This is a genomic window from Roseibium album (assembly GCF_965233825.1).
Lineage (GTDB): Bacteria > Pseudomonadota > Alphaproteobacteria > Rhizobiales > Stappiaceae > Roseibium > Roseibium album.
This window is the reverse complement of record NZ_OZ247583.1, coordinates 1,180,001-1,295,343: the sequence shown is the minus strand read 5'-3', so window position 1 is coordinate 1,295,343 and position 115,343 is coordinate 1,180,001. Positions and strand designations below refer to the sequence as shown.

The 115,343-nt window shown below is 57.9% G+C and carries 101 protein-coding genes, 1 tRNA gene and 2 rRNA genes (2 of these 104 running past the window's edge); 40 read left to right on the top strand and 64 right to left on the bottom strand.

Translation table 11 applies throughout. The annotated features are described in order from the left end of the window. Window positions 1-944, top strand: partial view of an Ldh family oxidoreductase gene (locus ACO6TI_RS06085; protein WP_422384537.1) — the 3' portion only. The gene continues 127 nt to the left of window position 1, outside the view; only the last 944 of its 1,071 coding nucleotides appear in the window; its start codon lies beyond the left edge, outside the window; its stop codon occupies window positions 942-944. 81 nt (window positions 945-1,025) lie between these two features. On the opposite strand, the gene ACO6TI_RS06080 is transcribed toward ACO6TI_RS06085, so the two are convergent. The 10 genes from ACO6TI_RS06080 to ACO6TI_RS06035 form a co-directional block, all read right to left on the bottom strand. Beyond that, window positions 1,026-1,508: an OsmC family protein gene (locus tag ACO6TI_RS06080; protein ID WP_055121035.1), complete on the bottom strand. Its 483-nt coding sequence runs from the start codon at window positions 1,506-1,508 to the stop codon at window positions 1,026-1,028. Window positions 1,509-1,620: 112 nt separating this feature from the next. Continuing rightward, on the bottom strand, window positions 1,621-2,580 hold the full coding sequence (locus ACO6TI_RS06075) for a Bug family tripartite tricarboxylate transporter substrate binding protein (protein ID WP_158510448.1): 960 nt from the start codon (window positions 2,578-2,580) through the stop codon (window positions 1,621-1,623). A 72-nt stretch (window positions 2,581-2,652) separates the two neighbouring features. Next, on the bottom strand, window positions 2,653-4,134 hold the full coding sequence (locus ACO6TI_RS06070; protein ID WP_055121030.1) for a tripartite tricarboxylate transporter permease: 1,482 nt from the start codon (window positions 4,132-4,134) through the stop codon (window positions 2,653-2,655). Continuing rightward, entirely contained in the window at window positions 4,131-4,679 is a 549-nt protein-coding gene (locus ACO6TI_RS06065; RefSeq protein WP_082442989.1) for a tripartite tricarboxylate transporter TctB family protein, read from the bottom strand. The genes ACO6TI_RS06070 and ACO6TI_RS06065 overlap by 4 nt, the downstream gene beginning before the upstream one ends. A gap of 95 nt (window positions 4,680-4,774) precedes the next feature. Further along, window positions 4,775-5,704, bottom strand: coding sequence for a TRAP transporter substrate-binding protein (locus ACO6TI_RS06060; protein ID WP_422384536.1), 930 nt, complete (start codon window positions 5,702-5,704; stop codon window positions 4,775-4,777). Window positions 5,705-5,715: 11 nt separating this feature from the next. Beyond that, the gene (locus tag ACO6TI_RS06055; protein WP_055121118.1) at window positions 5,716-6,843 is read right to left on the bottom strand and encodes a Gfo/Idh/MocA family protein; all 1,128 of its coding nucleotides are present in this window, start codon (window positions 6,841-6,843) and stop codon (window positions 5,716-5,718) included. A gap of 11 nt (window positions 6,844-6,854) precedes the next feature. Then, on the bottom strand, window positions 6,855-8,372 hold the full coding sequence (locus ACO6TI_RS06050) for a tripartite tricarboxylate transporter permease (protein ID WP_196879828.1): 1,518 nt from the start codon (window positions 8,370-8,372) through the stop codon (window positions 6,855-6,857). Continuing rightward, window positions 8,372-8,938, bottom strand: coding sequence for a tripartite tricarboxylate transporter TctB family protein (locus ACO6TI_RS06045; protein ID WP_055121022.1), 567 nt, complete (start codon window positions 8,936-8,938; stop codon window positions 8,372-8,374). Before ACO6TI_RS06045 ends, ACO6TI_RS06050 begins: the two co-directional genes overlap by 1 nt. A 74-nt stretch (window positions 8,939-9,012) precedes the next feature. Beyond that, on the bottom strand, window positions 9,013-10,134 hold the full coding sequence (locus tag ACO6TI_RS06040; RefSeq protein ID WP_055121021.1) for a tripartite tricarboxylate transporter substrate binding protein: 1,122 nt from the start codon (window positions 10,132-10,134) through the stop codon (window positions 9,013-9,015). A gap of 51 nt (window positions 10,135-10,185) precedes the next feature. Then, on the bottom strand, window positions 10,186-10,770 hold the full coding sequence (locus tag ACO6TI_RS06035) for a carboxymuconolactone decarboxylase family protein (RefSeq protein ID WP_197000707.1): 585 nt from the start codon (window positions 10,768-10,770) through the stop codon (window positions 10,186-10,188). 222 nt (window positions 10,771-10,992) lie between these two features. Here ACO6TI_RS06035 and ACO6TI_RS06030 point away from each other — a divergent pair, with 222 nt between their 5' ends. Continuing rightward, window positions 10,993-11,928 carry an AEC family transporter gene (locus ACO6TI_RS06030; protein WP_055121018.1) on the top strand — a complete coding sequence of 312 codons (936 nt, stop codon included), beginning with the start codon at window positions 10,993-10,995 and terminating at the stop codon, window positions 11,926-11,928. Between the two features lie 24 nt (window positions 11,929-11,952). On the opposite strand, the gene ACO6TI_RS06025 is transcribed toward ACO6TI_RS06030, so the two are convergent. After that, window positions 11,953-12,591 carry a glutathione S-transferase family protein gene (locus ACO6TI_RS06025; protein ID WP_055121016.1) on the bottom strand — a complete coding sequence of 213 codons (639 nt, stop codon included), beginning with the start codon at window positions 12,589-12,591 and terminating at the stop codon, window positions 11,953-11,955. 62 nt (window positions 12,592-12,653) lie between these two features. Beyond that, window positions 12,654-13,334, bottom strand: a complete 681-nt coding sequence (locus ACO6TI_RS06020; RefSeq protein ID WP_196896734.1) for an FCD domain-containing protein — start codon at window positions 13,332-13,334, stop codon at window positions 12,654-12,656. A 258-nt stretch (window positions 13,335-13,592) separates the two neighbouring features. On the opposite strand from ACO6TI_RS06020, the gene ACO6TI_RS06015 reads away from it, so the two are divergent. The 10 genes from ACO6TI_RS06015 to ACO6TI_RS05970 all read left to right on the top strand — a co-directional run bounded on the left by ACO6TI_RS06015 (window position 13,593) and on the right by ACO6TI_RS05970 (window position 22,609). Further along, entirely contained in the window at window positions 13,593-14,750 is a 1,158-nt protein-coding gene (locus ACO6TI_RS06015; protein WP_281931415.1) for a zinc-dependent alcohol dehydrogenase, read from the top strand. Further along, window positions 14,750-15,673 (top strand): dihydrodipicolinate synthase family protein, encoded by a 924-nt coding sequence (locus ACO6TI_RS06010; RefSeq protein WP_422384535.1) that lies wholly within the window; start codon window positions 14,750-14,752, stop codon window positions 15,671-15,673. The genes ACO6TI_RS06015 and ACO6TI_RS06010 overlap by 1 nt, the downstream gene beginning before the upstream one ends. Window positions 15,674-15,690: 17 nt before the next feature. Then, window positions 15,691-16,170 (top strand): hypothetical protein, encoded by a 480-nt coding sequence (locus ACO6TI_RS06005; RefSeq protein WP_196879833.1) that lies wholly within the window; start codon window positions 15,691-15,693, stop codon window positions 16,168-16,170. 90 nt (window positions 16,171-16,260) lie between these two features. Beyond that, window positions 16,261-17,322, top strand: coding sequence for a TRAP transporter substrate-binding protein DctP (locus ACO6TI_RS06000; RefSeq protein WP_196879834.1), 1,062 nt, complete (start codon window positions 16,261-16,263; stop codon window positions 17,320-17,322). Window positions 17,323-17,427: 105 nt separating this feature from the next. Next, window positions 17,428-17,928 (top strand): TRAP transporter small permease, encoded by a 501-nt coding sequence (locus ACO6TI_RS05995; RefSeq protein ID WP_104704788.1) that lies wholly within the window; start codon window positions 17,428-17,430, stop codon window positions 17,926-17,928. A gap of 12 nt (window positions 17,929-17,940) precedes the next feature. After that, window positions 17,941-19,278, top strand: a complete 1,338-nt coding sequence (locus ACO6TI_RS05990; RefSeq protein WP_055120997.1) for a TRAP transporter large permease — start codon at window positions 17,941-17,943, stop codon at window positions 19,276-19,278. A 16-nt stretch (window positions 19,279-19,294) separates the two neighbouring features. Then, the gene (locus ACO6TI_RS05985; protein WP_055120995.1) at window positions 19,295-19,600 is read left to right on the top strand and encodes a DUF1330 domain-containing protein; all 306 of its coding nucleotides are present in this window, start codon (window positions 19,295-19,297) and stop codon (window positions 19,598-19,600) included. 26 nt (window positions 19,601-19,626) lie between these two features. Further along, window positions 19,627-20,601: a quinone oxidoreductase family protein gene (locus ACO6TI_RS05980; RefSeq protein ID WP_422384534.1), complete on the top strand. Its 975-nt coding sequence runs from the start codon at window positions 19,627-19,629 to the stop codon at window positions 20,599-20,601. A gap of 9 nt (window positions 20,602-20,610) precedes the next feature. Further along, the gene (locus ACO6TI_RS05975) at window positions 20,611-22,002 is read left to right on the top strand and encodes an SLC13 family permease (RefSeq protein ID WP_422384533.1); all 1,392 of its coding nucleotides are present in this window, start codon (window positions 20,611-20,613) and stop codon (window positions 22,000-22,002) included. Between the two features lie 100 nt (window positions 22,003-22,102). Beyond that, entirely contained in the window at window positions 22,103-22,609 is a 507-nt protein-coding gene (locus ACO6TI_RS05970; protein WP_055121115.1) for a flavin reductase family protein, read from the top strand. Between the two features lie 39 nt (window positions 22,610-22,648). Here the strand turns inward: ACO6TI_RS05970 and ACO6TI_RS05965 are convergent, their stop codons facing one another. Then, window positions 22,649-23,551, bottom strand: a complete 903-nt coding sequence (locus tag ACO6TI_RS05965) for a LysR family transcriptional regulator (protein WP_082442980.1) — start codon at window positions 23,549-23,551, stop codon at window positions 22,649-22,651. Window positions 23,552-23,667: 116 nt separating this feature from the next. On the opposite strand from ACO6TI_RS05965, the gene ACO6TI_RS05960 reads away from it, so the two are divergent. Further along, window positions 23,668-24,774, top strand: coding sequence for an LLM class flavin-dependent oxidoreductase (locus ACO6TI_RS05960; protein WP_196879838.1), 1,107 nt, complete (start codon window positions 23,668-23,670; stop codon window positions 24,772-24,774). Further along, entirely contained in the window at window positions 24,771-25,568 is a 798-nt protein-coding gene (gene pcaD / locus ACO6TI_RS05955) for a 3-oxoadipate enol-lactonase (protein ID WP_055120987.1), read from the top strand. Before ACO6TI_RS05960 ends, pcaD begins: the two co-directional genes overlap by 4 nt. 132 nt (window positions 25,569-25,700) lie before the next feature. Here pcaD and ACO6TI_RS05950 read toward each other — a convergent pair whose 3' ends face one another. From ACO6TI_RS05950 to ACO6TI_RS05910, 9 genes are all read right to left on the bottom strand, one after another. Continuing rightward, complete coding sequence (locus ACO6TI_RS05950; RefSeq protein ID WP_422384532.1) at window positions 25,701-26,360, bottom strand: glutathione S-transferase family protein; 660 nt, start codon at window positions 26,358-26,360, stop codon at window positions 25,701-25,703. 219 nt (window positions 26,361-26,579) lie between these two features. Beyond that, complete coding sequence (locus ACO6TI_RS05945) at window positions 26,580-26,924, bottom strand: RidA family protein (protein WP_104704782.1); 345 nt, start codon at window positions 26,922-26,924, stop codon at window positions 26,580-26,582. An 80-nt stretch (window positions 26,925-27,004) separates the two neighbouring features. Further along, on the bottom strand, window positions 27,005-27,745 hold the full coding sequence (locus tag ACO6TI_RS05940) for an SDR family oxidoreductase (RefSeq protein WP_055120983.1): 741 nt from the start codon (window positions 27,743-27,745) through the stop codon (window positions 27,005-27,007). A gap of 256 nt (window positions 27,746-28,001) precedes the next feature. Next, window positions 28,002-29,456, bottom strand: coding sequence for an aldehyde dehydrogenase family protein (locus tag ACO6TI_RS05935; protein WP_422384531.1), 1,455 nt, complete (start codon window positions 29,454-29,456; stop codon window positions 28,002-28,004). A 10-nt stretch (window positions 29,457-29,466) separates the two neighbouring features. Further along, window positions 29,467-31,056, bottom strand: a complete 1,590-nt coding sequence (locus tag ACO6TI_RS05930) for an ABC transporter ATP-binding protein (RefSeq protein WP_422384530.1) — start codon at window positions 31,054-31,056, stop codon at window positions 29,467-29,469. Further along, window positions 31,053-31,883, bottom strand: coding sequence for an ABC transporter permease (locus tag ACO6TI_RS05925; protein ID WP_422384529.1), 831 nt, complete (start codon window positions 31,881-31,883; stop codon window positions 31,053-31,055). Before ACO6TI_RS05925 ends, ACO6TI_RS05930 begins: the two co-directional genes overlap by 4 nt. Next, window positions 31,880-32,827: an ABC transporter permease gene (locus ACO6TI_RS05920; RefSeq protein WP_055120976.1), complete on the bottom strand. Its 948-nt coding sequence runs from the start codon at window positions 32,825-32,827 to the stop codon at window positions 31,880-31,882. Before ACO6TI_RS05920 ends, ACO6TI_RS05925 begins: the two co-directional genes overlap by 4 nt. A gap of 100 nt (window positions 32,828-32,927) precedes the next feature. Continuing rightward, entirely contained in the window at window positions 32,928-34,412 is a 1,485-nt protein-coding gene (locus ACO6TI_RS05915) for an ABC transporter substrate-binding protein (RefSeq protein WP_422384528.1), read from the bottom strand. A gap of 29 nt (window positions 34,413-34,441) precedes the next feature. Next, complete coding sequence (locus tag ACO6TI_RS05910; protein ID WP_209003819.1) at window positions 34,442-35,719, bottom strand: acetylornithine deacetylase/succinyl-diaminopimelate desuccinylase family protein; 1,278 nt, start codon at window positions 35,717-35,719, stop codon at window positions 34,442-34,444. Window positions 35,720-35,810: 91 nt separating this feature from the next. Between ACO6TI_RS05910 and ACO6TI_RS05905 the strand changes: the two genes are divergently transcribed. Next, window positions 35,811-36,365, top strand: a complete 555-nt coding sequence (locus tag ACO6TI_RS05905; RefSeq protein ID WP_055120969.1) for a PAS and helix-turn-helix domain-containing protein — start codon at window positions 35,811-35,813, stop codon at window positions 36,363-36,365. Between the two features lie 71 nt (window positions 36,366-36,436). Here the strand turns inward: ACO6TI_RS05905 and ACO6TI_RS05900 are convergent, their stop codons facing one another. Beyond that, window positions 36,437-36,706, bottom strand: a complete 270-nt coding sequence (locus ACO6TI_RS05900) for a hypothetical protein (RefSeq protein ID WP_422384527.1) — start codon at window positions 36,704-36,706, stop codon at window positions 36,437-36,439. On the opposite strand from ACO6TI_RS05900, the gene ACO6TI_RS05895 reads away from it, so the two are divergent. From ACO6TI_RS05895 to ACO6TI_RS05885, 3 genes are read left to right on the top strand one after another with little or no spacing between them, the layout of a single operon-like run. Then, window positions 36,705-38,639: a PrkA family serine protein kinase gene (locus tag ACO6TI_RS05895; RefSeq protein WP_055120965.1), complete on the top strand. Its 1,935-nt coding sequence runs from the start codon at window positions 36,705-36,707 to the stop codon at window positions 38,637-38,639. The genes ACO6TI_RS05900 and ACO6TI_RS05895 overlap by 2 nt on opposite strands. Window positions 38,640-38,659: 20 nt before the next feature. Continuing rightward, entirely contained in the window at window positions 38,660-39,982 is a 1,323-nt protein-coding gene (locus ACO6TI_RS05890) for a YeaH/YhbH family protein (RefSeq protein ID WP_281931382.1), read from the top strand. Further along, entirely contained in the window at window positions 39,975-41,483 is a 1,509-nt protein-coding gene (locus ACO6TI_RS05885; RefSeq protein ID WP_422384526.1) for a SpoVR family protein, read from the top strand. The genes ACO6TI_RS05890 and ACO6TI_RS05885 overlap by 8 nt, the downstream gene beginning before the upstream one ends. Before the next feature lie 20 nt (window positions 41,484-41,503). Here ACO6TI_RS05885 and ACO6TI_RS05880 read toward each other — a convergent pair whose 3' ends face one another. The 17 genes from ACO6TI_RS05880 to ACO6TI_RS05800 form a co-directional block, all read right to left on the bottom strand. Further along, window positions 41,504-42,877, bottom strand: coding sequence for an ATP-binding protein (locus tag ACO6TI_RS05880; protein WP_104704773.1), 1,374 nt, complete (start codon window positions 42,875-42,877; stop codon window positions 41,504-41,506). Next, complete coding sequence (locus tag ACO6TI_RS05875) at window positions 42,874-48,240, bottom strand: eCIS core domain-containing protein (RefSeq protein ID WP_422384525.1); 5,367 nt, start codon at window positions 48,238-48,240, stop codon at window positions 42,874-42,876. The genes ACO6TI_RS05880 and ACO6TI_RS05875 overlap by 4 nt, the downstream gene beginning before the upstream one ends. Further along, complete coding sequence (locus ACO6TI_RS05870; RefSeq protein ID WP_422384524.1) at window positions 48,237-49,541, bottom strand: contractile injection system tape measure protein; 1,305 nt, start codon at window positions 49,539-49,541, stop codon at window positions 48,237-48,239. Before ACO6TI_RS05870 ends, ACO6TI_RS05875 begins: the two co-directional genes overlap by 4 nt. Before the next feature lie 3 nt (window positions 49,542-49,544). After that, entirely contained in the window at window positions 49,545-52,790 is a 3,246-nt protein-coding gene (locus ACO6TI_RS05865; protein ID WP_422384523.1) for a hypothetical protein, read from the bottom strand. A 12-nt stretch (window positions 52,791-52,802) separates the two neighbouring features. After that, window positions 52,803-55,868 carry a hypothetical protein gene (locus ACO6TI_RS05860; protein ID WP_422384522.1) on the bottom strand — a complete coding sequence of 1,022 codons (3,066 nt, stop codon included), beginning with the start codon at window positions 55,866-55,868 and terminating at the stop codon, window positions 52,803-52,805. Further along, window positions 55,868-59,497 carry a hypothetical protein gene (locus ACO6TI_RS05855; RefSeq protein WP_422384521.1) on the bottom strand — a complete coding sequence of 1,210 codons (3,630 nt, stop codon included), beginning with the start codon at window positions 59,495-59,497 and terminating at the stop codon, window positions 55,868-55,870. Before ACO6TI_RS05855 ends, ACO6TI_RS05860 begins: the two co-directional genes overlap by 1 nt. Further along, complete coding sequence (locus ACO6TI_RS05850) at window positions 59,494-59,889, bottom strand: GPW/gp25 family protein (RefSeq protein ID WP_422384520.1); 396 nt, start codon at window positions 59,887-59,889, stop codon at window positions 59,494-59,496. Before ACO6TI_RS05850 ends, ACO6TI_RS05855 begins: the two co-directional genes overlap by 4 nt. A 3-nt stretch (window positions 59,890-59,892) precedes the next feature. Next, complete coding sequence (locus tag ACO6TI_RS05845) at window positions 59,893-60,192, bottom strand: PAAR domain-containing protein (protein ID WP_029064960.1); 300 nt, start codon at window positions 60,190-60,192, stop codon at window positions 59,893-59,895. 18 nt (window positions 60,193-60,210) lie between these two features. Continuing rightward, entirely contained in the window at window positions 60,211-61,941 is a 1,731-nt protein-coding gene (locus tag ACO6TI_RS05840; RefSeq protein WP_055120944.1) for a phage baseplate assembly protein V, read from the bottom strand. 3 nt (window positions 61,942-61,944) lie between these two features. After that, window positions 61,945-62,652: a hypothetical protein gene (locus ACO6TI_RS05835; protein ID WP_196896749.1), complete on the bottom strand. Its 708-nt coding sequence runs from the start codon at window positions 62,650-62,652 to the stop codon at window positions 61,945-61,947. Window position 62,653: 1 nt separating this feature from the next. Next, window positions 62,654-62,824 carry a hypothetical protein gene (locus tag ACO6TI_RS05830; protein ID WP_158510447.1) on the bottom strand — a complete coding sequence of 57 codons (171 nt, stop codon included), beginning with the start codon at window positions 62,822-62,824 and terminating at the stop codon, window positions 62,654-62,656. A gap of 1 nt (window position 62,825) precedes the next feature. Further along, a complete protein-coding gene (locus tag ACO6TI_RS05825) occupies window positions 62,826-63,275 on the bottom strand; it encodes a phage tail protein (protein WP_029064964.1) in 450 nt (149 codons plus the stop codon). 10 nt (window positions 63,276-63,285) lie between these two features. Continuing rightward, window positions 63,286-63,717 (bottom strand): phage tail protein, encoded by a 432-nt coding sequence (locus ACO6TI_RS05820; protein WP_029064965.1) that lies wholly within the window; start codon window positions 63,715-63,717, stop codon window positions 63,286-63,288. Between the two features lie 27 nt (window positions 63,718-63,744). Further along, window positions 63,745-65,286 (bottom strand): phage tail sheath family protein, encoded by a 1,542-nt coding sequence (locus ACO6TI_RS05815; RefSeq protein WP_055120940.1) that lies wholly within the window; start codon window positions 65,284-65,286, stop codon window positions 63,745-63,747. A 277-nt stretch (window positions 65,287-65,563) separates the two neighbouring features. Next, entirely contained in the window at window positions 65,564-66,313 is a 750-nt protein-coding gene (locus ACO6TI_RS05810) for a hypothetical protein (protein ID WP_196896750.1), read from the bottom strand. After that, entirely contained in the window at window positions 66,310-66,864 is a 555-nt protein-coding gene (locus ACO6TI_RS05805) for a DUF4255 domain-containing protein (protein ID WP_029064967.1), read from the bottom strand. The genes ACO6TI_RS05810 and ACO6TI_RS05805 overlap by 4 nt, the downstream gene beginning before the upstream one ends. Before the next feature lie 359 nt (window positions 66,865-67,223). Further along, window positions 67,224-68,150 carry a LysR family transcriptional regulator gene (locus ACO6TI_RS05800; protein ID WP_104704762.1) on the bottom strand — a complete coding sequence of 309 codons (927 nt, stop codon included), beginning with the start codon at window positions 68,148-68,150 and terminating at the stop codon, window positions 67,224-67,226. Between the two features lie 79 nt (window positions 68,151-68,229). Here ACO6TI_RS05800 and tcuA point away from each other — a divergent pair, with 79 nt between their 5' ends. Further along, window positions 68,230-69,615, top strand: a complete 1,386-nt coding sequence (gene tcuA, locus ACO6TI_RS05795; protein WP_281931356.1) for an FAD-dependent tricarballylate dehydrogenase TcuA — start codon at window positions 68,230-68,232, stop codon at window positions 69,613-69,615. Then, window positions 69,605-70,672, top strand: a complete 1,068-nt coding sequence (gene tcuB / locus ACO6TI_RS05790) for a tricarballylate utilization 4Fe-4S protein TcuB (protein ID WP_422384519.1) — start codon at window positions 69,605-69,607, stop codon at window positions 70,670-70,672. The genes tcuA and tcuB overlap by 11 nt, the downstream gene beginning before the upstream one ends. A 16-nt stretch (window positions 70,673-70,688) precedes the next feature. On the opposite strand, the gene ACO6TI_RS05785 is transcribed toward tcuB, so the two are convergent. Then, window positions 70,689-71,081, bottom strand: a complete 393-nt coding sequence (locus ACO6TI_RS05785; protein WP_196896752.1) for a multicopper oxidase domain-containing protein — start codon at window positions 71,079-71,081, stop codon at window positions 70,689-70,691. On the opposite strand from ACO6TI_RS05785, the gene ACO6TI_RS05780 reads away from it, so the two are divergent. Both ACO6TI_RS05780 and ACO6TI_RS05775 read left to right on the top strand, forming a co-directional pair. Beyond that, window positions 71,061-71,279, top strand: coding sequence for a hypothetical protein (locus tag ACO6TI_RS05780; RefSeq protein ID WP_409860442.1), 219 nt, complete (start codon window positions 71,061-71,063; stop codon window positions 71,277-71,279). The two genes, ACO6TI_RS05785 and ACO6TI_RS05780, sit on opposite strands and share 21 nt — an antisense overlap. Before the next feature lie 12 nt (window positions 71,280-71,291). After that, window positions 71,292-72,173: a homocysteine S-methyltransferase family protein gene (locus ACO6TI_RS05775; protein WP_422384518.1), complete on the top strand. Its 882-nt coding sequence runs from the start codon at window positions 71,292-71,294 to the stop codon at window positions 72,171-72,173. A 93-nt stretch (window positions 72,174-72,266) separates the two neighbouring features. Here the strand turns inward: ACO6TI_RS05775 and ACO6TI_RS05770 are convergent, their stop codons facing one another. Together ACO6TI_RS05770 and ACO6TI_RS05765 are read right to left on the bottom strand one after the other, a co-directional pair. Next, window positions 72,267-72,827, bottom strand: a complete 561-nt coding sequence (locus ACO6TI_RS05770) for a luciferase family protein (protein WP_055120925.1) — start codon at window positions 72,825-72,827, stop codon at window positions 72,267-72,269. Window positions 72,828-72,847: 20 nt separating this feature from the next. Then, window positions 72,848-73,318: a c-type cytochrome gene (locus ACO6TI_RS05765; RefSeq protein WP_108876184.1), complete on the bottom strand. Its 471-nt coding sequence runs from the start codon at window positions 73,316-73,318 to the stop codon at window positions 72,848-72,850. A gap of 97 nt (window positions 73,319-73,415) precedes the next feature. On the opposite strand from ACO6TI_RS05765, the gene ACO6TI_RS05760 reads away from it, so the two are divergent. Beyond that, on the top strand, window positions 73,416-74,303 hold the full coding sequence (locus ACO6TI_RS05760; protein WP_197000733.1) for a LysR family transcriptional regulator: 888 nt from the start codon (window positions 73,416-73,418) through the stop codon (window positions 74,301-74,303). A 33-nt stretch (window positions 74,304-74,336) separates the two neighbouring features. Here the strand turns inward: ACO6TI_RS05760 and ACO6TI_RS05755 are convergent, their stop codons facing one another. Continuing rightward, complete coding sequence (locus ACO6TI_RS05755; RefSeq protein WP_108876186.1) at window positions 74,337-75,698, bottom strand: sensor histidine kinase; 1,362 nt, start codon at window positions 75,696-75,698, stop codon at window positions 74,337-74,339. Further along, on the bottom strand, window positions 75,695-76,366 hold the full coding sequence (locus ACO6TI_RS05750) for a response regulator transcription factor (protein ID WP_104704755.1): 672 nt from the start codon (window positions 76,364-76,366) through the stop codon (window positions 75,695-75,697). The genes ACO6TI_RS05755 and ACO6TI_RS05750 overlap by 4 nt, the downstream gene beginning before the upstream one ends. Before the next feature lie 127 nt (window positions 76,367-76,493). Here ACO6TI_RS05750 and ACO6TI_RS05745 point away from each other — a divergent pair, with 127 nt between their 5' ends. The 7 genes from ACO6TI_RS05745 (at window position 76,494) to dld (ending at window position 85,049) form a co-directional block, all read left to right on the top strand. Beyond that, window positions 76,494-77,600 carry a tricarboxylate transporter gene (locus ACO6TI_RS05745; protein WP_029064983.1) on the top strand — a complete coding sequence of 369 codons (1,107 nt, stop codon included), beginning with the start codon at window positions 76,494-76,496 and terminating at the stop codon, window positions 77,598-77,600. Window positions 77,601-77,670: 70 nt separating this feature from the next. After that, the gene (locus tag ACO6TI_RS05740) at window positions 77,671-79,698 is read left to right on the top strand and encodes a tripartite tricarboxylate transporter permease (protein ID WP_055120915.1); all 2,028 of its coding nucleotides are present in this window, start codon (window positions 77,671-77,673) and stop codon (window positions 79,696-79,698) included. 10 nt (window positions 79,699-79,708) lie between these two features. Continuing rightward, complete coding sequence (locus tag ACO6TI_RS05735) at window positions 79,709-80,770, top strand: isocitrate/isopropylmalate dehydrogenase family protein (protein ID WP_422384517.1); 1,062 nt, start codon at window positions 79,709-79,711, stop codon at window positions 80,768-80,770. After that, the gene (locus tag ACO6TI_RS05730) at window positions 80,767-81,858 is read left to right on the top strand and encodes a 4-oxalomesaconate tautomerase (RefSeq protein ID WP_422384516.1); all 1,092 of its coding nucleotides are present in this window, start codon (window positions 80,767-80,769) and stop codon (window positions 81,856-81,858) included. The genes ACO6TI_RS05735 and ACO6TI_RS05730 overlap by 4 nt, the downstream gene beginning before the upstream one ends. Continuing rightward, the gene (locus ACO6TI_RS05725) at window positions 81,851-82,123 is read left to right on the top strand and encodes a hypothetical protein (RefSeq protein WP_196879866.1); all 273 of its coding nucleotides are present in this window, start codon (window positions 81,851-81,853) and stop codon (window positions 82,121-82,123) included. Before ACO6TI_RS05730 ends, ACO6TI_RS05725 begins: the two co-directional genes overlap by 8 nt. Continuing rightward, window positions 82,120-83,100, top strand: coding sequence for a D-2-hydroxyacid dehydrogenase family protein (locus tag ACO6TI_RS05720; protein WP_422384515.1), 981 nt, complete (start codon window positions 82,120-82,122; stop codon window positions 83,098-83,100). The genes ACO6TI_RS05725 and ACO6TI_RS05720 overlap by 4 nt, the downstream gene beginning before the upstream one ends. A 242-nt stretch (window positions 83,101-83,342) precedes the next feature. Continuing rightward, window positions 83,343-85,049 (top strand): D-lactate dehydrogenase, encoded by a 1,707-nt coding sequence (gene dld, locus ACO6TI_RS05715; protein ID WP_422384514.1) that lies wholly within the window; start codon window positions 83,343-83,345, stop codon window positions 85,047-85,049. 95 nt (window positions 85,050-85,144) lie between these two features. Here dld and ACO6TI_RS05710 read toward each other — a convergent pair whose 3' ends face one another. The 3 genes from ACO6TI_RS05710 to ACO6TI_RS05700 form a co-directional block, all read right to left on the bottom strand. After that, entirely contained in the window at window positions 85,145-85,669 is a 525-nt protein-coding gene (locus tag ACO6TI_RS05710; protein ID WP_422384513.1) for a CBS domain-containing protein, read from the bottom strand. A gap of 182 nt (window positions 85,670-85,851) precedes the next feature. Next, window positions 85,852-86,097: a (Na+)-NQR maturation NqrM gene (nqrM, locus tag ACO6TI_RS05705; RefSeq protein ID WP_422384512.1), complete on the bottom strand. Its 246-nt coding sequence runs from the start codon at window positions 86,095-86,097 to the stop codon at window positions 85,852-85,854. Window positions 86,098-86,128: 31 nt separating this feature from the next. Beyond that, a complete protein-coding gene (locus tag ACO6TI_RS05700) occupies window positions 86,129-87,160 on the bottom strand; it encodes an FAD:protein FMN transferase (protein WP_422384511.1) in 1,032 nt (343 codons plus the stop codon). A 286-nt stretch (window positions 87,161-87,446) separates the two neighbouring features. On the opposite strand from ACO6TI_RS05700, the gene ACO6TI_RS05695 reads away from it, so the two are divergent. From ACO6TI_RS05695 to nqrF, 6 genes are read left to right on the top strand one after another with little or no spacing between them, the layout of a single operon-like run. Further along, the gene (locus ACO6TI_RS05695) at window positions 87,447-88,790 is read left to right on the top strand and encodes a Na(+)-translocating NADH-quinone reductase subunit A (RefSeq protein WP_196896763.1); all 1,344 of its coding nucleotides are present in this window, start codon (window positions 87,447-87,449) and stop codon (window positions 88,788-88,790) included. A gap of 4 nt (window positions 88,791-88,794) precedes the next feature. Beyond that, window positions 88,795-90,003 (top strand): NADH:ubiquinone reductase (Na(+)-transporting) subunit B, encoded by a 1,209-nt coding sequence (locus ACO6TI_RS05690; RefSeq protein WP_055120899.1) that lies wholly within the window; start codon window positions 88,795-88,797, stop codon window positions 90,001-90,003. Continuing rightward, a complete protein-coding gene (locus ACO6TI_RS05685) occupies window positions 89,996-90,814 on the top strand; it encodes a Na(+)-translocating NADH-quinone reductase subunit C (RefSeq protein ID WP_055120897.1) in 819 nt (272 codons plus the stop codon). The genes ACO6TI_RS05690 and ACO6TI_RS05685 overlap by 8 nt, the downstream gene beginning before the upstream one ends. Then, complete coding sequence (locus tag ACO6TI_RS05680; RefSeq protein ID WP_055120896.1) at window positions 90,814-91,467, top strand: NADH:ubiquinone reductase (Na(+)-transporting) subunit D; 654 nt, start codon at window positions 90,814-90,816, stop codon at window positions 91,465-91,467. The genes ACO6TI_RS05685 and ACO6TI_RS05680 overlap by 1 nt, the downstream gene beginning before the upstream one ends. After that, the gene (gene nqrE / locus ACO6TI_RS05675) at window positions 91,467-92,075 is read left to right on the top strand and encodes an NADH:ubiquinone reductase (Na(+)-transporting) subunit E (RefSeq protein ID WP_029064970.1); all 609 of its coding nucleotides are present in this window, start codon (window positions 91,467-91,469) and stop codon (window positions 92,073-92,075) included. Before ACO6TI_RS05680 ends, nqrE begins: the two co-directional genes overlap by 1 nt. 14 nt (window positions 92,076-92,089) lie before the next feature. Continuing rightward, window positions 92,090-93,310 (top strand): NADH:ubiquinone reductase (Na(+)-transporting) subunit F, encoded by a 1,221-nt coding sequence (gene nqrF / locus ACO6TI_RS05670; protein ID WP_108876193.1) that lies wholly within the window; start codon window positions 92,090-92,092, stop codon window positions 93,308-93,310. Between the two features lie 289 nt (window positions 93,311-93,599). Here the strand turns inward: nqrF and ACO6TI_RS05665 are convergent, their stop codons facing one another. From ACO6TI_RS05665 to ACO6TI_RS05630, 8 genes are all read right to left on the bottom strand, one after another. Continuing rightward, a complete protein-coding gene (locus tag ACO6TI_RS05665; RefSeq protein ID WP_104704748.1) occupies window positions 93,600-93,785 on the bottom strand; it encodes a hypothetical protein in 186 nt (61 codons plus the stop codon). A gap of 920 nt (window positions 93,786-94,705) precedes the next feature. Further along, window positions 94,706-95,131, bottom strand: coding sequence for a GlcG/HbpS family heme-binding protein (locus tag ACO6TI_RS05660; RefSeq protein ID WP_055120889.1), 426 nt, complete (start codon window positions 95,129-95,131; stop codon window positions 94,706-94,708). A gap of 42 nt (window positions 95,132-95,173) precedes the next feature. Next, window positions 95,174-96,349, bottom strand: coding sequence for a CaiB/BaiF CoA transferase family protein (locus tag ACO6TI_RS05655; RefSeq protein WP_422385297.1), 1,176 nt, complete (start codon window positions 96,347-96,349; stop codon window positions 95,174-95,176). Between the two features lie 26 nt (window positions 96,350-96,375). Continuing rightward, window positions 96,376-97,152 (bottom strand): enoyl-CoA hydratase, encoded by a 777-nt coding sequence (locus ACO6TI_RS05650; RefSeq protein ID WP_422384510.1) that lies wholly within the window; start codon window positions 97,150-97,152, stop codon window positions 96,376-96,378. After that, window positions 97,149-98,429, bottom strand: coding sequence for a TRAP transporter large permease (locus tag ACO6TI_RS05645; protein ID WP_104704745.1), 1,281 nt, complete (start codon window positions 98,427-98,429; stop codon window positions 97,149-97,151). The genes ACO6TI_RS05650 and ACO6TI_RS05645 overlap by 4 nt, the downstream gene beginning before the upstream one ends. Beyond that, complete coding sequence (locus ACO6TI_RS05640) at window positions 98,429-98,995, bottom strand: TRAP transporter small permease (RefSeq protein WP_235808903.1); 567 nt, start codon at window positions 98,993-98,995, stop codon at window positions 98,429-98,431. The genes ACO6TI_RS05645 and ACO6TI_RS05640 overlap by 1 nt, the downstream gene beginning before the upstream one ends. A gap of 102 nt (window positions 98,996-99,097) precedes the next feature. Then, window positions 99,098-100,078, bottom strand: a complete 981-nt coding sequence (locus ACO6TI_RS05635) for a TRAP transporter substrate-binding protein (RefSeq protein WP_055120879.1) — start codon at window positions 100,076-100,078, stop codon at window positions 99,098-99,100. Between the two features lie 35 nt (window positions 100,079-100,113). Then, window positions 100,114-101,292, bottom strand: a complete 1,179-nt coding sequence (locus tag ACO6TI_RS05630) for a pyridoxal-phosphate-dependent aminotransferase family protein (protein WP_422384509.1) — start codon at window positions 101,290-101,292, stop codon at window positions 100,114-100,116. Between the two features lie 167 nt (window positions 101,293-101,459). On the opposite strand from ACO6TI_RS05630, the gene ACO6TI_RS05625 reads away from it, so the two are divergent. Next, window positions 101,460-104,321 (top strand): FAD-binding and (Fe-S)-binding domain-containing protein, encoded by a 2,862-nt coding sequence (locus ACO6TI_RS05625; RefSeq protein ID WP_422385296.1) that lies wholly within the window; start codon window positions 101,460-101,462, stop codon window positions 104,319-104,321. Beyond that, window positions 104,314-105,003, top strand: coding sequence for a GntR family transcriptional regulator (locus ACO6TI_RS05620; protein ID WP_422384508.1), 690 nt, complete (start codon window positions 104,314-104,316; stop codon window positions 105,001-105,003). The genes ACO6TI_RS05625 and ACO6TI_RS05620 overlap by 8 nt, the downstream gene beginning before the upstream one ends. Before the next feature lie 93 nt (window positions 105,004-105,096). Here ACO6TI_RS05620 and ACO6TI_RS05615 read toward each other — a convergent pair whose 3' ends face one another. From ACO6TI_RS05615 to ACO6TI_RS05595, 5 genes are all read right to left on the bottom strand, one after another. Continuing rightward, a complete protein-coding gene (locus ACO6TI_RS05615; RefSeq protein ID WP_055120872.1) occupies window positions 105,097-106,182 on the bottom strand; it encodes an Ldh family oxidoreductase in 1,086 nt (361 codons plus the stop codon). Then, window positions 106,166-107,032, bottom strand: coding sequence for an ABC transporter permease (locus tag ACO6TI_RS05610; RefSeq protein WP_055120870.1), 867 nt, complete (start codon window positions 107,030-107,032; stop codon window positions 106,166-106,168). The genes ACO6TI_RS05615 and ACO6TI_RS05610 overlap by 17 nt, the downstream gene beginning before the upstream one ends. Then, a complete protein-coding gene (locus ACO6TI_RS05605; protein WP_055120868.1) occupies window positions 107,029-107,838 on the bottom strand; it encodes an ABC transporter ATP-binding protein in 810 nt (269 codons plus the stop codon). Before ACO6TI_RS05605 ends, ACO6TI_RS05610 begins: the two co-directional genes overlap by 4 nt. After that, entirely contained in the window at window positions 107,835-108,860 is a 1,026-nt protein-coding gene (locus ACO6TI_RS05600) for an ABC transporter substrate-binding protein (protein WP_196896767.1), read from the bottom strand. The genes ACO6TI_RS05605 and ACO6TI_RS05600 overlap by 4 nt, the downstream gene beginning before the upstream one ends. Before the next feature lie 66 nt (window positions 108,861-108,926). Next, window positions 108,927-109,853, bottom strand: coding sequence for a fumarylacetoacetate hydrolase family protein (locus ACO6TI_RS05595; protein WP_055120865.1), 927 nt, complete (start codon window positions 109,851-109,853; stop codon window positions 108,927-108,929). A gap of 136 nt (window positions 109,854-109,989) precedes the next feature. Here ACO6TI_RS05595 and ACO6TI_RS05590 point away from each other — a divergent pair, with 136 nt between their 5' ends. Together ACO6TI_RS05590 and ACO6TI_RS05585 are read left to right on the top strand one after the other, a co-directional pair. After that, window positions 109,990-110,670, top strand: a complete 681-nt coding sequence (locus ACO6TI_RS05590) for a FadR/GntR family transcriptional regulator (protein ID WP_422384507.1) — start codon at window positions 109,990-109,992, stop codon at window positions 110,668-110,670. A 150-nt stretch (window positions 110,671-110,820) separates the two neighbouring features. Next, complete coding sequence (locus ACO6TI_RS05585) at window positions 110,821-111,504, top strand: fumarylacetoacetate hydrolase family protein (RefSeq protein ID WP_055120861.1); 684 nt, start codon at window positions 110,821-110,823, stop codon at window positions 111,502-111,504. A gap of 650 nt (window positions 111,505-112,154) precedes the next feature. Here the strand turns inward: ACO6TI_RS05585 and ACO6TI_RS05580 are convergent. From ACO6TI_RS05580 to ACO6TI_RS05570, 3 genes are all read right to left on the bottom strand, one after another. After that, window positions 112,155-112,231 (bottom strand) — tRNA-Met (locus ACO6TI_RS05580). 355 nt (window positions 112,232-112,586) lie between these two features. Then, window positions 112,587-112,701 (bottom strand): 5S ribosomal RNA (rrf, locus tag ACO6TI_RS05575). A gap of 259 nt (window positions 112,702-112,960) precedes the next feature. Continuing rightward, window positions 112,961-115,343 (bottom strand): 23S ribosomal RNA (locus ACO6TI_RS05570); it runs 339 nt beyond the window's last position.

Below are 115,343 nucleotides of genomic sequence, written 5' to 3'. Positions count from 1 at the left end.
GACAGGATGGTCATGGTGTTTTTCGCCTTGCGCAATACGTGAAGCGCCTCAAGGCAGGGGGGATCAATCCTAAACCAGTGTTTGCCCTGGCCGAGGAATTTCCCGCCAGCGCGGTTCTGGATGGCGACAATGGCATGGGGCACCTGGTGATGAACCATGCGACGGACATTGCGATTGCAAAGGCCCGGCAAACCGGGGTTGCCTGGGTCGGGTCGCGGAATTCGAACCACGCGGGTCCCGCATCTCTCTATGCCATGAAAGCGCTTTGTGAAGACATGATCGGCCTTTATGTCGCCGTCGGCAGTGCCAATCACATGCCTCCCTGGGGCGGGACGGACATGCTTCTGTCCACCAATCCGATTGCGGTAGCAATCCCGGCGGCCGAACGTCCGCCGATCGTGCTCGACATGGCGACCACGGTTGCCGCCTACGGCAAGGTCAAGACCGCAGCACAGCGCGGCGAAATGATGCCGGAAGGCTGGATGATCGACCGGCAGGGCAATCCGCTCGTCGACCCCACAAAATCGGCCGAGGGGTTTCTGCTTCCCATTGGCGGACCGAAAGGCTACGGGCTTTCGCTGGTGTTCGGGATCCTTGCCGGTGTGCTCAACGGGGCCGCCTTCGGCCGCGATGTGGTCGATTTCAATGCGGATTCGCAGAGCAAAACCAATACGGGTCAATTCATCCTCATGCTCAACATTGCCGCCTTTACGGATCCGGCTGCATTCAGGTCCTCCATCGACGGTGTCTGGGACGAGATGAAGTCGTCGCAGCGCCTTCCCAGCGTCGCGGAAATCCGATTGCCCGGCGAGCGGCTTGACGCGACTCTCAGGGAAAGATCTGTCAACGGGATTCCCTTGCCCGCCGCGTTGCTTGCCGTTCTCGACGATCTTGCCGACGCCAACGGTGTTGCCAGGCTCAAGCGCCAGGCCGCGCCTGCATAAATCGGTCCGTGGCCCATAATACGCAGACGTATCGGCAAAGACTGGTTTCACGCCGTGACCGGTTGTTCAGCCGAATACCGGTCAGGCAGCCTCTGCCGACCAGTTGCGGCCGTTGATCGTCCAGTTTTCGGACACCCGGCTGCCCGACATCTGAAGCATCTTCGAGACAGCACAATGATGACGAAGCTTTTCAACAACGGCGGCAATGCCCTCGTCACTCCCCTTCATTTCGGCAGTGATCGCGATCTTCACATCGGGAAAGGGAATGTCGATCGGCTCGACAAGGCGTGTGCCGCGACTATCCATCGTGGTGACAACATCTATATCCATGGCGGTGATATCGACACCGTTCGCGTTGGCCAGCTTGTTGGAAATGACGTGCGTACAGCCGACAAGGCCGGCAATCATCGTCTCGACCGGCATCGGTCCGAGATTGGTTCCGCCGCGCTCGACCGGCTCGTCGATTATCATTTCGACGTCGCGTGCGCGTACGACCGACTTGGTGTTGGTTTCCTGGCGACCCGTAACCTTGAAGGTCCAGATTTGCTTTTCCCTGATTTTCATTCGGAACCCTTTCTCGCAGGCCACAGATTGTTCCCCGCCTCCACTGGCAGGAAGCGTAACGCCCTCGAATTGCCGGAACCGGCCGGCCTGAAACCGGCCGGTCCTTCATCTCTTATTGCGTGATCGAATCGACGAGGTCCTTGTAGGCCTCTGCCTGCTCTTCGCGCATTTTCTGGTAATCGGCACCCGACATGTAGTCGACGTTCTCGCCAAGGCGGGACATCATGCGATTGTATGTCTTGTCCTCCAGAAGCGCTGCAAATGACGCTTCGAGTTTTTCAAGAACTGCAGGAGGTGTGTCGGCCGGTGCAAGCACCACGCGGTGCATGAATCCCACATCGCCTTCCACACCTACTTCGCCAAAAGTCGGAACATCAGGATAAATCCGTTCCGCACCGGCAGTTGCCAGCACCCGGACGTCCCCGGAAGCCAGCAGCGATGAAAGCGTCGACGGGAAGCCCATCGTCAGATCCGCATCGCCGGACAAAAGCGCCTGCATAGCCGGGCCTCCCCCCTGATACGGCACCATATTGAAATAGGCGTCACGCGCCTTCATGATCTGCGCTGCCGGAACAAACAAGGCACCCCAGTTGCCGGAGTGGGCCATGCGGACTTCACCCGGCTTTGCCTTGGCCGCCTCGATCAGTTCCTCGAAGGTCTTGTAAGGACTGTCTGCCCGAACCACGACGGCGATCGGCGCATAGTTGATCCGCGCAACCGGGACAAAATCATCCATGGGTTTGTACGGAAGGTTCTCCACATGCTGCTGAAGCATGTCGATGTAGTTGTGACTGAAAAGCAGGGTGTAGCCATCCGCACTGGAGTTAGCAACTTCCTGCGTCCCCTTCTGTCCACCTGCTCCCGGTGTCAACCGAACGATCATGGCCTGATCGAGGAATGACGGGATCGTGGAAGTGATCACCCTGGCATTGAGGTCATGAGACCCGCCCGCACCAAGCGGGATCACCATCGTTACGGGCTTTTCCGGATATTCTGCCAACGCAGGGGAGACCGCGCCCGTGAGGGTCGCCGCAGCGGCAAATACCGCGCCTTTCCAAAGTTTCCTGAACATTATTTCCTCCTCCGTGTGCATCGATCGAGTTTTTCGGAAGCCGCGGACGATGCGGACGCCGCTTCCGTTTTCCTAGCCCGTGGCCAGCTTCTTCATCCTCCTCCAAAGGACAAAACCGATGACCGGAATGAGAGCCAGAAGAATGAGCATGCCCTGCCGCTCGGTCAGCAGGAACGCGAGCGGTGCGTTCTGTGCCATCGCGACCGTCTGGCCAAAGGCGTATTCCATGGGGGGGCCCAGTATGAATCCCATGACCATCGGCATGACGTCGAACCTTGCGGCCCGCGCAATGAGGCCAAAGGCGCCAAAGCCGACGAGCATCAGAAGGTCGATCGAGTCGGACCTGAATACGAAGGCACCGGCAAAAGCGAACATGATCACGATCGGCACCAGAATCGAATTCTTCAGCGTCACAAGACGCGCGAAAAAGGGAACCGACAGGTAGCCGATGACCAGGAACAGCAGATTTGCCAGCACCATCGCGATCAGGATCGCAAAAACCGTCGCGCCCTGCTCTTCGAACAATTGCGGCCCGGGGCGCAGGCCCTGCGCAACAAAGGCACCAAGCAATATCGCAGTGACATTATCGCCCGGGATACCCAGCGTGAGCAACGGCACGAGCGTCGGTCCGTTGACCGCGTTGTTGGCGGATTCCGCCGCCGCAACCCCTTCAATCTCGCCCTTGCCGAATTTCTGAGGATCATCCGAAGCGTTCTTGGCAGCGGTGTATCCCATCATGGCTGCAACAACCTGACCAAGGCCGGGAATGATACCGATACCGGTTCCAATCACGCAGGACCGGCAAAGCGTGCGGAATATGCTTTTGAATTCCGACCAGTTCAAACGGTCCCCGACGACTGCCGCAAGCGCCTGTCCACGGGTTGACCGCATGACCACGTTGACGATCTCCGGGATGGCAAACACACCGATCAACATCGGCAGCAAGGGGATACCGGACTTCAGGTCAAAGAGACCGAATGTGAATCTCTCCACGCCACCGAGCGGGTCGGTCCCGATAAACGACAACCAGATCCCGAGCAGCATCATGATCAGGCTCTTCAGGACGTTCCCGCCTGTCGTGACTGCGATGATCACCAGAGACAGCAGGAGGACGGCAAAGATCTCCGGCGGTCCAAACTGCATGACCAGCAATGCGATCGGAAAAATCATCAAGATCGTGAAGATGTCGGAAAATGTATCCCCGAAAACGGAAGAGACCAGGGCGGTGTCGAGCGCCTTGCGAGACTGACCCTTTTTGGTGAGCTGATAGCCATCCAGCGTTGTTGCAACGGCGGCCCCCGTACCAGGCATCGAAACGAGGATCGCCGGAACGCTGCCCCCGAACATGCCACCCTTGTAGATTCCAAGAAGAAACGGAATGCCGACAAGCGGGTCGAGGAAAAACGAAATCGGCAACAGGATCGCCATTGCCATAAGGGTCGTGAACCCGGGAAGCGCGCCGACCAGCATGCCGCCGAACAGGCCCATGCAGATAAAAAGGATCGTATCCAGGCGAAAGGCCAGTTCGAGACCTTGTGTGAACTGCTCGATCATTGAACAGCTCCTCCGATGCCGTCGGATTCACCGAGAATGTAGGCGTAGAAAAACTCGATCGAAGACAGTTCCGGCAGCGCGACCGCGAGCAATCGCGTTGCCCCGAGATAAAGCAAAACCGGCGGAACAAGGGCGATCAGCGCGATCTGCCAAGGGCTGCGGTTTCCGACCAGAACAGAGATCATAGCCAGTGTCAGCACGCTTGAGATCAGGAAACCGAGCGGTACCATTGCCAGGGAATAGAACAGCATGATTGCAAAGAGCATCAGTCCACGGATACGGCTGTGCTCGTTGTAGACCGGCTCGGACCAGATGCCTTCGGGCCGGATATTGCACCGGTATAGAAACAGGATGTTCAGCACCACGAGGCCGCCCAGAACCAGGTAGGGAAACAGGCTTGGGGAAATCGCAGTGAGCGAGCGGCCGAAGAGAACTTTCGGTGGCGCCACGAGCTGCGTCATGAACACGATCGACAAGGCAGACGCCACGCCCAGGACAGCCGAAACAATCACCTCCGGATCAACGCGTCTGTTAACAGAGTTCATCTGTGCTTTTCCTCCTGCAAGCACCAGACTAGCGACCTGCCAAAACGATCCGAAATGCTAACTTTGCGTAGATGAATGCAGAACACGAATAGTGCTCATGCGGCATCTAACTCCTTGTCAAACAAAGAGATTAGCTCCTCGTCAAACGCTTTTCTGGTCGTATCTACTTCTTGGCGACACAATGCGGCGAACCGGGCGCGCTCGGCATCGCCCAGGTCGATGATTTCAACACCGTTCTGCACGAGAGCACGGCGGCAGATATCGTCGTCTTCCTCTGCGAAACGACGCTGAGCCCGGGTCGCCTCGACGACGGCCTTTTCAACCGCACTGCGCGTTTCGTCGGGCCAGCCTTCCACGCTTTCAGTACGAAAAAGTACAAGTGCGACGCCCAGCAGATGCCGGGACAGCGTGATGCAGCGATGCGTCTTGTGAAGACCGAAATTGTAGATATTCGTCAGTGGATTTTCCTGCGCATCGACGGTGCCGTCTTCCACCGCTGCGGGCAGGTCACGTACATCAATTGCGCGCGGGTCAAAGCCGAGCGAGCGGAAGACGCGCTGATGATCTTCGTTCGCCAGCGTCCTGAGCTTCAAGCCTTCACAATCGTCCGGTGTTCGGATTGCCTTGCGGCTGGAGATATGACGCAAACCGTTGTCCCAGTATCCAAGCACGGTGTATCCGGTTGCAGCGGCGACTTTATTCTTCAGCCGCTCACCCAGTTCACCGTCAAGAACGGCGTAGGCACGCCGACGATCCGGCACCACAAAATGCTGATCGAAGATGCCAAGTTCCGGCACCCTCTTTGCCAGATAGCTGGAGGAGAAATAGCACCCGTCGAGCGCACCTTCCTCGGTCATCGACAGGAGATCCGCGGCCTTGTGGCCACGGACGACTATGTTCTCGTCAAATTCCAGCGAAACGTCGCCGCCGCCTGCCCGAGCCAATTCCGCTGCCAGCGTTCGTCCGCCCCTCGTGTGCACGGACTTTTCGCCCTGGTATCCCCCGAACCTGATCCTGATGGTCATCCAAGTTCCTCCTAGGACAGTTCCGCCATCAACTCGGCGGGGTCCGGCGGCAAGGCGACCGGTTCGCCCCGTTTTGCCGAGACATCCATCGCCATGGTGAAAAGCAGGTTCCGGTGACCGTCCTGCGCAGTGGCATGCGGCGTATCGAGACCGGCATAAAGCCGTTGATACCATGCGTTGGTTTCCTCACGCATGGGGCCCCAGAGCTGACCGAGATGAAGGTCACCTGGCGGGTAGCTCGTCAGGAATTCGACATGGCGATCTGGAGCCTTGTAACCTTCAGGTGCATAACCTGCGCCTTGTGCAACATTTGTCGCCATGACGAGATCACGGTGCGTGTCCTCAATGTCGATGACACCCTCCGAACCGACGATGCCAATCTCGATGCCGTAGACTGCACCCGGCCATACCTCGGGCAGAGCCCAGGAAATGTTCATTGAAAAGATCGAGCCGTCGTCCATTGTGAAGATGCCGAACGTCGAGTCTTTCGTGCCCCAGGCGCCGAGCACCCTGTCGGTCGAGCGGGCATAGACACTGACCGGCTTCTTTCCTTCCATCAGCCAGAGAGACATGTCGAGGCTGTGTGTTCCCGAAACAACCATCGGTGTCAGCGTGGCGCGCTCCTGTGTCCGCTGGACCGTGGCGATCGGCACCATCCGGTTCATGAAAGCCCTTGTGACGACGGAATGGACATCTCCGATCTGTCCCGTGATCAGGCGTTCCTTGATAGCGAGAAACCGGCGACGGAAACGCTGGGTGTAACCGATTACCGCATCGACGCCGGTTTCCTCGATCGCAGAAAGGATCTGTGCGGATTGACGCGCGTCCGTGGCAAGCGGTTTCTCGATGAACAGATCATGCCCCTGCTGAATGGCCAGCATGGTCGGTTCAAAATGAAAATTCTCGTCCGTTGCGATAATGGTTGCCGTGATCTCGGGCCGTGCGAGCAATTCCCTGAAGTCCGTCGTGAAAAAATCGGCCTGCACATCCTCGGCGAGCTTTTGGCCGATATCCGACTTGATATCGCACAGGCCGATCCAGCCGACGCCCGGATAGGCGCGTGCAATCTCGGCCCGGATACGGCCGATTGTACCGCAGCCAACTATGGCCAGACCGATTTCCTTGTTCTTCGTTGGCACCAAAAAACTCCTTAACCTTGTGGGGACGGAAGTGTCGGTTCCACATCATCCGTTCCCTTTCTGAGAGACCAAAGGGCACGCAAAACGCCTTCAATGATGACAAAGAGCACGGCGAGCATCAGCACGGTGCCGATCCATTGGGACAGGATGAAACCGAGGGACTTGTCTTCGAAAACGAGCAGCGAGCGTCGCAGATTCTCGTCGGCGAGCGGTGCCAGGATCACACCGAGCACGACCGGTGCCGTGGGAAACCGCATTATCGTGAACAGCCAGCCGAAGACGCCGGCAGCGAACATGATCCAGACGTCCGCCATGGTCAGCTTGACCGCGAATGCGCCGATCACACAAACCGGCAAAATCATTGGCATCAGGATGCCACGCGGCAGACTGAAGAGCTTCACGCAAGGCCCTATCAGCGCGAACGCCGCGACATACATCAAAAGGTTCGCGACGATGAGGCAGGCATAAATGAAGTAGATAAGACCGGGATGATCAATCTCGATCGTCGGTCCGACGACAACGTTTTTCAGTGTCAGTGCCGCCAGAAGGGCTGCTGCCGCCGCGTTGCCGGGAATTCCGAGTGCGAGCGTTGGCAGCATCGACCCGCCAATGTTGGCATTGTTTGCGGTTTCGGCGCAGACAATCGCCTGGTAGCTGCCTTTGCCCCATTTGGCCTTTTCTTCCGGTTTGGCCCAGCGGCGGCCGATGTCATAGGCCAGGAACGAGGCGACGTTGGCACCCGCACCTGGAATGGCCCCGACGAAAGCACCGATTGTTCCGGAGCGCAGGGCGCTTGGAATATATTTTGCGAGTTTGCCAAGGGGCGGAAACACGCGCCCGACTTCCGAGGGTATTGTCGGCATGTCCTTGGCCGGCAAAGTTCGCAGGATTTCCGACAGGCCGAACAGCCCGATCAGCACAGCCACGTAAGACACGCCGTCGTACAGCGCAAACGATCCGAATGTGAAACGCGGCACGGCATGGATTGCATCGAGACCAACGAACGCGATCAACATGCCGATCCAACCCGCAATCCAGCCCTTCAGCGGGACGGATCCGGCCGCCATTGAGCCGGCAACCATGATGCCGATGATCGCCAGCCAGAACATTTCCCAGGACTTGAAATTCAGGGCAAATGCCAGAATGAGCGGGATCAGCAGGATCAGCAGCGCGATGCCAACCATTCCGCCTACAAAGGACGCGGCAATGGACATGCCGAGCGCCTGCCCTCCCTCTCCCCGCTGGGCGAGCTGATGGCCTTCGATCATGGTCGGCACGGCGTCCGGTGTTCCGGGGATGTTGATCAGGACTGCCGAGATCGCGCCGCCAAAAACACTGCCGGTGTATACGCCGAGCATGAAGCTGATGGCGACATCCTGGGACATGCCGGCGGACAGTCCGATCAGCAAACCCATCGCCATGGTCGTGGAAAGGCCCGGAAGCGCACCCCAGACGATCCCGAGGCAAACGCCGCAGAGCGACATGACAAGCAGGCTCGGCTGCAGGGCCGCGAGAAGCGCGTCGATCATCAGAAGGACCCCGGCAGCGGTATGTTGAAGACATGCTGGAATACGGTGCTCAACAGCAGGGTCCAGACAATCGACACGCAGCAAATGATCCAGAGCGCGCCGGTCCAGGACATGCGCATGATGGTGGCAAGTGCCAGGATGGTCACCGGTTCGAATGCCGTTATCGAATGACGAAATTCACCGACGACGATGTCATGCCGGAAAGCAAGATATTGCAGGCCCGCAATGTAGACGGCGATTGCGGCCGCAAGCACGAGAGACTTCAGATCCGTCGAAATGTCCCGTCCCGCGAGCACAGGCATTCGTACACCCTGGCGCCAGCGACCGAAGGCAGAAGCGCCCAGGCCGAGCGCCATGACGAGAAGACTGGCCGCGACGATGAACGGCAACAGTCCGGGGGCCGTCTGCAGATCGGCAGGCACAGGCAACGCCAGACTGCCAAACATGACGGCAACGGACAGCATGATCAGCAGAAGTGTCGCAATCAGATCGAGAGCCGGTGAGGCATACCCGGTTCCGGCTTCTTCACCCTCGAATTTGACATCAGAGTGAGTGTGTTCGCTCACGGGCGTCCCCTTGCGGCTTTTCTGGATGTTTCAGCATGGAGACCCCGGCCTGACGAGCCGGGGTCTGACCGTCGCTATGCGCCCGACTTGATCGGGGGCGGCGTGTAGCCCTCGGGCGGCCACCACGCATCGAAATCTTCCGGTTTCGGCAGGCCCAGTTCTTCGGCCGTCTTCACATCGGCACCGATCTGGTCCTTGAACTTGTTGAAGATTTCAACGGTGACCGCTTCCATCAGCGCGCCTTCCCGGTCCGCTTCTTCGCCGATCTTGATGTCTGGCTGGAAGAATTTGGCTTTCAGAAGTTCCTGGAAACCGTCGGAATTGACAGCCGCGACAAAACCGTCTGCAAGGGCCTGCATGGCTTCAGGGGGTATGTCACGCTTCACCATGAAGTTATAGGTCGCACCCACCGGCAGCAGGGCGCGTGCTTCGGGAATGATCGATGCGATTGACGGCAGAACCGTGCCATCGTCCAGGGTGATGTCCTCGATGCTGGTGTGGCACAGATTGCGCAGCTTTCCGGCACGGATCAGGTCGATATGCTCGTGCAGACCTCCTCCGGCAATGTCGGTTTCTCCTTGCAGTCCTGCAAGCGTCGCGGGTTTGCCACCCTTGTAGGGAACGTATTTCAGTTCGACACCGGCCATGTTCGCGATGATCATGGCAAGCTCGTGCCAGACACCACCTGTACCCGACGTTGAAATGGTCACGCTTCCCGGGTTCGCCTTGGCAGCTGCAATGACATCGTTCATGGTCTGATGAGGGCTGTCCGCGGCGACCGACCACGAGGCCAGCGCATTCGCCGCCTTGAACGGCACCCAGTCCTTCCAGGGCGTAAAGTCCGCATGTCCGAGAACCCGGACAAAACGGTTGTAATTGGCCCCTCCGAGCACCGTGTAGCCGTCCGGGCGCTGTCCGCCAACGAACTGCGTCGCGATGCCCCCGACGGCGCCCGGCTTGTTGATCACATTGACGTTCCAGCCTTGGGCATCCGCCATTTCCTGCGCGATCTTGCGCATGATGGTGTCGGTTCCACCCCCGGCGGAATACATGACAACCAGCGTTATCGGGCGTTCGGGAAACCCTGCCGCCAATGCGATGCCTGGAATGGTAATCTGAAGTCCCGTCATCCCGGCTGCTGCGCCGGCACCTGCAAGGAACGATCTGCGGCTCGCGCCACTCTTGTTCTCACTCACGCTTCTTCCTCCTCCTTCTTCGGACCGCCTCCTCAAACAGCCCGTTTGTCCTCACGCGGTTGCGTCAGGACCGTGGTAATTCTTGCTATTCACAAACGTTACGACACTCTCCTCCAGTTCCGTTTCCATCAGAGCGTTCCAGCGATTGTTGAAGCCGAACAACGCGATGACGGAGCAGATTTCGACAATCTGCGCCGTCGAGAAATGGTTTCTGAGAATTTCCATGTCGCCCGCATCCGCAGACGCCGGGCATTGGCCACCGGTCAGGGCGATCCGCAGCGCGGCCCGCTCCACATCCGAAAACAACGCACTGGTTTCGAAGTCCCACAGGGCCTCCAGCTTGTCCTGCGGCACGCCATTGTCCGCACCGTTCTTGAACGTGTGCGCCGAACAATACCGGCAGCCGTTGGACAGGCTGGTCACGTGGGCGACCATCCACAAAAGGGCCGGGTCAACTGTTGAATTGGGATTGCGAACAACCGCACGGATGAGATTCAGCACGGCCGTTGCGATCTCGGGGCGGTGGGAAAGCGTAAGCATGGAGTTGGCGACGAAACCGGTCTGACCGGCCAGCCACTTGATTTCCTCTGCCGCTTCCCGACTTGCCTCAAGATCAACAGGTGCTACGTGTGCCATCGGCACCTCCAAATAAAATCGAGTTTTCTTCACTCGCTACATGAATATCGAATAACGAGAGCATTTCTAAATCAGCATTACTGATAGCGTGTATTGGCAATTCTGAAGCTCGCGCCCCCAACCGGGGCTTGACGCAAGCCGCGATCCTGCCGTCAGATCCGAGTCCGCAAACAAACGGCGACCCACCCGGCCCATCGCATCGGACTTCCGAGGGATATTGATTTGACAGGTGAACTTGTTGGCGTCATCGCGCCGATACTGCTGATGGCTGCGATCGGCTACTGGATCCAGAAAGCAGGGCCGAATCTGGAAACCAAAAGCATGAGCATGCTGGTCATGATGGTCGGCACTCCAGCGCTGGTCTTCTCGTCGCTGACATCCACCGACCTTCCGGAGGAAGTGCTCTTCCAGATGTCTTTCGGCGCGATCTGTACCAGCATCGTGGCAGGGTTCCTTGCGACCGTTTTTCTCATCGTGTCCGGTTTCAACCTGCGCAGTTTCCTGCCGAGCCTGACCATGCCCAATTCGGGAAACATCGGTCTTCCCGTGGTGCTTCTTGCCTTTGGCGAGGAAGGTCTTGCCATCGGCGTCGCTTTTTTCTTCGTAATCGCAATCCTGCAATACACGGTCATGCCGATCGTGACCGCCGGCACCTTTTCCCTGACAAGAACGCTGAAAGAGCCGCTGGTCTGGTCTGTAACCGCTGTTCTCCTTGTCAAGGCAACCGGGATCGACCCACCCGAAGTCGTCAGCGAGACGACCAGGTTGCTCGGAGGCATGATGATCCCGGTTATGGTCATTCTGCTTGGCGCGGCCATTGCGCGCCTTCAGGTCGGCGATATCGGTACGGCCATCCTGCTTGCAAGCGCGCGGCTCGTCATCGGAATTGTCGCAGGGCTTGCGACGATTGCCTTGCTTGACGCCAAGGGTACCGTCGCAGGCAGCATGTTCCTGATGGCGGCAATGCCGTCGGCCATCGTCACCTACGTCTTTGCCGAGCGCTACGGCCGGGATCCTGAAAAGGTTGCCGGCCTGATTGTTGCCTCGACATTGATGACATTTGCCGCCCTGCCCGCTCTCTTGTGGGCCGGCCTCAGCATTGCGAACCAGAACCTTCCAATCGGCAAGATACTGTCTGCGTTGATTTCCGGACTGTGACGGGACAAGGGGCATTTTTCATTCCTACGGAATCGGTATGTCGTTCACGTGTTTCGGAACGTGATACCCGCGCTGAACCGCAGGTCTCTCCGCTATCCGCACGTACCAGTCCCTGACGTTTGGAAACTCGTTGAGATCGATTTCCTGCCACTCGTAACGGGAAACCCATGGCCAGCAGGCCATGTCGGTGATGGAGTATTCACCGCGGCCGTCACCGGCGATGAAATCGCGGTCCTGAAGGCGGGTGTTAAGGACCTTGTAGAGACGACGGCCCTCGGTGGCGTACCTCTCTTCTCCGTATTCGGACTTGCCCTTGTTGTATTTGACGAAGTGATGAACCTGTCCGAGCATCGGCCCGAGGCCGCCCATCTGCCACATCAACCACTCGATCGCAGGCCAGCGGGCACTTCCCTGCGGAAGGAACTTGCCGTACTTCTCGGCGAGGTAGAGCATGATCGCTCCGGTTTCCATCATCGATACGCCGGTTTCGTGGTCGACAATCGCCGGAATTCTGTTGTTTGGAGAGATCTTCAAAAAGTCCGGTTCGTGCTGCTCGCCCTTCGTAATATCGATCGCGTAGGCGGTATAGTCGACGCCAAGTTCTTCCAGAAGGATTGAAACCTTCCGTCCGTTCGGGGTGGTCCAGGTATAAAAATCGATCACGCGATATGCCTCTCGGTTTCAGAAGTCTTCAATAAAGTCAGGCCTGCCCTCGCAGGTGAATATCAGTCTTCCGGCAGGAATGTTGCCCGGACAGACTTCAAATGCGTTCGCATGGCGTTTTTGGCCCCCGCGACATCCCGGCGTTCCAGGGCGGCAACGATGGCCTCGTGCTCGGCGAACGAGTGGTAATCAGGCGGCGGACCGCCCTCGGGTACATCCAGACGTGACCAGACCACCGACACGCGGACCTTGTTGACCAGCCAGTGAAGCTCGCTCAACAACGTGTTACCCGCAGCCTCTGCAATCTCTGTGTGAAATGCGAAATCAAGTTCCTCATAGGACGGCCAGGACGTTGCAGACCGCATTTCCAGTGTCAGCTCACGCAGCCTGGCAAGTTGGCGCGGGGTGGCGTGCACCGCAGCCATGGCGGTAAGTTCGGGCTCCAGAACAAGTCGGGCAACCATTGCCTCGTGCGGGCTGGTCCGATCAGCAAGAAAGACCAGATTTTCAGATGACGCTCCAGCCACGGCGTAGGCGTCACCGAGGAATGTCCCTCTACCGACCTTTCTATGCACAACGCCTTCGGCTTCAAGCACCGTCAGGGCCTTTCGCAAAACACCCCTGGAAACACCGAGGGTGTCGCACAGCTCCCGCTCCGGCGGCAAACGTCCGCCGGGACGGAGCCCGGATTGATCGAGCCAGCCCCTGACCAGATCCAGAACGGGAAGCGTAGGCGATTGCAAGTCCAGCACCAATTTGGTTCACCATTCAAACTTCGTGGCAAAAATGATCTATTCCAATTTAGCCACACTCGCAAAACAGAGACAAGTATCGATTTTTTCTTTACAGATCGATTTTTATCGTGAAATTATAGAACCAACACACCAAATTGGTTAACCAATGTCAATTTCGAGGTGCAACGCATCGAACAATTGTTTCCAGTGGCCCGCACCAGCTGAAACACCCTCGATGGCTTGCTCACTTCAATCAGGGAGGACCGTGTGAACGCGCCGCCAGAAACAACCGTCCCGTCCATGATGAAAGCCTGGGTTCTCGGCGATCCGGACGACATCAAGCTCGTGGACAAGGACGTTCCCGTACCCGGAAAGGCGGAAGCCCTGGTCCGGATCGATGCCGTTGCCATCTGCGCGACCGATCTGGAAATCCTGACCTACGGAACACCGGCCCTGATCGAAGGTGGCCCGCCATTCAACAAGAACTTCACCCCGGGGCATGAATATATGGGGACCATCGCGGCGCTTGGACCGGGCGTTGACGAATTCAGTGTCGGAGACCGGGTCACCGTCGAGATCCATGCAGGGTGCGGCCAATGCAAGCGTTGCCGCATGGGCATGTACACCTCATGCCACAACTACGGCAAAAACTACGGCGATCAGGACAAGGGTCACCGGGCCAACGGCTTCACGACCAATGGTGGCTTCGCCCAATATGCGGTGAACAACATCAACACCATGATCAAGGTGCCGGACACAATGTCCGACGAGGAAGCCACACTTGTGGTGACCGCCGGAACCTCGATGTACGGCCTGACCGAACTGGGCGGACTTGTCGCCGGCGAAAGCGTTGTAGTGATCGGCCCCGGCCCCATCGGTCTCCTGGCTGTTGCTGTCGCCAAGTCGCTCGGCGCTTCGCCAGTGGTTCTCGTGGGGACGCGCGAAAACCGGAACAGGATCGGCCTGGAACTCGGCGCCGACATTACCATAGATGCGCGGAACGAAGACGTCGTTGCCCGTATCATGGACCTCACCGGGGGCAAGGGTGCCGACTACGTGGTCGACTGCGCGGGCAGCGAAACGACGGTCAACCAGGCAGTGCACATGACCAACCGCGGCGGCAAGATCTGTCTTGCCGCGTTCCCGAAGAAGCCGGTCGAATTCGACCTGGGGTATCTCGCCGTCAACAACATCTATCTCTACGGCATTCGTGGCGAGGGCAGGTCCGCCACCCACCGGGCCATGGCCTTCATGGCCGAGAAACGGTTCGACGCCACCAAGATCCATACGCACACGTTTCCCATGGAAGACCTTCCCACGGCACTGAAATACGCACGCGAGCGTATCGACGATGCCATCAAGGTGGTCGTTTCCATGAAAGATAGTCACGCGGCAGCAGACGCTGCGTCAGAAGGAGCTGTTTGATGTCAAAAGCCCGCCGCGGGATTTATGCCGCTGCCGTAACACCCTTTGACAATCAGGGCCGTGTGGATGCCGGCAAACTGATCGCCTATTGCCGCCACCTTGTGAGCGAGGGCGGTTGCGACGGCATTGCACCGACGGGAACGACCGGCGAGGGCAACTCCATAGCAGCAAAGGACCGGCTGACACTTCCCGCTGCCTTCGCGTCTGCCGGTTTCGCCGCCGATCAGGTGATTTTCGGAACCGGTGCCTGCGCAGCAGACGATGCGGTCGCCTATACACGCGCTTCGCTTGAAGCCGGTTTTCCGAACGTACTTGTCCTGCCGCCATTCTATTACAAGAATCCGAGCGACGAGGGACTCCATGCCTACTACGCACGCCTGATCGACCGGGTGAATTCCGATGCATTGCGGATCTATCTCTACCACTTTCCGCAAATGTCCATGACGCCCCTGTCTCCGACGCTTGTGGCAGGACTGAAAGGGGAGTTCGGGCCGATCATCGCCGGACTGAAGGATTCAAGCGGAGACTTTTCACAGTCCACCGCATTTGTAGACGCCACAGGTGGCATCGATGGAGACTTCGACGTCTATCCTTCCAGCGAAGCGATGGTTTTCGATGCTCTGGACGCAAAGTGTGCCGGCATCATTTCCGGATCGACAAACGCCTTCGGTGACATCGTTCGCACTGCGCTGACCGCATCGGGGGACAATCGAGAACAGGCTTTTGAACACGTCAAGGCCGCACGTGCCACCGCCGCCAAATACCCATTGATGGCGGCGATGAAACAACTGGAAGCCTGGCGAACGGGCGACGAAAGCTGGACACGCATGGCACCTCCACTCGTCGCACTCAATGACAGTCAGAAAGCCGCGCTGCGCGCCGATCTGGACGCGCTCCTCAGCGCGCGAGACGCTGCAGAATAGTTCCAACGGAGACGACCATGGCACAAGCCCAACGGGCAAAGCCCGGACCCAACCATATCGAGACGGCAACCGATCCCGCAGCTTTCTCCCACTGGCCGGAAGGTCTTTACGGGGCAATGAAAACCGAAGAGTTCAATGGCGTTGTCGGATCCACACTGGTTTCCGAAACGGACCAGGTGCGCGTCTGGCATCTTCGCCTGCCACCGGGCAAACGCTGTCCGTTCCATCGCCACGTAAACCCGTATTTCTGGTCCGCGCACAGGGCCGGGAAAGCGCGCGGGTACTTTTCCAGCGGCGAGATCAAGGATGTCGAGCATTACGAGGGTGAAACCAGGCATTTCTTCTACGGAGAAGGCGAGTACATGCTCCATTCAGTCGAAAACATCGGTGACACTGAACTGCTGTTCACGACCGTCGAATTTCTCGATGGGCCGAATACACCCCTTGAGGTGCCGGACAGCGTCCGGCTGCAGGTCCCCGGCGCAACAGCCGCGTAACGGATTGGGAGACCGGCCCCGTTCAAGAAGGCCGGCTCCCGGTGGCACCGCTGATCCGGTGCATTTGAACAATGTTCACGGGAGGAAACCATGAAGAAGATAATCGCCAGTGCCACTTTGGCAACAACGCTTGCCTTGGCGGGCACTTCGGCCGTCGCCGAGGAAATCACGCTGCGGATCGGTTCCGGACACCCGCCCGGTGTCGTCTATGCCGGGCTGATGATCGACTATTTTCAGCCTGAACTGAAACGGCGCGTCGAAGAACGCACCGACCACACGATCAATTTCGTGGAAGGCTACTCCGGTTCAATCGTCAAGGTCACCGAAGTTCTGGAAGGCGTCCAGGACGGCATCATCGACATCGGCGGTATGTGTTACTGCTTCGAGCCGTCCAATCTGCCGCTTCATGCGTTCCAGGTCATGATGCCCTTCGGTACGATGGACCCGGTTCAGTCCCTGCAGATTGCCCAGGATGTTTATGCCGAAGTTCCCTATCTGACGGATGTCTTCCCGCAGAAGTTCAACCAGGTCCTGCTGTCCCGCATCGCCGACGGCGGCTACAATCTCGGCACGTCGTTTTCCTGGGAAAAGCTTGCAGATCTGAAAGACCAGAAGATCGCCGGGGCGGGGCTCAATCTGAACTGGCTGAAATACGCCGGTGTTTCGCCTGTCCAGTCGTCGCTGGCCACCGCCTATACGGAAATGAATACCAACGTTTACGAAGGCTGGATCATGTTCCCGTCGGCATGGGTAAACCTCAAGCTCTATGAACCGGGTCCCTACTATACCCTGATCGGATTCGGCTCGATGACCTGGCACGGCCTTACCATCAATCAGGATACCTACAACGAACTGCCCGACGACGTTAAGGAGATCCTGCACGAGGTCGCGGCGGACTACGAAGAGCAGACCGGGATCGTGAACCAGAAGGAATACGCGCGGCTGGTGGAAGAACTGCGCGAACTCATCACGGTGACCGAAATAGACCCGGCGGTTCGCGAGGCCTGGGCGGAAAGCCTGAAGGACTGGCCACAACAGATGGCCGATGACCTTGAAGGCCAGGGTCTGCCGGCCAAACAGGTGCTGAACCTGGTACTCGATAAGGCCGAGGACCGTGGCTACAACTGGCCGGTCCGCTACGAGATCAAGTAACAACGCGCAGCCAACTGATGCTGCGGCCGGACAGGCTGCAGCATCTCTTTTCCCTCCAGGCGATGCGGCCCTGCCGCGGCCGACCTTCGAAACGGCTGAAGATCCATGTTCCTGATCAAGGTGACCGACCGCCTTACGAAACTTCTCATGATCCTGGCCGCCGCCTGGGCGTTTATCCTGTGTTTTTTCATTCTTGCGGACATCATCTTCCGCGCGCTGAACATGCCGCTGCAAGGCACAAAGGAGATCGTCGCCAATTCGGTCGTGATGATCGTTTTCCTGCAACTGGGGTTCGCGGTCCGCTCCGGGTCGATGCTACAGGCGGATTTCCTGATCGACGCCTTCAACCCGACTCTCCGCAAATTCATCGTGGTTTTGGGCCTTCTTCTTGGAGCCGCCTTCTTCCTGTTCCTGATGAAAGCCGGCATCAAACCGGCACTCAGGTCCTTTGCCAATGGCGAATTCGATGGCGAGGGCGCCTTGCGTGTTCCGGTCTGGCCGGCACGATTCACGATCATCTTCGGCAGCGGCCTGGCTGCCTTCAACTATCTCCTGTTGGCGGTTATCGAAGCCTTTGGCTTATCCGACCGACTGAAATTCCGGTGAGGGTAAAGCTTCTTGTTTGATTTCGGGACTGCCCTCATTGTCATCGGAGGTTTGCTGGGCCTTGTACTGCTCGGCGTTCATGTGGCCGTCGCCCTGGGCATTTCCAGCGCGGTCGGGATCTATCTGGTGACCGGCAAAATGCGCATCGTGGAGGCTACCGTTGCCTCGACTGCCGCGGAAGCTCTGCGCGACTTCACCTTCGCGGTGATCCCGCTTTTCATGCTGATGGGTGAATTTATCGGCCGATCCGGGGCGATCACCGATGTCTACAATGGCATCAACCGGGGCATCCGGCGCCTGCCCGGGCGCCTCGCCATAGCAACCGTTCTCGGCAATACGATTTTCTCCTTTGTGACCGGTGTGTCGATCGCTTCGGCTGCTGCCTTCTCACGTATTGCCTATCCGGAGATGAAAGCCTTCAACTACAGGCGTGGTTTCGCGCTCGGCGCAATCGCGGGTTCCAGCTGCCTTGGCATGCTGATCCCGCCGTCGGTGCTGATGATTGTCTGGGGCATCCTGACCGAGCAGTCGATCGGCCGACTTTTTCTTGCGGGCGTTCTACCCGGCATCCTGCTGGCAAGTCTGTTCCTCGGCTACATAATCGTTTCTGCAATCATGAACCCGGAGGTTGTCGGCGAAAACCGTTCCGGTTCACAGCAGCGGGAAGCTGCCGCCGACCGGGTCGAGATGAGCACCGGTCAGTTCCTGTCCAGCATGACCGGCGTCTTCGGCATCATCCTTGCCGTGCTTGGCGGCATCTGGTTCGGAATTTTCACTCCGACGGAAGGTGCCGGAGCCGGAGCGGCACTGGCCCTGCTGTTCGCCATGACAAAGGGACTGACCTGGCCGCAATTCATGCAAGCGGTCTATGCCGTCGGCAAGACCGCGGCCCCAATCTTGATCCTGTTATTCTGCGCAGCGCTCTATTCCCGAACGCTGGCCATGACCGGCGTGACAACAGCTATTCGCGAGTATTTCATCTCTTCCGGACTGGAGGCATGGCAGGTACTGACCGTCATCCTGCTGATCTGGTTCATTCTGGGCATGGTCATTGACAGTATCTCGATCATGCTGCTGACGGTTCCGATCGTCGAACCTATCGCGGTTGCCTTTGGTTTCGACCGTCTGAGTTTTGCGATCGTCGGTATCCTGGCCATCGAGGCCGGGCTCCTGACCCCGCCATTCGGGCTGCTTGTCTACACGGTCAAGGCAGCCATCGAGGACCCCGAGGTCGGTGTGCAGGAAATCTTTCTCAGTTCGATCCCCTATTGGGGGATCATGCTGTTTGCCGCCATCCTGCTGATCGCCTTTCCGCAAATCGCCAACTGGCTCCCTGAAACCCTGATGTAGATTACCGGAGGAAAACATGCCCGCTTACTGGATGGCGCGCGCCAGGATCAACGATCCGGTCGAATACAAGAAATACACCGACCTTGTTCCGGATATCATCGCGGATCATGGAGGCAAGGTTCTTGCGCGCGGCGGTGACTACGAGATAATGGAAGGACCAGATCATTTCCATCGTTTCGTGGTCATAGAATTCCCGACACTTGAAGCCGGCGTCAATTGCTTCAAGTCGGATGAGTACCAAAAGGCAGCTGCCCATCGAAGGGCGAACGGGGCCGGTGAAGTTCAGACCGTCGTCGTTGAATCCGGGGATGCAACCGTCTGATCACTTCCAACACATCGGAGACCGCCATGCAGGCGCAACGTATCATGCTGACCGGGCAAGGAGCGCCCGAAGTCATGAAGATGGAACCCTTCGACGTTCCACCACCAGGAAAGGGCGAAGTCCAGATCGAGCAGACGGCCATCGGCCTGAACTACATGGACATTTATCAGCGCTCAGGTCACTACCCGCTCGTCATTCCGAGCCCGCTCGGACTTGAGGCCGCCGGCCGGATCACGGCACTCGGTCCCGAGGTGGAAGGGTTCAGCGTCGGCGATCGCGTCGTCTATGGCGGCGTGCTGGGCGCTTACGCGACAGTGCGCAACGCACCATCTGCACGCATTCTGAAGATACCCGATGGCATCACGGACCAGACTGCCGCCGCCGTCCTGATGAAGGGCATGACCGCTGAGTATCTGCTGGAACGCTGCTTCAAGGTCCAGTCCGGGCAGGATGTCCTGTTCTTTGCCGCCTCCGGAGGCGTCGGGCAGCTTGCCGGCCAGTGGGGCAAATATCTTGGTGCCCGGATGATCGGCGTCACCTCCGGTGCGGAGAGCTGTGCAACGATCAGAAAACTGGGCTACACGGACGCGATCGACCGGACATCGGAAAACATCACGGAACGCGTCAACCAGCTGACGGACGGCAAGGGCGTTTCGGTGGTCTATGACAGTATCGGCAAGGCAACATTCGATACTTCCATCGCTTCGCTTGCCACTTACGGCATGTTCGTTTCCTTCGGTGCAACGACCGGAGAGGCTCCCCCCGTTCCACCCAGCCTGTTGCAGAAGGCCGGTTCGCTCTATTTCACCCGCCCGACGCTTGCGAACTATGTCGGCCCGCGTGCGGATCTCGAGCACTCGGCAAACCGGGTATTCAACATGATCTTGGCGGGTCATCTGTCGGTGAACATCAACCAGACATGGCCGCTCAGGGATGTTGTCGAGGCGCACAGGGCACTGGAGGCGGGAACAACGACGGGGTCGTCCCTGCTGTTGCCCTAGGGCCTCTCAGTGAAACTCTCCCTGGCCCCAGCAGCATTGATCGTCGCGGCTCTCGCTGCCGCGACCCTGATGGCCTTGGGGTTCCAGTCGGAGGCAACACGGCAAGATCTCTTTCTTGTAGCCGGGACCGGGCTCTTTTCGATCGCCCTGTTCGCGACACGGGTCGTCCCCGACATCGTGGCCACCCTGCTGGTGTTTCTGATCAGCCTCGCCGTTGCGGTCGCACCGGCCGGAATCGTCTTTTCAGGACTTGCGTCAGGGGGATTCTGGCTTCTCGTCGGAGGCATCGTACTGGGGGTCGCGGTCGTTACCACGGGACTCGGGACGCAAATCTCGAACCGGATGCTCGCGCTTTCGGGCCTGTCCTATCAGAGGGCCGTTCTGGTCGTGGCAACAGCCGGGTTCCTGCTTGGCATTCTCATTCCCTCCACCATTCCACGCGTTCTGATCCTGATCCCGGTCGCCGTATCACTTGGCACTTCTCTCGGTTTTCCGGCCGGAAGCCGCGGGACGATGGGCCTTTGTGCCACAGCTGCCGTCAGCACCTTGTTGCCGACTTACGCCATCTACACGGCCAACCTGCCGACAATCGTCCAGTTTGGCGCTCTGGAAAGCCTGTATGGCCTGAAAACGACCTATTCCGGTTATTTTCTGGCCCAGTTTCCGGTCAATCTGCTGCGCTTTGCCGTCCTTCTGGCCGTCTTGTGGCGGTTCAGCACGGACAAACCCGATCCACAACACATCCAGCCCGGCGCCGGAGCAAAGCTGACGGCACCCCAGACACGTCTTCTCGTGCTGCTCGTGTGCGCAATCACGCTCTGGGCGAGCGACTTCGCGCACGGCGTCCAGCCGGCCTGGATCGCACTCGCGGTTGCCACTCTCGTGCTCTGGCCGAAAATGGAAATTCTTCCCAAGTCCGCGATGAAGGACAAGATTGACCTCACACCGGCACTGCTGTTCAGCGCGATCTTTTGCGTCAGCGCGCTTGCCCGTCACGTCGGTCTGGATGTTGCGCTGGCCAATACACTGATCGGGAAGCTGGCCTTGGAGCCGGGTCGGGATTTCTGGAACATCTATGCCGTATTCGGGTTTTCCGTCGTGTTGTCGCATCTGACAACGGCACCGGCGGCGCCGCTCGTTCTTGCGCCGTTTGCCGAACCGCTGGCAACGGCGACCGGTTTGCCGATGGTAACTGTCGCAATGGTCCAGATGATCGGGATTGCGAGCCCGCTTCTGCCCTACCAGGCGCCTCCACTTCTCATTGCCATGTCGCTTGCCGATATCTCCACCGGGTTGCTAACCCGGATCTGCCTGGCACTTTTTGCCGCCGTTGTGCTTTTGGGGCTGCCACTGACAATTTTCTGGTGGCAGTTTACGGGCTTGTTGCCCGCGCATGGGTGAGCATCGAAATATCAATAATTCTGATCTTCGTGATCACATCTTATAATTTGTCATAATGTCGCACCTCACTATGTTCGAAGGCAACCAAAGGAGGGGATCAATGAACGCAATGACCGGTTCCAAAGACTTTGCCATCGACCCGAAAGCGCTGCGCCAGACGCTGTCCTGCTTTCCGACTGGTGTTGCGATTGCAACCACGCTGTCGAGAACAGGAGATCCTGTCGGCGTAACCATCAGTTCCTTCAATTCCGTCTCAATGGACCCGCCTCTGGTCCTTTGGAGCCTTGCCCGCAAGGCCGGCAGCCTTCCAGAATACAGGGCGCATCCGGGATTTGCGATCAACATCCTTTCAGCTGAACAGGCGGAACTTTGCAAACTGTTTGCCAGCGCCGAGAGGGACCGGTTTTCGGGACTGGAGTGGACTGCAGGAACTCACGGTGTCCCTTGCATCGCCGGCTGCGCGGCCTCACTCGAATGCGAGACACATGCCGTTCACGAAGGCGGAGACCATGAAATCTTCATTGGCCGGGTCGTTGCCCACATGAGCAGCGAAAAAACCCCACTCGCCTTCGGCAAAGGCCAACTCGGCGCTTTTACCGTCGACTAGCCGGACGCTGCCGCTGATCGCAAATCGGTGCCCAATCACTTACCGCGCAACGAGTTTGGCGACTTCCTTCTTCAACTCTTCCAGAAAAACCTGTGCCTGCGCAGACAGCGGGCGGCGGGCGGGTTCGATCTGGACGAATTCCAGGAAGAGCGGCGGCTGGTCCAGCGGGGCGATCCGGCGCACCGATCCGTCCCTGTCCGGGGCACAAATGACGCCCGGCAGGATCGTTACCCAGTCCGAGCGGGCGACAAAATCGAGCGTGCCGAGCATTGCATCCAGTTCCATGATCCGTTCCACGCGAATGGAATGGGTAGCGAGATACTCCTCGATGCGTGTCTTGCGAATGTTGATGCTTGAAGGCGTAACCAGCTTCAAGGGGGCAAGATCCTGCAGGCGCGCCGGCTTGCCGTGAACGACTCCACTTTGAACCCCGCCAACTATCATTTCCCGGTCCTGTGCAAGATGGCGCACATTCAGGCCCACAGCGCCTCCGAAGGCGGGAACAATCGCAAAATCAAGCTCTTCCGCCTTGACACTGTCTGTCAACGCACCGCTATAGCCCTCGATGATGTGGATCGACACATCGGGATGGTGACAGGCCATGTGATCCAGTGCCGGCGCAAGAGCTGCCCGGGCAAGCACCGGCATGATCCCGGCGTGCACGACGCCTGAAAGCGTATCCCGCCGGTTCCGGGCATCAATGATCGCCTCCTCGGCACCGCGCAAGACCGCCAGCACTTTCTGATAATACCGGTTTCCGGCAGGTGTCAGAAGCACACCGTCGCTTGTCCGCTCGAAAAGCCGAATTCCCAGGACATCCTCAACGGCCGCGACATGCTGTGAAATTCCAGACTGGGTCGCATTCTCCCGCGCCGCAGCCCGCGTAAAAGACCCCTCTTCAGCGACTGCAACAACTGACCGCATTTGCCGGAGTGATATCATCCGAACCTCATTAGATTTCTTGATAGCTCAGTTTAGTACTTATAATTTTCCCAAACACCAGCCCCGGAATAAAGTTTGATCCAGATCAATGACACGCGCTTTGGAGGAGAAGGCCCATGGAACTCGGTTTCTTTACGATGCCGATCCACCCGCTGGATAAAGACTGGCGGTTGACGCTCAAGGAAGACAGGGAAGCTTTCCTGCTCGCGGACGAGTTGGGTTTCACGGAAGCTTATTGCGGTGAGCATGTCACCGACCAGGCCGAAAACATCACTTCCTGCGCCATGTTCATCGCTTCGCTGGCGAGCGCCGTCAAAAACATGCGCCTTGGAACCGGTACGGTAAACATGCCCAATGCCCATCCGGCGGCGGTTGCAGCTCAGGTCGCCATGCTTGATCACATGCTGGACGGCAGGTTCAATTTCGGCATTTCGCCTGGAGGTCTCCTGTCAGACGCGGAAGTTTTCGGCAATCTGGATGCTGACCGCAACGAAATGTTTCTGGAAGGCATCAACACCGTCCTGAAGATCTGGGAAGGTGAAGCGCCCTACAACATCGAAGGCAAGTACTGGAAGATCACGACCGAACGCACCAGCATGGCCGAAATCGGCCAGGGCATCATGCCGAAACCTCTGCAGCGACCGCATCCGCCCATCGTCGTGACTGCCGTCGCACCGTTTTCCAAGGGCGTCACAGAGGCGGCCGCCCGAGGTTGGGATCCGATCAGCGCGAACTTTCTGATGCCTCAGTGGGTCGCCAGCCACTGGCCGAAATATGTCGAGGGCTGCGAGCGGATCGGTCGGCCCGCGCTGACCGAGAATTGGCGTGTTGCAAGGTCTGTCTTTGTTGCCGACGATCTGGACACCGCCCGTGAATATGCACTCGGCCCGGACAGTCCGTACCGGTTCTACTACAAGCAGATCCTCACCAAGATGCGCAAGAACAACCGCCTTGGCCTTTTCAAGACACACCGCGATCAGCCCGACGAGGAAGTTACGCTGGAGAGTGTCCTGGAAAACCTGGTCACCTGGGGAACACCCGACAAGGTGACCGATGACCTCCTGGCATACAGGGAGACCGTCGGCGACTTCGGCACATTGCTTTATGCCGGCAAGGACTGGGTCGATCCGGAACTTGGCAGACGCTCAATGGTCCTGCTGGCCGAAAAGGTGAAACCCGCGTTCAACGCCGCCATTTCCTCCAAAACGCAGGCTGCGCAATGACGGGACGCGTCGATCTCGGCAATCATAGCCTTCAAACCTATATAGACGGCCCCAAAGGCGCACCCTGGCTGATCCTGTCGAATTCTCTCGGTGCAAGCGCGGAGATGTGGGACCCGCAAATTCCCGAGCTCGGAAAACATTTTCAGGTGCTGCGATATGATACGCGCGGTCACGGCAAATCAGACGTTCCGCCAGGTCCTTACACCTTTGATCAGCTTGTTGGCGACGTGATCGGCCTGATGGACAAACTGGGAATTGAAACGGCCCGATTCATGGGTCTTTCCAAAGGCGGCATGACGGGGCTCGGACTTGCTATCACGTATCCGGAGCGGATCGAGCGCGTGGTCTGTGCAGACGGGCGTTCGGACGCGCCGCCGCCCTTCAGGGCCATGTGGGACGATCGAATCGGCAAGGTCGAAGAGAACGGCATGGCGGGGATCGTCGAAGGAACGATGGCAACGTGGTTCACACCTGACTGGATCGAGGCCAATCCACAAGCGGCCGGGCAAATTCAGCGCATGATCCTGTCTCACGAACCTGAAGGTTACATTTCGAATTGCCGGGCGTTGCAAGGTCTCGACTACTACCGGCACCTCCACAAGATCACTATTCCGACCCTTTATGTGGGCGGCAGCCACGACAAGGGCGCTGCGCCGGACGTCATGCGGGCGATGGCCGATGCGACGCCGGGTGGACGATACGTCGAGATTCCGGACGCGGCTCACGTTGCCAACATCAACGCACCGCAAGCCTTTAACCGTGCCGTATTGGATTTTCTGACTGAAGGTGGCTGAGCCGGAGCCGATGCAGATTTTCTCTGGACCGATATGCGGGGCCGGTCCGGAAAATTCCCTCTACCCCGCAATTCGACTTCGGGCCGCCCACCCCACCGGGCGGCCTCTTTTTTGCCTGGCAGGTAACCGTTGTCAGGCGCCTGGAACCTTCATGCCCATGAAATCGATCATGACGAAGTCACGGTAGGCGGGCCGATCGCACAAACGATCATAATAAGCGCGCAGGCCCGGCAGGTCTGCCCGCTCAAATTCGAGCTCGTAGTACCGGTAAAGAAGACTGCCAATCTGGAAGTCGGCCAGGTTCAGCGAATCGCCGCCGATGAAGGCCCCTTCGATCATATCCTGAACGATCTGCATCGATTGCCTGAGCACGCCGGCCGCACTCGCAACGGCTGCATTGTCGCGTTCATTCGCCGGTGTCCGGATGGTCTGCCAGAATATTGTCGGGATCAGGGGTGTGTAAATATGCTGCCTCGACATGTCCCCCCAGCGCTCGATCTGTGCAGCGGCCATGGGGTCGGCCGGATGGCCACCGTAGCGGCGCATCAAGTATCGCAGGATTGTGGCGGATTCGGACAAAGCCTGCCCATCCTGTTCGAGAACCGGCACCAGTCCGAGGGGATTCATTGCCAGATACCCGGGGGTGTCATTGCCGCCGAACGGGCCACCGACATCCAGTCGCTCGTACTCAACCCCGAACTCTTCCAGGCACCAGATCACCGGCTGAACGTTGGCGGACGAAATACGGCCGTGTACCTTGATCATTTTTTCAGTATCCCTGTAAACACTCATGCCGCTTCCCAAGCGAAGCTTCGGGATACTGACCCTTTCCGCGCCGTTGACAAACCCCTTTTTCAAACAAAGACGTGATCGAAAGACCCAAACTGATTGCCCGTCATACAGAGGCGAGTGACGTTACGATTGTTTTCTCAGCCATGTCATCTCGTTCAGCATTCTGCAGGGCCTCACCCAATTCGAAATGTCACCCGTTTTGGGGAAACACTCTTGCAGTCAGTCACATGCCGCCGTGACAATGATTTCCACCTTGAGTTCAGGTCTTGCGAGCTTTGCTTCACCACACGCACGGGCCGGTGCATACCCCTCCGGAACCCATGCGTCCCAGACTGCATTCATCTCGGCGAAGTCCGACATATCGGCAAGCCAGATAACCGCCTGCAACATTTTTTCTCTTGAAGACCCGGCGTCTTCAAGCAATGCGTCGACGCGGGACAGGCATTCGCTTGTCTGGTCAGCAACGCTGTCGCCAGCGTTTCCGACCTGGCCGCACAGATAGGCCACGCCGTTGTGCTTCACAATCTTGCTCATGCGGGCAGAGACGTGCTTGCGTTCAATCATCTTTTCCTCAAATGCTTGTTTCGGTTACACCTTGGCCGGCCTCACGATGGCCGTTGCTTTCTTCGGTTTGTGTGGTTCTGTCACACGCAACGCCCACCATCAACTTCCATCGCAACGCCCGTGATCATTCCAGCTTCGTCAGAACACAGGAAACAGGCTGCATTGCCCATATCTTCCGGTGTCGAGAAGCGTCCAATCGGGATCGTTGACAGGAATTTCGCCCGTATCTCGGGTGTGTCTTCTCCCATGAAACTCTTCAGCAAGGGCGTCTCACCCGCTACCGGGCAGATTGCATTGACGCGTACCCCTGAAGGTGCGAGCTCCACGGCCATCGTCTTGGTCGCCGTGATCATCCAGCCCTTGGATGCATTGTACCAGTTGAGTCTCGGACGCGGGCTGAGACCGGCCGTGGACGCAACATTCAAGATCGCACCGGTCCCTGCGGCGGTCATCAATGGCACAAAATGGCGTGCGGTCAGGTAGACCGACTTGCAATTGACCGCGAATACCCTGTCGAACTCCTCCTCGCTCACGTCCTGCATGGGCATGGGAAGATGGGTCACCCCGGCGTTGTTCACGAGAATGTCGACAGAGCCGATGCTGTGTGCTGCCGCTTCAGCCAGCGACTGAACACTGGCATTGCTGGCCACATCGACTTTCATGGCTACACCTCTGACTTCGCCTGCAATCTCCTCCGCCATGTCCATATTGAGATCAGCGATCAGAACCTTCGCGCCTTCTGCTGCAAACTTGCGTACAATTCCAGCCCCGAAGCCCGACGCACCTCCGGTGACAATAGCCGTTTTTCCCTGCAATCTCATTTGTTTCTCCTGCCTTTTCCTTCCGTCATCCAGGCTCGAGTCGCGCAATGTCCCGCGCTGCCTGCCGCGTTGACGCGAGGGTTCCGTCTGGATGCTGTCACGGACCTGATCCGGGATCTGGTCACCACCAGGTTGACCGACCCCGGCTCAAGGCAAGGGCGGGCATATCGTGAACAACAACGGACCTTGGTTTCGTATGCCTGTCTCTTCCTGATAGTGCCAAATTCGATCCGTATCGCGCTTCAAGACATGTCCTTCACCCGTGATAGGCCGCGACCGTCTTCAGTGTCGTGAAGCCATAAAGCGCTTCGAAGCCCTTCTCCCTCCCATGGCCGGACTTGCCGATGCCGCCGAAAGGCAATTCAACACCGCCGCCCGCACCGTAGTTGTTGATAAAAATCTGCCCGGAGCGGATTTTCCTGGCCAGTCTCAACTGCCGTGCGCCGTCTCGCGACCAGATACTGGCAACAAGCCCGTAGTCTGTGCCATTGGCTATCGCGACGGCTTCATCCTCATCATCGAACGGAATGACGACCTGCACCGGACCGAAGATCTCGTCACGCGCCAGGGTGTGGCAGGGCGAGACACCTGCAAACAGTGTCGGCCTGACGTAGCTCCCGCCTTCCGGGGCATCCTGGAAAGACCCTTCGGCCACCTTCTCAAGATCATCGCCCCGATCCAGAAAGCTTGAGACAATCCCCTGCTGCCTGGCCGAGATCAGGGGACCGACATCGAGGTCGGCAAGCGCCGGACCGACCTTGAGCGCCGTATACCTTTCAGCCATGCGCTGAACAAGCCGATCCTGAATCGACCGATGAACGAGTATCCGGGATGAGGCCGAACAGGTTTGACCGGCGTTCTGGATCCCCGCGTTGACCAGAAAGGGAAGCGCGGCATCGAGGTCCGCATCCGCGAATACGAGCTGTGGGGATTTGCCGCCTAGTTCAAGCGTAACGGGAACGACGTTTCTTGCTGCCGCGGTCTGAACCTGGACTCCCGTGGCCACCGAACCGGTGAAGCTGACATGATGCACCCCAGGGTGGGCCGAAAGCGCCGCGCCTGCCTCGGCGCCAAGACCCGGAACGACGTTCAGGGCACCTGCAGGCAGCCCGGCTTTCACGGCCAGGTCCGCAAAGGCAAGCGCCGTCAGGCAGGCATCTTCGGCAGGTTTCAGAACGCATGCATTGCCGGTTGCAAGCGCAGCTCCGACCGAACGGCCGATTATCTGCATCGGATAGTTCCAGGGTACGATATGTCCCGTGACGCCGTGCGGTTCTCGCAGTGTGTAGACCGTGTAGCCGTCCAGATAGGGAATGGTGTCCCCATGAAGTTTGTCAGCAGCACCGCCGTAAAATTCGAGATATCGTGCAAGGGCGATCGCATCCGCCCGGGCCTGCTTCAGCGGCTTGCCCACATCAATGGCCTCGATGCGCGCCAGATCCTCCACCTTTTCCAGGACCAGTTCGCGCAGCTTGAAGAGAAGACGCCCGCGCTCAACCGCAGTCGTTTTGCCCCACGTACCCTGCCAGGCGACGTGTGCGGCTGCGACCGCCGCATCGACATCTTCAGCCGCTCCCCTTGCAATCGAACCTATCCTTTCGCCGGTCGAGGGGTTGTGCAGCGGCAGGTGCCGACCGCCCGCCGGAGCAACCCAGTTGCCGTTTATCAGGCAACGGGACGGATCAAACCACAGGTCCAGAACGTCAGTCATGGTGCCTCCTTCAGGCTACATCAGCCGGCAGAACCGGCGTCGCGGCAACGAGTTGTTTGGTGTAGTCATGCTGCGGCCTGTCGAAAACACGATCTGTTGGCCCCTCCTCGACGATCCTGCCGGACTTCATGACAAGCACGCGCTCGGTAATCGAGCGCACGACACTGAGGTCGTGGGAAATAAACAAATAGGTGAGACCGAATCTGTCGCCGAGATCCGCAAGGAGGTCCAGCACCTGAGCGCGCACCGATACATCGAGCGCGGAAACTGCCTCGTCCAGTATGATCAACTCGGGTCTGATAATGAGCGCGCGCGCGATCGCGATCCGCTGACGCTGTCCGCCGCTGAATTCGTGAATGTACTTGTCGCTGTCATCTGCGGTCATCCCGACGCTTTCCAACGCTTCGACGATTGCCGCCTCACGCACGGATCCACGCGGGGGATCGTCAAGCAAGTGAAACGGCTCCGTTATCAGACGGTCAACGCGCCATCGAGGGTTGAAACTGCCATAGGGGTCCTGAAAGACAACCTGCATGCGCCGGCACACATCCCTGTTGGCCTGGTGATCACTTGCCACCGGCTTTCCATCGAGCAGTATCTCACCGCCCTGGATTTCTTCCAGACCAAGGATTGCACGGGTCAGCGTGGACTTGCCGCAACCTGATTCCCCGACAAGCCCCAGGCTTTCACCCTTGCGAATTTCGAAACTGACCTCGTCAACCGCGCGGAACCGATCTGTCCTTCCCCACCACCCGTGAACGTGGCTCTCATATTCCCGAACCACATTTTGTAGCCGAAGCAGCGGCATTGTCCTGGCCGGGGTTGCTCGTTCGGGTACATGACCTGAAGCTTCGAGCAGTGCGCGTGAATAGGGATGCCGCATATTGCGAAAAAGATGTTGCGCGGCGCCGCTCTCGACGATTTCGCCCCTGCGCATGATAACAAGGTCGTCTGCCAGATCGGCGACGACCGCCAGGTCGTGGCTTATCAGCATCAGTCCCATGCCGTCCTCGGCGACCAGCCGTTTCAGAAGCGCCAGGATTTGCGCCTGGGTGGTCACATCAAGTGCCGTTGTCGGTTCGTCCGCGATCAGGAGTTTCGGGCGGAGCGCAATTGCCATGGCAATCACCACCCGCTGCCGCTGACCACCTGACAGCTCGTGCGGATAGCGCGACAGCGGGAATTTCTCCTCGGGCAACTCGGCCCGGCGCAAGGCCTCGGCCGCCCGCGCAAGGGCCTCGGCTTTCGGTACCCGTTCATGAATGAGGATCGTTTCTGCGACCTGTGCGCCGATAGTCTGCAGCGGATTCAGCGCGGTCATGGGTTCCTGAAACACCATGCCGACGTCCCGTCCGCGAATGCCGCAGAGTTGCTGTTCGCTGCAGCTCAGAATGTCTTGTCCCGCCAGCGATATGTTCCCACTCAGGTCCGCGCCGTTCGGCAACAGGTGGAGAACGCTGAACGCGGTCATAGACTTGCCTGAGCCACTTTCGCCGATCACGCCCAGAATCCGCCCGGGATCGACCTTCATCGAGACATCCTTGAGGATGGGTGTCCCGTGGATCGATAGCGACAGGTTGTCGACAACAAGAAGGCTCACGTTCGCGCCCTCCTGAGCTTGGGGTCGAGCAGGTCGCGCAAACCATCGCCCAGCAGATTGAGACCGAGAACCGTCAGCAGGATGGCGAGGCCCGGAAACAAAGCCAGATGCGGTGCAAGAGAGATCATTGTCTGGCTGTCCGCGAGCATGCGCCCCCAACTCGCCGTCGGCGGTTGCGCCCCGAGCCCGACATAGCTCAGACCTGCCTCGGCAAGGATGCCGAGAGAAAACTGAATGGTTCCCTGAACAATAAGCAGGTTGGTCACGTTCGGCAGGATATGCTCCACCGAGATACGGGCCGCGCCCTTTCCGGCGACCCGCGCTGCCATGATGTATTCACGGCTCCAAAGCGTCAGGGCTGCGCCGCGCGTCAGCCGCGCGAAGACCGGAATGTTGAAGATCCCGATGGCGATGATCGCATTCAGTGCCGATGCCCCGAAAACGGCAGTGATCATCACCGCGATCAACAGGCTGGGAAAGGCGAAAACAAGATCGTTCGTGCGCATGATGATCTCGTCCGGAAGGCTGCCCCTGCGGGCAGCTGCTGCCAGACCAAGCGGCACTCCCGCCAGCATGCCGATGCCGACCGCCACCAGCGCGACTGCGATGGAGGTGCGCGCACCGACCATGATCATGCTCAGGATATCCCGGCCGAACTGATCGGTTCCAAATGGATGTATCAGACTTGGCGCCTTCATCCGGTCGGCGATGTTCAGGATGGTAATGTCGTAGGGCACCCAGACCAGACTGACAATCGCCGCACCCGCAAAGACAATTGTCAGGACAACACCCGGCAGCATGGACCTGTTGTGCAGGAGCATTTTCATCTCCGACCCCGCAAGCGCGGATCGACAAGTGCATAAGCGAGGTCGACGGAAAAATTGACGAGGATGACAGCAAAGACCAGAAGCATCACCACGCTTTCTACGACAATCAGATCGCGGGAACTGATCGCCTGAAAGACCAGGCGACCAAGACCGGGCAGATAAAAGACATTCTCGATAATGATCGCGCCGGCCAGCAGGAACGAGAACTGGAGCCCCATGATGGTGAGGACCGGGATCAGGGCATTGCGCAAGGCATGGCGCCACATTGCCTGACCTCTAGTGAGCCCCTTTGCCCGGGCGGAGCGTATGAAATCCTCCCCGAGCGTATCGAGCAGACTGGAGCGCATGACGCGTGTCAGAATGCTTGCCTGCGGCAGCGCAAGCGCAACCGCAGGCAAAGTCAGAGCCTTGAGACCTGCAAGCACACCTTCGTCCCAGCCTGGAAAGCCGCCTGCGGAAAACCAGCGCAGATTGATCGCGAAGACCAGCACCATCAGCATGGCGAACCAGAAATTCGGGATTGCCACACCAAGCTGGGTCACCCCCATCACGCCTGTGTCCACATAGGAACCGCGCCTGGAAGCCGCCCAGATTCCGGCCGGAAAGGCGATCATCGTGCTGAGCGTCAGGGCATAGAGTGCAAGCGGCAGCGATACCCACAAACGTTCGCCAATCAATTCCGCCACCGGTATCCTGTAGGTGTAGGACGTGCCGAAATCACCAACGAGCAGACCGCCGGCCCAGGACAGATAACGCTGGAGGATCGTACCGTTCAGACCAAGCTGTTCCCGCAGGGCATTCAGCGTGTCTTCCTGTGCGTTGATGCCAAGCATGTACGCGGCAGGGTCTCCGGGCACGACTTCGAGGGCCAGAAAAATCACGATGGATGCAGCCACGAGGCTCAACCCAAGAGACAGCAGGCGTTTCAGGAAATATTGCAGCATGAGCCGGTCGCGCGCCTATCGGCAGGTTGTCTCCGGGACAGAAAAGATGAAGGAGCAAAAGAAGGCGCCCACCTGGAGCGGGCGCCCATGTGTCTAGGCGTCACTCTTCCCAGGAGACGGCAGTCAGGTCTGTTGCCTGGGTCGGCTGGTTTTTCCAGAGCCCCTTGATCCGAGCATCGGCAACCGTCGGAAAGGCCAGCTGGAACAGGTAGGCGTTCACGTAATCCGCGGCGATCATCTCCTGCGCTTCTTTCAGGAGCGCAGAGCGCTTTTCCGGATCGTTTTCACTGGTGATTGCCGCGAACAGTTTCTGGAATTCCGGAGTGCCGTACCGGAAATAATAGTCCGGACGCGCATAGATGCCGATATCCATAGGTTCGGTATGGCTGACGATGGTCAGTCCATAATCCTTGCCCCGGAATACCTGTTCTAGCCATTGCGCCCATTCCAGGTTTGTTATCTCCGTCTCGATGCCAATCGCCCTGAGCTGAGAGGCAATGATTTCACCGCCCCGGCGCGCATATGAAGGTGGTGGCAGTTTGAGCGTTGTTTCAAAGCCGTCGGGAAACCCGGCCTCGGCCAGGAGTTTTTTCGAAAGCTCCGGATCATACTGGCTTGATCCCGTCAGATCGACATAGTCCGGATTGTGCGGGGCGAAGTGCGTTCCGATCGGTGTGCCATAGCCGAACATCGCACCGTCGATGATCGCCTGCCGGTCAATCGCGTGCGCGATGGCTTCCCGGACCTTGACGTTGTCAAGCGGTGTCAGCTTGTTGTTCATCGCCAGGATTGTTTCGCCCTCGGTCGAACCGACGAGCACCTGGAATCTCGGATCAGCCTCGAACTGCGGCAGGTTTTCCGGCGCGGGAAAACCGACAAAGGCATTGACGTCCTCGGCCATTACCGCGGCAAACGCCGCCGTCGGGTCGGAGATGAACTTGAATGTGACAGTGTCGAGCTTTGCCGGCGTTCCCCAGTAATCCGGGTTCCTTTCCAGGTCGATCCGGTCTCCCTGCACCCAGTCGGAGAACTTGAAAGCACCGGTTCCGACCGGGTTGGTCTTGATGTCGGCGACCGTTTCCGGGGCAACGATTACCGCGTCGCCCCACGCCAGGTTGAACAGGAAGTTACTGTTGGCTTCCTTCAGCGTCACCACGACAGTCTGCGGATCGACTACCTCGACATTCTCGATACCGGCGAAAAGTGCCTTCTGGGCATTGGCGCTGTCGTCGGCGCTCGCGCGGTCGAGGCTGAACTTCACATCCTCCGCGGTCATGTCAGATCCGTCGTGGAACGTGACGCCTTCATGAAGCTTGAATGTGTAGGTTTTGCCGTCTTCCGAAATTGTCCAGCTTTCGGCCAGTCCCGGATTGACCGAGCCGTCGGGGCCAAAGCGCGTGAGGCCTTCAAACACATTCGAATAAAGTACCGAATCGATGGCTCCGGCAGCAGCACCGGTTGGATCCAGATGTGGCGGTTCGAGCTGCATCGCAACGATGATGTCGCTTTTGGCTTCCGCCATACCGATGCTCGCGGCCAGTGCAAGGACGCTGATCAACCCACTCCCAAACTTGTTCAAACGCATAGCTCTCCCCATCTTTCGACGCCGCCTTTTCACGGCTGTGCCAGTAGCTCGATCAGCGACCGGCCCATGACCTTCGCAGAATCGAGCATGTCTTCCACACCAACATATTCATCCGGTTTGTGTGCAAGATCCAGAATTCCCGGACCATAGGCGATGCAGTTTTTCAGTTTCCCGATCCGGTCGATATGTTTCTGGTCGTAAGTTCCCGGACTCACGACATATTCCGCCTCTTTTCCAAGCGTTTCCTCGATCGCCCTGGCAACCGTCCTGACAACCGGCGCTTCCTTGTCGGTCATCGTCGGCAGGACCCGGTGCAACTCCCGGACATCATACCTGAATGACGCCCGTTTGTTCTCAACATCCTTCAATACCTGGAGAAATTCCGCCTGTACTTCATCAATGTTCTCTTCCAGCAGGAAACGTCGGTCAACAATCATCCGGCAACTGTCGGGGACACACGGACTGGGAAGTCCGGTGAAGTCGTCATCGCCTTCCGCCTGACCGCCGTGGATTGAGTTGATGTTGAGCGTCGACTGCCGCGCTCCTTCCGGAACGACGGGCATTTCCGTCCGCTTTTCCGCGAGAGCCGGAAACAAGCTGTTTTCCATTTCGTCCAGAACCGCACCCATATGCCGGACGGCGCAATCTCCGAGGAATGGCATCGAACCGTGGGCGATTTCACCGTAGGTCTCGACCTCCGCCCACCAGACGCCCCTGTGACCGAGGCAGATCCGATCCTTGTTCAGCGGCTCCGGGATGATGACGTGCTGTACGCGCTCGGGATCGAAAAAGCCCTTCTCGGCCAGATAGGCAACACCGCCATAACCGCCGGACTCCTCGTCCGCCGTTCCGCTGACCTCAATCGCCCCTGAAAAATCCGGATGGGTCGCGAGGAAGGCTTCCACAGCAATGATACTCGCAGCCAGTCCCCCCTTCATGTCACAGGCGCCGCGCCCATAGATCTTGCCGTCTTCGAGTTCGCCGCCGAAGGGATCCTTGCTCCAGCCGTGGCCGACATCGACGACATCGATGTGGCTGTTGAAGTGAACACATTCACCCGACCGCTTTCCGTCGCGCCGCGCAATGACATTCCATCTGGGATACTTGTCGCTGTCACCCGGGGTTCCAAATGCGCGGACGAGTTCAATTTCAAAACCGCTCTTCTTCAGCCGGCGGGCGAGATAGTCGCAGATTTCCCGATAATTCTCACCCGGAGGATTGAGCGTCGGGATGCGCAACAGTTCCTGTGTCAGCACGACAAGGTCGTCACGCCTTTCATCAATTTCCCGAATCAACTGCTCGGCCAATGCCATGGAAGAGGGCCCTTTGCTGGCAAAACTGCGGATAACTATGCTATTCTTCGCCTACGGTGCCAATACCGTAGGAACACGGTGACCCATGCATGAATTTGAAGCACTTGCCTTTGACTATGCGCCTATGGGTCTCGCGCTGACCGAGCATCGCATCATCAGAACCTGCAACCAGACCTTTGCCGACATGTTCGGCTACGGCAAGGAGCACCTTATCGGGCGCAGCTTTCGCCTGCTTTACGGGTCCGACGAGGAGTTTCACCAGATCCGGGATATCGGGCTCAAACCCCTCAGCCAATCGCTTCCATATATTGACGAGCGATTGATGCGAAGGGCCGACGGAACCCGTATCTGGTGTCGGTTCCGGGCCAGAACCCTTACTCCGGACATGCCGCTCGCACGTACGGTCCTCAGCTTCGCGCCGATCGATGACACCAGCAAGGGTCCCAAACTGACCCCCCGGGAACGGGACGTGCTGCTGCTGCTTTCGCAAGGGCAGACAAGCAAGGAAATGGCGCGTGTTCTGGGGCTTTCGCCGCGCACCGTCGAAGATGTGCGTGCAAGGCTCTTGAAGAAATTCAAGGTGAAGAACGTTGCCGTGCTTCTGGCGAGGCTTACAGGCCACCGGGTCAGCAAACTATAGCTCCTCGCATGGCCTGCATCAGGTCTTCAGCGAACCCTGCTGAAGCAAAAGATTTCTAAAGGCTAATAATTTCAATATTTTGTGTATTTTTTGGCATCAGCTCCAGCTTCGCAGATCAACATTTGTTCCATCAGGTACCGCAGCATTTGTCCTGATGCCGCTCCCGGATTCAGGACCGATATTGCCTTCATGATGGCAAAATCGATCAAAATCGCCTGCAATTTTTTTTGAAGGCGAAATTTTTGCGAAACCCGAAAGTTTAAGTTGCCACGACGGTTGAAAGCCCCATCTAATTTAAGAGGGGCAGGTACTCTGGGAGCGCCTAGCTGGAAGTGGAACATGGAGATATATGCACGGTTCGCCGAGGACTACAGGAATAGACACCTGGAAGAGATTTCAATCCAGGATTACCTGCTGGGATGCAGGGACGACCCCTTGATGCGCGCGACCTCAGCCGAGCGCATGATGGCTGCGATAGGAGAGCCCGAGGTCATCGATACGAGCCAGGATCAACGGCTTGGCCGGATTTTCATGAACCGGACGATAAAGCGTTACGCACCTTTCAAAAATCTGTTCGGAATGGAAGCGACGATCGAACGTATCGTCGGGTTTTTCCGCCATGCCAGCCAGGGCCTGGAAGAGCGCAAGCAGATCCTCTATCTGCTCGGCCCGGTCGGCGGCGGCAAGTCCAGTATTGCCGAAATTCTCAAGAAACTGATTGAACAGGAACCCATCTATGTCTTGAAGGCGGGCGACCAGATCAGCCCAGTTTATGAATCTCCTCTCGGTCTTTTCAGTGCCAACCGCGTGGGCGACCTGCTGGAAGACAAGTACAACATCCCCAGGCGTCTGCTGACCGGACTGATATCACCGTGGGCAACCAAGCGGCTGGATGAATATGATGGCGACATTTCCAAGTTTTCCATCGTCAAACTCTATCCCTCCCGATTGCGCCAGATCGGCGTCACCAAGACGGAACCCGGCGACGAAAACAACCAGGATGTCTCCGCACTCGTCGGGAAACTCGACATTCGCAAGCTGGAGGAGTTCAGCCAGGACGATCCGGATGCCTACAGCTATTCCGGAGCCCTGAACCGCACCACCCAGGGCCTGATGGAATTCGTCGAAATGTTCAAGGCCCCCATCAAGGTGCTGCACCCGTTGCTGACAGCGACCCAGGAAGGGTCGTATGTCGGTACGGAGAACATCGGTGCATTGCCCTTCCAGGGACTGATCCTTGCGCACTCGAACGAATCCGAATGGAGCCAGTTCAAGAGCAACAAGAACAACGAGGCCTTTCTCGACCGGATAAGTGTCGTCAAGGTACCTTATTGCCTGCGCGCGACCGGCGAAGCCGACATCTACGGCAAGCTGCTGAGCCAGAGTGCACTCGCCGACGCGTCATGTGCCCCCGAAACCTTGCCGCTGCTGGCACGATTCAGCGTCCTGACAAGACTGCACGAGCACGAAAATTCGACGCTTTATTCCAAATTGCGTGTTTATGACGGTGAAATGCTGAAGGATTCCGATCCCAAGGCGAAATCGCTGCAGGAGTATCGTGACGCGGCCGGTGTCGACGAGGGCATGAACGGTATTTCCACCCGCTTTGCCTTCAAGGTCCTGTCGGAAACCTTCAACCACGACACGGAAGAAATCTCCGCCGACCCCGTTCACCTGATGTATGTGCTCGAACAGGCCATCCGGCGCGAGCAGTTCGATGCGGAAACCGAAAGCAGATACCTGGATTTCCTCAAGACCGAACTGGCCCCGCACTACGCCGAATTCATCGGCAACGAAATCCAGAAGGCCTATCTGGAATCCTACACCGATTATGGCCAGAACCTGTTCGATCGCTACATCGCCTATGCCGATGCCTGGATCGAGGAACAGGACTACAAGGACCCGGACACAGGCCAGATATTCGACCGGGGCGTGCTGGAAAAGGAACTGGAGAAAATCGAGCAACCGGCCGGCGTTGCAAATCCGAAAGACTTCCGCAATGAAGTGGTAAAATTCGTGCTCAGGGCCCGGGCGGAGAACCAGGGCCAGAACCCGGATTGGCGCCGCTACGAGAAACTGCGCCAGGTCATCGAAAAGCGCATGTTCGGCAAGGTGGAAGAACTGCTTCCCGTGATCAGCTTCGGCGCAAAGCGCGACAAGAAGACCGACGAGAAGCACCACGAGTTCGTCGAACGCATGACCGGGCACGGCTACACGAAGCGGCAGGTTCGACGGCTTGTCGAGTGGTATATGCGTGTGAACAAGGCCGGGTAGCCCGGGAGGCCGATTGAAAGATGGCACATTTCATCGACCGCCGACTGAACCCGAAAGACAAGAGCCTGAGCAATAGACGCCGATTTCTCAAGCGGGTCCGGTCGCAGATCAAGAAAGCGGTCGAGGACGCTGTTCGAGAGCGCGGTATTGCCGATGTTGACCGGGCAAAAGATGTCACCGTTCCGACGAAGGGGGTGGCCGAACCGTCTTTCCGCAAGTCCGCCGATGGTGGGCTCCGGGAACGGGTTTTTACCGGCAACAAGTCGTTCCAGGCAGGCGACCGGATCGAAAAACCGCCCAGAGGAGGTGGTGGCGGTGGTGGACGGCAGGGATCAGCGGACGGTGACGGCGAAGACGATTTCCTGTTCGCCCTTTCCAGGGAAGAATTTCTGGACTTTTTCTTCGACGATCTAGAACTGCCGGACCTGATCAAGCAGAGCCTGAAGGAGATCACCCGAACCCATCCGCACCGGGCCGGATATTCCACATCCGGTGCCCCGGCCAATATCAATATTACGCGCACGATGCGCAATGCGCTCGGACGCAGGATCGGATTGAAAAGGCCCAAGGACAAGGAAGCCGAGGACCTCCTGAAGCAAATTCTCAAACTCGAGAAGGCCGCATCTCCCACCTCTGAGCAGCGTGAGGAACTGGCTGCGTTGCGTGCCAGATACGAAGAGGTCGTCAGGCGGCGAAAGGTGGTCGCCTATATCGATCCGCTGGATGTGCGGTATAACTATTTCGAACAGAAACCGGAACCCAATGCCAACGCGGTGATGTTCTGCCTGATGGACGTTTCCGCCTCGATGGGGGAGCGCGAAAAGGATCTCGCCAAGCGCTTTTTCATGCTGCTGCACCTTTTCCTGAGCCGCAGATATGAAAAGACCGAGATCGTCTTCATTCGTCACACCCATGATGCGTCGGAAGTCGACGAGGACACTTTCTTCTATTCGCCGCAAACCGGCGGCACCGTGGTTAGCACGGCGCTCGTGGTCATGAAGGAGGTGATCGAAGCGCGGTACCCGCCGTCGGAGTGGAACATCTATGCAGCACAGGCGTCCGATGGCGAGAATTTCAGCGGCGATTCGCAGAAGTGCGTCTCACTGCTGAGCGAAGACCTGATGCGGGTCTGCCAGTATTTTGCCTATGTCGAAATCGTCGGCGAAGACGAAGCCCAGTTGATCAACAGCGAAGCCACCGGAATGGAACTCTGGGAATCCTATGGCCGGGTCGCGGAGATCTGGCCCAATTTTGCACGTAAGCGCGTTTCGGCGATCGCCGACATCTATCCGGTTTTCCGCGAGTTGTTCGCACGCGAACCTGCAGGGAAAAACCATGGTTAAGCGCGCAACAAAACCAGAATCCGGACTGCTGTTCGATCAGGCCGACTGGGACTTCGATACGCTGTGGCGCACTTTTGATGCAATCGAGCAGGTGGCGCGAGAAGACCTTGAGCTGGATTTTTATCCGAACCAGATCGAGATCATATCCTCCGAGCAGATGCTCGACGCCTATTCCTCCATCGGAATGCCGCTAATGTATCATCACTGGTCATTCGGCAAGCATTTCCTCGGTCACGAACGTCTTTACCGCAAGGGCGCGCGCGGACTTGCCTATGAAATCGTCATCAACTCGAACCCCTGTATCAGCTACTGCCTTGAAGAAAACACCATGCCGTTGCAGGCGCTGGTGATGGCCCATGCCGCCTTCGGGCACAATCACTTCTTCAAGTCCAACCATCTGTTCGAACAATGGACTGATGCCGACGGCATTCTCGATTATCTGGAGTATGCACGACGGTTCATCGCCAGTTGCGAGGAAAAGCACGGACTGGAGGACGTCGAGGCGACACTTGATGCAGCACATTCGCTCATGCCGCACGGCGTGTTCAGGCATCGCCGACCCAGGCAATTGTCACTCCGGGAAGCCGAGGAGCAACGGCAGGCAAGGATCGCCGCAGCGGAACAGAATGTCTATTACCTCTGGAACACCATCCCAGATGCGGACGAAGGGCAGCAGTCACAGGATTCAGGCCTTCTCGACCGCAAACGCGAAATGCAGCTTCCGGAAGAAAATCTGCTTTATTTCCTGGAACACTACAGCCCTGTGCTCACATCCTGGCAACGCGAAATCCTGCGGATCGTTCGCAATATCGGCCAGTATTTCTATCCGCAGAAACAAACCAAGGTGATGAACGAAGGCTGCGCCTGTTTCGTCCACTATTACATTCTCAACAAGCTGCACGAACAGGGGCGCCTCAGCGATGGCGCCATGCTGGAAATTCTTCACAGCCATACGAATGTCCTGACCCAGCCCGACTTCGATGATCCGCGATTTTCCGGGATCAATCCATATGCACTCGGATTTGCCATGATGGAGGACATCAAGCGGGTCTGCCTGAACCCCACGGAAGAAGATCGCGAGTGGTTTCCGGACATTGCCGGCATCGGAGACTGGCGAAATGTCCTGAAGCACGCCTGGGCCAACTATCGCGACGAAAGCTTCATCCAGCAGTTTCTGTCGCCGGCTGTCATGCGCCGTTTTCGAATGTTTGCGATATCCGACGAGTCCTCATCGCGGTACTGCACGGTGACCGGCATTCACAATTCCCACGGCTACAGACACCTGAGGGACACCCTTGCCCTTGATCACGACCTTTCCGCACTCGAGCCTGACATTCAGGTCGCGGATGCCGATCTTCTTGGCGATCGCTGCCTGCATCTGAAGGCCGTACGACGCAATTCGGTTCCGCTCGACGCCGACAGCAAACTGGCAACGCTCAAACATGTCGAGCGGCTTTGGGGATACAAGGTCGAAATTACCGAGGTCGACGCACAACACTGAGCCAGGACTTGAAGCCGTTTTCAGGAAGTGCCGGACCTCTGCTTGAAGACCCGGCCTTCCTTTTCGATTTCGCGGCGAATGCCGAGTTCGACATCTTCAAGGATCAATTCCCTGTCGCTTCGCGCCGCAGCTTCGATCGCCGCGAACTGGGCAACATTGACGATCCCGCCACCGGTCAGCTCATAGCCGTTGATACTTGCAATCAAACGGTCTCGAGCATCTTTTGAACCACAATTCGGCAGGGCCCTTTCCCAGATGGCGCTGCGTTCGTCAGGACCCGGTTCGGGGAAACGGATAATTGCATTGAAGCGCCGCAGGAATGCGTCATCGATATTTGCTCTCAGGTTCGAGGCCAGGATACAGATCCCGTCAAACTCCTCAACCCTTTGAAGAAGATAGGAAACCTCCTGGTTGGCGTATCGATCGTGGCTGTCCTTGACTGCCGTGCGTTTGCCGAACAGGGCATCCGCCTCGTCGAAGAAGAGGATCCAGTCGCGCCGGTGAGCTGCCTCGAACAGGGCGGACAGGTTCTTTTCCGTTTCACCGACATATTTTGACACGATTGCGGAAAGGTCCACCCGATAAACATCACGGCCTGTCGAGCGACCAAGGAGCGTCGCAGCGAATGTCTTTCCGGTTCCCGAGGTGCCATGAAAGAGCGCTCGATAACCCGGTCGAAGCCGGGCGCCGAACTCCCAGTCCGTCGCCAGTGTCTTTTCAAAACGTGCCCAACGAAGCAATTCATCCAGTTGTTCGCGGGTTTGGGCGGGCAACACCAGATCGTCCCAGGAGCGTTTCGTTTCGATCCGGCGAGCCGGAAAAGCGGCCGAGAATGGCGGAGCGTCGGCAGCACCCACCGTGAGCCTGTCAGCCCAGTCGCGTGACATGACAATCCGACCGGCAAGCGCGGGAGCGCCGTCCTCCGGCGGTTCTAGCCGCAGCAGTCCTGTTTCGGTGAACCAATGCTCCGGCCGGAACAGCCGCTGTACCTCGAAGCGCCCCTGAATATCCTCGTCCGCAAGCAGATAGGCCGCTGTCTGGCCTGTCGGTATGAAAGTCCTGGAGTCCGCATGTCGACTGCCACCGATCTCGGGGAAATCCCCCTGCTTGTTCAGCGCGTCCCTTATTTCCCTGTCCAGAAGGGCGGGCATCGCGTGCGGTGCAAGGGCGAGCAGCAGGATCACGTATTCGGAAAAACCGGGCCGACGGTCGCGAATGAGGTTGCCAAGCTCCGATCCGTCGTCGAAGAAGTTCAGTGAAATCTCGCCTTCCGGTGCAATGTTTCCTCCGCCAATCCTCGCACGAACCAGACGTGTCAGAAGTTCCATTGCGACTTCCAGATTGGCCGTGTTGTCGGCACCAAGATCTTCCGTATGCCTGGTCGGACGATTCATAGCCGGATGTCCCCCGCCGCAAGTGCATTATACGTGGCGTTGACATAGCCCCTGCGCTTGTCGGCCAAGGTATCACCGCCTTGTGCGATCAGATCGGCCCTGACATTTGTGTAGAGCGCGGACCGCATGTTTGTCTTGGAAGAGTATGTTTTCCCGGCCAGATGCTGCGAGACAAAATAGTCGGTCACCGTGCCATGCGGCCTGATGCCTCCGACAAGCTGACTGGTTCCGCCCTTCTTTATGCTGGGTGCTTGGGCCGTGGCCGTCAGTGGAGGTTTCTCGGACATGGTGATCGTGTCCTGACCAAGGGTCTTTTTCTGCCGAAAATTCGCGCCGTTCTTTTCCGACAAACCCCATTTGACGCTGATTGACTTGGGGAAACGGTTCACCGGAGCCGCGCCGGACCAGAATGTCGCATCGGCCTTGTAGAACATCGTATCCTCGCTCTTGGTCATCTGCGTTTTTGCCCCGGCCTCAACACCCGTTGCCATCTTCGAATTCATGGTCTTGGTGATCGGCACCAGATTGCGGTTTTCGCCCGGCCCGTGAAGATTGTCGTTCAGCAGGTGCCCCCGCACCCAGATGTACCGGCGCTTGTCGCCCGGTCCGGTATCCAGCTTGACGGCATGAGACCATTCCGGGCTCTGTGCAGATGACTTTGGCGACGATCCCTTTGTATTGCCTTCCAGCCGTGTCAGCGGAATTGCATAGGCCGACTTGGTCGATCCGTCCGTGAAGGTGACTCGCGTCTGAATGTCCTCTGCAGATCCAAGGTCGGCGGTGCGCATCGTCGCGGTCACCTTGTCGAGAGCAGCACGGAATTTGACTTCCTCGGAAGTGATCTGCGACTTCGGAGCGTTCTTGGAAACAAGTTTCTGCAATGCGGATTCGTGCGTCAGCACGGTCTGGTACTGTTTGAGCGCAGTCTTGAAAATGCCCTTTTGCGTCGCATCGTCTGTCTCGGCGATCTTCTTGTTCAGGAAGGCTTGAATTGCGGTGGGTTTCGATGCAATCCAGAGGTCCGCATTGCTTCCCGTTCCCTTGTAGTAAAGCTTGTGCTCGCCGCCGTCCCTTGAGGTGAAATTCCGCTTTGCCTTCCACCAGTTCAACACCGCGTCCTTGATCTTTTTCGCACCCTGCTTTGTCTTGCCCCAGAGCTTTTTGGCGAACGCAACAACCTTGTCGATCAGCGCGTCGATCATCTTGTTGATCGGTGCTGTGATCTTGGAAATCACCCCCTGGACGGCTTCACCGATGTTGCCGAGGCCAATGGCCGAGGCGACAAAGGAAATCACGACCGGCAAAGAACGGGCCATTGCATCTTCAACAGCCTTGGCCGCCGGCCCGAGAACTCCCGCCGCGATGTTCGTGATTGCGGTATAAACGCTCATCACGAAGTCCTTGATCCGCTTGAAATTGTCGATCAGCCAGAACACGAGATCCGCGAGCAGTTTCAGGGCCTTCACCAGTGCGGATGCCGGGTTGAGAAGGCTCAACAGCCAGATGATGCCCTCCTTGATGACATTGACGATCGCCCAGTTCTTGATCCCGTCGATCACCGTCTGCTTCAGGCTGGCCAGTTTCGCCTTCACTTCCTCCCACAGCCCGCTGAAATCCTTGTTGACCAGCTTCTTGATCAAGGCAAAACCCTTTTCGACCAGATTGAAAATCTTGGCGGCGTTCGGAAATTTCTTGATGATACGTGCCTTGATGTTCTCGTAGGTGAGACCCAGGATCTGGGCGACGAGACTGAAGATCCCCTTTATGTCCCACTTGGCGGGCAATGTGATGGGCACGGCTGACAGCGCGCCCGTCAGCCACTGGATTGCACCGGTCTTGAAGTGCTGGCCGAACCGTTCCGCGAACCCGCGCACACCCATGCCGACGGCGGTCATGACGTTGTTGATGAACTTGCCGGGTGATTTCAGGATTGCCATGATCTGTGACTTGGCACGGTCGAAGAAATCAAAGATCGGTTGCGGATCGATGCCGGCGATCTCGCAGGCTGTTTCCACTGCAATGCGTGCGGCACCGGCGAAATCGCCCGTCATCAGGGCACCGGCCATCCGGATTGCCCCCTTGAGCCCTGCCTTGAACTTGTCGAGAATCTGGTTGAGCTTCTTTCCGAGCCAGTTGGCAGCCGCCTCAACCCCGGCAATCGCGCCGTCCGCAGCCGCATTGACGCCATCGACAGCAGTGTCGACCACCGCATCGATCCCGTCATTCATCTTCTTGGCAACGTCCGGGTAAAAGGTTCCCACGGTTATATCAATCAGTCCCTTTGCGAACGTCCGGTAGCCTTCGAGCGCCAGGATAGCCGTCGCACGGGCGGCATTGATCAGGCCGATTGCCAGTGTTTTGGCGGCGTCTATGGCGATCTTGACCAGTTTGCGCAATCCTTCGAAAATCGCGTCTATTGCCTCGGTGATCTTGTTGATGGCTTCCTTGACGAAACTGACGGCCCGGTCGAGCAGGCCCTGCTTTTCCTTTTTTTCCTTCAATTCCTTCTTCTTGGCTGCCGCCTTGGCCTCTTCATCCTTCTTGTGCTGGCGCGCCTTTTCCTCGCCCTTCTCAAGTTCCCTGTCAGCCTTGCCTTCTTCGGTTTTCACATTGTCGCGGATCTTCTTGGCGTCATCCGTTTCGCGCTTGCCTGCATCACCTGCAAACCTGGCAACGCCCTCATAGGCCTGCCCGATGGCTTCGCCCTGTTTCCGGGCGACATCGCCTCGTCCTGCAACCACAGCCTGGCGCTGCTTGTCGTCCGCCTCGATGTTGGCCTTTTCCGCGCGACTCTCCGCTTCGGTGACACTCGCATCCCTGTCGGCGTCCCGCTTGGCAGCGGCGGCGACCGTTTCGGAGCGCGCTTCAGCAACGTTGGCGTGAAGGTCGGGCGCAATCTTGGCGTCGGCGGCATCGCGTACCTGTTGGGGCAGCTCGGCAGATGCATAATCCGCGGCTCCCTCGTCTGGCGGTAATTCGTCAATCGGTTCGGAAGGTTCCTTCGAGACGGGCGCGGTGCGTTTTTCCTCTACCTTGCGCGGCTGGATGTTCGATTGTCCGGGGTGACTGCGAAACTCCGCCGTCTGCTTGTCGCGCTCAGCGCGCAGACTTTCGGTGCCCTCAGCCCGCTGCCGTCCCATCTGACCGGGGTCGGCCTTGCCCGTCAATGCCACCCTCTTTCGAGATCCGGCACTGGTGTTCACGCTCCCGTCGGTCGTCCGGATACTGGCCATCAGATTGGTGAACTGGTTTTTCAACCAGTCCAGGAAGCCGCCTTCAGGCTGTTTCTTGACCTTGTCCCGCATGGTTCGGGTTGTCGGTGCCGTGCCTTTCTCCTGATAAGGATCTGCCGCAAGATTTCCGGTTTCCGGCCCCCTGCCATCAGCAGCAAGCGTCGTGTCCCGAGGGGTCGGTATGTCGCCGGGCGCGGTTATTTCCGGATTGAGTTCCCCGCCGGTCCTGGCTTCCAGGACCGGCGCTTCGTCCGACGCCTTTTTCTTTTCGGTATCGGCCTTGCCGTCGAGCGTGCTGCCAACTGTCGGCGCCGTCATTGCCATCCGGCTCGGCGCCGCATCCAAGAACGATGTCATGGCCTTGTCAGACGGCCCTTCAAGTGCAAGCGTCTCGACTTTGGCGCTCGGTTCGACAGAGGCATCGGGTTCAGGTGGCAACTCGACGCCGACGTCTTCGTCCGGTGGCTGCAGGACGTCCGCCGGGGTCGCGGGAGGCGGCTCTTCCACAACTTCCGGCGCCGGTTCCACTCCTGATCCCGTCTCCTCGGCTGCTTCGGGACCCTGTTCCGCGCCCTCCCCAAGCCCGCCAAGATCTTCCGAGGCCCGGTCGGTAACAACCAGCGGCACTTCCGGTAGGGAAACCTTTTCGGTCGGGTCAAAAAAGTGATCCCAGAGACGAGCCGGAAGCCACTTTTCCTCGACCTGGCCACCGAGATTGTCATTTCCTGCCGTGTTGCCGTCGATTGTTCGTATCATGATGGAATCGAACGGTTTTCCGGCAGCCGTCTCGATGCTTTCAACCCCGGTCACGAGCGCCTGGTGATGTGTAAGCGGTTTGACACCCGGCCAGGTTTTCCGATAGGCGATATCACCCTTTTGCGGCAACCTGTCAGGTGGACGAACTCCGACATGCGGCAGAATGCTTACACCGAGTTTCCAGGGAGGCAGGGGCAACCCCGCCTTGCGCAGATTGGACCAGGCGAATATTCCACACCAGTGTGGCAGTCCGTATGGATCCTTCATGATCGGTTTCTTGATCAAGGTCGGGTCGACAACGTCACCATCGAAGGCGCCGCGGAAAATCGCAAGCAAGCGCTGCCAGCCAAAACGGTTGCCCTCGGCATCGGTCACCTTGGAATTGATCTTGCCGATATGCTGCCTGGCATATCCGATGGCGCGAAGGCTTTCCGGCCTTGAGGCTACCTTGTCGCCTTCCGGCATACGCGCGGCGGGGGCATTGTCGCTGAGTTCCACCGCCCCTTGCTGAAGTGTATGTGCCAACTCATGGGCGATCAGATGATCGCCACGCCTGGTGCCCGGCGCAAACCGGTGAGGTGAAAAGAAAATATCCCGTCCGGATGCGAAAGCCCTGGCGTTCAGCATCTTGGTCATAAGTGCCGCCGGCGTATCCGTGTGGATCCGCACTCCGGAAAGATCTGCGCCGATCCCTGCTTCCATCTTGCGCCTGACGGGTTCGGAAAGAGGATTTCCACGGCCCCTTGCAGCGCGCAACTGTCGCTCGACAATGCCCATCCTGACAGCACGCGCGCTCGGTTGCTGAGCCTCTCCGCGCATCTGCAACTCTTCTTCCTCGTCAGCTTTCTGCACCTCCTCCTCGGCAGCCATTTGAAGTTCTTCTTCGGGCGATGACTGGACGTCCTCTTCCGCCTGTGCCTGAGCTTCTTCGTCTTCGGCCAACTGCGCGTCGTCAGCTACGGACCGGGCTTCTTCCTCCTCTTTTTGGACCTCATCCACGGGCGCGGCCTGGGCTTCCTCTTCCTCTGCCAATTGCGCCGGTTCGTCTTCGACCGTAGGGCAATCCGGCCGCAAGACCGGTTCATGCTCGTCATACTGCGGGTCGCTGGCACGTTCATGGACCGACCGGGCAGCTGTGTCCGCAGACCGGTGGCCCAGCGGCGTCATCTGCGCGGCGACCGGACCGGCGCCGCTGAAGGGTCCGCGACCGTGGACAACCGCATCAGCCGCATGATCAGCCTCCTGTTCATGGCGGTCACCCGGCCGCGAAACGTTCAGCTTCGTCTGCACGGCAGGGCCGGCGAAAAACGGTCCTTTCCGCCCGGTAGCACGGCCGGTTTCAGTCTTTGCCTGTATCCGCGCGGCAGTTTTCATGACCAGTCCACCTTCAGGGGAGCTGGCATCCAGGGCAGCTTGACCAGACTTAACGCCCAGGGAAGCCGGTCGAGCAGGATATCGATACCGCTGCGTTCGATGGTAAGCTGGAGTGCATCTGACGATCCTCTCAGCACGCCGGAGCGCTGCAGGAAAGTTTCCCGGATGCCGTCAGGTGTCGCATGTCCGATACCTTCCCAGGCATCGATCGCAGCCACGAGCATGCGCTGTGCTTCCGCTAAGTGTTCCGGATCGAGCCCATCGATCGGCAAAACGGGCCGTTCGTCCGGCACATTGCAAAGAAGCCGCGGAATGACGAGGTCCGGTTCCTCATGGCTGGTCTCGCCGGTCGCGATGAAATGCAGCATTCTGGACGCGATAATCCGCTCTCGCGAGCCAGCAAAGACGCCGTCCCGCATCAACCCGGTGCCCTCAAAATACGGCCTCAGAAACGGATGCAGAAGAACAAGACCGGCATTTGCGCAAGGCAGGGCACCAGATAGCGATTGAAATTCCGGCTTCTCGGTCCGAGGCTCCTCAGCAACGGCAGAAGAAGGGTGTTCGGTGTCCAGCTTTGCAAGTGTATCGTCGATCACCTGCTCCAGACGAGACGATTGACGCTTGTCGTCAACAGGTCTTGCCTCAAGTCCGGACGAGCGCAGATCATCGTCGGCACGAACCGCTGCCGGCAGATCGGGAAAGCCTCCGGTCATCAACGCTTGCGTCACATTGCGAGGCGCTGTTGCGTACAAACGCAACAGCGCTGCCCGCCGCATCAGAATTGTGCCCGTAATCAGCAGATGCCGGAATGCCTCCAAGGTCGCCGACGTAATCTCGAGTGCTTCATAGAGCGCCGCAAGATCAGTGAAAGGGGCTGCGCGGTCGAGCTGTCCTGTCGCCAGATAAGTCATCAGGACAGCGTTGGCAGAACGTGACAGCCTCACCCGATAGGCCGGGTGTCCTTCTGCAGCGCCGGCGTGGCTATCCGCCGGCGGCTGAATCGGCACATCCGGGCGGCGGATAGCGTGAATCGCCTGCCGATGAAGTGCTTCCCGGATTGCCGATGTCAACCGGGGCAAGTCAAACTCGTCCGCCGCGAATTCACCAAGATCCACTTCCAGCCGATCGATAACCAGAAGTTCGTCTGGTGGCAGAATATCCCTCAAGGCAATGTCAAGCGCTTGTTCAAGTTCACCCGCGCCCACCGCTTCGAGCCGCGTTCGCCATTGCAGCAGCGCTGCATGGTCCGGGCCGGAGATGTGGAAGCGGGCACTGCCCACCCGGTGTGCTTCACCGGACATCGATCATCTCCTTCGTTTGGAAACAAGCAGCGTGAGCTCATGCTCCTCGCCCGGATCAAGATGCAGCGTGGTCATGGTCCCCTGAAGGTCCGGTGACGCAGCTCCAACTGCCAGCATGCCGGCCCGGACCGGGATTTCGAACTTGCCGCCCTTGGTCGGGACCCGGCGGGTCGGCGCCCCGGTTTCGGACAGGATGACCTCCGTTTCGGGAACCGGGTCCCGATTGCGATCCGAGTCGAGCATGACAACGCCCCTCAAAATTGCGCGCGCCCTGTCCGGTGGCGGATCGTCCCGGATATCGTCGTCATCGTCGCGGTCACTGTCAGGCACAACAAAGTCTCCCGGATTCCAGAGAATGCCGCCCGCTGACTTGAGATCGTTGACGATCGGCTGATCAATCAGGGACACAATATCGTCCGGACCACCACCGCCAGGTTCGTCGTCGTCATAGGGCGGCACGCCCATCGGTCCCGGATTGCCGTTCGGGTCAAACGGATTGGCGGAGAACCGGCGACGCAGGTACAGGTCCGAGCAATCCGTATCGCAGCAATGATAGGGCAGACAGAAATCGGCGAGCACGACGAAACGGTCGAGCGGATCACGTGTGGCAAAGGCATGCGCCGCCCCCACTGCTGACAACGCTCCGTCGATTGCGGCGTCATTGCCGTTGTCCCGATCGTCATCCAGCTTTCTGATCGGACCGGTCGTGACCCCGTCGATTGGCCGGGCCTGCTCAACAAGCGCATCGATTGAGCAATAGGCAAGCACGAACGTTCCGCCGACGTTGACACCGCAATGATGCTCAAGTCCGGGATGGCGCCGTGCGTAACCTCCGAGCGTCAACTCCGACAGCATACGCTGGAGAGCTGCGGTGATCTCCGAATTGATATTGGCCGCCGCAAAGGCGCTGCTCTGAGCCGCCACGAGCCCAGCGGAGGCAACGACGCGTGCCTGGTTCCGGCGCGCCTCCGGATCCTCGATCGGGGCTGTACGGAACGTCTGTGCGTAGTTCAAATAGGCTTGCGAAAACCCTCTGTATAACCGCCCGAATTCATTGACCTGAAATTCGGCCAGACTGTCGACCGACAGCATGTTCATCAGACCGATGCCCTGGGACATGAGGCTGACAGGCGCGTAAGCTGCCTTGACGTCGACCTCGTCTCCACCTTCGGCGACAATCGCTCGCTGCGTCCGATCGAACAGGCTGCCGCCACCTCCCGGATCACCTACCCTGGCAAACAGGTCCCCCGCGGTTCCGTCTTCCTGCTTGCCGGCAACCCGGCCCAGCACCTCGTCAACGCTATAGGGACGGGAAATGATATCAGAGCGGAGCACGTCGGAACGCTGCCTGAGAACTTCCGTTTCCTTCGGATCGAGATCGAGCGCAAAACGAGATGCCGTTGTGACTTCAAACAGCCCCCCGGCGACGACTCCGTCCGCGAGATCCGGGCCGCTGAAGTCATCGCCGCGCCTCATGACCGACCCTGGCCGGACAGGTTGTCGCCAGAGCCGCTGGAGCAGTAGAACGATGAACGCAAAGATCGCCCTGATGACAACAAGAAAAATCAGGTCGATATCGCTCAGTCGGCACAGGAAAAGCTGTCGGGCTGCCTGAAGCATCTGGCTGCGCGCGACATCGTCGAGTTTGTTTCCTGTCCCGTCATCCGGGCCAAGCGTCAGCGGCATGAAAACCGGTTCAATGGAAAATGACAGGCCCAGCTGCTGCTTCCAGCCGGCAAGTTGTGCCATCGCGGACCCAAGCGGCTTTCCGACGACCCCTTCGATGCGGATGAAATCCTGGCCGTCGAGGCGGAAATGAAGCGGATGCGCGTCGGTCGGCGCGCTGAACTGGTAGGAATAAACAGTGTTCAAAAGTCGCGTCCGTGTCTTCGTGAAACTCCAGTTGGCGTGGAGGTCCGAGCCGGGCTGAAACGCATAGTAAAACGGGATGGCCCGGTCGCTGAGCGGCGCATCCCAAGTCTTGCTGGGTGTCAGCCGAATGGGTGCCTGTACCCTGGATGTCGTTCGGTAGGTCAACGCCAGGAGGTGCATGCGCTGGAACAGCGACCGGACCTCCTCCAGCCGGGGGCCATGAGTGTGTGCCGGCGACGCGATGAAATGCGTCCGGCGTTCGGCCACGCGCGGTCTCAGTCCGGACCCGGTGCTTGCCTTGAACGGATTCCAGGTAATCACGTCCTGTGGAGTTGGAAAGTCTGTCGTGAACGCATCCGGCTTGTCGGTCGCATCGCCCAGAAAAACGTGACGGGGAAACCGGCCCGAATTCGGCAGGCATTCCTGCTCGAACCTTGCAGCCGCCTGGACGAATTCATTGTAGGCCATGACAACGTCGCGCATGTAGTCGTACATGTACTGCGCCATGAAAACATTCTGGGCAAGCTGCCCCCAGACGTTGGAAAAATAGGTATTTGGAAACACATCCGCGTTTTCGTCGTACATGTCTTCAAGAAGATAGCCGTAGGCGGCATAGGCATCGCGCAAGGCACTCGGCAGGTGCTGGCTCAACTTGAGGGCAATTCCGACGATCCTGAGGATCAGTCCGGCAAAGTTGTCCGTGCCGGTGGCAGCGATCTTGAGTTTTTCCAAACGCAGATGAACGAGCTCGTTCATGGGGTGCGTTGCCCGATCGACCGGCCTGCCTGCGATCTCTTCTTCCCGTGCGAGGATCGCGTCTGCCTGATCCCGCGTCAGCAGAAGCCGACGGACGGTGAAACGCCATTCAGCCCCCTTGTCCGAACAGTCGTTGACATCGCAGCTCTTGAGGGATTCAAGCCGCGTTTCGAGAAACAGCATCACTGTCTTGTTCTGAAGGAAAGCAGCCGTCAGCGGTTCGGGTTCATCTTCACCGGGGGCAGGCGCAAAATCGGTATCGACCAGTTCAAACAGAGGGATCTGTTCATCATCAACGAAAAAGAACGGATAGCGTTCTTCGGCAAGTTGGTCTTCCGACACTTCCTCGGCGTCCGAGACCGGCAATTCATAGGGGCGGAAACGGTCATAGCTTTCTGCCTCATCTGCGATCAGATAGCCTTCCGATGTCACGGCGACGCCTTTGGAGATATGAACGAGCGGGCCCTCGGCATCGACGTCGAAGCCACAAACCACACCAATACCTGACAGCGCGCGCCGGCTCAGCCGGTCCTGACCCTCGAGGTAGGAGACAAGATCGTTCAAGGCGCGTGCGCCCAGAACCTGACCGGAAACGAAATGTGCAAATGCATGGTCGTTCATAGTGTCTCTCCCTCAGAAAAATCCGAGATTGGTTTCATCGAGCCGGACGATGTTGTCATCGCCGCCATCGTCACAGTCATGCAGCGTGGCGGGCGGATAGATGGTGCGCAGATTGTCGAGAATCTCGATCAGTTCCGCGGCGGCGCCGGCAAGCAGCGCATCGTCACGCGGCCACGTGGCCAATGCCTCGCGCCAGGCTCGATGCGCCGCGTCGAGCGCTGCCATATCGGCGTTGTCCACCCAGCAAATACGCGGGTGAATATGGGCAGGGCATTCCTCGCGAATGACCCGTTCGGCGAAGCGCCGGAAATGCAGGTTTCTGAACCGTTCCGGCCAATAGGGCAGGACAATGGAAACCCTGAAGGAATAAGGGTCTTCCTCACCGCAGAATTGGCAATCCTCGCTGAGACAGACCGACATCAGGGCATCGCCCGGCGCACGCGGCCGCAACAGAATATGCTCGATCAGATGCATGCCTTCGCTTTCGCAAAAGTCCTGCTGCAAAAGCGCATTGTAGTGAAACAGCAAACGCCGGGCGGTGTCCGAAGCCTCATGAGGTTCGGTAAACGTCCCTTGCTGCGTCAGCACTGTCCCGCCACCCTCGAGACGCAACACCACGGCGCCCTCGCCCGCACTGTCGTCGATCACATATGTGTCTTCATCCGCCATCAGGAATTCAAGCGGCCGCGCCGCATTCAGTGCAGCGCCGGCGGTGGCGAAGGTCTCCTCGGAGGAAAACAGCGTTTCATCATCGTCCGTCACGATTGCAACTCGAAAACTCCCGCCGTCCTCCCGAGTTGCAAAGAAGACATCGAATACCTGGCCGCAATGAAGGTCGCGCCGATCCAGGTCGGAGATGCCCAGAAGGCGTCCTGCGCGGCGTTCCAGACCGGATATGTTGCCGCTGTTCCAAATCTCCGCCGGGGCTTCAGGCAACTGGTTGAAACCCTCGCCGCGCTCGCGGCTGACAAGCGGATATTCAGCCAGAAAATCACATCTTTCGTCGAGCAATTCCCGGGCGGTCATCAGCCGGTCGCCAGACAACTGGAATGAAATCAGCGCATAGTCGGCGAAACGCTCGGCAAATCGGGCGATCAGATGGTTCAATGCCCGGGCCCTGCGGTCCAGAAACGCCTCTTCCGTCTCGTTCAGCCGGACCCTGAACATGTCACTCGTTGTCATCTGCGCCGGATTGACGAAAAACTCGCTCGGGAAGTCCTCGCGAAGTCCCGGGAAATGGCCAAGGTGCGGTGGAAACCAGGTCTGTTCGAGGGACTTGTCGGGCGACAGGATGCGGCGCGCGGCCGCGAGCTGACCAAGGTAGTCGGCAAGAACCTGATCGAAAAACGTGAGGTAACCCTTCAACTGCCTCGACTGTGCGACCCGCTCTTTCGTTGCATCGGGCGGAAGTCCGAAGCGATCCGTGCCGAAATTCCTCGGCAACTCGTTTTGCAGGGTCGGGATCTGGTCGAGGTTCCGCCAGCGGCCTCTGACCGGCGGAAGGACCTGATCGGGTGGCACGTAAAGTTCTGCCTTTGACAACGCGCGAAGGTGCTCGAGCGTGCGTTCAAGCTCGGTGGGCTGTGCACGGTAAGGCAACTCGTTTTTGTAAAGGGTCAGTTTGGTACCGGAGAAAAACAGGACCGGCTGATGTCCCGGCGGAACCTCCAGTGTCCAATGCTCCGTGTCGCCAAGCGGCACACCCTGCAGATCGTAAGCCCTCAGCGTAAGGTTCCTGACGGCAACGATGCCGTCCAGGTCGATGATAATGTTGATCAGATCTGAGACGTGAACTTTTCGGCGCAACTCGCAAGCGGCCAGATCGTCATCGGATATGAACCCAGGCTTGGTGAAGACGGGGCGGTCTTCAACTTCAAAATCAAAGTTGACATAAGGTCCGTTGAAAATCTCGTCTGCGGGAACACCCTCGGCCAAAAGTGCATCCAGTGTCCGGAAAACCGGCGGCGGGTTCAGGTAGAGTTCGACAGCATGCAGAATTCGCGCCTCGACTTCTTCAAGATCGGCGGCGGGTGTCACATCGACATCAGCGCACAGTCCCACGCGATAGGGCGCGACACTGTCGATGGACAGATAGTCTTCACACAAGGGACGGTGGGCATGGAGCACCCGCCTGACGGCGGTCAGGGCGCGGCGGCGTGCTTCACGCTTGTGCAAAAAGAGGCCTGCCGGACCGGCGGGACCTGTTTCTTCCAATGCATCCTGCAGATCGGCAGCGGTGACGACCACGGGATCACCAGTCGGCCTGGGCCGGTCCTCGAGAACCGTGATTTCCAGCGCGGCAAGCGAAGCAATCGGGTTTCCACCCTGTTCAACTTCGATGTTCGCGCTGAACTCGATGCCGTTGCCGACTTCCGTGACATTACTGACATTCACTGCATCAGGATCGAACGGGTCGGGAAGACCTTCTTGTTCGAAGGGCAAATTTGTATCGCCAGGCAGATTTAGCGTGAGGACCACGCCCTTGAGCGGTCCCGCTCTCAGGGTTACTTCCAGGGCCGCCTCGTTCAGAGAGCCAAGCGCATCATTAACCGGAAGTTCCACCAGAACCCGGTAGAGACCACTTACATTGACGGGGTGATTGTCGTGACCCTCCACGTTGAGCGGATCGTGCGACAAGGCATCTGCCAGGCAGTCGGCAAAAACAGGCGTTTCGGAAAGGCGAAAATTGTCGGGCTCTTCCGGATCGGTCATCGGGTCTAGCCAGACATTGCGGATACCTTCGATCCGGATCAGAAGACGACGATGATCGTTGACGGTAACGGGTGACGTGGTCAGGATTTCGTGCGCAGGGAAAAGTCCCGTTTCCGAAGCAGGCCCGATCAGGCCGTCCGGACGTGTCAGCAGGTCTTCAACCGGAAAAGCCGTGCGGTATCCAAGGTCGGTTATCGCATATGCCATCGCTTCGAGCATCGCGATGCCGGGGTCGGATGAGTTGTGATTGCTCCAGATTTCGCCGCACAAGGCGGTAATGCGTTCGATGCCCAACCGGCGCAGAGCCTCGTAGTCCTGTGCACCGGCCGGCTTGTTTCCCTGCAAAATGAAGAGATCGTCTGCCATCACACCAGTCCGATCTTATGTGTCCGCGCCGAGACGAGAACTGAACGTGCCGTTGAGGACTGGATGATTTCAAGATCGACCTGAGGGATCGGTCCCTCCAGGTCCGGCCTGTGAAAAAGTTTCACGTCTTCAAGGTAATCGACGAACGGCAATTCCTCGACAAAGTCGATCACAGTCGACTTGTAGACCTTGCCGCCGAATTCGACGCCGCGCGATCCTTTCTCCTTCCAGGGCGTAAGGTGACCGATCAATGCGTTTTCGATCTCCTTGCGATAAAAGTCGGTGTCCGCGATGCCCGCCCGGAACGCGACATTCATGGTCACGTGGATTTCCTCAAATTTCGGATTGGCGGTTTCCAGTCTCACGAACGGAGAACAGCGTCGCGAGAGATGTGCCTGCAAGTCGCGCAACGTCGCCCGATCTGAATAGGGTCGCAGAGGATCCCTGAGATCGGCACCAAACGTATAGGGGACAGCGACAAAGGTAACAGCTCCGGGTGCAATCTCGTTGTCGCCAACAACCTTGCCGGACTGACGCTTCAGTTCCGTATGATTGAGACACTTTGCCCGATAGACATGCGGAAGCGCTTCGAGGGCAAGATGTTCATGGTCCCACATGGTAACGGCCCTATCCTTGTGCCGAAGTCTCTCTGATACCCTGCGACGGAATTCTTCCGGCGTTTCCTGTCCACGACCTCCAAAACCGGCAAAGGGCTGCTCGAATCCCTTGACCGCCGGATCCGGACGCAAGAGCTTGCCGATTGTTCCGGGCGGCAGCCGGTTCTCAAGAAATGCAGGATCGTTGCGCTGATCGACAAAGGTTGCCTGAAGTGCCTGCGCAGCAACCAGATGAAGGTGATTGACCGCCTCGCCGTTTGCAGGTGCCGATATTCTGAACCAGTGCAGATCGGAAGGCATGTGGGGTGCCGACGTCGATGCTTCCTGCGGCACGGCAAATGACAAGAGTCCGGACCCTGCCAGATTTCCGGTCCGGTCTATGACGTCCTGAGCCTTGAATGCCTTCCAGCCACCATCGCTCAGCCAGGCGTAGTCGAGTTCAGGCAATTCAAGCAACGGATCGCCCGTGCCGTCGGCAACCTGCATCAACAAAGACAGAGTTTCGGGCGGATCGAGAGCCATGACACCGATAAACAGGGCTCCTTCGAAGGGCAAATCCGGAAGGATTCGACCCTGCCCGTTGGCCGGTTCAATGCCGAACGGATGTAGCCGCCAAACTTCTTGAGCGGTGACCTGTTTTGCCTTGTAATCCAGGGCGATTTCCGCAATTTCCGGAGTGTATGGCGGATCCGGCAATCCAGATGACAGCGTGAGGGCTTCGAAACCCGGTGCAACACTTGGATGGATCTGAACCTCGGGCAACTTAACATTGCCAGCGCTCATGATGACCGGCTGCGTTCCACCGCCACCGGCAAGATCGATCAGCGCGAGCGTCTTGGCATCAAGATAGCGGTCATGTCCGAAATCGCGGTTCAGCGTCAATCGCATGAAACCCGAGCGCTGTTTCGCGTCGAATTGCTGATCTTCAGGCAACAGTTCTGCGTCCGCGGCAGCCGTACCCGGCTCTATTGCCGCGATAGTCCGCATGCCTGTGCCGCCCAGATCCAGGGACGCCGTCTTCGTATCGCCGCTCCGCCACATGCCGCCGGAAAGATAGTCAAAGCCGACCTGATATGAGCCGGCGTCCAGATTGTCGAAGAACTGCCCCTTCACATAGGTCTCCGCCCATTTCACCTTGACCGTCAGCGTATCCAGGGTACGGCAGAACACTTCGCTTGAGCCAATTATCCAGTGCGCGTCCTTGCGGGGCTGCACGCCAAACGGCGTGAACACTGCAGACGGGTCTGCAGTACCGTCATCTGTCCGGATGCTCATCTGCCGTAGTCCGGAGGCTTCGGTCTGGATCTTCACGCTCTTGCGATCGGCATCTCTCAAGAGCGCCATCGTTCCGGAGGCCGCAGTTTCGTTTCCGTCCCAGTCAAGCAGGATCTCGGCCACCGGAAGTCCGGCCGGGTAGAGACCTTCATGCACGTCAGGATCGTGTGGGACAATCGGGGGATGATCGCCGCCAAGTGTCAGCGTGAAGACCAGCAATTCCTTTGAAATCTTGACCTTGAGTTCGGACGGAGCAGATAGTTCCAGCCAACCGTCTTCGCTTGTCAGCCGTGCCTTGAACCCTTTCAGCGACGAAACCGGAGCGGACACCGATGTCTTGAAGCTGATTGTAGCGATCCGGCTTCCTTCGCGCATGAAAAGCTGGCGATCAGCGACGGCGAACCCGATGCGGGCAAACGGCGCGTTCGCCGGACCGAAGGGGGTGAAGTGTGGCGATGTTTCCGGGAGTTCGGACCCCAGCCCGTCTGCTGACGCGGTGATGGGAGACCCCCGGGCGGTTACATATTGCTTGCCACCGGATGTCTTTGTCCCGACGTTTACTGATTTCAAATCCGCGACCTGGCCGCGATTGGCAACAAAATCCTCGTCGAGTTCGTAGACGACGTCTGTTCCCTGGTCGTCCTTCCCTGCCCTGACGGCAGTGCCGGCGGGCAGGAAATGCGCTTCGGTTCCCCGTGCCAGCTTGACCAGCAGATGCACGTGATCCGCGTCCGGAGCCTTGCGCGCAAGACGCAGGACGTCCTGATAGTAGAAGTCCATGTGCCGGCCGGTAATGTCATTCAGTTCCCGCCTTGCGCGGTCATATATCGACAGGAACGCAAGCCAAAGTCCGTAGTGCGGCGTATGGCCGGCAAAGTCTTCCAGGCTTTGCTTGAGCTGGGCTTCCGCTTCCTTCCTGGCACGGGCCAGAGCCTGGAAAATACGCTCCATGGTGGAGACGAGCAGATTGTAGTTCAACGCATCGTAAATCTGCGCGTATACGTCCGAACCGTCCTGATAGGGAGAGGGATCCGGAGATTGCGCGTCATAGAAATCGCTCCAACCGGTGGGTGCGAAGCCGCTCACGACATGAACAGGCAGCGATGTGACTTCAAAGGCCTCGCCGTTGAAGATGATGTCGCGAACCTCGTCGGCGATACGTGGTCCGGGCCCTGGGCTGTCGGAGGTGTTGAGATTGCTCTTGCTGAGCGCACTCGCAAGGACAACGCCCTCATCGACCCCCCCCTGGTGATACCGGGCAAGTTCAGCCAGACGGGGTGCCGCGCTTTGCACCAGAAGTCTCGTGATGCTGCGGCGGAAGGGATGCTCGGCCTCAAGTGGGGACAAGCGAAGCGTCAACTCCTGTACAAGCGCGATCGCAAGATGAAATACCAGTGCAAAATGCGCACGCAGTTGCGCCTCCGGCCGCGCCGGATCGCTTTCAAGAAAGCCCTGTGCGTCGCTGAGCGCACGCCGGAAGGGCTCAACCGGCAACCGCGCGACAGACGCCAGCACAGCAGAGATGTCGCTGTCGAAGAAGGCTGCCCAATCACCTGCCGCAGCACCGTCTTTCCGATAAAACCTGATCTGCCGCGCAAATCGCCTTCCGAACTGGATCAGATCCGCAACATCCCGTTCATCGAGCTGGAAATGATCTGCCCGCCGTTCGGCGATGTCGCGGTCCGGCTGCGCCGTTCCGGTTCTTGACAAGGGGCCACGGCGATCGCAGGTGCTCATGATACGGCCTCCAGCTCATAAGGCAGCACCAGACTGAACCGCGACTTCGCTCCCCGGATCTCGTATTCCAGGGAAATCTCCAGAATGCCTTCCGGCTGCCGGGCCTCCACGGTGACGCGTTTTGCCTCGACACGCGGTTCATGCAGCAGGATTGCGCGCCGGATCACCGTTTCGATCATCGTCAGGCGCGTGGAATTCATCGGCCCGAAAACCTCTTCCTTGATCCTGCACCCGAAATCCGGCCTCATGAGCCGTTCACCAAGTGTCGTTGTCAGGATAATTCTGAGGCTTTCGCGAATGTTCTGAATGCCCTGGGTCATCTCAACCGCGCCATTTTCGAATGTCGGCGGAAACCCCCAACCCGTACCGATGAAGCGGTCCTCGACGGCCATTTCTCACCCTCCGATCCGGACTGTTGGAAGTCCCATGGCAATCGTTCCGCCATGTGCTGTCGGATCTCCCTGACGCGCGGCCGGGCGGCCTCCGATCCTGACCGTCATTGATCCCTTGATGATTGTGTCCGGCGGGCCAACGCATGTTGCGATGTCTCCCTGAACCGCTGCAGGCAAGCCGCCGATCCTAACCAGTGGCACGCCCGGACCACCGATCGGCCCGCCGACATGCGGAACCGGCACGACAGCCGGGGTCTGCATCGGGCAGGTATGGAAGTCGCTGATCCGGGCAGCCGGTGGCATGTCGATCCTCCCGTGTTCCTAGTTGATGTCGACCGTCGCGCCGCGCACGACGGTCGACCCCGAACTTTTCAGATTGGCCGAGGTGTTCCCCTTCACCTCCATGCCGATTTTTGCGGCCGCGTTGACGTTCATGCCATCGATCCGGACATCGCCCCTGGCATCCAGAGTGATGTCGGAGTTGCTGGAAAGCGTGATGCCGCTGTCGTCGAATTCCATCTTGTTGCCGGCCCTGTCGGATATGACGATCGTGCCATCGTCGTCGGAGAGCGCGATCGTCCGGTCTCCCTCCGTTTCGATCACCAGCGAAGGTCCGCTATCGTCGAAGACGATGCGGGTGCCGGCACGCGACACCAGGCCTTTGAGATCATTGCCGTCCGCACCTGGCAACGGTGAAGCGGCGGCAGAACTGTGCAGACCGCCTATCAGCACAGGGTCGCGCGGGTCGCTGTCCAAAAATCCGAGCAGGCATTCGCTACCGGGATCCGGCAGCATGACCAGGCCCCGTTCCGCGCCGCCGCCCACACTCATCGGTCGTGCCCAGATGGGTTCGGATGTCTCGGTTTCCGTCGCAAGCCGGACAGCGACACGGTCTTCGCCTGCAGGATCATCGTGAACTTCGTCGACAATGCCGATCTGCAACCCCGATATCGACGGGATCAGACCAGCAGCAGGTGGTGCGCAGATGTCGTGCCGTTCATCGTGGAAGGCAGGATCGAGGCCAATCTGGACGAAGCAGCGCCAATCGCCACGCGAAATCGAATGACGCAATCCGGAAACAAATGCCGGTCCATCGAAGCGCGGACCCAATCCCTTCAGGTCGACCGTGTCGCCGACGTTGAGACTTGAAGAACCCTGCACCTCCACCATCCCGGTGACCGCCGACAAGCGTCGGCGCTGCATCGCCGCGCGAGCCCAGTCGTCGAGTTCTGCCTGGTCGCGCGCACCCGCCTGCCTTGGTTTCGGCTTCACGCCGGAGGCTTCCGCCAGAGCAGACCCATCGAGATTGCCGGGCCCCGCGACATCACCTGCCGCACTTTCCGCCGTTTCGATCGAAGCGTCTGCCGGGCTCCACGCGCCGACTGAAATCTCGGCTGCCTGAGCTTCCGCGTTCAATTCCAGATCGAGACTGAAGAGCGTGCGGCCATATTCGAGCGTCACCGACGGCTCGGCGTTGGAATCGGGAGCAAACAACCGAAGCCCGTCAGGTCCGCCAAGCAACAGTTGCCCGATCCGTTCCCCGCGCAACACCGAAAAGTCCCAATCGCTAGCCTGGTGCTGCACAAGCTGTGGTCGTGCTGTTTCCGAGCTGCCGTCAAAGCCGATGCCATAACCGGCTGCCAGATCAGACAGGGCGTCTGCATCCGTCACATCGGTCCAGACCCTGGAATGCCGTGCGTGGTGCATACGGAACGCGGCATGTTTGACTTCAACATGCAGCCGTGATGATCCATTGAGCGGAGCCTCGACGCGCAATCGTGTCGCAAGCCCTTTGAAAACCAGATTTTCCTCGCGGTTGTAGCCAAGGTCGATCTCGATTTCAGCGCCAGGTGCGAATTCATCGGATGCTGCCACATCAAAGCTCTGTTTTGCCGGATCTCCATCCTGGAAGATGAGGTGCGCATACGGGATGCAGCCGCAGACTTGCGAGACTTCAAGCGACAGCAACGCGAACGTGCCAGGTATTTCCGAACCGTTCGAACGGATCGTGACCGTGGTCAGGGCAGCGCTGCGGGTGGGTTCGAGCGGCATCCGTTACCTCACCGGCGGCAGGATCAAGTCCGATCCCGAGTCGAGATTGCGGACCGTGTCGAGGCCATTCACTTCCGCGACGGCGATGTAAAGACCCGGATCGCGGTAGACCCCGTAAGTCAGGTTCACAAGCGTGTCGCCATCGTGAATCAAATGACCATGCATGATGTCCGGACTGGCGAGGTTTTTCTCCTTTTCCTGAACTTCAGGATCCTTGTGCTCCTTGAATGTTGCGCTCAGGACGGCACGCAGCGGATTGCCCTGAGGGTCAAACAGCTTGAAATTGACAGAATAAGTTTCCAGTGCGCAGGTGACGGACAAGCGCCCCCAGGCAAGATGCAGGAACCGTTGCCTGTGGACTTCACCGGAAAACCCGACGGTTTCCCGAAAGGCATCGAGACGTTCGATCAGGGTTTCGGAAGACCCGGGGTCCCCGCCATGCCGGCCGTTCGCGTTCAGTACACCTGAACCTTCCAGAGGAAGGTCGAATGTGAATGTCCGGGGCTTGATACCCTTGATCTTCGCCTCATTGCCATCAGCGCCCTGAGGCGTTTCATCGGCGTTCATTTCCAGTTCGACGGCGTCTGTATATTCGGCAGGATTGATCTGCGCCTCGAATGTCGGTCCGGCAGGCAGGCTGTCAGCGAACGCCTTGGACGATTCGTAGGGAACAATCATCAGTTTCACCAAAGTACCGTCAGCCGGAGGCATATCAGCGTTCCTCGCGACGTCTGATGACGGAGATGGCTTCCGAAACCGCTGCGGATATCACACGTTCCCGTTCCGTGGCCTTTTCGGTCGCAGACATCTCATTGTCTGGCTTTGACCCGGGGCTTCCCTCGATCCGTCCCCGAAATTCGATCAGATTGATCTGTACTGCCATGTCAAACCTCCCGGAAATAGGCGTAGGCAAGTTCAAGCGTTTCAACCGCGATCTCGCTTGTCTCCGCATTGAAATCGGATACCGACCATTTTTTCGGCCAGGCGTTCACTACCGAAAACGTGCGCAGTGGCTCCAGTTTCGGATCGAGGAGGACGACGCTCATCGTGATCGGACGGATGACGAGGTTCTGAATGGCATCTCTGATCCATTGCGTGACCGCGCTTTCGCCAATCAGTCCGCGTTTCAGAACGAGATCGGGATAGCTTGCACGCACGGGCACCTTGTGGACGAAGCGGTTCTCACCACCCTCTGTCACGGTCTCCTGCTCAAGCTCCATGGACAGGCCCGACACCTCCCGGAAGCGGACATCCAGATCGCCGGCTCCGGGCAAATCAAATTCCACCCGGAAGTTGTGAATGAGCGGCAGGTTGTAAGGGTGGGTCAGCGCCATGATCCGAACCTCACGGTGTCGAGATAGCTATGGAATCGCCCTTGAATTCCATCGACTCGATCGCGATCTCGTTTCCGTCCGCCTTGAGATCGGTAGAGGCAATCTTGGTGACGAACGCATTGGAAATCACCCAGACGAAAACCGGTTCGCGCATCTCGTCGAGCAACGATATCTGAACATCGCGCCGGTTTGACGGATCCAGGATCGTCTGGAACCAGTCGTAGATCTCGTTGTCGCCCCGCACCATGCCGCGCTTGCAGGTCACCGTTCCGTATTTCTTCATGCCGGGTATCTGCACCTTTGACGGTTCCGGATAGGCACCTTCCCGGTATTCGATGACCTCTGTCTCGATGTCCAGTCCGGAAACTTCAGTGAAGCCGATGCGGGTGAACCCCTCCATTTCGACCTCGAAATTGTATTTTGCGATCGGATAGTTGACCATTTTTCAGATCCTTTCGGATGCGACGGCTCAGGCCGCCTGCGCCTTTTGCGTAAACTGGAGGATGATCTTTTCCGCCGGACCCGGCAGCGCAACACGCACGAGTACGCGCATGATGCCGTCGACGATGTCCTGCTGGCTCATGGTCGTTCCGAGGCCGATAGATACCTCAAACGCGTCGGCAGCGGTCGGTCCTGCAAGGGTTCCCGCGCGCCATTCGTTGAGCAGGAAACCTTCAATCATGCGCTTTACGCGGACCCAGGTCTTGGACACATTGGGTTCGAAAACAAAAGCCTCGAGCGCATCCCCGATGCTTTCTTCAAGATAAATTGCCGCCCGGCGCCTGTTGACGAATTTCCAGTCGCCGCTGTTCCCGGCGAGCGTGCGAGCTCCCCAGACCACGGTGCCCCGGCCAGTAAAGAAACGGATCGCATTTACCGATTTACCCGAGGTTGGATCGACGTTCAAAAGTCCCTGTTCTTCGTCGGTGATCGCGAGTGCCGGGCCGATCGTGTTCATGACACCGACATTTGCCGGTGCCACCTGAACGCCACGCTGGCGGTCAACACGCGCATAGATCCCCGCCATGGCCGGAGAAGGCGGCATGATCAGCGTGGTGCCGGTCAGGAGATTGAGCACCGCTTCGACAACCGGCTTTTCACCGGGCTGAGAATTGGCCGGCGTCACCAGATCGACGACTCCTTGAAAGAAATCGTCCGAAAGAGGCAGGTCCGCACCACCGTTGGTGAACAGATCTGCGGTGCCTGTCTGGTTTCCCTCCGCATCGAATGTGATCAGCTGTGAAGCAGCGTCGATATCAACCGTTCCGGCCTGGTAAAGAACCGGCATATTCGTGTTGAGATAGGGAATATACGCAGCGCCATATTTCAGCACGTCCTCCGACACGGCCGTCACCCTGTCCCGGAACTCTGTGGTAACGTCCTGTCCGAGTGTCGAGGGGATGCCCGAATTGTCGACGATTCCACCAGGGCGGGCGTCAATGACATCCGCGATCGTGAAACGGTCCTGCATGCGGTTGCAGGATTGCATGGAGGCGGTCGCCAGCGTCCCGTAGTTTGCGGCGTCGGCACCGATCGTGTTGACGATGACGTTGAGTGTTATTTCATCGGTACTTTCCAACGCGGTTATGGCGTCTTCAAAATTTGCCTGAGCATTTGCGGTGGTATCGATCGGGCGGATGTGGCAAGGGCCGCCGCCATTGTCGAAGTAGAGCTGCAATGCGTGATAAAAAAGCCGCTGCCCGGTGGGAATGCGTTCGGGGGCAACCTGGTAGCTGACATCAACCCCCAGGAGCGCTCCGTTCTGGTCGATGCGCTTGTCGGCGCGTATGTTGAAGCTGCTCGCGGCCGGGATGCCGAACAAGGCCTCAAACTCCGGCAATGAGCTGATGCGCCAGGTGCTGCCAATCAGGGTCGTTCCGTCCGGTGCGTTGGTGTTTCTCACCGGACCGATAAAGGCGGGTATCGCCGTTGCCACACCCGCAATCGTTGGCGTGTTGAACGGAAGTTCCTGTATCGCCACGCCGGGCGTCGATAGCATCAGGTTGGTCATGGCGATGTTCCTCTCGGGGGCTTACTCCAGGGTCAGGACCCATTGACGAAGTGGATTTGGATTGGAGCGCTTTGGCCAGATGCCAGAAGCGTGAGCGAAGAAACCTGGTTCATCTTCAAGCCATTCGCGTTGCAGCAGGGGTCCCAGGCGAACAAATCCGACTGACGGCAAAAGGTTTTGCATTGCTGTGTCAGTGCGCTTGACCTGGCAGAACAAACGCTCTTCACATTCTTCCCTGCGAGGTTTTGCCATTTCTGCCGCCAGACCGATTTCATTGTCACGCCCCGACCCTTGCTCGAAAGGATGCGGTGAATTGAGCCCCGCCTGGTGTGGGTACGACGTCCTGACGCTGCTCCCACCAGAGATCGAGGATCAATTCAACGCCGCTGCTGCTGATTTCATCGTCTGCATAGACAAGCTGGTCGAGGACACCTGCCACAGGCGTCGTCAGGCGCACCGCTGGATGTTCCAGGGAATTCAGGTCTGCGTTCAGCCGCAGAACCGGGCCGGCTGGAGCGGTGAACTCCTGTTCGACAAGAAGGCTGTTGTCGAAACGGTTCCTTGCCTGCAGACGGTCAGGAACACCTGCGGTCAGATCCAGGGTGACAGGAAAACTCTTCGCTGCTCCAACCCGGACAAGATCCGCCTGCTCGACCGTTGCCGCGCTGCTCAGCGCTCCGGAGGTTTGCACCGTCCCTGTAGCGTCCAGATTGTGCAGGAGGATCTGCCGGGCGGCAGGCTGCAGGTCCGGATGATAGCGTGCATGAAACTGCGGATCTGTCAGGCGGAGACCGAAACTCAGACGTGTTCGCCCGGTTATCGGTCCGATAAGCGGATCCGCTTCGTCTGGATTGCGGCGGCTGTAAATTGAAAACCCCGCGACTCCGGGCCGGAAGATCAAGGCGTGGTCGGACAGAACACTGCGCGTGTGCCCTGTCAGGCGCACGTCAAAGGCATCAACCGGCTGCCCGCCGTCATCTTCGAAGCTGACCCGCACAAAGCGGCGATATTGGCGAATGAAACTCATATCCCGCTCATGTCCAGTTCGATCGTGTCGATTTCCCGCAAGGTTTCGTCCGCAACATCGCGGCGGATTTCGACCAATCGGACTTTGTAAATCACGCAGGGGAACATCGTCCCGCCCATGATCGACCAGAGATTGTTGAGCGCCTCGAAGCTCATGTTGTGATGATCGAAGGCGAGCTGGACCGCGCGTTCGGGAAACGGATTGTCGGTCCTGTCGTCCGCCGTCGTGAATATTCGCCGGTCCTGAAACAGGGCGATTGTCTCTGAAAGATTGAACAGGCTGGTGCCGTAATTCGGGAAATCGAAGGCAAACAAAAGATACAGGTTCATGAAAACCGAAGGCTGACGCTGAACCGGAAGTCCATCGACCACGAACATGTTCGGCGTATTGCGGAGTGCGGCCTCTTCCTCGACATTGATCAGGGTGATCGTCAGTCCCTCGGAGCCTTCTTCGGTGAGCACTCTTGCACTTTCAAGTTGTGCCTCCGCATCGCTCACGGCGAGATGATCGCGCACCTCCCGGCGGACAAATTCGAGTGCCTCACTTATCATGGTCGAGCACCACTTCTTTTTTCCAAAAAATCAAGAAGGCCTTTGAAAACACAAAGGTATCCCTCGCCATAAATTGGCGATCAGAAATGTATTAGAATAGAAAATCGTCAGTCAGGAATAGTAGGTACAAGAATTACTTTACGTCAACAGTAGCGCCGAATGTTCTAGAAGATTTATTACAATGCTCGCTTTACTTGTAAGTTGGGTTGCGGGATCCGCTGCGTGTCAAGCTTTTCTGTATAGGCGCATTTTTGCCAATATGGCCTGCCACCGGAAGTCCTGCATACGGGTCATTGGCAATCTGAGTTGTAACGCAATTCCGGCAGCCACTTGCCCCTTTGCGATCGAAACAGGGCCCTTCACAGGGACAAAGCACCAAGCCCACCCGAGATTTGCCGGACAGCATCCTTGAAGGCGCCGACGACCGTGCTGTCGGCGACGCCCGTTCTGGTCAGCAAGCCGACAGGACGCGCAACAGCCGGTTCGAGGAGCTGCCTGAAAACCAGTGTCCGGCCTTGAGCAGACAGCATGGCCGAACGCGGCAGCAAAGCGACGCCGATACCCTCGTTGACAAGCTCCATCGCCGTCGTTGAACGTCCGACTTCATAGGTCCACTGCGCCGTCAACCGGCTTTTCGCCATCGCCTCGTCGATCAACAGCCGGTTGCCGGTTCCCCTTGCCGGCAGGATCAATGGCTCTGCCTTGAGATCTGACCATGTCAGCTGATCCTGCCCGGCCAACGGGTGACCGTCTGGCAGGACAAGCACGATGAGATCGTCAAAGAGCGGTTCGAAATGAGTGTTGGGTTCCAAAGATCCGATGGAGCAGATACCGAAATCCGCTTCACCCTGCGACACGGCCCCAGCCACCTCATTCGCCGCATGGTCAAGCAGGCGCACGCGTACCGACATGCCACTTTCCTGAAGCAGGCGAAGGGTGGGCGACAACAGGGAGGTCACCACCGTGGGTATCAATGCGATGGTGACGAGGGCGCTGCGCTGGTGCTCGTAGGCAACGCTTTCGTCGCGCATGACAAGCGTGGTTTCGCGCGCACTTTCCAGCATGACTTCGGCCCGGGCCTGCAACCTCTTGGCCGCCAGAGTTGGTCTGACCGCCCGCGTCGTGCGTTCAAACAGCGTTGACCCGAGCACGCCCTCCAATTTCTGCACCCTGCGCGTGATTGCCGATTGCGACAGGTTCAACCGCTCCGCCGCAATGTGAAACGAGCCCGTTTCAATGACTGCAAGAAAGGCCTCCAGGTCGTTGAAATCATAATTAATGCGCATTGCGCATTAATTTCAAGAAAACCGACAATAGTCAAAATAATAAATCAGCTGGTATGACCGCTCCGAGAGGACAAGCACCATGACCAGCGAATATGATATTGCCGTCATAGGCGGTGGCAATGCCGCCCTGTGCGCAGCAATGACAGCGGCGGAAAGAGGCGCGAAGGTCGTCGTGCTGGAAACCGCCCCGAAAACCTACCGGGGTGGCAATTCGCGCCATACCAGAAATTTCAGGTGTATGCACTCAACACCGCTGGGGCCACTTGTCGAGGCCTACGGCGAGGACGAGTATTTCGAGGATCTTCTGAAGGTCACTGGCGGAAAGACGGATGAAAGACTGGCGCGGATTGCCATTCGCACTTCCGAAGAATGCCTGCCGTGGATGGAAGCCCACGGTGTCCGTTTCCAGCCCTCCCTGTCCGGCACCCTCTCGCTGGCGCGTACCAACGCGTTCTTCATGGGCGGTGGAAAATCGCTGGTGAATGCCTACTACCGCACGGCCGACAAACTGGGTGTTGACGTTCTTTACGAAGCCAATGTCACGCATCTGCAACTCGAGGGCGACCGGATCAGCCGGGTTGACTACACCCACGAGGGTCAGCACCGTAGCTTTGCACCACGAGCAGTCATTGTCGCCTCCGGCGGGTTCCAGGCGGATACCGACTGGCTCACCCGGGCCTGGGGTCCTCCGGCACAGAATTTCCTGATCCGCGGCACGCCTTACAATCGGGGTGTCGTGTTGGCGGATCTCCTCGATCAGGGTGTCCGGTCCGTTGGCGATCCGACCCAGTGCCACGCGGTCGCGATCGATGGCCGCGCACCGAAATTCGACGGGGGTATCGTCACCCGGCTCGACTGCGTGCCGTTTTCCATTGTTGTCAACAAGAATGCAGAGCGGTTCCACGACGAGGGTGAGGATGTCTGGCCCAAGCGATACGCGATCTGGGGACGCCTTATCGCCAATCAGCCGGATCAGATCGGCTACGTTGTCATCGACGCCAAGTCCCTCGACCTGTTCATGCCGTCGGTCTTTCCACCGGTCAAGGCGGATACGCTTGAAGAGCTTGCCGACAAGATGGGACTGCCGCCGGAAAAACTGCTTGAAACCGTAACCGCTTTCAACGCTGCCTGCGGCGACACATCGACATTTCACCCGACCGAACTGGACGGCGTTACCACGTCCGGCCTGACCCCGCCCAAGTCCAACTGGGCGCGGCCCATAACCGAGGCGCCCTTTTACGGCTACAGCCTCAGGACAGGCGTGACCTTCACTTATCTTGGATTGAAGGTCGACGAAAAAGCCCGCTGCAGCACGGAAAACGGCCCGATCCGAAACCTTTGGGCCGCAGGCGAAACCATGGCCGGGTCGATCCTCGGTCAGGGATATCTCGCCGGTTTCGGAATGACCATAGGCACCGTCTTCGGACGCATTGCAGGTCGGGAGGCCGCCAATCATGCAAACTGATCTTCTGCGGGAAGCCCGCCGCCAGGCCGAGATATGCAACGCCTGCCGCTATTGCGAAGGTTATTGTTCCGTCTTCCCGGCGCTACACCAGGAGCGCTTCTTTTCAGAGGCCAATCTCACCCAGCTGGCCAATCTCTGCCACAATTGCCGGGGCTGCTACTATGCCTGCCAGTACACTGCACCCCACGAGTTCGATCTGAACCTGCCGAAAGCGCTTGCTGAAGTGCGCCAGGACAGCTGGGAAAGCTTCGCATGGCCGGCTCCGCTGGCGCGCCGCTTTCAAAAGAGCGGCGTGATGATTGCGCTGGCGACCGTGCTTGGATTTGGCGTTCTGTTCCTTGCGTTCCGGATGCTCGGGTCAGCGGGCGGCTCCGGTTTTTATGCCGTATTGTCGCACACAGCGATGGTGGCGATCTTTCTGCCCGCCTTCCTGTTTCCGCTCCTGAGCATTGCCGTCAGCCTCCGGCGGTACTGGACGGCAACAGAGGGCGGCAGGATCACACGCGACCAGATTGTCGATGCCTTCGCTTCCGCCGCAAAGATGAAGAACCTTGCCGGTGGACACGGCGATGGCTGCAATTTCGAGGATGAAGACCGGTTCAGCCAGGCCCGCCGGTTTGCGCATCAGGCAGTCATGTACGGCTTTCTGCTCTGCTTTGCCTCGACCACGGTGGGCACGATCCTTCATTATGCCTTCGATATGCCTGCGCCCTATCCATTCTGGTCGCTGCCTAAACTGCTCGGCATCCCCGGTGGTCTTCTGATGGTGATCGGTACGATCTGGCTGGCGTCGTTGAAACTGAAGGCTGACAAGTCTCTTGGAGCACCTTCTGCATGGGGCGGCGAGATGGGCTTCATCCTGCTGCTCTTTCTGGTCGCACTGTCCGGCCTGGGGCTCTATGCGCTCGGCGGCACCACCGCGATGCCCGCCCTCCTGGCAATCCATCTCGGCTCCGTCCTCAGCTTCTTCCTGCTGACGCCCTACACCAAGATGGTGCATGGGTTCTACCGCCTCGCCGCGCTGATCAGGGACGAACAGCGAAAGTCGGCGGGGTAAACACGCTGCGGGTTTTCTATCCGGTGGAATCAGTCACCGTGAACTGGCCCATCATTCCGCGATCTTCATGTTCGAGGATGTGGCAATGATACATGTAGGGATGCTGTTCGGTTGCCTGATGATCAAAGCGAACAACGATTTCCGACCAGTCGTCATCATCCAGCACGACAGTGTCTTTCCAACCCTGCTGGTCAGGCGTCGCGGCAGCACCTTCCATCTGTTCGACAAGGAATGAACACCCATGCACGTGAAACGGATGCGCGCCCTGATTTGAGCGAATGCGCCATCGCTCCCAGACGCCGCGCCTGACCTGCTCGTTGATGACATTCATGTCCATCGCCGAGCCGTTGATGGTCATGTCCATCGCGGCATGACCGGAATGGGCACCGTGGCCTTCATCCCCGTCCATATCGAGTACGAAGTCCCGGGTGTTGATTATCTCGGTTTCTGCGGGGCGGCTGATGGTTGCCAGCCTGTCGGGTACAGGAGCGGTATGCGCAAACAGGGTTCTGCCGCTTACCGGAAAGCAGGTGTTTCCAGTCGAAACGAGCTGACCGCCTGGTTTTTTGAGGATATGCTGGAGCCGCTGCCGACAGGCGACAGTTAGCAAGGTGCGACCGTGGAAACGACATCGATCAGAATTCTGGACGGCGGCATGGGTCAGGAACTCGTCCGCCGCAGCGGCTTGAAACCCACCGGCCTCTGGTCCACCCAGATCATGATGGAGCGGCCGGATCTGGTGCGGGACATTCACGATGCTTTCTTCGCAGCCGGATCACATGTCGCGACGACCAACACCTATGCCATTCACCGCGATCGATTGCACCCTGCCGGAATCGAGGATCGCTTCGACGAACTGCACCATTTGGCTTGCGAAATGGCCTGCCGTTCCCGCGACAACCACGGAACGGGACTGGTTGTTGGATCCGTCGGCCCTCTTGGCTGGTCCTACAGTCATGACGGCGCACCACCTGAAGATCAATCTGCGGAGCTGTATGGCGAAGTATGCCGGATCCAGTCAGATTATGTGGACGTCTACCTGATCGAGACAATCGCGTCGATCGAACAGGCCAGGGCATCGCTCAGGGGTGCACTTGGAAACGGCAAGCCGGTCTGGCTGGCGCTGACTGTCGACGATACTGACGGGACACGTCTGCGGTCCGGCGAGAGTCTTGCCGCTGCACTGGATGAAATCGCGGCGAACCCGCCGCAGGCCATCCTTTTGAATTGCTCTGTACCCGAAGCCATAACGATGGGGCTTGAGAGCATTGGCAATGCAGGCGTTCCATTCGGCGCCTATGCCAACGGTTTTACCGGTATCAGTCCAGATTTTCAGAAAAAGGGCAGCGCTGTGACGAAACTGACCTCGCGCATCGATCTGACGCCGTCAGCCTATGCTGACCATGTGGACCAGTGGATCGATACCGGCGCCACCATTGTCGGCGGGTGCTGCGAAGTCGGTCCGGACCACATCAAGGAACTTTCACGGCGATTCGGCTGACCGGGAACTTGCATCACAACCAACAGACCGGGAAGTACACGAAGAACGAAGCCAACACAGAACTGCAGTCAAGGCCGGAATATCATTTCCCGATCAAAGGTCCGGTGCTGAAAAGTTCCGGCCGGTCACATAGTTGTAACCATCGACAACGAGCTGGAAAACAATGTCCGCCTCGTCCGCAGTCCTGGGTGTATAGAGCAGGACAAAACCTTCCCAGCCCGGCCGTGTGTTTGCCCAGGGGTGCATGGTTGCCCAGCCGGCCTTAACCGCTTCGCGTGCGCGCTTCGGGGACAGTGAAGCATGAAGACTTCCATCCGGGTGCAGATGTGCAAATTCCCGGCCCCCGACGATCGCTTCCGGATGCGCCAGGTCGAGGGTTTCACTCAGCCAGAACCCCCTGGCTCCCGGTAGCGAAATGACCGTGGCACGAATCTTCACTTCCGGGAGGGTCGCAACGCGTGTCAAAAGACGCTCCGAAATCCGGGGGGAATTCCTGGCGCCGATCTGGATATGCGGAACGCCTGTCGTCGTGCGAGGTGTCGGACCGTCCCTATTTGGAAGTCGGGTATCGCGGGCATTGGCAGACACCAGCGCCAACCCGGCGATCACAAGCGCCAAGACGGCAAGACGTCCCGACTTTGTCCATGCTTTCATTGTCGACAGACCCGGATCTGTTATTCGCTCTCGCGGAATTTGGTGTGACACTCCTTGCACGCACCACCAATCGCTCCGATGTTGGCCCGGACACCTTCAAGACCGGTGCCTGCGGCTTCGCTCATGGCGATGGCTGCCGTTGCCAGGGTTTTGCTGATCTCGGCACTTTCCGGGTATGTGGTCCAGGCCTCTACCTTCGCGCGGGTTTTTCCTGGCAATGCCGTACTGTCAGATCCTTGCGGCCATACCGCGCCATTGTTCATGGTTGCCAGGATCCTGATGTTTTCCGCGGCGATCTCGGCGGCCTCGGCGTTGTATTCGATCTCGCCCTTGGCCATCGCGCCCAACTGTCCCAAATTCCACGCATATAGCGTCATGACCGCTTTGCGTGCCTTGATCGCGTTGTCGAAATGTCCATCGGCAACGGATGTGCTCATGCCGGCGGCGGCGACAAATCCCAGCGCGCAGACCAACTTGAATCCGTATTTCATCGGTCACTCCTTTGCTGTGCAAAATTGAACACCACCTACATCTCATGATTAGATAGACGGGTAAATTCTCAAATTTGACACGAAAGGATGTGCACTGATGCACAGGATACGATGGGATGACCTTCAATATGTCCATGCCGTTGCAGACCAGGGGTCATTGTCGGCCGCATCACGCGTGCTCGGTGTGAACCACGCCACAGTCCTGAGAAGGATCGCGCTGCTGGAAGCCGCCAGCGAGGTCAAATTGTTCGACCGGAGAAATGACGGATATCGGCTGCGTCCGGAAGGGCGGGCACTCCTGGCTTCGCTCAAGCTGATGGATCATGCTTCCGCTCGGATCAGGAGAAGTCTGACATCAACATCCAAGGGCATAGAAGGAACCTTTCGCCTTGCCACCACCGACGCGATCGCCTGTTTGCTGTTACCGGGCTACCTGGCTGCTCTCAGAGAGGTTCATCCCAACATCAACATCGAAATCGCCGTATCAAATGATCCGATCGACCTGTCGCTCTCCGGTGCGGAGATCCTGATAAGACCCGGAACCGAATTGCCACCGGAACTCAGCGGGGCGAAAGCCGGATCCGTGGAATTCCGTGCCTTTGGAGCTTCGGGATACCTGGAGAGAAACCGGGATCTGACCATCAGCGAACACAAATGGCTGGGTGTCGCCCCGGACTTCGCGAAATCCACTGTCGGAGAATGGCAACTTTCCAGCGTGGGGACCCGGTTCGAATTCTCCGCAGACAGCTTTCTGATGCTTGCTGCCCTCGCGGCACAGGGGCTTGGCCTTGCCTTGCTGCCTGCCTTCGTCGGACAGAAAACCGATCAGCTCGTGCCGTTTGGAACCATCGGAGGCGAACCGGAAACCGGCATCTGGGTGGCGACGCACAAGGACTTCAGGCAACAGCCAAACATAGAAGCACTTCTGGGCTTTTTCACCAGTGCTCTGGCGGCGGACACGAAGCAATTGAATGTGATCACCTAGGCCCGTTGCCCATGTCCGCTTCCGCAGGCAGTTCTACCGCGCAATGGTGAACCGGGCTTCAAGGCCCGGTTGTCCGGCGTGCAGCTTCAATCCACCGCCATGCCTCTCCGCGACACGCTCGACGATCGGCAATCCGAGGCCACTACCATCACTGCGCTCCGATACCTGACCGAAGCGTTGCAGGGCAGTCTGGATCTGCGCATCCGTAAGACCCTTCCCGTTATCCTGGACAACAATCGTAGTTGTTGCGGAAACAGCCTCCAGACTCACCGTGATCTCGGACAATTGCGAACCGCCATGCTTCAAGGCATTGTCGATCAGGTTCGATACTGCCTCCCGGATCATGGTCCGATCCCCTGTGACGGAGACATCTTCTTCCGGAATTCTGAGATCAACCGCAACGGTGTCCGCATTCTTTCGGCGGAAACTATCCACGATCCCGACTAGCAGGTCATTGATGGAAAAATTCTCCTTCGCCGACGTCGGGCTGATCGATTTGGTCCGCTCATATGTCAGAAGTTTCTGCGCAAGATGGCTGGTCTCCTTGGCGGCGTCGACCAGATCGTCCGCACGTTCGCGCATATCTGCATCGCTCGGAGCCGAGCGCACGGATTCAGCCAATGCCAGGACTCCGGCAATCGGATTTCGAAGTTGGTGCGCGGCATTTGAAATGAATTCGCTTTGGGTGGCCATCGCTTCGGAGACCTGGCCAAGCAATCTGTTGAGCGTCCGCACAATGCCTTCCACCTCGACTGGAACCGGCCTTTGAATCGGCTTCAGAACCGCGCCGGAACGCAGGTCGATTGCCTGCTGAAGATCGTTCAGCGGGTGTAACCCGATCCGGATGCCGAACCATACGATCAGGGCAAGGGACGTGATGATCGAAGATATCGTGATCAGCGAGCGCAGCATGAGGTCTTCGACAAACGTTTCGCGGATGGCAACGTCCTGCCAGACAGTCGTGGTGAAAATACCGCTGAAACCGTCAACCTGCATCCGCGTACGCATCCTGAAGCCGCGCACATCCCGCCCGAGATATTCCGCATTGAAATAAACAGGATTGAGATCACCGTCGCCTGCAAGCGGGATACCCACCGGCGGTGTCGCGTATCCGGCGACGATGACACCGTCGGGTGCGTAGACATGGTAGAACACCGGGCCGCCGGACGTGTCGGAGAGAATCTTGCGCGTGTTGGGCGCAAGTGCATCCCCTCCGGAGAGCGCCACATCATTGGTAACGGCAAGCGCAGCTGACTGAAGACTGCGATCAAAAACATCACCCGCCGTGACACGCGCGTTGTTGAGCTGCCACAATCCGGTCGCGCCGGCCACAAACAGCAGGGGAACCAGGATGATCAGGGTCAGGCGCAGGCGAAGAGAATAGATTCTCTTCATTGGCGGGACTTGCCAAGGGAATAGCCGATACCCCGATGTACCTGGATGTTCACACCATACGGCACCAGTCGTTTTCTCAACCGTGACACATAAACCTCGATGACTTTCTCATCGGTCTCGCTGCCGGCACCGTAAAGCTGATCCAGAAGACCGGCCTTCGAGACCGTTCGCCCGTTCGCCTGGGAAAGCGCCGCCAGAAGCGCCAGTTCTCGCCGAGGGAGCTCCAGTGCGGTTTCACCGTCCAGCAATTGCAGCGCGCCGACGTCGAGTTTAAGAGTTCCTATGTCAATCAGTTGCCTCGGCGCAACGCCCTTGCGCCGCCCGAGCGCACGTATCCGCGCGGCGAGTTCTTCCATTTCGAAGGGTTTGACCAGGTAATCGTCGGCACCGGCATCAAGCCCCTGCACGCGATCCTCGGTTTCCGATCTGGCCGTCAGAAGGATTACAGGCCGCGGATCTTCCCGGTCCCTCAGGTCGGCAAGCAGATCAAGACCGCTTTTCCCTGGCAGGTTGATATCGAGGATGACAAGATCACCGTCTTCCTGCTGCAGAAACATGTCTGCGTCGTCTCCGTGATGCAGGACATCGACGGAGTGGCCCGCATCGCGCAGCTGATAGGCAATACCTTTTGCGAGACTTACATTATCTTCGACCAGAGCGATCCGCATTATTTATTCTTTTGTCGATGAAAGCTTGGTGCAAGCTTCGCAGGGAAAACTCTCCGCATCAAGCCGCTTTTGAAAGCGCTGAGAGTGCGGCAACCGGGAGGGTTGTCCACACCAACGGGAGGAAATCATGGTTTTGAAGAAGCTTGCGCGCCAGATGGCGCTGAGTGTGACGTGTGTTGCCGGCACCCTTTTACCGGCCCAGGCCCTTGCTGCTGATCTCGATCTTTCGGGCAAAACCGTCGAATGGGTCATCCCGTTCTCCGAGACCGGCGGCTCCGCAAAGTGGGCGAATTTCTATGCCCCGCTTCTGAGCGAAGCCCTGCCGGGACAACCGACCGTCGTCGTCAAGTTCATGCCGGGTGCCGGGTCCACCAAAGGTGCCAACTGGTTCCAGAACCAAAAATTCGGCGACAGCGAAGGCACGGTAATCTTCGGTTCTTCAGGGTCGACACAGTTCCCGTATCTGCTCGGTGATCCGCGTGTGCGTTACGACTACAAGGACTGGAACGTGGTTCTGGCCTCCGGTACCGGCGGCGTCGCCTACCTGCCACCGGATCTCGCAGCAAAGATGAGCGGAAATGATGCAGGCGCGCTGAAAGAAACCGACTTTATCTACGGTTCCCAGGGTGCGACCCGGCTTGATCTTGTGCCGCTGCTGGCCTGGGAAATGCTCGGCCTCAATGTCGAACCGGTGTTCGGTATCAAGGGACGTGGCGATGGACGCCTGATGTTCGAGCGCGGCGAAGCCAATATCGACTACCAGACTTCCTCTTCCTATCTGAAAGGCGTCACGCCTCTGGTGGAAGCCGGAACGGCTGTTCCAATGATGAGCTGGGGCGCTCTTGACTCAGATGGCAACATCGTCCGCGACCCGACATTCCCCGACATGCCGACTTTCAAGGAAGTCTGCGAGGCGACCGAAGGTTGCGAAACGTCCGGCGAAAAATGGGATGCCTGGAAGGCCTTCTTCATTGCAGGCTTTCCCGCTCAGAAAATGGTTTTCCTGCCGAACGGCGCGACCCAGGACGCCATCGATACCTATTCCAAGGCCTTTGAAGCCGTGAAGGCACGCGGCGATTTCGCCGAAATCTCCGCGGGACGCCTTGGAAAATATCCGCAGATGACCGGTGCGGAAGCTGATGCCGCTCTGAAAAGTGCGACCGAAGTGCCTGCCAGCGCGAAAGAATTCGTGGTCGGCTGGCTACAGGAGCGCTACGGCGTCTCCCTGAAGTAGTCATACTTCTGCCCGTCCGGACGAACCGGACGGGCCCCTTCTTCCAGAAAACATAATCCGGGGCGATCCAGTGGACATTCTTGGCACCGCTTTACCCGCGCTCGCCGACGCGTCGGCGATGATCCTGCAGCCTGCCGTCATCGGCTACCTGATCCTGGGTGTCGTGATGGGCCTGTGCGTCGGCGTGTTTCCGGGCCTTGGGGGCATCGCGGGGCTGTCGCTCCTGCTGCCCTTCATGTTCGGCATGGATCCGGTTCTCGGACTTGCCCTGATGATCGGCATGGTCGCGGTCGTACCGACTTCGGACACATTCGCCTCGGTCCTGATGGGTATTCCAGGTTCGTCGGCTTCGCAGGCAACCGTTCTCGACGGCTTTCCGCTGGCAAAGAAGGGTGAAGCGGCACGCGCCCTTTCTGCAGCGTTCGCGTCTTCCCTGTTCGGCGGGCTGGTCGGTGCTGCCTTTCTCACAGTCTTCATTCTTGTTGCCCGCCCGATCGTGCTGGAATTCCGGACACCCGAACTGTTGATGATCACGCTGTTCGGCTTGTCGATGGTCGGCATTCTTGCCGGGCAGGTTGCCATCAAGGGCATCGTTGCCGCCGGTCTCGGCCTGATGGTCGGCACGATCGGTGAAGGTGACAGTGCCGGTGCATTGCGCATGGCAACCTATGACATGCCCTACCTGACCGACGGACTTAAACTGGTCATTGTCGGTCTTGGCATTTTCGCGATACCGGAAATCGTCGCCCTGCTGCGCCAGGACCGTGCGATTTCCGAACGGTCCATGCTCGGCGGGGGCTGGCTGCATGGTGTGCGCGACTGGTTTTCCAACATCTGGCTCAGCATACGCTGCTCCCTGATCGGCGTTACCGTCGGTGTCATTCCCGGTCTCGGCGGGTCGGTAGTCGACTGGATCGCCTACGGTCACACCGTTCAGACGTCCAAGGACAAGTCCAAATTCGGCAATGGTGACATCAGGGGCGTCATCGGACCGGAGAGCTCAAACAACGCCAAGGAAGGTGGGGGTCTCGTACCAACACTGCTCTTCGGCATTCCGGGCTCCGGATCCATGGCCGTCTTCATCGGCGCCGTCGCACTACTGGGCTCGGGGCAGATCGAAGTCGGGCCGTCGATGCTGAAAAACAATCTCGACGTGACCTACGCGATCGTCTGGTTGCTGGCGCTTGCAAACGTGGTCGGCACGATCATCTGCATTCTCGGATCCAGCGGGATTGCCCGCCTGACGACCATTCCGTTCGGACTGCTTGCCCCGTTCCTGTTCATGATCATTTCCTTCGCCGCCTTCCAGTCAGGCCAGAACCTGATGGATCTGGTGGCACTGTTTGCCATCGGGCTTCTCGGCATCCTGATGCGGCGGTTTGACTGGTCGCGACCTGCCTTCCTGATCGGTTTCGTCCTGTCCAACCCGGCGGAGACCTACACCAACCAGGCAGTCCAGATCGCGGCCTCGCGCTTCCGCAAGGGTTTTGCGGAAGGGATGGAATACATTTTCTCGCCGATCGTGATCGTTCTCATCATCATCACGATCGTTTCGGTCGTGGTTGGCCTGCGCCAGTCGAAGAACATCCGCGCGGAAGGTGAATTGCCGACAGGAACCAAGCGGGCACCGCTGATCTTCCTGGTCGCCATTCTGGCTTACATCGCATTCGCCTTCACAAATGCATCCCTCATACCCGACTACGCCTCTGCTGACCGTGTTTTCCCACAATTCGTCGGGCTGATATCAATCATCGGCTGCCTGATCCTGCTGGTCCGGATGCGAACCAATTCTGAGAAAAGCCCGCTTTTCTGCGACAGCGAGGCCGGCAATCCCGAGGGCAACCAGCACGGCCTCTGGGCAACGCTTGCCTGGTTCGCGGGTCTTCTGATCCTCACTTCGCTCGTTGGTTTCATCCTCGCGCTGGCCGGTTTCCTGGTTTCCTTCATCCACTACCGTGCAAAACGAAGCCTGCCGTATGCGCTTGTTTACGGCGGCTGCGGGATCGCCTTCATGTGTGGCATGGCCTGGCTGCTCAATCGGGATTTCCCACCTGGTTTGCTGCAGTCCTACGTCGATCTGCCATGGCCGCTGACATGAGGAACAGCAGATGACGCTCTCGCTCCTCTGTCTTGCCGGAGACGGGATCGGCCCGGAGATCATGGCGGCCACCAAGGTGGTGGTCGAGGCTGCCTGCACAAGGAGCGGCGAGACCGTCAGCCTTGCTGACGGGGAAATCGGTTTTCCGGCGCTCAATGCGGAAGGTTCGACGATACCGGAACAGGTCATTGAAGCCGCGCTTGCCGCAGACGGTGTCATTCTCGGACCGGTTTCCCACAATGCCTATCCGTCCAGGGATGACGGCGGCCTCAATCCTTCCGGTGTGCTGCGCAAGGAACTCGATCTATATGCCAACATTCGCCCGGCACAGAGCTTCAAGGGCCTTGCGACGCCGACCGGCGCACCGGTCGACCTGATTATCTTTCGCGAGAATCTCGAGGGCTTTTACGCGGACAGGAACCTGCATTCCGGACCAGGCGAGTTCATGCCGGTTCCCGGTGTTGCCATGGCAATGCGGCTGATCACCGAACGCGGCAGCGAGCGCATCGGCCGGGCGGCTTTTGACCATGCGGCCGCAAACGGCCGAAAGAAGGTCACGGCGGTTCACAAGGCCAATGTGATGCGCACGAGCGACGGCCTGTTTCTCGACGTCATGCGCCGCATCGCGACCGGGTATCCCGGCATTCAATATGACGAGGTTCTCGTCGATGCCGCCGCTGCGCTGCTTGTCCGCGACCCGGGCCGGTTCGACGTGATCGTAACGACCAACATGTTCGGCGATATCCTGTCCGACCTTGCGAGCGAACTTGCCGGCGGTCTCGGACTTGCCGCTTCGCTCAATCTCGGACCGCAAAACGCAGCCGCCCAGGCGCAGCACGGATCGGCTCCCGATATAGCGGGCCATGACCGGGCTAACCCGACCTCACTGATCGGGTCGGCTGCCATGCTTCTCGGTCATCTGAAGCTGGTCAGGGCCAAAGCACTCATCGAGGTTTCCCTGAAGAAGGCGATCGCCGACCCCCGAACGCGAACCTCCGATCTGGGAGGACCACTCGGAACGCAGGCCTTTTCCAAAGTCCTTGTCGATCTCATCCAGGAGGCTGACACATGATGCAGAGATCCACACCTTTCGTGTTCATGCGCGGCGGCTCTTCCCGTGGCCCCTATCTGCGGCGCAACGATCTGCCGGAGGATCTGAATGAACTGTCCGCTGTTCTGATTTCCATCGTCGGAGCCGGACATCCATTCAACATAGACGGCATCGGTGGCGGCACCGCGGTGACGACCAAGGTTGCCATGCTGTCAAAATCAGACGACGACTGGGCAGACATCGACTATTTCTTCGCCCAGGTCGGCGTGGAAGAACGGCTCGTCGATTTCAAACCTTCCTGCGGTAACATTCTGGTGGGAGTCGGCCCCGCCGCCATCGAAATGGGCCTCGTCGAGCCGGCTGGAGATGTCACAGACGTCAAGATCAGGGCAGTAAACACCGGCAGCCTCGTCACTGAACGCGTTCAAACGCCGGGCGGAACGGTCCGTTATGACGGCAATGCCGCGATTGACGGGGTTCCGGGAAACGCTGCGCCCATCGAGTTAAAATTCATGAAAGTGGAAGGCAGCCTGACGAGCGGGATCCTGCCGACCGGAAAACCGAAGGAAGAGATCCTCGGGCTCGAGGTAACCTGCATGGACGTCGCAATGCCGATGGTGATCGGGCGCGCGGAGGATTTCGGCGTTACCGGCTATGAAAGCGCGACAGATCTGGACGCGAACAAGCAACTCTTTGAAAAAATGGAAGCCGTCCGCCTGATTGCGGGCGAACGGATGGGACTGGGCGACGTCACGAAATCAGTCACGCCGAAATTCGGGCTGCTGGCCGCGGCGCGCGATGGCGGCTCTGCCTGCGTCCGTTATTTCATGCCGTGGAAATGTCACCCGACCCTCGCCGTCACCGGGTCCCAATGCCTTGCCTCTTGCCTTCTAATGAGCGGTACCATAGGGGAAGGATTTCTCGCACCGATGCCACAATCTCCTGCGAATCTGCGGCTCGAACACCCGATGGGTAATATGGAAGTCGTGATAGACTATGAACATCAGGGGAGAGACTTTCACGTGAAGTCTGCCGGACTGCTGCGAACCGCGCGGAAGCTGGCAAGCGGCGACGTTTTCGTTCCGGGTGACATCTGGTCCCGTGACTGACATCGCCAATTTCGAACGACTGGAGGATATGATGCGCTACGAAGACAACATCGACGCAGCTGTTCTTGCGCTGGAAACGGCGCGCCAGCTTCTTTCTGACGAAATCAGGGACTATCCGACCCCGGTTTCAGGCTGCGATGCCCAGTACAATCACCTTCTTTCCAAACGAACCCAGATCACCAAGGCACTGAGCGTGCTGCAGACCGATGTCTTCGTGCCGACACCCCGGACGCTGGTTGAAGGCAGCGGTGTGGAAAGCCGATGAAAGTTCATATTCTCGATGACTGGTTCGACACGCTGCGCGGTCTTCCCTGCTTCGCCAAGCTGAAAGATCATGATGTCACGGTCTGGACGGATCACGTCGAAGACCCTGGTGAACTTGCAACAAGGCTTCGACCCGCCGATGCTGTTGTCCTGTTCCGCGAACGCACGAAAGTAACCGCGGAATTGCTGGACCAGTTGCCCGGCCTGAAACTGATTTCCCAACGGAGCGTCTATCCGCATATCGACGTTGAGGCGTGTACGCGAAACGGGGTCCTTCTGTGCTCCAACATGCACGCGGGAACACCATCCTACGCCGCCGCGGAACTGACGTTGGCTCTCATCCTGTCAAGCTATCGCCAGATACCGCAACAGGTTGCCTCCGTCCGCAGTGGAAACTGGCAGATGGGTGTCGGAAGAAGCCTGCGGGGCAGAACGCTTGGACTTTACGGATACGGTCGCATTGCCAAGGCTGTTGCAGGTTACGCCGAAGCCATCGGCATGAAGATCCAATGGTGGTCGTCAGAAGCCGGCCGCGCGCGCGCGTCTGCCGATGGTACCAATGTGGCCGAAAGCCGGGACGCGTTTTTCGGAACTTCCGACATCGTCAGCTTGCATGTCCGGCTGAAACCGGACACACGCGGCATCATAACCGCACAGGACCTGTCTGCCATGCAGCCGAGGGCCCTCCTGGTCAACACGTCCCGTTCAGGCCTGATCGCACCGGGTGTGCTGGAAGCTGAAATAGACCGCGGACGGATTTTTGCCGCGATCGACGTATTCGACACCGAACCCCTGACAGATGCCGCCAACCCTTTGCTGACGCATCCGAATGTCCTGCCGACACCTCATATCGGCTATGTGACCGAAGACGAGTTCAATCTCCAGTTCTCGGACATTTTCGATCAGGTGACTGCCTATGCGGCGGGCGAGCCGATCCACATGATCAACCCTGAAGTCCGCTCCGGAAACAAGGACTGACAACGGCTCGTAACAGGACATAGGGTGCGAGCAAGGTCTCGCGCCCTCATTTCAAAATCCCGTCCGGAACATTGCTAATTGTTCCAAGCCGGCATTGCCGCTAATCACTGTAGTCATCACGAGAACGTTGGCCGTTGGAAAAACCCGGTCCTGCGATACTTGTCAGCAAAGGTCATCCACGGCACACAGGCGCTGCCAGTTGGAACCGCGCACCGAAACAGGATGCCAAACGGGAAAATCAGATGCACGACACGACCGCTTCGACGACCAACAAGCAGCTGGTGGACCGATTTCGGCAAATCGTCGGCCAACGGCACGTGATCACGAATCCCAGATCGATGGAACGCTTCTGCAAAGGCTTCCGGTCCGGTGAGGGGGAGGCCGTTGCGGTTGTTCAACCAGGCACCCTCCTCGAGCAGTGGCAAGTGTTGAAGACCTGTGTCGATGCGGACAAGATCGTCATCATGCAGGCGGCCAACACCGGTCTGACCGAGGGGTCGACACCCAATGGTCAGTATGATCGAGACGCTGTCATTATCAGCACGAAACGGATGGACAAGATCCAGCTCCTGAACGACGGCCAGCAAATCGTCAGCTTTCCCGGAGCAACCTTGTTCTCGCTTGAAAAACTGATGGCTCCCCTCGCCCGTGAACCGCATTCGGTGATCGGTTCTTCGTGCATAGGTGCGTCGATTATCGGCGGCGTCTGCAACAATTCCGGCGGTTCCCTGGTCGAACGCGGGCCGTCCTATACCGAGTTGTCCCTGTTTGCGCAGATTACCGAAGAAGGGCGCCTTGAACTGGTCAACCATCTCGGTATCCGTCTCGGCGATGATCCGGAGACAATCCTCAGACGCCTGGAAGAAGGTGACTATTCATCCGATGACGTTGAAGACACCAACCTGAAAGCGTCCGACTCGGACTACCACCGAAGGGTCCGCGAGATCGATTCGCCAAGTCCGGCGCGTTTCAATGCTGACAAGCAACGTCTGCATGAAGCCTCCGGCTGCGCGGGCAAACTGGCGGTCTTTGCAGCGAGGCTCGACACCTATCCCAAGCCGGAAGCGGAAAAGGTTTTCTATATCGGCACCAACGACACCCAGGTTCTGACACGTCTTCGCCGCCATATCCTGGCCGAATTCGAGCACCTGCCCGTCTCGGGTGAGTATATGCATGCCGAAATCTACGACATTTCAAAACGCTACGGTAAAGACACCCTGGTCCTGATCGACAAACTGGGTACGGACCGGCTGCCGGGGATATTTGCGATGAAGGGCTGGGTCGATGCAAGGCTGTCTCGCGTGCCGCTTCTTCCCGACAATCTCACCGACAGGTTCATGCAGGCCCTCAGCCGGATCTGGCCGAACGTCTTGCCGGGTCGCATGGAGGCATTCCGTAGCCAATATGAGCATCACCTGATCCTGAAAATGCGCGATGGCGGTGTTGCGGAGGCCGAGAGTTTTCTTTCTGAGTTCTTTGAAAAAGAAGACGGCGACTGGTTCGTCTGCACGGCCCGGGAAGGCAAGATTGCCGGTCTGCACCGCTTCGCGGCGGCCGGTGCGGCCGTTCGTTACCATGCCGTCCACGAAAACGAGGTTGAAGACATTCTTGCGCTCGACATTGCGCTGCGCCGCGACGACCGCGACTGGTTCGAAGTATTGCCGGCCGAGCTGGAAGAAGGTCTGATCCACAAACTCTATTACGGGCATTTCTTCTGCCATGTCCTTCATCAGGACTATATCGTGAAAAAGGGCGTCGATCCGAAAAAGCTCAAGGAAAAAATGCTCCGAATCCTGGACGAACGTGGCGCCGAATATCCGGCAGAACACAATGTCGGGCATCTTTATGCCGCAAAGCCTGATCTTGCGAATTTCTACAAGGAATGCGACCCGACCAACACCCTAAATCCGGGCATCGGGAAAATGTCCCGTCGCAAATGCTACCACTGAGGCATACCGGTACTTCGACAAAAAACCTCCCGCGCGGCACATCTGCCGCACGGGAGGTCAATTCAGACTCTTGAACATGGCGCCCGCAACCGGCTTCAGCCGACGATCATCTGTTTCATCTTCAGAGCTTCATATTCCAGTTCGGTCAGGCGGAAATTGACGACGTCACCGATGGTGATCATGCCGCAGAGCTTGCCTCTATCCATGACCGGAAGGTGGCGGAACCTTCCTTCCGACATCATCTGCAAAACGGTTACCAGCGGATCGGAAGGAGCACATGTCTTGACGTTGCGGGTCATCAGGCCGTCGACCTGCTGAGGCAGCGTCTGGCCGGGCGTTTCGGCAAGTTTGCGGACGATATCCCGCTCTGACAAGATACCGATCATCTCGCCGTTTTCGTCCGTCACCAGAAGCGCACCGATACGCTTGTCCTTGAGCACTTCAACAGCCGTCTTCACGGTATCGCCCGGCAGGACGGAGTAGACGTTCGAACCCTTTTTCTCAAGTATCTTGGCCACGGTGCTGGTCGAAGAGCCTAGATTGGTATCGACAGACTGGCTGACCGTCCGTTTTTCTTTCGTGTCGCCACGCATGGGAGCCTGGTAGGAACTTGGGGCCATGGGGACTTCCTTCTCACCGTTGAATTCAGCGTTCGCCGTTCGAGCTTACGACAGGATTTCACAATAGGAAACGTCCAAAGGGCAAAGGAATTTCCGATAGCCGTGACACGCCGAAAACAAGAGGGGGGCCTTCGGTGTTGCGGTCCGGATTTTGAGGAGTGGCAGTATCGGGTACAGTCCGGTCAGACAACTTCCGCCGGTTTATCCATCTTTTCCAGCATCTTGCGTGCGCGAGGGCATTGCAGTTTCTCGCGTAGCGGACTGTCCGGATCGACGTCCTTGTGACACACCACGCACTTGTCCGCTCCGGAAATGGCGTTAAGACCGCCGCAACTGCCCTTGATTGTCTTCCCCATGAGAATGACACCAAGCGACATGCCCGTCACGACGAGAAGCAGGAGGACAAATGCAATCAGGAAAGTAGCCATATGAGATTTCTAAGCGACGCCGGTTACCGAATTACTTCTCTTTGAGCAATGCCTCGAAGGCGCTGCTCGCCTGAGTAATATATGCGCTTTTGTCTGCGGTTTCATCACGGGAAATGAAAAACACGGCAATGTTGTTGGCTTCCGCAGCTTCAAGACCGCGTTCGGACCCCAGAACCAGCATCGCGGTCGCCCAGGCATCGGCCATCATGGCATCATCGGCAACAACGCTGACGGACGTTGTCCAATGCGTGATCGGCTTTCCCGTTACCGGATCGATGATATGGGAGTAGCGCACACCTTCGTGCTCAACAAAATTGCGATAATCGCCCGATGTCGCAAGGCCCTTGTCTTCAAGCGAGACGACTTGCTCGACCGCCTTTTCTCCAGGTTCAGGCTTTTCAATGCCAATTTTCCAGGCGGCTCCCTTGTCATTGTGTCCGGACGCGACAAGATCGCCACCGATCTCGACCATGTAATTGTCGATACCGAGCGCCTTGAGCTTCGCGGCAACGGCATCAATACCGAAGCCTTTTGCAATGGCTGAAAGATTGATGCCGACTTCAGGCGCGGATTTGGAAAGCACCGAAGCCTCCGGATCAAGCGAGAGCTTTTCTGCCTGGCCAACAAATGCAAGTGCCGCTTCGATGTCCTCGTCCGAGGGCACGGGGTCGTCAGGCTTGCGCGGACCAAACCCCCAGAGTTCAATCAGTGGTCCCAGAGTAACGTCGAATTTGCCGTCACTGAGCTTGTGAACTTCGTTCGCGGCCGTCATCACGGTTACGAAATCCGCTGAAATTTCAACCGGTGCCGTTTCTTCAGAAACATTGAACCGTGACACCTCGGAGTTTTTGTCCCAGTTCGACATCTTGGCGTTGACATCCGCAAGGACTGCCTCCACGTCGCCGGACAAAGCCGCCTCTTCAAGATCATCGGGTACACCTACCGCCGTAATGTTGTAGGTGGTCCCCATCGTCTTGCCTGAAAGTGTGATGACTTTTGCCGGCTCTTCACCCATACAGGCAGAAAGTGAAAGGGCCGCAAGAACGAAGAGGGTCTTTTTCATGGTGTCAATCACAAGGTAGATATTCGATCTAATGGGCAAAAGCCAAAGGATGCGTTAACCTTGCCGGATGCATGGTGCAGTCTGGGATCAACACGGGGGCTTTGTTACGGGGCTGATACTGTTTTTTAGTTTGAAACGCCAGTTGTTTTTCTGCTGGCATTCCAATAAATCCTCAGAAGTCGGCCTATCGGTGAAAGCCAGTCATGCTCGCGTGACCAGTCGAAATCACCATCAATGAAGCAAGTTTCAAACTGCGGCACTCCTGAACATCCGCAGCGGGTTTAAGATGGATACAATAAACATCAAAAAAGGCCTGGATCTGCCACTCGCGGGCGCGCCAGAGCAGAAAATCCACCAGGGACAGCCTGTGCGCACCGTCGGACTTGTCGGACCGGACTACATCGGTCTCAAGCCCAAGGTGCTTGTGCAGGAACACGAAGAGGTCAAACGGGGAACTCCGCTGTTCTTTCACAAGGACAATCCGGAGGCCATGATCGTTTCGCCCGTGACCGGCCGCGTCCGTGCGATCAATCGCGGGGCGCGTCGCGTCTTGCAAAGCATTGTGGTCGAGGCCGACAACGTCGACGACAAAGGGATCGACTTCGGTGCGCTGGCGGATGATGCGAGTGCAGATGACGTCAAAACGAAAATCTGCGCCGCAGGCCTTTGGACCTCCTTCAAGTCCCGTCCTTATTCAAAGGTTCCGCAGACAGACGGCAAACCGCTCGCCATCTATGTGACCGCCCTGGAAAGTGAACCGCTTGCAGCGGAGGCGAACGTCATCATCGAGGAACGCGTCGATGATTTCGCAAAGGGTCTCCTTGCCGTTTCAAAGCTTACGGACGGACCTACCTATCTCTGTCAGTCTCCGGACCTGTCATTCGACGGGGCCGCGGCCGCGAGCGTCACGCCCGTTGGCTTTACCGGCCCGCACCCGGCCGGCTTGCCGGGAACGCATATGCATTTTCTGACACCCCCCAGGGCGGAACAGTCGGTCTGGACAATTTCATACCAGGATGTCCTGGCAATCGGCGCTCTTGCACGAACCGGACACCTTGACCCGACCATCGTGATTTCGATCTGCGGTCCGATTGCAAAAAACCCCCGTCTGGTTCGGACGTTGTCCGGTGCATCCATTGAGGATCTTGCAGAGGGCGAGATTGCCGCGGATTGCATTCCGCGTATCCTGTCTGGCTCCGTTCTCAGCGGACGCGAAGCTGACGGTCCGATGAGCTATGTCGGCCGGTATCACCGGCAGGTTTCGATGATCGAGGAAGACAAGAAGCAGATCCCGCTCGGATGGATCCGTCCGATGCCCGGAAAATATGCATTCCAGCCGGTTCTTGCCTCTGCATTTTCCAAGAAACTCTATGCGCTGACCAGCAATCTGAATGGCGGGCGTCGCGCAATGGTTCCAACGGGCACGTTTGAAGAGCTCATGCCGCAGGATTTCCTGCCGACGCAGCTGCTCAGGGCGCTCCTGATCAAGGACACCGACGCCGCGCAGGCGCTTGGCGCGCTTGAACTCGATGAAGAAGACCTCGGTCTCGTCGGTTTCGCTTGCCCTGCAAAATACGAATATGGCCTTGCCCTTCGCGAGTGCCTGGAAAAGATCGAGAAGGAGGGCTGATCCTTTGGGTCTGCGCAGGTTCTTTGACCGTATTGAGCCCCTTTTTGAAAAGGGTGGAAAATACGAGAAACTGTTCCCCATCTACGAGATGGTGGAATCCCTCGTCTACACGCCGAAAACAGTAACCAAGAACGCACCGCATGTGCGTAGTTACGTCGACATGAAGCGGATCATGACCTACGTGGTCATTTCGACGATCCCCTGCATCCTGTTTGCCTGGTACAACACAGGCTTTCAGGCGAACTCGGCGCTTGCGGCTCTCGGTCCGGAAGCCCAGACCGGCTGGCGAATCTGGATTTTGCAGATGTTCGGCATCGGGCTGGATCCGTCGAACATATTCGCGTGCATGATACACGGGGCGCTTTACTTCTTCCCCATCTACATCGCGACGTTGGTGGCAGGAGGCATCTGCGAAGTTGTTTTCGCGACCATCCGCGGTCATGAAGTCAATGAAGGGTTTCTTGTCACTTCCATGCTCTACACGCTGATCCTGCCTGCTTCCACGCCCTTGTGGCAGGTGGCGCTCGGGATCGCCTTCGGTGTTGTCATCGGCAAGGAAGTGTTCGGCGGAACCGGCAAGAATTTCCTCAATCCGGCGCTGACCGGCCGCGCTTTCCTTTATTTCGCCTATCCTGCCTACATGTCCGGCGACACGGTCTGGACACCTGTTGACGGATTTTCCGGTGCGACCGCTCTCTCCATCAGCGCTTCGGAGGGCTACCGGGAGCTGACGTCCGCCGGGATTACCTGGATGGATGCCTTTCTCGGATTCATGCAGGGCAGTCTCGGCGAGACCTCAACGCTCGCCTGCCTGATCGGCCTCGCATTCCTGCTGGTCACGAAGATCGCCAACTGGCGCCTGATCGTCGGCTGTCTTGCCGGAATGATCGGTTTCTCGCTGCTCCTGAACATGATCGGGTCCAGCACGAACCCGATGTTTGCCATGCCCTGGTACTGGCACCTCGTGATCGGCGGCTATGCCTTTGGCCTTGCCTTCATGGTCACCGAGCCGGTTTCCGCGTCGCATACCAACGCAGGCCGCTATTTCTACGGGGCGCTGGTCGGCGTGATGGTCGTACTGATCCGTGTGGTCAACCCGGCCTTCCCTGAAGGCATGATGCTCGCCATTCTGTTTGCAAACGTGTTTGCGCCGCTAATCGACTATTTTGTCGTTCAAGCCAATATCAAGCGGAGGATGCGCCGGTATGGCTGACAACACTCCTGACACGAATGCCCGAAAGGGGCCCTTGCGGCGGTTTCTCGATCTTCCGGCCGACTCGGTACCCAAGACATTGTTCGTTGCGGTTACCCTGTGCCTGTTCGCTTCCATGATCGTCTCTGTCGCGGCCGTTTCGCTGCGGCCGATCCAGGAGGAAAACAAGCTTCGCGACAAGAGGATCAATATCCTGCAGGTCGCGGGTGTCTACACGCCGGGCGAAAACATCCGGGAAGCCTTTCAGGCCTTTGAACCGCATGTTCTCGACCTGACGACCGGCAAGTTCACCGATGAATTTGACGTCGCGACATTCGACGAACGGGCAGCCGCCGATGACCCGGAGCTCAGCCGGGACCTTTCCAGCGACCCGGCAGGCATCGGCCGTCAGTCGAATTTCAAGACCATCTACCTGCTTCGCAAGGAAGACGGTTCCATCGACAAGGTCATACTGCCGGTTCACGGATATGGGCTCTGGTCGACGCTTTACGGTTTCATTGCGCTCGAGGCCAATGGAAACGACATTTTCGGACTTCAATTCTACCAGCACGCCGAAACACCCGGCCTCGGCGCCGAAGTCGACAACCCACGCTGGAAGGCGCTTTGGACCGGCAAAAAACTGCGTGACGACAATGGTGACCTGCAGATCACCGTCGACAAGGCGCCGCCGGCAGCCGGTATCGAATATCATATCGACGCCATTGCAGGGGCCACCCTGACCTCGCGCGGCGTTGACAATCTGGTCAAGTTCTGGATGGGCGAAGAAGGCTACGAAACCTTTCTGAGCAACCTTCAAGCAGGAGACATCTGATGGCACACAAGCGCAGAGAACTGCTCGTTGATCCCCTGGTCGACAACAATCCGATCACTTTGCAGGTTCTCGGGATCTGCTCGGCACTGGCGGTCACCTCGTCGCTGCAGGTGTCCTTTGTGATGGCACTGGCGGTGATTTCCGTGACCGGTTTTTCCTCCATGTTCATCTCCATGCTGCGCAACCACATTCCGAGTTCGATCCGCATTATCGTGCAGATGGTGATCATTGCCTCACTGGTGATCCTGGTGGATCAGATCCTCAAGGCATTCGCGTACGAGATCTCAAAGACACTGTCCGTGTTCGTTGGCCTCATCATCACCAACTGCATCGTGATGGGCCGTGCGGAAGCATTCGCGATGAAAAACCCGCCAGTCGCCTCTTTCCTGGACGGCGTCGGCAATGGGCTCGGCTACGGACTTATCCTGATGCTCGTCGGTTTCATTCGCGAGTTGTTCGGCGCGGGTTCGCTTTTCGGCGTCACGATCCTGCAAACCGTCAACAATGGCGGGTGGTACGTACCGAACGGATTGCTGCTGCTGCCACCGTCGGCATTTTTCGTGATCGGGCTTCTGATCTGGGCTTTCCGGACCTGGAAACCGAAGCAGGTCGAAGAACGTGAATTCAAAATACAAACGGTTGAGGCTCATTGATGGAAGGCCTGGTCGCACTCGCAGTCAAGGCGATTTTCGTTGAAAACCTTGCGCTGTCATTTTTTCTCGGCATGTGCACATTCATTGCCGTTTCCAAGAAGATCTCCACGGCGATCGGTCTCGGCATCTCGGTAATGGTCGTTCAGGCGATCACCGTGCCGACAAACAATCTGCTGCTGACGTATCTGCTGAAGCCGGGCGCCCTTGCCTGGGCAGGCTTTCCCGATGTCGACCTGACGTTCCTGGGCCTGATTTCCTATATCGGCGTCATTGCGGCCATGGTTCAGATCCTGGAGATGATCCTCGATAAGTTCTTCCCACCGCTTTACAACGCGCTCGGCATCTTCCTGCCGCTGATCACGGTGAACTGCGCCATTCTTGGCGGATCGCTGTTCATGGTGGAACGCGACTACGATTTTGCGCAGTCGACCACCTACGGTATTGCGTCCGGTTTCGGCTGGGCTCTCGCAATCACCGCAATGGCAGGTGTCCGGGAAAAACTGAAATACTCAGACGTACCCGACGGCCTGCAGGGCCTCGGCATCACCTTCATCACTGCCGGTCTGATGGCCATGGCCTTCATGTCCTTCAGCGGCGTCAAACTCTAAGGGAGACGATCGGAATGGAAACATTCAGCCTGGGCGTCATCCTGTTCACGTTGATCGTGCTAGCCCTGGTGACCATAATCATGGTCGCGCGCAGTCAGCTTGTGTCGACCGGGAATGTCAGCATCACCATCAACGGGGAGAAGACCATTTCGGTTCCCGCCGGCGGCAAGTTGTTGCAGACACTCGCGGAACAGAAGCTCTTCGTTCCCTCTGCCTGCGGTGGCGGCGGAACATGTGCGCAGTGCCGCGTCAAGATTCACTCCGGTGGCGGATCGATTCTTCCGACGGAGGAAAGCCATATCACGAAACGCGAGGCCTCCTGCGGCGACCGCCTGTCCTGTCAGGTTGCGGTCAAGCAGGACATGGACATTGAAGTTCCCGAAGAGGTTTTCGGTGTCAAAAAGTGGGAGTGCACCGTCCGCTCGAACGAAAACGTCGCAACTTTCATCAAGGCGCTGATTCTCGACCTGCCGGAAGGTGAAGATGTCAATTTCCGGGCCGGCGGCTACATCCAGATCGAGGCACCCGCGCACAGCCTGTCCTACACGGAATTCGATATCGAGGAGGAATACCGGGAGGACTGGGACAAGTTCAATCTCTGGCAGTACAAGTCCACCGTCGACGTTCCGATAGAACGCGCCTATTCGATGGCGAACTATCCGGAAGAAAAGGGCATGATCATGCTCAATGTCCGTGTCGCGTCGCCTCCACCCGGTTCAGAGGGAATTCCACCGGGCCAGATGTCCTCCTATATCTTCGATCTGAAACCGGGCGACAAGGTCACGATTTCCGGTCCCTTTGGTGAGTTCTTCGCACGCGAAACCGACAAGGAGATGGTTTTTGTCGGTGGCGGTGCCGGCATGGCACCCATGCGCAGCCACATCTTCGATCAGCTCAAGCGGCTGAGTTCCAAGCGCAAGATCACCTTCTGGTATGGCGCACGTTCAAAGCGGGAGATGTTCTTCGTTGAAGACTTCGACCAGCTGGCGGCGGAAAACCCGAACTTCGAATGGCATGTTGCATTGTCGGATCCGCAGCCCGGCGACGATTGGGACGGTTACACCGGGTTCATTCACAACGTGCTTTTCGAGCAGTATCTGAAGGACCACCCCGCTCCGGAGGATTGTGAATTCTACATGTGCGGACCGCCGATCATGAACTCCTCGGTCATCAACATGCTCGTAGAAATGGGCGTCGACCGGGAAGACATCATGCTCGACGACTTTGGTGGCTAAAACGAACAAGACAAAAAACCGGCAAACAGTTGCCGGTTTTTCTTATTGAGATACATAACGGCGATACATTCGAACTCCGTATGAAGACGGCCTCTCCTACCGGTGGAACGACCGCGACCCGGGGATCTAAAAAACACCATGCTTGCGATTGTGAACCGTATGAGGAATTTTACGAAGAGGTGAGGAGGCAGAGGACAATGTCATCCACAAACTTCAATAGAGATCAAAATACCTTAACGTAGGATCCACCCCATCAGAACCCGCGCCCTTTCAGCACCGCAAGAAAGTCTCAGAATTTCAAGGGAACGAAGGCAAGCATCAAAAGACTTCCTCCTGAGAGCACTCCGTAGAGCCAGGCTCTGCGTTGCCATCCATCTTCCTGCTTTTTCCAGTTGTCCCGAAAAAGGTGACCGGAGCCGACTGCCAGGACAACAAGAATGGATCCGGTCAACGGCGTAAGGTAGATCTCTTCCAAAAAACGTTCCTGTTGAGTTCCAGAGCGGCCCGCGACGGACTAAATTGGCTTTGTTTCCCTTGAAACCAAGTCCACAGATTGTGGACGCTTTCTACAACGGTCATTGAACAGGTATCAAGGCGTTGTTGCTCCGACATGCTTCTCGGAAATGGTTCCATGGCTATCGAATCTACTCTGGGTTTGTCCAACTGTCGGCACAAACGGCCAGAGTTTCGTTCAAAGATCGAAGCTTCAGGTCGAGTTAGCGAATTTTGTCTGATTTGCTTTGAGAGTTTTTCCTTTTGCGCCGGGCCTGGTCACTGTTCTGGTTTCTGCCGGGGGGATGTGCCTTGTCCAATCCAACAAAAAAGCCGCTCTTCAGGGCGACTTGATCCTGTTTGGTTGCGGGAGCCTGATCACACCGAGACTTTTGCTTTCAGAGCATTCCGGAGTGGAAAGTTGGGCCGCTTCAAATGGGGAGGATCAGAGGGAGGACAAGGGAACCAGTGTGGTGTCTTCAGCTGCCACCTGACAAGACCAGAGCTTGCACGAGGCGGTTTCACTGCTTTACCTGCCCTATTGCAATCGGCCGGATGAGTCCTTTTGTCCAAGTAGGCTGTGCTGAACCCACAAATGCAATACAGGTTCGATCTCCGACCGCATCCGGCGAGCGCTACTTGAAGAATTCCGACCGCCATTTGATCAATCACGCACGAACACTACTGATCGAAAGCAGACCAAATTGGGGAAAGATCGCCTAGTGATGCGGTGGATTCAATTGGCCGCCGCCACACACGCAGTGCGTTTTTTCGCCAGGTCTTGATTTTACTAGGTCTTGCTGTGGAGTTTTTTGCTGCGGCAGCATGATTTTCAACGGAGCAACACGGCTGGAATGCCGGACGTTGAGGCGGCCGAACCGTTCTCGTCGGCTCGGGCGTCGATCAGCCTCCGTCTGCCGTGAATCCGGCTGCCTCAATTGCCGCGATTGCGCAAGTTTCATCATTGTCGGACGAGTCACCGGTTATTCCAACTGCCCCCAGGATTTGGCCGTCCTCTTTGATTAAAACGCCGCCGGGAACCGGCACCAGCGATCCTTCGGCAATGCTGTTCATTGCCTGGATAAAATAGGGCTGTGACTTTGCCCGTTCAAACAGGGCACGCGAGCCAAGCCCCATACCGATAGCCCCCCGCGCCTTGCCCTGAGCAATGTCAGGACGCAGATTGCTGGTGCCATCTTCGCGGGCCAGCGCCATCAAAAATCCGCCGCTATCAAGAACAGCTACCGTAATGGGCTTCATCCCTTGGACGCGCCGCCAGTCCAAAGCGGCCGAGACAATTTTCTGCGCTGTATCCAAAGCAAGTTTCACTCCGACCCCCGATCTACGTCTACGCCTTGGCCTATTAGGAGACTATGCGGCTATGACCGCCCCGCTTGCCATCAGGCTCGCGACAGTTTCCTGATCATACCCAAGCTGTTGCAACACCTCTCGGCTATGTTGTCCCAACACCGGCGCGGCTCTGGCAACTTTGGCAGGTGTTTTGCTGAATTTGACCGGGTGTCCAACGGTTTTAACATCGCCAGCGATGGGGTGATTTGTCTCCACGATCATATCACGTGCAACCGCCTGAGGGTCCTCGTGCATCTCCAGAATGCCCAGGACCGGACCGGCTGGAAGCGCCGCGGCTTCCATCTTGGCCAACCAGTTGGCGGTCGTGTCCCGCTGAAGTTTCTCATTCAGGATTTCGACGAGCGCAGGCAGGTTTTGCATCCGCGACTGGTTCGACGCAAATCTCGGATCGGCATCAAGCTCAGGCGTATCGATGACATCCAGCAAACGGAGCCAGTTGCTCTGGTTCGCGGCGCCAACATTGATCCAGCCGTCGCTGGTTGCGAACGCCTGGTAAGGTGCGTTGAGCGGATGCGCTGAGCCAAGCGGTTGTGGATTTTCACCTGTAGAAAAAGCAATCGCCGATTGCCAGTATGTTTGCACAATCGCGGCCTCAAACAGCGACGTGTCAACTTTTTGCCCCCGGCCGGTCTTCAACGCATTTGCGTATGCCGCACTCACACCCATGGCCGCCAGAATACCGGCATTGATGTCTGAAATCGGTGCAGCCACTTTGACCGGCGGACGCCCCGGTCCCTCGCCGGTGATCGACATCAGACCGGCCATGCCCTGGGCTATCAAATCAAAACCGCCACGCTCAGCGTACGGACCGGTACGCCCAAACCCGGAGATTTCGCAATAGATCAGGCGCGGGTTGACTGCCGCCAGATCCTCATAGCCGAGACCCAGCCGTTCCATTGTGCCAAGGCGATAATTTTCTATCACGACATCCGCATCTGAAAGGAGCTTGTGCAATATGTCTCGCGCCGACGGGTCCTTGAGGTTCAGTGCTATTCCCCGCTTGTTGCGGTTCATCATCATATATGCGGCGGATTCACCTTCAATCTCGGGTGGGACGAACCGGCGAGAATCATCGCCTTGCGGCTTTTCCACCTTAATGACATCCGCGCCCATGTCCGCCAGCATCAAGCCGCACACCGGACCTGCCATGATATGCGCAAGCTCGATGACCTTCATACCGGTCAAGGGTCCGGTTGCGGCCGTCACTTTCCGGTCCAATCCGGTTTGGATTTGCTCAGAAATGCATCGATACCGATGTGGAAATCATCGCTGGTGTAACACATCGCGATCAGGTCGTCGTCTTCAACTGCAATCGCGGCTCGCCGGCGACGCATGGCCTCTTTTGTGGAGCGCAAGGTCAGGGGCGCCATGGTGCCGACCAACTGTGCCAGTTCCTTGGCACGCTCCATAAGTGCCGCCTCATCCGGCAGAACCTCACTCACCAGGCCAATCGCCCGGGCTTCTTCAGCCAGGATCAGCCGCGCAGTGAAAATGATTTCGCGGACGCGGCCTGCTCCCATCAGATCCGACAGGCGGGCAAGGTTATCGCTGGCAAGGCAGTTTCCCAAGGTACGTGCGATGGGAAACCCGAACTTGAGGCTGGCGGAGGTGATACGCAGATCACACGCCGCCGCAATCGCGGCCCCGCCGCCTGTGCAAGCTCCATTGATCGCTGCGATCGTTGGTACCGGACAACGTTCAAGGTCGTCCAGCACCTGTGCGATCCGGGCTTCGTATTCCAGCGCGTCCTGCGCAGTCTTGAAGTCGCGAAACTGGCTCATATCGGTGCCGGCCGCGAACGCCTTTCCGCCGTTACCGGAAATAACGATGGCCCTGATCGATCCATTGGTTGGCAGCGATGTGCAGAGATTTGCGAGCGCGTCGTACATCGCAAATGTCAGCGCGTTGCGCGTCTCCGGGCGGTTGAACGCCACCCACATGACACCGTCATTCAGGTGTTGGGTAAGTTCTTCGGTCATCGGTAGAAGTACTCGACGAGGAACATCGGCACCGTTGGCACGTAAGTGCAGAGCATCAGCACTGCCAACAGAACCGCGACAAACCAGATGTTGACCTTGGACACTGCCCAAATATTCGCCCGCGCCACTGAGCAGGACGTGATCAGAACGGAAGCGACCGGCGGTGTCTGTTGGCCAATTGCCAGGTTCAGGGTGACGACGAGACCAAAATGCACGGGATCAATGCCCGCGGCGGAGATCAGCGGGATCACAATCGGGACAACCAGAATGATCGCGGCCGCCGAGTGCAGAAAGAACCCGATGATCAGGAAAAAGAAGTTCAGGATCAGCAAGATCGCCCATTGCTGAGCGGTGACGGACAAGATCGCTTCCGCCAGTTGCTGAGGGATCTGCGCACGGGTCAAGAAACCGCCCATAAGAACCGATGCGGCAACCAAAAGCATGACCACGGCGGTTTGTATGCCGCCGTCGAGCATCGCTCGGCGCAAATGTGCCAAGTTCAGGTTGCGATACCAGGCAGAGACAACAAGTGCAGCAAGCACGGCCAACCCTGCGGCTTCGGTTGCGGTGACAAATCCGCCGAATATCCCGCCCAGGATGATCACAGGCAACGCAAAAGCGGGCAGAGCGTCCTTGAACGTCTCGCGTACGCGCGGCAGGTTGAATGCCTCTTCCACCGGATAGTCATAGCGTTTCGCGAAAGCATAGGCGACGCCCATCAACCCGGCAGCGCCCAGGAGCCCCGGCACAACGCCGGCCACAAACAATTGCTCGACTGAGGTATTGGCTGAGGCTGCATAAAGGATCATGGGGATCGATGGCGGGATGATAATCGCCAGAGAGGCCGAGGACGACGTGACGGCGGCGGAAAACTCCTTTGAGTAGCCGCGCTTTTTCATCTGCGGGATCAGAATCGAGCCCATTGCAGCGACGTCCGCTACAGCCGATCCCGAGATCTCCGCGAAGAACAGCGACACGCCAATATTGACCATCGCCAGACCACCGCGGATGAAGCCTATGATGGCGGACACGAAATTGATCAGCCGATCCGTGATCCCGCCCGCGTTCATAATGGCACCTGCCAGCACAAACATCGGAATCGCGATCAACGAAAACTTGGTGGATCCGTCATACATGTCCAGGGCAATCGTGACCAAACTGCCTGTGCCCTCGACCGCCAGGAGGCCGATCACGCCACACATGGCCAGCGCAACTGCAATTGGCACATTAATGCAGATCATCGCCAGCAGTGCGCAGAAGATCGCAGCCATCAACATCAGTTACGATCCTTGTTCTTGATCATCTCGGCCTCAACCTCTTCCTCGATCTCCGCGTGTTCCAGCGAAACGCCGGCAGCGGTGACTTTCCAGTAGTTCGGCAGGCTGAGAAGCTGGCACAGGATGAACAGGATCGCGCCAATCGGGATAATCGACTGGGTGAATTGAACCGGAACCCAGGTCAGTGAGATCAGCGTGTCGCCTTCGAGAACTTCGAGAACCTGAAGCCCGGCTCGCGCCATCAGCACAAAGAAGATCAACACGATTGCCTCGCCCGCCAGCAGGGCCGCCAGACGCGCCTTGACCGGCATCGCCAGAAGCACCGTATCAAACCCGATGTGACGACGGTGAAGCGCAGCGAGCGCCGAGCCGTAGTAGGTTATCCAGGCGAGCATGATCGCGGCGACTTCGTCATACCACGAAAAACTCTGGCCCGAGAGACGCGCAATCACCGCCGAAATCACGACGAAGGTCAGAAGCACCATCAGCGAGATCGTGATCCATTCAAGCACTTTGCCGAGGATCGTGACAATCCGAGGTAGGAGTGAGATTGAGAGCTGGTTCACTTCGCGCCTTGTCTTCTTGCAGGAGCCAAAGGGAGGCTCACGCGGATCTGTATAGCCACAAGAATGAAAGGGCAGCGGATTGCCCGCTGCCCGATACAAGCGTCAGTTTGAGTTCGCCAGGCCCAGAACCTGGTCAATCATGTCTTGCCCGCCTTCGACCTCGTCGGCGAATGCCTTGTAGATCGGTGCGGATGCCTCGACGAACGCATCCTTGTTCGCCTCATTCACCTCGACACCGGCAGCCTTGATCACGTCCAGCAATTCGGTTTCGAGCTGTGCCGCTTTTTCGTAGGTGAAGTCCTGCGTGGACGCCGCACAAGCGGTCAACCCGGCCTGCACATCCTCCGGCAGTTTCGCAAATCCCTTCTGCGAAGCGAGGATGTAGGCAGGCGTGTAAACATGGCCGGTAATTGACAGGTATTTCTGGACTTCCTGGAATTTTGCGGATGCAATCTGCGCATAGGGGTTTTCCTGGCCGTCCATCACGCCGGTTTGCAACGCGGTAAACACGTCCGAGAATGCCATTGGCGTCGGGTTTGCGCCGTATTCCGTGAACATCTTGACACGCCACACACCGTTGGGAGTGCGAAGTTTGATGCCTTCTAGGTCACTCGGCACATTGATTGCCCGCGTGTTGTTGGTGATGTGGCGGAAGCCGTTCTCGGCCAGGCCAACGATGTGATATCCGCCACCGTTTGCAGCGGCCTGAAACTTGTCCATCATCGCGTCTTGAACGCGGCGCATGTGATCGCGGTCGCGGATGATGTAGGGCATCTCAAATATGCCGAACGTGTCATCGACCGAAGACATGACGGACGACGGAAGCGCGAAGTCGACCTGACCCAGCTTCAGCTTTTGCAGAAGCTCCTTGTCCTTGCCCAACTGCGAAGAGCCGAAGGTCTGAACCTCGACTTTGCCGCCCATCGACGAATTCACACATTCCGCGAAATTGTCGACGCTTGCTTCGAACAGTGAACCAGGATTGCCGACATGGCCAAACTTCAGCGTGATGTCGGCGGCAAAGGCACTGCTTGTTCCGCCAATCGCAGCGGCTGTTGCAATAAGAATTGCCTTGATGGTCATGTGTGTTTCCTCCCTTGGAAATGTGACTGTTTTCGTCACTCTGCCGCGATTTGCGTGTTCTCCAGCATCGCCATCGCAGCTCCGACTCCCCCTGCATTGTGGGGAATTCCGGCCTTTGTCAGACCCATTTCGACGCCCGCCAGTGTTGCGACCAACATGAGATCGTTGAAGTCACCAAGATGGCCGATGCGGAATACTTTATCGGCAACCTTCGACAGGCCGTTACCCAAAGAAATATCGTAGTGCTCCAAAGTCGTTGCCCTGAACCCATCTGCGCTGTGGCCTTCCGGGACCATGACAGCCGTCAGCACACCGCTCTCCTGTCCCTGCTTGTTGCAGAGAACTTCCAGCCCCCAGGTGCGGACGGCAGCACGTGCAGCTGTCCCGTGACGCGCATGTCGGGCAAAGACATTTTCCAGTCCTTCTTCGTGCAGCATGTCAATGGCGACGTTCAGCCCGTAAAGAAGGTTCGTGGCAGGCGTATACGGGAAGTATCCTGTTTTGTTCGGACCGACCATATCCGCCCAATCCCAATATGACCGCTTTAATGCGGCCGAAGCGTTCGCCGCCATGGCCTTGGCACTTACCGCGTTGAACGAAAGACCCGGCGGCAACATCAGTCCCTTTTGCGATCCGGAAACGGTGACATCAACGCCCCATTCATCGTGCTGATAGTCGAGCGACGCGAGTCCCGAGATCGTATCGACCATGAACAGTGCCGGATGTCCGGCGTTGTCGATTGCCTTGCGGACAGCAGAAATCGGCGAGACGGACCCCGTCGATGTCTCGTTGTGGACAACGCAGACGGCCTTGATCTCATGATTTCTGTCTTCAGCCAGATATGCCTCGATCTGGTCCGGATCGGCACCGCCGCGCCAGTCGCCTTCTATGAACTCAGGCTTCAAGCCCAGTTTCTCGGCAATCGTTTTCCACAACGTCGCAAAATGTCCGGTTTCAAACATCAGAACCCGGTCGCCTGGCGACAGCACATTGACCAGCGCCGCCTCCCAACCGCCGGTGCCCGACGATGGATAGATCACGACGTTCTGCTCGGTCTTGAAGATGGTTTTGATCCCTTCCAGCGCCTGCGCACCGACTTTGCCGAACGCCAGCCCCCTGTGGTCAATCACCTGACCGGAGATCGCGCTCAATATGCGATCCGGAACCGAACTGGGGCCGGGAATTTGCAGAAAATGACGACCAGCTTGTCTCATAAATCGAACCTTGTGGGACCTGCGTTTGAACGTGCGTCACAGAATGACATTGAAGTTGTGAATATGCAATTTTTAATTCATAATTCATTTTTAGATTACACGAACCAAGGATCCCGGCGTTGAACGACATTGCGCGTGAGCTTTCAAAAAGGGTGTCGGGCGATCTGATGTTCGATTCGTTCTCGCGCGGTCGCTATGCGACGGACGCATCGATTTATCAGATGATGCCGGTGGGCGTGCTGACACCCAGATCAGAAGACGACATTCTCGCGGCGATTGACTGCGCGCGCGATCAAGGCATGCCGATCCTTCCCCGCGGCGGCGGCACATCACAGTGCGGACAGACCGTCAACGAAGCGCTGGTTTTGGACAACTCTGAGCATTTCAACGAAATTCTCGAACTTGACGTCGCAAACAAACGCTGTGTCGTGCGCCCAGGCATCGTGCTCGATGAACTGAACCGAGTGCTCAAACCGCATGGACTTTGGTTCCCGGTCGATGTCTCCACAGCGTCGCGCGCAACAATTGGCGGGATGACGGGAAACAACTCCTGCGGTGGGAAATCCATCCGGTACGGCATGATGCGGGACAATGTCCTGTCGATCGACGCGATCCTGGCCGATGGCAGCAAACACAGGTTTGGGGCGGGTCTTACCGAGCAGAACACGGCTTACAACACGCTTTGCCACGATCTTGCGGCGATCGGCCAGAGGGAATCGGCTGAGATCGCTGCCCGGTTCCCCAATGTCATGCGCCGCGTGGGTGGCTACAACATCGACGCGCTGACCTCTGGACTGGACGCCCAGAACCTCGCTCATCTTCTTGTTGGCTCGGAAGGCACGCTTGCCTACACAACCGCGATCGAGCTGAAACTCTCCCCGCTTCAGGATGGCAAAGCCCTGGGTGTGTGTCACTTCCCGACCTTCCATCAGGCAATGGACGCGGCGCAGCATCTGGTGACACTTGATCCCGAGGGCGTTGAGTTGGTCGATCATACGATGATCGCGCTGGCTCGCGACATTCCGCTTTTTGCCAGGACAATCGAAAATTTTGTGACCGGCACGCCAGAGGCTTTGCTGCTGGTGGAATTCACGCGAGCCAACGGGGTGCAAAAGTTAAAAGATCTCGAGCAGATGATGGGCGATCTCGGGTTTTCCTGGACCGGGACCGGCAAGGCCTGGGGCGGTGTCACCGCGGTGACGGATGCAGGCCTGCAGGGACAGATCGCTGAACTGCGCAAATCTGGCCTCAACATAATGATGTCCATGAAGACCGCGGGAAAGCCCGTATCGTTTGTAGAGGATTGCGCGGTTGAACTGCCTGACCTTGCCGCCTACACGGCTGGGCTCACGGAGATTTTTGAACGCCACGGCACCACAGGTACATGGTACGCACATGCGTCGGTCGGATGTCTGCACGTGCGCCCGGTGTTGAACCTGAAGCTGGACAATGACGTCGCCACAATGCGCGCGATTGCCGAAGAGTGTTTTGATCTTGTTGCCCGCTACAAGGGGTCGCATTCAGGTGAGCATGGTGACGGCATCGTCCGCTCGGAATTTCATGAAAAGATGTTTGGCTCCCGCATGGTCGCAACCTTTGAGGAGGTGAAAGACCGTTTCGATCCGACCGGCGTGTTTAACCCCGGCAAGATCGTCAATGCGCCAAAGATGGATGACCGTCGCCTGTTTCGCTATGGACCGGAATACCGGGTCTCGCACCTGAAAACCGAACTGGATTGGTCCGATTGGTCCGGCCAAGACGGCGGATTTCAGGGTGCGGTTGAAATGTGCAACAACAACGGCGCCTGCCGCAAACTGAGAGGCGGCGTCATGTGTCCCTCGTTTCGAGTGACGCGCAAGGAAAAGGACCTGACCCGCGGCCGCGCCAACACCCTCCGCCTTGCGATTTCCGGACAGCTTGGGCCCGACGCACTGGTATCGGAAGAGATGGCAGATGCGATGAAGCTTTGTGTGTCCTGCAAGGGCTGCAAGCGCGAGTGCCCGACCGGCGTGGATATGGCGCGGATGAAGATTGAGGTGCTGTCTGCGCGCGCAAAAAAGCATGGCTCCAGCCTTCATGATCGCCTCATCGGCTACTTGCCGCGATATGCGCCCTGGGCGGCAAAAATGCCTTTTCTCTTGAACCTGCGGGACAAGGTACCGGGTTTGGCCATGGCAACCGAACGCTTGACGGGTTTTACAGCAAAACGCCCCTTGCCCAGATGGGCCGCGAAGCCGTTCAAGGATACCGAGGTCAGCGCGACCTCCGCACCGGACGCGGTTCTGTTCGTCGACAGTTTCAACCGCTATTTCGAGCCCGAAAACCTGCGCGCGGCAGTCAGAGTTCTGAACGCCACGGGCGGATCCCTTGATGTGGCAAGGCCTGCCAACCAGGGCCGTGCATTATGTTGCGGTCGCACATTCTTGTCGGTCGGATTGGTGGATCAGGCACGGCAAGAGGCAAAACGGCTTATCGATGCCCTGATGCCTTATGCGGAACTTGACATTCCCATTGTCGGGCTGGAACCAAGCTGCCTGTTGACCCTTCGCGACGAAATACCTGCGCTTTTACCTGGCGAAGATAGCGAAAAGATCGCTAAACTGGCACGGATGTTCGAGGAATTCATTGCCGATCAGGGGGACAATCCGCACTTCATCTCGCGCCTTGAATCTCCGGCGCCCGAGGTGATACTGCACGGGCACTGCCATCAGAAAGCAATGGGAGTTATGCCCGCAATCGAAAAAATGCTGGCACTGTTGCCGGGTACCAATGTAACCAAGATCGACAGCAGTTGCTGTGGTATGGCCGGTGCATTCGGCTATGGTGTGGACACATATGACACGTCGATAAAGATGGCCGAACTGGACGTTCTTCCCGCTGCGCGCGCCGCATCTGGCGATGCAATTGTCGTGGCAGATGGCACGTCCTGTCGCCACCAAATAGCGGACAACACCGATTGCAATCCGATGCACATGGCCCAACTTCTCGACTTGGCACTGAAACCGGACAACACGGTGCAAAATGACTGATTTATCCGCAAACATGGTCATCGAGCGAAGATCGCTTCACCTTGAACTGGTGGAACGTCTGCGTCCCCTGATCATCGAAAGCGAAATTGCCCCGGGCAAGAAAGTTCCCGAAAAGGCCCTTTGTGAACAATTCAGCGTCTCGCGGACGCCAATGCGCGAGGCATTGAAGGTCTTGGCCGCGGAAGGTTTGGTCCGATTGGAACCAAATCGCGGCGCATGGGTCACCTTGATCACCATAGAAGAGGTTGAAGAGGTCTTTCCGGTGCTTGCCGTTCTTGAGGGCCTGTCGGGTGAGCTGGCCTGCGCAAAGGTCACTGACGAGGAAATAGCCGGGATCCGCTCGCTTCACGACGCAATGATAAAAAGCTATCGCGACAGGGACCTGGCCACGTATTTCAAACTTAACCAAGACATCCATCTTGGCATACTTACTGCTGCAAGAAACGAAACCCTGGCCAACTCCAGCATGGCATTGTCAGCACGTATGCAGCGCGCACGATATGCGGCCAACATGTCTGACGAGCGCTGGAGCGAAGCCGTGGACGAACACAATGAAATCATGAGAGCGCTGGAAGCGCGCGACGGCAAGATGCTGGCATCAATCCTGAGCGTTCACATGAAAAACAAGCAAAATTCAGTGCTGCGCTGGTTGAAGAACGCGGCCGACCATGAAGCCGACTAGGGAACAGGTCCGGGTGTGCTTTCGACGTGGCTCTGTCTGAACGACCTCACCGGCATCGCTTCTCGCAAGCAAGTGTTCCCCGCAGCCGCGTTGTCAGCCTTTTGCGGGTTCGTCCGGAAACGGAGCAGGGAGCCCGCAATCAGCTGCAAGCACATTCAGGTCACGCCGCAGAGCAGGGTTCAGAACAAGGCCGCTTGACCGGCGGGCATCAGCCGCCGCGGTCTTGCCGTCTCCTGGCAAGCGGACAGGGTCGTGACCCGGAAGCGGGTCGGAGGCGCGCATCTCGTCAAAGACCCGACTGGCGGAACCCGCAAAATCGTCCCCAATTCCGAAGGCAGCGGGATCAAGTGCCATGACAAACATCCCGGTATTTGTCGAAGAGCTCGTGTCATTCGTGAAGTCGACCACATCCGAGCCGAAGGCAGCCCCGTTGAGCACACCGGCCATGAGCCCAATTGCAATCGACAAACCAAATCCCTTTGGGCCGCCGATCGGCAGGAGGAAGCCCTCTGATTTCCGGGCTGGATCCGTGAGCGGTTTGCCGTCCCGTCCAACCATCCAGCCTTCCGGCATCTCCTTGCCCTGCTGCAGCAGCGTCTTGATCTTTCCCATCGCTGCAACGGTTGTGGCCATATCGAATACGAATGGATCGGCACCGGCTGCAGGTGCCGAGAACGCGATCGGGTTGGTCCCAAGCAGCAGGTCGGTTCCCCCATATGGAGGAACGTGGTTCGCGCTTCCTACTGCAGCCGCCATGCCAAGCAGACCGGCCTCGGCCTGCGTGCGCACATAAAGCGCCAAGGGCCCGGCATGATTGCCGCGGCGGACACCAACCCAGCCAATACCGGCGGCGCGCGCCTTTTCGATGGCAAGATCGCGCGCAGCGGACATGGCAAGATGGCCGAGCCCGTCGTCCCCGTCGATCACCCCCGTTGCAATTGTTTCCTGCGCCACAGTCACAGACGGCGTCGGGTTGCAGCCGCCACCGTCCAAACGCGCCAGGTATTGCCGCAGGCGAAAAACACCATGCGTGCCATACCCAAAGATGTCCGCCTCAACCATGAGCGTGGCGACTGTGACGGCATCATCATGCGGGACGCCCTTCGACTGCAGCGCAGCCGAAACGAAATCACGCAGGGTTTGCACCGGTATGGCGGATTCTTCAGTTGTCGTGTGCACCTACGGATTCCTTCTGCCAGAAGACGATCCTGCGCTGTGTCCATTGCACGATCAGGTACAGTGCAAGCCCGACGAGGCTCAGATACAGGATCAGCGAGAATACCCGGGGCGTGTTGAGCTGGGATGCAGCGACCCGGATCAGTTCGCCAAAGCCCTTGCCGCCGCCCAGGAATTCGCCCGTGATCGCGCCGGCCATAACGCCGACGGCGCCGATCTTAAGCCCTGTGAAGATCTGCGGCAGCCCGGTGGGAAGCTTCATCTTGATCAACGTCTGCATCCGGCTCGCACCCATGGTCTTGAAGAGCATGCGAGCATTCTCATCAGCCGAGTGAAGACCTGCGGCCGTTCCCACCACGATCGGGAAGGTGGCGATAAACGCCGCCAGAGCCACTTTGGATTCGATGCCGAAGCCCAGCCAGGCAACAAAGAGGGGCGCAAAAGCAACCTTCGGCATGGTGTCGATGGCTACCAGGTAAGGCATGACAGCTTTTTCCCCGAAGACTGTTTCGCCGACGAGTACACCAAGCGAGAAGCCGAGTGTGATGGCCAGGGCGAATCCGTAGATCACCTCTTTGACTGTGATCCAAAGAGAAACAAGCATATAGCCGCCGCTAAGAAGATTGTTTCCGACAAAGATCATGTCGTCGAAGGTTTCCCACGGCGTGGGCAAAATGATCGGCGAAACGAGTTCCAGGCGTGTTACCAGATCCCACGTGCCGATGAAAACCACGAACACAAATGTCATGGCGATCCAACGGGGCACGGAATCGATGAATGCAACTTCCTGAACCCAGACGGTATCGTCCGCTGCTTCGGCCTCTAGCCGCTGATTGGTGGGCGCATCAGTCACATGTCTTCTCCCTTGTCCAACATGCTGCGAATATGATCCACGATTTCGCCAAATCTCGGTGTCGTCATCATATCAAGCGTGCGCGGCCGGGGCAGATCAACGTGGACGATCTCCGCAATTCGGCCAGGGCGGGGTTTCATTACGACGATCTCATCCGACAGTATCACCGCCTCCTGAATGGAATGCGTGACCAGAAAGGCCGTCGCGTCCTGCTCACGGCAAATTCTCTGCAATTCCATGTTCATCATGTCGCGAGACAGCTCGTCCAGCGCGCTGAACGGTTCGTCCAAAAGCAGAACTGCCGGTTCGGTAATCAGCATCCGGCAGATCGACGCGCGCTGCGCCATGCCGCCGGACAGTTCATTGGGATAAACGTTCTCGAACCCTTTCAGCCCGACAATGTCGAGCAGGTCATGCGCCTTTTCCCTCGCCTGCTTGGCGGCCGCTTTCCCGTCACGGATCTCGATCGGCAGCACGATGTTCTCGACCGCAGTCTTCCAGGGGAAGAGCGTGGCTTGCTGGAACATCATTCCGATGTCGCGCCGCGGACCGGTGACAGGCTTGTCCTGAAGGATGACACGGCCTTTCGTGGGTGGAATGAGCCCCGCCATGATCTTCAACAGGGTCGATTTCCCGCAGCCGCTTGATCCGATAACCGACGTGAAGCTCCCGTGGCGCAAGGTGAGGTCCACGTTCTCCAGCGCGATCACCGCATTGCGCGCGTACGTCTTGCTGACATTGGTCAACTCATAAACCGGCGCTTCAGATGAAGCGCCGGAGTAGTCATTTGCCAATGAGGCGTTCATTTTCCGACGCCTGCACTTCCGAGCTCTGCGAACTCATTGGTCCAGATCACGCTCAGATCATCGAGAGGTCCTGGGATTTCACCGCCAGCGACGAGAGCATCCTGCCATTCTTCCCAGACTGCCGCCGGATACCAGCCAAGATGCGGGCTGTCGCCAGCAGCAATTGTCTTGGAACGAACCGCATCGAACAGTGCAGCCTGGAACTCCTTGTCTTCACCTTCCTGCGGATTGCCTGCGGCAAGGTGGGCAAGAACTGCATCGCGATTGGCGTCGTCCAGTGCAAAGGCATGGCCCTTGGCAAAGGCACGGCTCCATGCTTCAACAAGCTCACGGTCGTTGGCGATCGTATCGGCCATGGTGGCAATGCCGTTGCCGAAGAACCGGCCGAACTCGGCGGGTGTGATGTCACGCACCTTCATGCCGCGCTGGTTGAGAACCGCTGTATCTGCGGTGGACGCAGAATAGGCGTCAATTTCTCCGTTCAGGAACGCCGCGGTTGCCGGGCCACCGTCACCGACCGTGAGGAACTCAAAGTCAGTGCCTTCGACCATTCCAGCCCCGGTCAGCACGTTGCGGGCAAAGCCCACCTCAGCACCGTCCGCTGTACCGGTCCCGATAACCTTGCCGCGCAGGTCCTCGATCTTCTGAAAATCGGAGCCTTCTTGAACTGCGATTCCAAAATTGCTCCGTGCAGCCACGTTGTAGATATGTGTGGCATCCACACCGCGTGAACGCGCTGCGATAAGCGGGCCGGGGCCCGGACGGCCGAACTGCGCTTGACCTGCAGACAACGCCTGCAAAACCGCACCCGAACCATTGATGGCTTCGACCGTAACGTTCAAGCCCTCGTCTTCGAAAAACCCTTCGCCTATGGCGACAAAGACCGGAAACGAGTTGATGGCTGACGGGCTCGGCTGCACGAAAGTAATTTCTTGCAAGTCTTGCGCAAACGTAACCTTTCCAAACAATCCGGCTGCCAGCGCTGCCGTCAGTAAAGATGTTAATGTTCTGCGGTTCATCATACGCTTATTCCTCCCTTCGCGTTCTTTCCAATCCCCCTCGTCCTATCGACGTCTTCGGAAGATCGCTTATACGGCACGCACCGAGTTCGTGAGCGTGCCGATCCCTGAAATGTTGCAAACGACGGTGTCGCCATCCTTCAGGAAACTTGGTGGGTCCATGGCGTATCCCACGCCCGACGGCGTACCGGTCGCGATGATGTCACCGGGCTCCAACGTCATGCCCTCCGACAACGAGGCGATAAGTGTCTCGATATCGAAAATCATGTCCGCGGTGTTGCCGTTCTGCCGGATCTCACCATTTACGGTCAGCGAAATCGGCAAAGCATGCGGATCATCAATGGCGTCCGCGGTCACAATCCAAGGACCCATGGGGCAAGAGCCGTCAAAGGCCTTTCCCTTGAAATTCTGCCCGCCATGGCGGCGCTGTACGTCGCGGGCGGAGATGTCATTCAAAATAGTGTAGCCGAAGACGTGTTTCATTGCGTCCGCCTTGGCGATATTGCGCCCCGGCGTGCCGATAATCACGGCCAGTTCAACTTCGTAGTCAGTTTGCTTTGAGACGTTCGGAAAGGTCAGCACATCGCCGCCCGGGCCTACGATGGACGTCGGCGGTTTGGTGAAGAAAACCGGATACTCGGTTACGCCGACCTGCTGCTTTTGCGCCCGGTCCCCCTCGGTGATGTGTTCAGCATAGTTGCGCCCGACACATAGAACGTTCTTGCGAATGACGGGAATTGGCGCCAGCAGATCTGCCCCCTCGGGCAGAATCGCCGCGTCAAGGAGACCCGCTTCAGCGTCGTCCACAAGGTTGCGTGCGGTATCGAGCGTCTCCGGCGATCCGGCAATCAGAAGGAGCATTGAATTTGCCTTCAATGCCTCGGCAGCAGGGCCCGTCAGGTGGTGCGCGGCTTTGGACAGGTTCAAAAGCCGGTCGTCTTTCAGAACGGCCGCACAGATATTCTCTCCACCTGATGACACTGTGGCTAGACGCACGTCATTTTCCTCCCGATACCGTCTTTTTTTGCGGCAGAGTGTCGCGATGTTTCGCGATCTCTTGCTAACCTTGCTGACAAGAGTTGATTGACTCTCGCTCTAATTCAATCAACCAATCAGCAAATTGGGTGGCGACATGAACGAGACAGCCGAACTATCACAAAGACTGCGTGACCTGATCGATAGTGCCGGATATCGGTTGAACGACCGCATTTTGCCCGAGCGCGAACTGTGCAAACGTTTGGACACGACACGCAACCAACTGCGTAAAGCTCTTGCCGACCTCGAGGCGCAGGGGTTGATCTGGCGGCATGTCGGACGCGGCACATTCGTCGGCTCGCGGCCCGTCCTGAACCTTCAGGATGTCACCTACCTCCGCGACCAGATAAAGCCCGAACAGGTGATCACGGTCCGCTACAGCATTGAGCCTGAACTGGCGCGGCTCGCTGCAAAGAACGCGAGCAAATCTGATTGTAAACAAATGAAAATTTGCGCTGAGAAGTGCCGCGAAGCCAAGGACTGGCGCGCCTACGAAGCGTGGGACAACAAGTTGCACCACGCTATCGCGCGAAGCACACGCAATCAGCTTTACCTGTACTTTTTCGAGACGCTGAACTCGGTGCGCCGCTCAATTGTCTGGGGTCAACCGCGTGATACCCGCAAGCCCGTGCCCGGCTATACAAGCTTTGTCGAACACGATGCGATCGTGCGGGCGATCTCGTCCGGAAACGGTGAACTGGCCATGCAAATGATGCAGCAACACCTGCGCTCGGTTTATTCGCGGATGATGCCAGAAGTCGTTTTGGGTGAGAGTTAAGTCCCAACCGATTCAATAATTGGTTGACCAAAACTCATTGCCAACGAGTTTATTTTTTGTGCATTCGGTCCAAGTCATAAAGCGAGCGGTCCTAAGTCGGTATCGCGAGTCTGCGGGCCCAACTACAACTGACCGCAAGCGAGGAAAGCGATGTCTGAGCATGTAATCGAGACACCAAAGGTACACGTCATTCCCACCAGCGACGGAGGGTCTTTTCCCGTCCGTCGTGTCTACTGCATTGGCCGGAATTTTGCGGCACATGCTGTCGAAATGGGACACGATCCCAATCGCGAACCTCCCTTCTTTTTTCAAAAGAACCCAAACAATCTGGACGCTTCCGGGGAATTTCCCTACCCACCGCACACATCTGACGTACACCACGAGGTCGAACTCCTGGTTGGCCTGAAGAGTGGAGGTACCAACATCGCCCTGTCAGATGCTCTCGACCACGTCTGGGGCTACGGTGTGTCGCTGGACATGACGCGCAGGGACTTGCAGGGTGAAATGAAGAAGATGGGACGCCCCTGGGAAATCGGCAAAGCATTCGAGCGGTCCGGACCAGTGGGTCCATTGCATCCGGTCTCCGATGTTGGCCACCCGGATCAGGGCCGGATTGAACTAACAGTCAACGGCGACTTGCGACAAGAAGGTGATCTGAACCAGATGATCTGGAAGGTGCCGGAGATGATCTCCTATCTCTCGGAATACTTCGAACTCGCGGCGGGAGATGTGATCATGGCCGGGACTCCTTCGGGCGTAAATGCCGTGGAGCCAGGTGACACGATGGAAGCGAGCATCGAATCCGTCGGAACCCTGTCCGTCAAGGTCGTCTGAAGCCAGGAGCGAGGCCGGCTCGGGCGGCTTGGCCTTACTCAAAACAACTAATCGCTGGATGATTTCACTCTCGTTCATCTTGAAGAGCACACATCAGATCCGACCTGGGCCAACCGGGAAATCTTGGCAGACATACACGCTGTTGTTCTTAGAGCATCCGATGATGCTTTTCGGTATTTGTAGCTTGCCTCGGGATGGGTCGCGTCAAAGCTGGTGCAGGGATTGGGTCTTGCCGGGTTGGCTGATCCTCCCCCTTTGAAGAGGTCAGCCGTTAGGTTTAGGGAAACAAAGGGTCAGGGTGCGCGGTTTGTTGTAGGTTAGAACGAAAAAAAGCCCGTCCGATTTCTCGGCGGGCTTTAATTGTTTGCGGGATCGGGATTTTGCTTTCGCGTTGCGCTTTGGGTCTAGGCGCTTGTCGTGAACCTGGCCTTTTGGTCGCGTTTTGCAAGGTCCGGGTCCTTGTCGGGTGCAACAAAAAAGCCCGTCCGATTTCTCGGCAGGCTTTATTTGTTTGCGGGATCAGGATTTGGTGTTTTTTTGCCCTTCTGCGTCGGTCTTTGCCCTCCTTGATGGGGCCCGGAGAGGTTCTCGCCTGTATCCACTGTCCAGATACGCCAAAGACCGCCCTGTTGGACGGCCTTTGGCGTATTTGGTTGCGGGAGCAGGATTTGAACCTGCGACCTTCAGGTTATGAGCCTGACGAGCTACCGGACTGCTCCATCCCGCGTTATTTTTGTGTGCTCGGGAACCGAAGTTTCCGGCGAGGGCTTTGTTTGCCCGGTCATTTTTGTTTAGCGCGTCCTCGATCCTTTCGGATCTGCGGGCGTCGCGTGGGCTGCTCCATCTGGGGCATGCCCTGGAATTTTGTTGCCTTGGATGCTGCGCTGTTAAGGGACAAGAGTTCCGAAGCGCAGCGAAGGCAAGCGCAAGTGCGCGCCGGCCACTTTTGGCCGCCCCAAAAAACCTGGATTTGGGAGGCCAGGGCGAAGCCCGATGCGGCCGTGAGCGCTATGTTGAAGAGATGCGCGCTCAAGCAGCCGATAGGCGGTAGCGCACTAAAAATGTCAAACTGCGTTTTGCAGGCCTGGCGACGACCTACTCTCCCACACCTTAAGATGCAGTACCATTGGCGCTGGGGAGTTTCACGGCCGAGTTCGGGATGGGATCGGGTGGGGGCTCCCCGCTGAGGCCACCAGGCCGGCGAAGCGCAGTTTGCTTTTCCCTCACGGCCGCACCGCGCTTTTCAAGCGCTGGCCTGCGGGAGCGCGCCCTGACCGGGCGGCGGCCGCTTGGCCTTGCGAAGCTTGCGCTTCGAACTGTGTTTCCACGAGGGGTAAAACTGGTCTTGGTTTGATCATTTCAAACGCACTCAAGTAGCCGCTAGGCGGTAGTGCACTTAAAATGATCGTTTCAAAGCGCCTTTGGCGCTTTTAAAAGATGAGCATTGACTAATGAGAGGATCAAGCCAAACGAGCTATTAGTAAAGCTAAGCTTCATGCGTTGCCACACTTCCACACGCTTCCTATCGACGTGGTGGTCTTCCACGGCTCTTCAGGGAGAACTGGTTTTGAGGTGGGTTTCCCGCTTAGATGCTTTCAGCGGTTATCCCTTCCGTACATAGCTACCCTGCAATGCGGCTGGCGCCACAACAGGTCCACCAGAGGTACGTCCATCCCGGTCCTCTCGTACTAGGGACAGATCCTCTCAATTCTCCTACACCCACGGCAGATAGGGACCGAACTGTCTCGCGACGTTCTGAACCCAACTCACGTACCACTTTAATTGGCGAACAGCCAAACCCTTGGGACCTGCTCCAGCCCCAGGATGTGATGAGTCGACATCGAGGTGCCAAACAATGCCGTCGATATGGACTCTTGGGCATCATCAGCCTGTTATCCCCGGCGTACCTTTTATCCGTTGAGCGATGGCCCTTCCACGAGGGACCACCGGATCACTATGGCCGACTTTCGTCTCTGCTCGACTTGTCAGTCTCGCAGTCAGGCAGGCTTATGCCATTGCACTCAACGAGCGATTTCCGACCGCTCTGAGCCCACCTTCGCGCGCCTCCGTTACCATTTGGGAGGCGACCGCCCCAGTCAACTACCCGCCACACACGGTCCCGGATATTGTTGTACCGCGGTTAGATATCCATGACGACAAGGGTGGTATTTCAAGGGTGACTCCACCTCAGCTGGCGCCAAGGCTTCAACGTCTACCACCTATCCTACACATGTCGTGACGAATACCAGTGTGAAGCTGTAGTAAAGGTGCACGGGGTCTTTCCGTCTGACCGCAGGAACCCCGCATCTTCACGGGGAATTCAATTTCACTGAGTCTATGCTGGAGACAGCGGGGAAGTCGTTACGCCATTCGTGCAGGTCGGAACTTACCCGACAAGGAATTTCGCTACCTTAGGACCGTTATAGTTACGGCCGCCGTTTACTGGGGCTTCAATTCGGTGCTTGCACACCTCCTCTTAACCTTCCAGCACCGGGCAGGCGTCAGACCCTATACGTCGCCTTGCGGCTTCGCAGAGCCCTGTGTTTTTGATAAACAGTCGCCACCCCCTGGTCTGTGCCACCCCAATCCGGTTGCCCGGACCGAGGTCTCCCTTCTCGCGAACTTACGGGAGCATTTTGCCGAGTTCCTTCAGCATAGTTCTCTCAAGCGCCTTGGTATTCTCTACCAGTCCACCTGTGTCGGTTTCGGGTACGGTTTATAAAGTGGAGCTATTTCCTGGAACACATTCGCTGCACCCCCAATCCAATAAGGAGATACAACACACTGCATCCGTCACTACCACCAAGCTGCAGAATATTAACTGCATTCCCATCGACTACGCCTTTCGGCCTCGCCTTAGGGGCCGGCTAACCCTGCGCCGATTAGCGTTGCGCAGGAACCCTTGGACTTTCGGCGAGCGGGTCTCTCACCCGCTTTATCGTTACTCATGTCAGCATTCGCACTTCTGATATCTCCAGGACCCCTCACAGGTATCCCTTCGCAGACTTACAGAACGCTCCGCTACCGCGCATCATAAGATGCACCCGCAGTTTCGGTGTATGGCTTGAGCCCCGGTACATTTTCGGCGCGGGACCCCTTATTTAGACCAGTGAGCTGTTACGCTTTCTTTAAATGATGGCTGCTTCTAAGCCAACATCCTGGTTGTTTTGGGAGTCCTACATCCTTTCCCACTTAGCCATAACTTAGGGACCTTAACTGGCGGTCAGGGTTGTTTCCCTCTCCACAATGGACGTTAGCACCCACTGTGTGTCTGCCGGATAGTACTTCTCGGTATTCGGAGTTTGGTTAGGATCAGTAAGGCGGTAAGCCCCCATAGCCCATCCAGTGCTCTACCCCCGAGAGTATTCATCCGACGCTCTACCTAAATAGATTTCGCGGAGAACCAGCTATTTCCGAGTTTGATTGGCCTTTCACCCCTAGCCACAGCTCATCCCCGACTTTTTCAACAGGCGTGGGTTCGGTCCTCCAGTGCGTGTTACCGCACCTTCAACCTGGCCATGGCTAGATCACTCGGTTTCGGGTCTAATCCAACGAACTAAAACGCCCTGTTCAGACTCGCTTTCGCTACGCCTACACCTATCGGCTTAAGCTTGCTCGTTAAATTAAGTCGCTGACCCATTATACAAAAGGTACGCTGTCAGGCTTGCGCCCTCCAACTGTTTGTAGGCATCCGGTTTCAGGATCTGTTTCACTCCCCTCGTCGGGGTGCTTTTCACCTTTCCCTCACGGTACTTGTTCGCTATCGGTCGACAAGGAGTACTTAGGCTTGGAGGGTGGTCCCCCCATGTTCAGACAGGATTTCACGTGTCCCGCCCTAC

Excerpts from the sequence above, each read along its gene's own strand:
- ACO6TI_RS05730 (WP_422384516.1), top strand. The coding sequence starts at position 80,767 with ATGATGCAGAGATCCACACCTTTCGTGTTCATGCGCGGCGGCTCTTCC.
- ACO6TI_RS05760 (WP_197000733.1), top strand. The coding sequence starts at position 73,416 with ATGCACAGGATACGATGGGATGACCTTCAATATGTCCATGCCGTTGCA.
- ACO6TI_RS06065 (WP_082442989.1), bottom strand. The coding sequence starts at position 4,679 with ATGAACTCTGTTAACAGACGCGTTGATCCGGAGGTGATTGTTTCGGCT.
- ACO6TI_RS05695 (WP_196896763.1), top strand. The coding sequence starts at position 87,447 with ATGGATACAATAAACATCAAAAAAGGCCTGGATCTGCCACTCGCGGGC.
- ACO6TI_RS05875 (WP_422384525.1), bottom strand. The coding sequence starts at position 48,240 with ATGAAAACTGCCGCGCGGATACAGGCAAAGACTGAAACCGGCCGTGCT.
- nqrM (WP_422384512.1), bottom strand. The coding sequence starts at position 86,097 with ATGGCTACTTTCCTGATTGCATTTGTCCTCCTGCTTCTCGTCGTGACG.
- ACO6TI_RS05750 (WP_104704755.1), bottom strand. The coding sequence starts at position 76,366 with ATGCGGATCGCTCTGGTCGAAGATAATGTAAGTCTCGCAAAAGGTATT.
- ACO6TI_RS06005 (WP_196879833.1), top strand. The coding sequence starts at position 15,691 with ATGGCACAAGCCCAACGGGCAAAGCCCGGACCCAACCATATCGAGACG.
- ACO6TI_RS05755 (WP_108876186.1), bottom strand. The coding sequence starts at position 75,698 with ATGAAGAGAATCTATTCTCTTCGCCTGCGCCTGACCCTGATCATCCTG.
- ACO6TI_RS05635 (WP_055120879.1), bottom strand. The coding sequence starts at position 100,078 with ATGACCATCAAGGCAATTCTTATTGCAACAGCCGCTGCGATTGGCGGA.
- ACO6TI_RS05800 (WP_104704762.1), bottom strand. The coding sequence starts at position 68,150 with ATGCGCATTAATTATGATTTCAACGACCTGGAGGCCTTTCTTGCAGTC.
- ACO6TI_RS05720 (WP_422384515.1), top strand. The coding sequence starts at position 82,120 with ATGAAAGTTCATATTCTCGATGACTGGTTCGACACGCTGCGCGGTCTT.
- ACO6TI_RS05995 (WP_104704788.1), top strand. The coding sequence starts at position 17,428 with ATGTTCCTGATCAAGGTGACCGACCGCCTTACGAAACTTCTCATGATC.
- ACO6TI_RS05970 (WP_055121115.1), top strand. The coding sequence starts at position 22,103 with ATGAACGCAATGACCGGTTCCAAAGACTTTGCCATCGACCCGAAAGCG.
- ACO6TI_RS05645 (WP_104704745.1), bottom strand. The coding sequence starts at position 98,429 with ATGTTGATGGCTGCGATCTTCTGCGCACTGCTGGCGATGATCTGCATT.
- ACO6TI_RS05965 (WP_082442980.1), bottom strand. The coding sequence starts at position 23,551 with ATGATATCACTCCGGCAAATGCGGTCAGTTGTTGCAGTCGCTGAAGAG.
- ACO6TI_RS05935 (WP_422384531.1), bottom strand. The coding sequence starts at position 29,456 with ATGACTGACGTTCTGGACCTGTGGTTTGATCCGTCCCGTTGCCTGATA.
- ACO6TI_RS05700 (WP_422384511.1), bottom strand. The coding sequence starts at position 87,160 with ATGAAAAAGACCCTCTTCGTTCTTGCGGCCCTTTCACTTTCTGCCTGT.
- ACO6TI_RS05855 (WP_422384521.1), bottom strand. The coding sequence starts at position 59,497 with ATGAGCACCTGCGATCGCCGTGGCCCCTTGTCAAGAACCGGAACGGCG.
- ACO6TI_RS05805 (WP_029064967.1), bottom strand. The coding sequence starts at position 66,864 with ATGATAAGTGAGGCACTCGAATTTGTCCGCCGGGAGGTGCGCGATCAT.
- ACO6TI_RS05765 (WP_108876184.1), bottom strand. The coding sequence starts at position 73,318 with ATGAAATACGGATTCAAGTTGGTCTGCGCGCTGGGATTTGTCGCCGCC.
- ACO6TI_RS05840 (WP_055120944.1), bottom strand. The coding sequence starts at position 61,941 with ATGCCGCTCGAACCCACCCGCAGCGCTGCCCTGACCACGGTCACGATC.
- ACO6TI_RS06035 (WP_197000707.1), bottom strand. The coding sequence starts at position 10,770 with ATGGCACACGTAGCACCTGTTGATCTTGAGGCAAGTCGGGAAGCGGCA.
- ACO6TI_RS05915 (WP_422384528.1), bottom strand. The coding sequence starts at position 34,412 with ATGCGTTTGAACAAGTTTGGGAGTGGGTTGATCAGCGTCCTTGCACTG.
- ACO6TI_RS05980 (WP_422384534.1), top strand. The coding sequence starts at position 19,627 with ATGCAGGCGCAACGTATCATGCTGACCGGGCAAGGAGCGCCCGAAGTC.
- tcuA (WP_281931356.1), top strand. The coding sequence starts at position 68,230 with ATGACCAGCGAATATGATATTGCCGTCATAGGCGGTGGCAATGCCGCC.
- ACO6TI_RS05925 (WP_422384529.1), bottom strand. The coding sequence starts at position 31,883 with ATGAAAATGCTCCTGCACAACAGGTCCATGCTGCCGGGTGTTGTCCTG.
- ACO6TI_RS05860 (WP_422384522.1), bottom strand. The coding sequence starts at position 55,868 with ATGGCAGACGATCTCTTCATTTTGCAGGGAAACAAGCCGGCCGGTGCA.
- ACO6TI_RS05815 (WP_055120940.1), bottom strand. The coding sequence starts at position 65,286 with ATGACCAACCTGATGCTATCGACGCCCGGCGTGGCGATACAGGAACTT.
- ACO6TI_RS05710 (WP_422384513.1), bottom strand. The coding sequence starts at position 85,669 with ATGGCCCCAAGTTCCTACCAGGCTCCCATGCGTGGCGACACGAAAGAA.
- ACO6TI_RS06010 (WP_422384535.1), top strand. The coding sequence starts at position 14,750 with ATGTCAAAAGCCCGCCGCGGGATTTATGCCGCTGCCGTAACACCCTTT.
- ACO6TI_RS05825 (WP_029064964.1), bottom strand. The coding sequence starts at position 63,275 with ATGGCGCTGACCCACCCTTACAACCTGCCGCTCATTCACAACTTCCGG.
- ACO6TI_RS05600 (WP_196896767.1), bottom strand. The coding sequence starts at position 108,860 with ATGATGAACCGCAGAACATTAACATCTTTACTGACGGCAGCGCTGGCA.
- ACO6TI_RS05590 (WP_422384507.1), top strand. The coding sequence starts at position 109,990 with ATGAACGAGACAGCCGAACTATCACAAAGACTGCGTGACCTGATCGAT.
- ACO6TI_RS06075 (WP_158510448.1), bottom strand. The coding sequence starts at position 2,580 with ATGTTCAGGAAACTTTGGAAAGGCGCGGTATTTGCCGCTGCGGCGACC.
- nqrF (WP_108876193.1), top strand. The coding sequence starts at position 92,090 with ATGGAAACATTCAGCCTGGGCGTCATCCTGTTCACGTTGATCGTGCTA.
- ACO6TI_RS05620 (WP_422384508.1), top strand. The coding sequence starts at position 104,314 with ATGACTGATTTATCCGCAAACATGGTCATCGAGCGAAGATCGCTTCAC.
- pcaD (WP_055120987.1), top strand. The coding sequence starts at position 24,771 with ATGACGGGACGCGTCGATCTCGGCAATCATAGCCTTCAAACCTATATA.
- ACO6TI_RS06070 (WP_055121030.1), bottom strand. The coding sequence starts at position 4,134 with ATGATCGAGCAGTTCACACAAGGTCTCGAACTGGCCTTTCGCCTGGAT.
- ACO6TI_RS05960 (WP_196879838.1), top strand. The coding sequence starts at position 23,668 with ATGGAACTCGGTTTCTTTACGATGCCGATCCACCCGCTGGATAAAGAC.
- ACO6TI_RS05685 (WP_055120897.1), top strand. The coding sequence starts at position 89,996 with ATGGCTGACAACACTCCTGACACGAATGCCCGAAAGGGGCCCTTGCGG.
- ACO6TI_RS05880 (WP_104704773.1), bottom strand. The coding sequence starts at position 42,877 with ATGAATCGTCCGACCAGGCATACGGAAGATCTTGGTGCCGACAACACG.
- ACO6TI_RS06060 (WP_422384536.1), bottom strand. The coding sequence starts at position 5,704 with ATGACCATCAGGATCAGGTTCGGGGGATACCAGGGCGAAAAGTCCGTG.
- nqrE (WP_029064970.1), top strand. The coding sequence starts at position 91,467 with ATGGAAGGCCTGGTCGCACTCGCAGTCAAGGCGATTTTCGTTGAAAAC.
- ACO6TI_RS05920 (WP_055120976.1), bottom strand. The coding sequence starts at position 32,827 with ATGCTGCAATATTTCCTGAAACGCCTGCTGTCTCTTGGGTTGAGCCTC.
- ACO6TI_RS05745 (WP_029064983.1), top strand. The coding sequence starts at position 76,494 with ATGGTTTTGAAGAAGCTTGCGCGCCAGATGGCGCTGAGTGTGACGTGT.
- ACO6TI_RS05625 (WP_422385296.1), top strand. The coding sequence starts at position 101,460 with ATGTTCGATTCGTTCTCGCGCGGTCGCTATGCGACGGACGCATCGATT.
- ACO6TI_RS05905 (WP_055120969.1), top strand. The coding sequence starts at position 35,811 with ATGCATGAATTTGAAGCACTTGCCTTTGACTATGCGCCTATGGGTCTC.
- ACO6TI_RS05655 (WP_422385297.1), bottom strand. The coding sequence starts at position 96,349 with ATGAAGGTCATCGAGCTTGCGCATATCATGGCAGGTCCGGTGTGCGGC.
- ACO6TI_RS05890 (WP_281931382.1), top strand. The coding sequence starts at position 38,660 with ATGGCACATTTCATCGACCGCCGACTGAACCCGAAAGACAAGAGCCTG.
- ACO6TI_RS05585 (WP_055120861.1), top strand. The coding sequence starts at position 110,821 with ATGTCTGAGCATGTAATCGAGACACCAAAGGTACACGTCATTCCCACC.
- ACO6TI_RS05835 (WP_196896749.1), bottom strand. The coding sequence starts at position 62,652 with ATGCCTCCGGCTGACGGTACTTTGGTGAAACTGATGATTGTTCCCTAC.
- ACO6TI_RS05900 (WP_422384527.1), bottom strand. The coding sequence starts at position 36,706 with ATGTTCCACTTCCAGCTAGGCGCTCCCAGAGTACCTGCCCCTCTTAAA.
- ACO6TI_RS05850 (WP_422384520.1), bottom strand. The coding sequence starts at position 59,889 with ATGGCCGTCGAGGACCGCTTCATCGGTACGGGTTGGGGGTTTCCGCCG.
- ACO6TI_RS05830 (WP_158510447.1), bottom strand. The coding sequence starts at position 62,824 with ATGGCAGTACAGATCAATCTGATCGAATTTCGGGGACGGATCGAGGGA.
- ACO6TI_RS06000 (WP_196879834.1), top strand. The coding sequence starts at position 16,261 with ATGAAGAAGATAATCGCCAGTGCCACTTTGGCAACAACGCTTGCCTTG.
- tcuB (WP_422384519.1), top strand. The coding sequence starts at position 69,605 with ATGCAAACTGATCTTCTGCGGGAAGCCCGCCGCCAGGCCGAGATATGC.
- ACO6TI_RS05945 (WP_104704782.1), bottom strand. The coding sequence starts at position 26,924 with ATGATTGAACGCAAGCACGTCTCTGCCCGCATGAGCAAGATTGTGAAG.
- ACO6TI_RS05735 (WP_422384517.1), top strand. The coding sequence starts at position 79,709 with ATGACGCTCTCGCTCCTCTGTCTTGCCGGAGACGGGATCGGCCCGGAG.
- ACO6TI_RS05650 (WP_422384510.1), bottom strand. The coding sequence starts at position 97,152 with ATGACCGAAGAACTTACCCAACACCTGAATGACGGTGTCATGTGGGTG.
- ACO6TI_RS05630 (WP_422384509.1), bottom strand. The coding sequence starts at position 101,292 with ATGAGACAAGCTGGTCGTCATTTTCTGCAAATTCCCGGCCCCAGTTCG.
- ACO6TI_RS05770 (WP_055120925.1), bottom strand. The coding sequence starts at position 72,827 with ATGAAAGCATGGACAAAGTCGGGACGTCTTGCCGTCTTGGCGCTTGTG.
- ACO6TI_RS05985 (WP_055120995.1), top strand. The coding sequence starts at position 19,295 with ATGCCCGCTTACTGGATGGCGCGCGCCAGGATCAACGATCCGGTCGAA.
- ACO6TI_RS05680 (WP_055120896.1), top strand. The coding sequence starts at position 90,814 with ATGGCACACAAGCGCAGAGAACTGCTCGTTGATCCCCTGGTCGACAAC.
- ACO6TI_RS05820 (WP_029064965.1), bottom strand. The coding sequence starts at position 63,717 with ATGGTCAACTATCCGATCGCAAAATACAATTTCGAGGTCGAAATGGAG.
- ACO6TI_RS05940 (WP_055120983.1), bottom strand. The coding sequence starts at position 27,745 with ATGAGATTGCAGGGAAAAACGGCTATTGTCACCGGAGGTGCGTCGGGC.
- ACO6TI_RS05895 (WP_055120965.1), top strand. The coding sequence starts at position 36,705 with ATGGAGATATATGCACGGTTCGCCGAGGACTACAGGAATAGACACCTG.
- ACO6TI_RS05885 (WP_422384526.1), top strand. The coding sequence starts at position 39,975 with ATGGTTAAGCGCGCAACAAAACCAGAATCCGGACTGCTGTTCGATCAG.
- ACO6TI_RS06050 (WP_196879828.1), bottom strand. The coding sequence starts at position 8,372 with ATGATCGACGCGCTTCTCGCGGCCCTGCAGCCGAGCCTGCTTGTCATG.
- ACO6TI_RS05845 (WP_029064960.1), bottom strand. The coding sequence starts at position 60,192 with ATGCCACCGGCTGCCCGGATCAGCGACTTCCATACCTGCCCGATGCAG.
- ACO6TI_RS05605 (WP_055120868.1), bottom strand. The coding sequence starts at position 107,838 with ATGAACGCCTCATTGGCAAATGACTACTCCGGCGCTTCATCTGAAGCG.
- ACO6TI_RS05870 (WP_422384524.1), bottom strand. The coding sequence starts at position 49,541 with ATGTCCGGTGAAGCACACCGGGTGGGCAGTGCCCGCTTCCACATCTCC.
- ACO6TI_RS05950 (WP_422384532.1), bottom strand. The coding sequence starts at position 26,360 with ATGAGTGTTTACAGGGATACTGAAAAAATGATCAAGGTACACGGCCGT.
- ACO6TI_RS05810 (WP_196896750.1), bottom strand. The coding sequence starts at position 66,313 with ATGAGTTTCATTCGCCAATATCGCCGCTTTGTGCGGGTCAGCTTCGAA.
- ACO6TI_RS05865 (WP_422384523.1), bottom strand. The coding sequence starts at position 52,790 with ATGAACGACCATGCATTTGCACATTTCGTTTCCGGTCAGGTTCTGGGC.
- ACO6TI_RS05785 (WP_196896752.1), bottom strand. The coding sequence starts at position 71,081 with ATGGACGGGGATGAAGGCCACGGTGCCCATTCCGGTCATGCCGCGATG.
- ACO6TI_RS06080 (WP_055121035.1), bottom strand. The coding sequence starts at position 1,508 with ATGAAAATCAGGGAAAAGCAAATCTGGACCTTCAAGGTTACGGGTCGC.
- dld (WP_422384514.1), top strand. The coding sequence starts at position 83,343 with ATGCACGACACGACCGCTTCGACGACCAACAAGCAGCTGGTGGACCGA.